Source organism: Beggiatoa alba B18LD (assembly GCF_000245015.1).
GTDB classification, from domain to species: Bacteria; Pseudomonadota; Gammaproteobacteria; order Beggiatoales; family Beggiatoaceae; genus Beggiatoa; species Beggiatoa alba.
Genome location: NZ_JH600070.1, coordinates 1,691,387 through 1,806,729, shown reverse-complemented (window position 1 = coordinate 1,806,729; position 115,343 = coordinate 1,691,387). Strand labels below are relative to the sequence as shown.

At 40.8% G+C, this 115,343-nt stretch carries 93 protein-coding genes and 3 tRNA genes (2 of these 96 running past the window's edge); 45 read left to right on the top strand and 51 right to left on the bottom strand.

Annotation, left to right across the window (positions count from 1 at the left end):
- The 10 genes from BEGALDRAFT_RS07290 to BEGALDRAFT_RS07245 all read right to left on the bottom strand — a co-directional run.
- Window positions 1–573 carry the 5' end (the start) of a type II secretion system protein GspD gene (locus BEGALDRAFT_RS07290; RefSeq protein ID WP_002685223.1) on the bottom strand. The gene continues 714 nt to the left of window position 1, outside the view, so only the first 573 of its 1,287 coding nucleotides appear in the window; the start codon lies at window positions 571–573; its stop codon lies beyond the left edge, outside the window.
- The gene (locus tag BEGALDRAFT_RS07285) at window positions 570–1,697 is read right to left on the bottom strand and encodes a zonular occludens toxin domain-containing protein (RefSeq protein WP_002685222.1); all 1,128 of its coding nucleotides are present in this window, start codon (window positions 1,695–1,697) and stop codon (window positions 570–572) included. The genes BEGALDRAFT_RS07290 and BEGALDRAFT_RS07285 overlap by 4 nt, the downstream gene beginning before the upstream one ends.
- Window positions 1,698–1,699: 2 nt before the next feature.
- Complete coding sequence (locus tag BEGALDRAFT_RS07280) at window positions 1,700–2,020, bottom strand: hypothetical protein (protein ID WP_002685219.1); 321 nt, start codon at window positions 2,018–2,020, stop codon at window positions 1,700–1,702.
- A 2-nt stretch (window positions 2,021–2,022) separates the two neighbouring features.
- On the bottom strand, window positions 2,023–2,460 hold the full coding sequence (locus tag BEGALDRAFT_RS07275; RefSeq protein ID WP_040294902.1) for a hypothetical protein: 438 nt from the start codon (window positions 2,458–2,460) through the stop codon (window positions 2,023–2,025).
- A complete protein-coding gene (locus BEGALDRAFT_RS07270) occupies window positions 2,433–4,448 on the bottom strand; it encodes a hypothetical protein (RefSeq protein WP_002685217.1) in 2,016 nt (671 codons plus the stop codon). Before BEGALDRAFT_RS07270 ends, BEGALDRAFT_RS07275 begins: the two co-directional genes overlap by 28 nt.
- Window positions 4,449–4,585: 137 nt before the next feature.
- A complete protein-coding gene (locus BEGALDRAFT_RS07265; protein WP_002685215.1) occupies window positions 4,586–4,837 on the bottom strand; it encodes a hypothetical protein in 252 nt (83 codons plus the stop codon).
- 199 nt (window positions 4,838–5,036) lie between these two features.
- On the bottom strand, window positions 5,037–5,387 hold the full coding sequence (locus BEGALDRAFT_RS07260; RefSeq protein WP_002685213.1) for a hypothetical protein: 351 nt from the start codon (window positions 5,385–5,387) through the stop codon (window positions 5,037–5,039).
- An 11-nt stretch (window positions 5,388–5,398) separates the two neighbouring features.
- Window positions 5,399–5,611: a hypothetical protein gene (locus tag BEGALDRAFT_RS07255; RefSeq protein ID WP_040294901.1), complete on the bottom strand. Its 213-nt coding sequence runs from the start codon at window positions 5,609–5,611 to the stop codon at window positions 5,399–5,401.
- 1 nt (window position 5,612) lies between these two features.
- Window positions 5,613–6,086 (bottom strand): hypothetical protein, encoded by a 474-nt coding sequence (locus BEGALDRAFT_RS07250; RefSeq protein ID WP_002685212.1) that lies wholly within the window; start codon window positions 6,084–6,086, stop codon window positions 5,613–5,615.
- The gene (locus BEGALDRAFT_RS07245) at window positions 6,079–7,230 is read right to left on the bottom strand and encodes a protein rep (RefSeq protein ID WP_002685211.1); all 1,152 of its coding nucleotides are present in this window, start codon (window positions 7,228–7,230) and stop codon (window positions 6,079–6,081) included. The genes BEGALDRAFT_RS07250 and BEGALDRAFT_RS07245 overlap by 8 nt, the downstream gene beginning before the upstream one ends.
- 525 nt (window positions 7,231–7,755) lie before the next feature.
- Here BEGALDRAFT_RS07245 and BEGALDRAFT_RS07235 point away from each other — a divergent pair.
- Together BEGALDRAFT_RS07235 and BEGALDRAFT_RS07230 are read left to right on the top strand one after the other, a co-directional pair.
- Window positions 7,756–8,022, top strand: coding sequence for a hypothetical protein (locus BEGALDRAFT_RS07235; RefSeq protein WP_002685209.1), 267 nt, complete (start codon window positions 7,756–7,758; stop codon window positions 8,020–8,022).
- A complete protein-coding gene (locus tag BEGALDRAFT_RS07230) occupies window positions 8,019–9,338 on the top strand; it encodes a tetratricopeptide repeat protein (RefSeq protein WP_002685208.1) in 1,320 nt (439 codons plus the stop codon). The genes BEGALDRAFT_RS07235 and BEGALDRAFT_RS07230 overlap by 4 nt, the downstream gene beginning before the upstream one ends.
- A 338-nt stretch (window positions 9,339–9,676) precedes the next feature.
- On the opposite strand, the gene BEGALDRAFT_RS07225 is transcribed toward BEGALDRAFT_RS07230, so the two are convergent.
- From BEGALDRAFT_RS07225 to BEGALDRAFT_RS18090, 4 genes are all read right to left on the bottom strand, one after another.
- Window positions 9,677–9,901: a type II toxin-antitoxin system HicA family toxin gene (locus tag BEGALDRAFT_RS07225; protein WP_002685206.1), complete on the bottom strand. Its 225-nt coding sequence runs from the start codon at window positions 9,899–9,901 to the stop codon at window positions 9,677–9,679.
- Window positions 9,902–10,117 (bottom strand): type II toxin-antitoxin system HicB family antitoxin, encoded by a 216-nt coding sequence (locus BEGALDRAFT_RS07220; RefSeq protein WP_002685204.1) that lies wholly within the window; start codon window positions 10,115–10,117, stop codon window positions 9,902–9,904.
- 24 nt (window positions 10,118–10,141) lie between these two features.
- Complete coding sequence (locus BEGALDRAFT_RS07215; RefSeq protein ID WP_002685203.1) at window positions 10,142–10,357, bottom strand: hypothetical protein; 216 nt, start codon at window positions 10,355–10,357, stop codon at window positions 10,142–10,144.
- A 432-nt stretch (window positions 10,358–10,789) separates the two neighbouring features.
- On the bottom strand, window positions 10,790–11,170 hold the full coding sequence (locus BEGALDRAFT_RS18090) for a helix-turn-helix domain-containing protein (protein WP_002685201.1): 381 nt from the start codon (window positions 11,168–11,170) through the stop codon (window positions 10,790–10,792).
- Window positions 11,171–11,244: 74 nt separating this feature from the next.
- Between BEGALDRAFT_RS18090 and BEGALDRAFT_RS07205 the strand changes: the two genes are divergently transcribed.
- The 8 genes from BEGALDRAFT_RS07205 to BEGALDRAFT_RS18745 all read left to right on the top strand — a co-directional run bounded on the left by BEGALDRAFT_RS07205 (window position 11,245) and on the right by BEGALDRAFT_RS18745 (window position 15,880).
- On the top strand, window positions 11,245–11,436 hold the full coding sequence (locus BEGALDRAFT_RS07205) for a helix-turn-helix domain-containing protein (protein WP_002685199.1): 192 nt from the start codon (window positions 11,245–11,247) through the stop codon (window positions 11,434–11,436).
- Window positions 11,429–12,463 carry a hypothetical protein gene (locus BEGALDRAFT_RS07200; protein WP_002685198.1) on the top strand — a complete coding sequence of 345 codons (1,035 nt, stop codon included), beginning with the start codon at window positions 11,429–11,431 and terminating at the stop codon, window positions 12,461–12,463. The genes BEGALDRAFT_RS07205 and BEGALDRAFT_RS07200 overlap by 8 nt, the downstream gene beginning before the upstream one ends.
- Window positions 12,460–12,720, top strand: coding sequence for a hypothetical protein (locus BEGALDRAFT_RS07195; protein ID WP_002685197.1), 261 nt, complete (start codon window positions 12,460–12,462; stop codon window positions 12,718–12,720). Before BEGALDRAFT_RS07200 ends, BEGALDRAFT_RS07195 begins: the two co-directional genes overlap by 4 nt.
- A complete protein-coding gene (locus tag BEGALDRAFT_RS19150; RefSeq protein WP_002685196.1) occupies window positions 12,717–12,890 on the top strand; it encodes a hypothetical protein in 174 nt (57 codons plus the stop codon). The genes BEGALDRAFT_RS07195 and BEGALDRAFT_RS19150 overlap by 4 nt, the downstream gene beginning before the upstream one ends.
- Before the next feature lie 125 nt (window positions 12,891–13,015).
- On the top strand, window positions 13,016–13,210 hold the full coding sequence (locus tag BEGALDRAFT_RS07190) for a hypothetical protein (protein WP_002685194.1): 195 nt from the start codon (window positions 13,016–13,018) through the stop codon (window positions 13,208–13,210).
- Between the two features lie 70 nt (window positions 13,211–13,280).
- Window positions 13,281–14,210, top strand: a complete 930-nt coding sequence (locus BEGALDRAFT_RS07185; protein ID WP_002685192.1) for a hypothetical protein — start codon at window positions 13,281–13,283, stop codon at window positions 14,208–14,210.
- Window positions 14,211–14,252: 42 nt separating this feature from the next.
- On the top strand, window positions 14,253–14,852 hold the full coding sequence (locus tag BEGALDRAFT_RS18085) for a hypothetical protein (RefSeq protein ID WP_002685191.1): 600 nt from the start codon (window positions 14,253–14,255) through the stop codon (window positions 14,850–14,852).
- The gene (locus BEGALDRAFT_RS18745; protein WP_002685189.1) at window positions 14,852–15,880 is read left to right on the top strand and encodes a tyrosine-type recombinase/integrase; all 1,029 of its coding nucleotides are present in this window, start codon (window positions 14,852–14,854) and stop codon (window positions 15,878–15,880) included. The genes BEGALDRAFT_RS18085 and BEGALDRAFT_RS18745 overlap by 1 nt, the downstream gene beginning before the upstream one ends.
- 22 nt (window positions 15,881–15,902) lie before the next feature.
- On the opposite strand, the gene BEGALDRAFT_RS07170 is transcribed toward BEGALDRAFT_RS18745, so the two are convergent.
- The 5 genes from BEGALDRAFT_RS07170 to pheA form a co-directional block, all read right to left on the bottom strand.
- Window positions 15,903–15,978 (bottom strand) — tRNA-His (locus BEGALDRAFT_RS07170).
- A 29-nt stretch (window positions 15,979–16,007) separates the two neighbouring features.
- Window positions 16,008–16,084, bottom strand: a tRNA-Arg gene (locus tag BEGALDRAFT_RS07165).
- 14 nt (window positions 16,085–16,098) lie between these two features.
- Window positions 16,099–16,175, bottom strand: a tRNA-Pro gene (locus BEGALDRAFT_RS07160).
- Between the two features lie 43 nt (window positions 16,176–16,218).
- Window positions 16,219–17,325 (bottom strand): histidinol-phosphate transaminase, encoded by a 1,107-nt coding sequence (hisC, locus tag BEGALDRAFT_RS07155; protein WP_002685186.1) that lies wholly within the window; start codon window positions 17,323–17,325, stop codon window positions 16,219–16,221.
- A 40-nt stretch (window positions 17,326–17,365) separates the two neighbouring features.
- Window positions 17,366–18,451: a prephenate dehydratase gene (gene pheA, locus BEGALDRAFT_RS07150; protein ID WP_002685184.1), complete on the bottom strand. Its 1,086-nt coding sequence runs from the start codon at window positions 18,449–18,451 to the stop codon at window positions 17,366–17,368.
- Window positions 18,452–18,692: 241 nt separating this feature from the next.
- Between pheA and BEGALDRAFT_RS19055 the strand changes: the two genes are divergently transcribed.
- Together BEGALDRAFT_RS19055 and BEGALDRAFT_RS07140 are read left to right on the top strand one after the other, a co-directional pair.
- Window positions 18,693–20,360, top strand: coding sequence for a hypothetical protein (locus BEGALDRAFT_RS19055; protein WP_040294899.1), 1,668 nt, complete (start codon window positions 18,693–18,695; stop codon window positions 20,358–20,360).
- A gap of 185 nt (window positions 20,361–20,545) precedes the next feature.
- Entirely contained in the window at window positions 20,546–21,805 is a 1,260-nt protein-coding gene (locus BEGALDRAFT_RS07140; RefSeq protein WP_198284618.1) for a hypothetical protein, read from the top strand.
- An 87-nt stretch (window positions 21,806–21,892) separates the two neighbouring features.
- On the opposite strand, the gene pgi is transcribed toward BEGALDRAFT_RS07140, so the two are convergent.
- Window positions 21,893–23,542 (bottom strand): glucose-6-phosphate isomerase, encoded by a 1,650-nt coding sequence (pgi, locus tag BEGALDRAFT_RS07135; RefSeq protein ID WP_002685181.1) that lies wholly within the window; start codon window positions 23,540–23,542, stop codon window positions 21,893–21,895.
- A gap of 145 nt (window positions 23,543–23,687) precedes the next feature.
- Between pgi and BEGALDRAFT_RS07130 the strand changes: the two genes are divergently transcribed.
- The 3 genes from BEGALDRAFT_RS07130 (at window position 23,688) to BEGALDRAFT_RS07120 (ending at window position 26,562) form a co-directional block, all read left to right on the top strand.
- Entirely contained in the window at window positions 23,688–24,302 is a 615-nt protein-coding gene (locus tag BEGALDRAFT_RS07130) for a PilZ domain-containing protein (protein WP_002685178.1), read from the top strand.
- Between the two features lie 111 nt (window positions 24,303–24,413).
- Entirely contained in the window at window positions 24,414–25,472 is a 1,059-nt protein-coding gene (locus tag BEGALDRAFT_RS07125) for an ABC transporter ATP-binding protein (protein ID WP_002685176.1), read from the top strand.
- Window positions 25,473–25,518: 46 nt separating this feature from the next.
- The gene (locus tag BEGALDRAFT_RS07120; protein ID WP_002685175.1) at window positions 25,519–26,562 is read left to right on the top strand and encodes an Rpn family recombination-promoting nuclease/putative transposase; all 1,044 of its coding nucleotides are present in this window, start codon (window positions 25,519–25,521) and stop codon (window positions 26,560–26,562) included.
- Between the two features lie 286 nt (window positions 26,563–26,848).
- Here the strand turns inward: BEGALDRAFT_RS07120 and BEGALDRAFT_RS07115 are convergent, their stop codons facing one another.
- A complete protein-coding gene (locus BEGALDRAFT_RS07115) occupies window positions 26,849–28,825 on the bottom strand; it encodes a PAS domain-containing hybrid sensor histidine kinase/response regulator (RefSeq protein ID WP_002685174.1) in 1,977 nt (658 codons plus the stop codon).
- Window positions 28,826–29,050: 225 nt separating this feature from the next.
- On the opposite strand from BEGALDRAFT_RS07115, the gene def reads away from it, so the two are divergent.
- From def to BEGALDRAFT_RS07090, 5 genes are all read left to right on the top strand, one after another.
- Window positions 29,051–29,554: a peptide deformylase gene (gene def, locus BEGALDRAFT_RS07110; protein ID WP_002685173.1), complete on the top strand. Its 504-nt coding sequence runs from the start codon at window positions 29,051–29,053 to the stop codon at window positions 29,552–29,554.
- A gap of 21 nt (window positions 29,555–29,575) precedes the next feature.
- On the top strand, window positions 29,576–30,499 hold the full coding sequence (fmt, locus tag BEGALDRAFT_RS07105; RefSeq protein WP_002685167.1) for a methionyl-tRNA formyltransferase: 924 nt from the start codon (window positions 29,576–29,578) through the stop codon (window positions 30,497–30,499).
- Between the two features lie 317 nt (window positions 30,500–30,816).
- Window positions 30,817–33,900 carry a PAS domain-containing sensor histidine kinase gene (locus BEGALDRAFT_RS18080; RefSeq protein WP_002685165.1) on the top strand — a complete coding sequence of 1,028 codons (3,084 nt, stop codon included), beginning with the start codon at window positions 30,817–30,819 and terminating at the stop codon, window positions 33,898–33,900.
- Window positions 33,897–35,066, top strand: a complete 1,170-nt coding sequence (locus BEGALDRAFT_RS07095) for a hybrid sensor histidine kinase/response regulator (RefSeq protein ID WP_002685163.1) — start codon at window positions 33,897–33,899, stop codon at window positions 35,064–35,066. The genes BEGALDRAFT_RS18080 and BEGALDRAFT_RS07095 overlap by 4 nt, the downstream gene beginning before the upstream one ends.
- Window positions 35,067–35,113: 47 nt before the next feature.
- Window positions 35,114–35,968: a hydrogenase expression/formation protein gene (locus BEGALDRAFT_RS07090; RefSeq protein WP_002685161.1), complete on the top strand. Its 855-nt coding sequence runs from the start codon at window positions 35,114–35,116 to the stop codon at window positions 35,966–35,968.
- A gap of 36 nt (window positions 35,969–36,004) precedes the next feature.
- On the opposite strand, the gene BEGALDRAFT_RS18730 is transcribed toward BEGALDRAFT_RS07090, so the two are convergent.
- The 3 genes from BEGALDRAFT_RS18730 to BEGALDRAFT_RS18075 all read right to left on the bottom strand — a co-directional run bounded on the left by BEGALDRAFT_RS18730 (window position 36,005) and on the right by BEGALDRAFT_RS18075 (window position 40,180).
- Window positions 36,005–37,642, bottom strand: a complete 1,638-nt coding sequence (locus BEGALDRAFT_RS18730) for an adenylate/guanylate cyclase domain-containing protein (protein ID WP_002685159.1) — start codon at window positions 37,640–37,642, stop codon at window positions 36,005–36,007.
- A 67-nt stretch (window positions 37,643–37,709) separates the two neighbouring features.
- Window positions 37,710–38,093 carry a response regulator gene (locus tag BEGALDRAFT_RS07080; protein ID WP_002685158.1) on the bottom strand — a complete coding sequence of 128 codons (384 nt, stop codon included), beginning with the start codon at window positions 38,091–38,093 and terminating at the stop codon, window positions 37,710–37,712.
- 179 nt (window positions 38,094–38,272) lie between these two features.
- On the bottom strand, window positions 38,273–40,180 hold the full coding sequence (locus tag BEGALDRAFT_RS18075; protein WP_002685157.1) for a sensor histidine kinase: 1,908 nt from the start codon (window positions 40,178–40,180) through the stop codon (window positions 38,273–38,275).
- Between the two features lie 339 nt (window positions 40,181–40,519).
- Between BEGALDRAFT_RS18075 and BEGALDRAFT_RS07070 the strand changes: the two genes are divergently transcribed.
- The gene (locus BEGALDRAFT_RS07070; protein WP_002685156.1) at window positions 40,520–41,920 is read left to right on the top strand and encodes a tetratricopeptide repeat protein; all 1,401 of its coding nucleotides are present in this window, start codon (window positions 40,520–40,522) and stop codon (window positions 41,918–41,920) included.
- 256 nt (window positions 41,921–42,176) lie between these two features.
- Here BEGALDRAFT_RS07070 and BEGALDRAFT_RS07065 read toward each other — a convergent pair whose 3' ends face one another.
- Window positions 42,177–45,209 (bottom strand): mechanosensitive ion channel domain-containing protein, encoded by a 3,033-nt coding sequence (locus BEGALDRAFT_RS07065; RefSeq protein ID WP_002685155.1) that lies wholly within the window; start codon window positions 45,207–45,209, stop codon window positions 42,177–42,179.
- A gap of 329 nt (window positions 45,210–45,538) precedes the next feature.
- Between BEGALDRAFT_RS07065 and BEGALDRAFT_RS07060 the strand changes: the two genes are divergently transcribed.
- Complete coding sequence (locus BEGALDRAFT_RS07060) at window positions 45,539–46,285, top strand: class I SAM-dependent methyltransferase (RefSeq protein WP_002685154.1); 747 nt, start codon at window positions 45,539–45,541, stop codon at window positions 46,283–46,285.
- Between the two features lie 527 nt (window positions 46,286–46,812).
- Here BEGALDRAFT_RS07060 and BEGALDRAFT_RS07055 read toward each other — a convergent pair.
- On the bottom strand, window positions 46,813–47,724 hold the full coding sequence (locus BEGALDRAFT_RS07055; protein WP_002685153.1) for a prenyltransferase: 912 nt from the start codon (window positions 47,722–47,724) through the stop codon (window positions 46,813–46,815).
- Window positions 47,725–47,743: 19 nt separating this feature from the next.
- On the bottom strand, window positions 47,744–48,178 hold the full coding sequence (locus tag BEGALDRAFT_RS07050) for a PilZ domain-containing protein (RefSeq protein ID WP_002685152.1): 435 nt from the start codon (window positions 48,176–48,178) through the stop codon (window positions 47,744–47,746).
- A gap of 233 nt (window positions 48,179–48,411) precedes the next feature.
- Between BEGALDRAFT_RS07050 and BEGALDRAFT_RS07045 the strand changes: the two genes are divergently transcribed.
- The gene (locus tag BEGALDRAFT_RS07045) at window positions 48,412–49,425 is read left to right on the top strand and encodes a FecCD family ABC transporter permease (RefSeq protein WP_408610392.1); all 1,014 of its coding nucleotides are present in this window, start codon (window positions 48,412–48,414) and stop codon (window positions 49,423–49,425) included.
- 53 nt (window positions 49,426–49,478) lie between these two features.
- On the opposite strand, the gene BEGALDRAFT_RS07040 is transcribed toward BEGALDRAFT_RS07045, so the two are convergent.
- From BEGALDRAFT_RS07040 to BEGALDRAFT_RS07030, 3 genes are all read right to left on the bottom strand, one after another.
- Window positions 49,479–49,916, bottom strand: coding sequence for a MaoC family dehydratase (locus BEGALDRAFT_RS07040; protein ID WP_002685150.1), 438 nt, complete (start codon window positions 49,914–49,916; stop codon window positions 49,479–49,481).
- Between the two features lie 32 nt (window positions 49,917–49,948).
- Entirely contained in the window at window positions 49,949–51,328 is a 1,380-nt protein-coding gene (argH, locus tag BEGALDRAFT_RS07035; RefSeq protein WP_002685149.1) for an argininosuccinate lyase, read from the bottom strand.
- A 116-nt stretch (window positions 51,329–51,444) separates the two neighbouring features.
- Window positions 51,445–51,672: a hypothetical protein gene (locus BEGALDRAFT_RS07030; RefSeq protein ID WP_157237560.1), complete on the bottom strand. Its 228-nt coding sequence runs from the start codon at window positions 51,670–51,672 to the stop codon at window positions 51,445–51,447.
- A 394-nt stretch (window positions 51,673–52,066) separates the two neighbouring features.
- Between BEGALDRAFT_RS07030 and carA the strand changes: the two genes are divergently transcribed.
- The 3 genes from carA (at window position 52,067) to greA (ending at window position 57,090) form a co-directional block, all read left to right on the top strand.
- Window positions 52,067–53,197 carry a glutamine-hydrolyzing carbamoyl-phosphate synthase small subunit gene (gene carA, locus BEGALDRAFT_RS07025; protein WP_002685146.1) on the top strand — a complete coding sequence of 377 codons (1,131 nt, stop codon included), beginning with the start codon at window positions 52,067–52,069 and terminating at the stop codon, window positions 53,195–53,197.
- Window positions 53,198–53,371: 174 nt separating this feature from the next.
- Complete coding sequence (gene carB / locus BEGALDRAFT_RS07020; protein ID WP_002685145.1) at window positions 53,372–56,617, top strand: carbamoyl-phosphate synthase large subunit; 3,246 nt, start codon at window positions 53,372–53,374, stop codon at window positions 56,615–56,617.
- Window positions 56,614–57,090 carry a transcription elongation factor GreA gene (gene greA, locus BEGALDRAFT_RS07015; protein ID WP_002685144.1) on the top strand — a complete coding sequence of 159 codons (477 nt, stop codon included), beginning with the start codon at window positions 56,614–56,616 and terminating at the stop codon, window positions 57,088–57,090. Before carB ends, greA begins: the two co-directional genes overlap by 4 nt.
- 321 nt (window positions 57,091–57,411) lie before the next feature.
- Here greA and BEGALDRAFT_RS18070 read toward each other — a convergent pair whose 3' ends face one another.
- The 7 genes from BEGALDRAFT_RS18070 to BEGALDRAFT_RS06985 form a co-directional block, all read right to left on the bottom strand.
- A complete protein-coding gene (locus BEGALDRAFT_RS18070) occupies window positions 57,412–61,491 on the bottom strand; it encodes a response regulator (protein WP_002685143.1) in 4,080 nt (1,359 codons plus the stop codon).
- A 64-nt stretch (window positions 61,492–61,555) separates the two neighbouring features.
- On the bottom strand, window positions 61,556–61,732 hold the full coding sequence (locus tag BEGALDRAFT_RS19145; protein ID WP_002685142.1) for a hypothetical protein: 177 nt from the start codon (window positions 61,730–61,732) through the stop codon (window positions 61,556–61,558).
- 230 nt (window positions 61,733–61,962) lie between these two features.
- Entirely contained in the window at window positions 61,963–65,652 is a 3,690-nt protein-coding gene (locus tag BEGALDRAFT_RS07005; protein WP_040294896.1) for a YhdP family phospholipid transporter, read from the bottom strand.
- Window positions 65,653–65,776: 124 nt separating this feature from the next.
- On the bottom strand, window positions 65,777–66,535 hold the full coding sequence (locus BEGALDRAFT_RS07000) for an ABC transporter ATP-binding protein (protein WP_002685134.1): 759 nt from the start codon (window positions 66,533–66,535) through the stop codon (window positions 65,777–65,779).
- Window positions 66,525–67,298, bottom strand: coding sequence for an ABC transporter ATP-binding protein (locus BEGALDRAFT_RS06995; RefSeq protein ID WP_002685133.1), 774 nt, complete (start codon window positions 67,296–67,298; stop codon window positions 66,525–66,527). The genes BEGALDRAFT_RS07000 and BEGALDRAFT_RS06995 overlap by 11 nt, the downstream gene beginning before the upstream one ends.
- A gap of 4 nt (window positions 67,299–67,302) precedes the next feature.
- The gene (locus BEGALDRAFT_RS06990; protein WP_002685132.1) at window positions 67,303–68,058 is read right to left on the bottom strand and encodes an ABC transporter permease; all 756 of its coding nucleotides are present in this window, start codon (window positions 68,056–68,058) and stop codon (window positions 67,303–67,305) included.
- Window positions 68,055–69,065 carry an ABC transporter substrate-binding protein gene (locus BEGALDRAFT_RS06985; protein ID WP_002685131.1) on the bottom strand — a complete coding sequence of 337 codons (1,011 nt, stop codon included), beginning with the start codon at window positions 69,063–69,065 and terminating at the stop codon, window positions 68,055–68,057. Before BEGALDRAFT_RS06985 ends, BEGALDRAFT_RS06990 begins: the two co-directional genes overlap by 4 nt.
- A gap of 581 nt (window positions 69,066–69,646) precedes the next feature.
- On the opposite strand from BEGALDRAFT_RS06985, the gene BEGALDRAFT_RS06980 reads away from it, so the two are divergent.
- Both BEGALDRAFT_RS06980 and BEGALDRAFT_RS06975 read left to right on the top strand, forming a co-directional pair.
- Window positions 69,647–70,165, top strand: a complete 519-nt coding sequence (locus BEGALDRAFT_RS06980; RefSeq protein WP_040294895.1) for a YfiR family protein — start codon at window positions 69,647–69,649, stop codon at window positions 70,163–70,165.
- A gap of 205 nt (window positions 70,166–70,370) precedes the next feature.
- A complete protein-coding gene (locus BEGALDRAFT_RS06975) occupies window positions 70,371–72,659 on the top strand; it encodes a response regulator (RefSeq protein ID WP_002685129.1) in 2,289 nt (762 codons plus the stop codon).
- A 197-nt stretch (window positions 72,660–72,856) separates the two neighbouring features.
- Here BEGALDRAFT_RS06975 and BEGALDRAFT_RS06970 read toward each other — a convergent pair whose 3' ends face one another.
- From BEGALDRAFT_RS06970 to BEGALDRAFT_RS06935, 8 genes are all read right to left on the bottom strand, one after another.
- The gene (locus BEGALDRAFT_RS06970; protein WP_040294894.1) at window positions 72,857–73,471 is read right to left on the bottom strand and encodes a thioredoxin family protein; all 615 of its coding nucleotides are present in this window, start codon (window positions 73,469–73,471) and stop codon (window positions 72,857–72,859) included.
- Entirely contained in the window at window positions 73,471–73,956 is a 486-nt protein-coding gene (locus BEGALDRAFT_RS19375; protein WP_050978420.1) for an ABC transporter permease, read from the bottom strand. Before BEGALDRAFT_RS19375 ends, BEGALDRAFT_RS06970 begins: the two co-directional genes overlap by 1 nt.
- 336 nt (window positions 73,957–74,292) lie before the next feature.
- Window positions 74,293–74,904: an ABC transporter ATP-binding protein gene (locus BEGALDRAFT_RS06960; RefSeq protein WP_081484149.1), complete on the bottom strand. Its 612-nt coding sequence runs from the start codon at window positions 74,902–74,904 to the stop codon at window positions 74,293–74,295.
- A gap of 206 nt (window positions 74,905–75,110) precedes the next feature.
- Window positions 75,111–75,527: a group II truncated hemoglobin gene (locus tag BEGALDRAFT_RS06955; protein WP_002685126.1), complete on the bottom strand. Its 417-nt coding sequence runs from the start codon at window positions 75,525–75,527 to the stop codon at window positions 75,111–75,113.
- 73 nt (window positions 75,528–75,600) lie between these two features.
- Complete coding sequence (locus BEGALDRAFT_RS06950) at window positions 75,601–77,454, bottom strand: adenylate/guanylate cyclase domain-containing protein (RefSeq protein WP_002685124.1); 1,854 nt, start codon at window positions 77,452–77,454, stop codon at window positions 75,601–75,603.
- A 214-nt stretch (window positions 77,455–77,668) separates the two neighbouring features.
- Window positions 77,669–81,109: a PAS domain S-box protein gene (locus BEGALDRAFT_RS18060; protein WP_081484148.1), complete on the bottom strand. Its 3,441-nt coding sequence runs from the start codon at window positions 81,107–81,109 to the stop codon at window positions 77,669–77,671.
- A 393-nt stretch (window positions 81,110–81,502) separates the two neighbouring features.
- Window positions 81,503–82,180 carry a lysozyme family protein gene (locus BEGALDRAFT_RS06940; protein WP_002685121.1) on the bottom strand — a complete coding sequence of 226 codons (678 nt, stop codon included), beginning with the start codon at window positions 82,178–82,180 and terminating at the stop codon, window positions 81,503–81,505.
- A gap of 57 nt (window positions 82,181–82,237) precedes the next feature.
- Window positions 82,238–82,630: an MORN repeat-containing protein gene (locus tag BEGALDRAFT_RS06935; RefSeq protein WP_081484147.1), complete on the bottom strand. Its 393-nt coding sequence runs from the start codon at window positions 82,628–82,630 to the stop codon at window positions 82,238–82,240.
- Window positions 82,631–82,994: 364 nt separating this feature from the next.
- On the opposite strand from BEGALDRAFT_RS06935, the gene BEGALDRAFT_RS06930 reads away from it, so the two are divergent.
- Both BEGALDRAFT_RS06930 and BEGALDRAFT_RS06925 read left to right on the top strand, forming a co-directional pair.
- Window positions 82,995–84,998, top strand: a complete 2,004-nt coding sequence (locus tag BEGALDRAFT_RS06930; protein ID WP_002685117.1) for a transglycosylase SLT domain-containing protein — start codon at window positions 82,995–82,997, stop codon at window positions 84,996–84,998.
- A 181-nt stretch (window positions 84,999–85,179) separates the two neighbouring features.
- Entirely contained in the window at window positions 85,180–85,494 is a 315-nt protein-coding gene (locus tag BEGALDRAFT_RS06925) for a hypothetical protein (RefSeq protein WP_002685115.1), read from the top strand.
- A gap of 144 nt (window positions 85,495–85,638) precedes the next feature.
- Here the strand turns inward: BEGALDRAFT_RS06925 and BEGALDRAFT_RS06920 are convergent, their stop codons facing one another.
- Window positions 85,639–86,772 carry an NAD(P)/FAD-dependent oxidoreductase gene (locus BEGALDRAFT_RS06920; protein WP_002685114.1) on the bottom strand — a complete coding sequence of 378 codons (1,134 nt, stop codon included), beginning with the start codon at window positions 86,770–86,772 and terminating at the stop codon, window positions 85,639–85,641.
- A gap of 94 nt (window positions 86,773–86,866) precedes the next feature.
- Window positions 86,867–88,249 carry a UDP-N-acetylmuramoyl-L-alanine--D-glutamate ligase gene (murD, locus tag BEGALDRAFT_RS06915; protein WP_002685113.1) on the bottom strand — a complete coding sequence of 461 codons (1,383 nt, stop codon included), beginning with the start codon at window positions 88,247–88,249 and terminating at the stop codon, window positions 86,867–86,869.
- Between the two features lie 273 nt (window positions 88,250–88,522).
- Between murD and BEGALDRAFT_RS06910 the strand changes: the two genes are divergently transcribed.
- From BEGALDRAFT_RS06910 to BEGALDRAFT_RS18055, 4 genes are read left to right on the top strand one after another with little or no spacing between them, the layout of a single operon-like run.
- A complete protein-coding gene (locus BEGALDRAFT_RS06910) occupies window positions 88,523–89,533 on the top strand; it encodes an AAA family ATPase (RefSeq protein ID WP_002685112.1) in 1,011 nt (336 codons plus the stop codon).
- Window positions 89,530–90,177: a DUF3226 domain-containing protein gene (locus BEGALDRAFT_RS06905; RefSeq protein WP_002685106.1), complete on the top strand. Its 648-nt coding sequence runs from the start codon at window positions 89,530–89,532 to the stop codon at window positions 90,175–90,177. Before BEGALDRAFT_RS06910 ends, BEGALDRAFT_RS06905 begins: the two co-directional genes overlap by 4 nt.
- Complete coding sequence (locus BEGALDRAFT_RS06900) at window positions 90,174–91,493, top strand: ATP-binding protein (RefSeq protein ID WP_002685099.1); 1,320 nt, start codon at window positions 90,174–90,176, stop codon at window positions 91,491–91,493. Before BEGALDRAFT_RS06905 ends, BEGALDRAFT_RS06900 begins: the two co-directional genes overlap by 4 nt.
- 2 nt (window positions 91,494–91,495) lie before the next feature.
- Complete coding sequence (locus BEGALDRAFT_RS18055) at window positions 91,496–93,064, top strand: tetratricopeptide repeat protein (protein ID WP_002685097.1); 1,569 nt, start codon at window positions 91,496–91,498, stop codon at window positions 93,062–93,064.
- A gap of 249 nt (window positions 93,065–93,313) precedes the next feature.
- Here the strand turns inward: BEGALDRAFT_RS18055 and BEGALDRAFT_RS06890 are convergent, their stop codons facing one another.
- Together BEGALDRAFT_RS06890 and BEGALDRAFT_RS06885 are read right to left on the bottom strand one after the other, a co-directional pair.
- A complete protein-coding gene (locus BEGALDRAFT_RS06890; protein ID WP_002685096.1) occupies window positions 93,314–94,678 on the bottom strand; it encodes a C1 family peptidase in 1,365 nt (454 codons plus the stop codon).
- A 114-nt stretch (window positions 94,679–94,792) separates the two neighbouring features.
- Entirely contained in the window at window positions 94,793–96,604 is a 1,812-nt protein-coding gene (locus BEGALDRAFT_RS06885) for an ABCB family ABC transporter ATP-binding protein/permease (RefSeq protein ID WP_002685095.1), read from the bottom strand.
- Window positions 96,605–97,010: 406 nt separating this feature from the next.
- Between BEGALDRAFT_RS06885 and BEGALDRAFT_RS06880 the strand changes: the two genes are divergently transcribed.
- Window positions 97,011–97,448, top strand: a complete 438-nt coding sequence (locus BEGALDRAFT_RS06880; RefSeq protein WP_002685094.1) for a pilin — start codon at window positions 97,011–97,013, stop codon at window positions 97,446–97,448.
- A 348-nt stretch (window positions 97,449–97,796) separates the two neighbouring features.
- Here BEGALDRAFT_RS06880 and serC read toward each other — a convergent pair whose 3' ends face one another.
- On the bottom strand, window positions 97,797–98,882 hold the full coding sequence (gene serC / locus BEGALDRAFT_RS06875) for a 3-phosphoserine/phosphohydroxythreonine transaminase (protein ID WP_002685093.1): 1,086 nt from the start codon (window positions 98,880–98,882) through the stop codon (window positions 97,797–97,799).
- Window positions 98,883–99,045: 163 nt separating this feature from the next.
- Here serC and BEGALDRAFT_RS06870 point away from each other — a divergent pair, with 163 nt between their 5' ends.
- The gene (locus BEGALDRAFT_RS06870; protein WP_002685092.1) at window positions 99,046–99,594 is read left to right on the top strand and encodes a glutathione peroxidase; all 549 of its coding nucleotides are present in this window, start codon (window positions 99,046–99,048) and stop codon (window positions 99,592–99,594) included.
- An 87-nt stretch (window positions 99,595–99,681) separates the two neighbouring features.
- On the opposite strand, the gene msrP is transcribed toward BEGALDRAFT_RS06870, so the two are convergent.
- Window positions 99,682–100,650 carry a protein-methionine-sulfoxide reductase catalytic subunit MsrP gene (msrP, locus tag BEGALDRAFT_RS06865; RefSeq protein WP_002685091.1) on the bottom strand — a complete coding sequence of 323 codons (969 nt, stop codon included), beginning with the start codon at window positions 100,648–100,650 and terminating at the stop codon, window positions 99,682–99,684.
- 440 nt (window positions 100,651–101,090) lie between these two features.
- Here msrP and BEGALDRAFT_RS18050 point away from each other — a divergent pair, with 440 nt between their 5' ends.
- The 9 genes from BEGALDRAFT_RS18050 to BEGALDRAFT_RS06820 form a co-directional block, all read left to right on the top strand.
- Window positions 101,091–105,311, top strand: a complete 4,221-nt coding sequence (locus tag BEGALDRAFT_RS18050) for a PAS domain S-box protein (protein WP_002685090.1) — start codon at window positions 101,091–101,093, stop codon at window positions 105,309–105,311.
- Between the two features lie 331 nt (window positions 105,312–105,642).
- On the top strand, window positions 105,643–106,611 hold the full coding sequence (locus BEGALDRAFT_RS06855) for an Rpn family recombination-promoting nuclease/putative transposase (protein WP_002685088.1): 969 nt from the start codon (window positions 105,643–105,645) through the stop codon (window positions 106,609–106,611).
- 348 nt (window positions 106,612–106,959) lie between these two features.
- A complete protein-coding gene (locus BEGALDRAFT_RS06850; RefSeq protein WP_002685087.1) occupies window positions 106,960–107,541 on the top strand; it encodes an ANTAR domain-containing response regulator in 582 nt (193 codons plus the stop codon).
- A gap of 162 nt (window positions 107,542–107,703) precedes the next feature.
- Window positions 107,704–109,104: a CmpA/NrtA family ABC transporter substrate-binding protein gene (locus BEGALDRAFT_RS06845; RefSeq protein WP_002685085.1), complete on the top strand. Its 1,401-nt coding sequence runs from the start codon at window positions 107,704–107,706 to the stop codon at window positions 109,102–109,104.
- A complete protein-coding gene (gene ntrB, locus BEGALDRAFT_RS06840; protein WP_002685084.1) occupies window positions 109,097–110,035 on the top strand; it encodes a nitrate ABC transporter permease in 939 nt (312 codons plus the stop codon). Before BEGALDRAFT_RS06845 ends, ntrB begins: the two co-directional genes overlap by 8 nt.
- An 11-nt stretch (window positions 110,036–110,046) precedes the next feature.
- A complete protein-coding gene (locus BEGALDRAFT_RS06835) occupies window positions 110,047–110,838 on the top strand; it encodes an ABC transporter ATP-binding protein (protein ID WP_002685083.1) in 792 nt (263 codons plus the stop codon).
- Window positions 110,839–110,944: 106 nt separating this feature from the next.
- Window positions 110,945–113,431 (top strand): nitrite reductase large subunit NirB, encoded by a 2,487-nt coding sequence (gene nirB / locus BEGALDRAFT_RS06830; protein ID WP_002685082.1) that lies wholly within the window; start codon window positions 110,945–110,947, stop codon window positions 113,429–113,431.
- Window positions 113,432–113,536: 105 nt separating this feature from the next.
- A complete protein-coding gene (gene nirD, locus BEGALDRAFT_RS06825) occupies window positions 113,537–113,866 on the top strand; it encodes a nitrite reductase small subunit NirD (RefSeq protein ID WP_002685081.1) in 330 nt (109 codons plus the stop codon).
- 32 nt (window positions 113,867–113,898) lie between these two features.
- Window positions 113,899–115,343: the 5' portion of a nitrate reductase gene (locus tag BEGALDRAFT_RS06820; RefSeq protein WP_002685079.1), read on the top strand. The gene runs 1,237 nt beyond the window's last position; the window shows 1,445 of its 2,682 coding nt (coding positions 1–1,445); the start codon lies at window positions 113,899–113,901; the stop codon falls past the right edge of the window.

Genomic DNA, 115,343 nt, shown 5'->3' with positions numbered 1-115,343 from the left:
TTGTTTAGCGGGTTTATCTAATTGCGTTAATAAAGTTTGAATCTCAGCAACTTTGTTTTGCGGTAATAACAAAATAATTGCATCACTATTAACCGCCACGCCCGCTTTTTCAGACAACGTATCGACCTGATTCTGCTGTACCTGAATACGATAATTTGCAATGACAGGGACTAACAGATTTAACAGATAATCCGCAGAACGAAAACGCGGCACATAATACAAAGTCTGAAGCTGAATAAGTTCGGGTTTATCACTCTCAAAAGGACGAAAATAAATATAGTCCTTCTGTTTATCTGTTGTAATCCCATAACTTAATAACAGAGTACGCATAAACCCGTCTAGCTGAGACAAGGGAAAATTAGGGCGCAATCGAACCGTCAATAAATCTTTTTTCTCTAATACGGCACTGTGTACTAAATAGTTTTGATGCAAAATATCGGTATAAACCATGTCCAACAATGTTGGTATATCAATCCGCTCAAAGCTAATCGAAACCGCATTAGGTTTTTCTTCTGCATTCACGCCCACAGCATAGAGACAAAACAGCACGAGTAATAAGCGAGATAGCATCATTTTAAAGAGGGCACTTTCAAATCAAGCGTTGTTCCACCGCCATCATCATCATCAAGATGATAACGTTCACCCGAAAAACTATCCAAAATTTCCCCCTTATAACTTCCTTCCAATCGCATATTATAAATACGGAAATTCAACGGATTAATTAATAAACGCGGGCGATTATCTTGCACAATCCACACATACAAATCATTGCCGACTGTATAATGACCTAATATAGAAGCACCTGAATATACGGGTTTTTCTGGTTTTTGCGGTTTTTGTAAACGTGTTCTAGTGACACCCGATTGATTAGAAGCTGACACCGACGCAGGCTCAAGAATAGGCTCATTACTCGCCTTCGCCTTATCTTCTAAACCTGCAATAATGCGATAAAAGACGAATAACCCCCCAATAAACATTAATGCAACAAGTGGCATAGCGAACTTAAAAAATTTACTATTCCAAATAACTTGACGTTTATCAACTATTAACTCATTCGCTTTTACGTCCACATCGCCATCATGAGACTTATAAAAAGCAAAAAACCGCTTATCAAAGATACTCCTATCTTCACCAAGCTTAACGGCATTACGTCCTTGTATCGTAGTTTGCTGAAAATGGCGAATAACAAACGCATTACGCAACCCCGCCTCGACTAACTTTGTAATATGGATAGTGAGTTCTATCAGGTTTTTAACTGAACGCGGTAAGGAGGTAACATCCTGAGTAATTAAGATGACATCGCAAGTTATCCCAGTCTGAGCATGTTTAAAATGTCCGTGATACCGTAAAAACGCGAGGGCTTCACGCGAGACTTTAACCCCCGTATCGAAATACTTCCAAACCTCATCAATAACGACTAAATCGCCCGCATGGATAAAACAGCCCTTGCCTTGATTGTCCTCTGTAGGAAAAAACAAAGAATCAAATACATCTTCGGTTTTAAAATATCGCACCCGCCCGAGCTTATCGGGATTAGCACCTTTTTCCTCAATTAAATACTTCCTGATATTATCCTCAAGCAACACGATATTTGTAACGACATCACGCCCACCGAGTAAGGCTTCAGGAATGAATTTAGAACAGACTTGATAACTTTTACCATGACGTGGCAAGCCACAGACAGCGACGACGGACATAATTAACCAATCACAGGCAAGCGACGAATAGTAAAGCGGGCAATCATCGCAGAAATTAAGAGCGGGAAACCAAAATCAGAGAACGCCGTCCAGTAAAACATATACAACAACCAAGAAGGGAACGCCCCGAATAAATTTTCAATTTGTGACGAGTCCGTTAAATAACTAGGCAACAAAGAAATCAATATGGGCCAGAAAAAATCGACTATCGCAAAGATTGCCAAGACAAAGATAAATTTCATAATAGCCCATTTTGTCACCCACAAAAAAAAGGCTTGAAACGCACTTAAAAAAACTTGACCTAATGTTGCTAATACAGGCATATCTAAGCACCTAATACAATAATCATTGCTGTTAATAACCAGACTAAAGAAAATATTGCACGTGCAAACCCCTCCGTACTGGTCAAGGTATCGCACCACAAGCTAAACTCGACATTCGGTAAATAATTGTTACCAAATTTAATATGGCTAAAATCAAAGTTTAAATCAGGACAACTGCCAGAAAGGTCTAAATCAGGCACAACGAACGGAATCCAATAATCATTAGAAGACTCTTCAGGGTGAAAACCGCCCTCAAGCTCATTCACGGAATCATTGGCTATCTGTTCAACAAAGTCATCATCAGGCACTTCTACCTTTTCCCCAGTAACCATACAAGCTGGTTGTCCCTCATTACCACATTGTGGTGGTGGTTCCGTTGCTTCTTCTGCACAACAGAATGCACTTAAAACCATCAAGCTGATAAAACAATAAAGACGCATAAGGAGACCCACACAAATTTAAAAACGAGGCGAAATATATCCTCATGGGGTACTAAAGCAGAACAATGCAAATTGAACTGAATTGGCTCTAAATGCACCAGCCCAAAGGCAATCGAGGATAAATCCAACTGAATAGGCGCACAAAAAGACTCAACGGGCATTTGTGGCACTACTAAGGGAAAATGAGGGTCATAAGTAAAGAAAAAGCTAAACGAATCAGGTAACGGTACTTTTTCCCCAGTCACGAGACAAGGCACTTGCACCCCACAAGTAGGCGGCGGCGTAACGGTTGTTAAACGGCGCACCCGATGAGGCGATAAATAACGCGGGAGCGGAAAGGGGACATAATCAGTCGGTGAACCCGCAGGGCGTGTATTAGGATAGGGGTAAGGATTTTCAGCAGTCGGCTGAACAGGATTTAAAACATATTCGACTTGGTCACGAACAGCATAATGTGTGCCTGTCTCAGGGGTTATCTGTGTAGCATCCAATGGCAAATAAACATCTTGCGTTAAGACAAATCCCTTTAACGCCTCAGCTTCTTTTAACGGGTCAACCGTAACTTTACGGACAATTTGCGTAGATGTATAAGTTGTAGGCAGAGGAAACTCGACACGCGGAATACCAAGATTACGAGATAAAACCAGTTTTTCAGCCCCCGAAAAATAAAAATTGGAGTAACTCGTACAACGTGACTGAATATCACTAATTGAACCTGTCAAACTATAAAAGCAACTTGGATGAGAATAAAATAAACCATCAGATAAAGTTTGTAATTCATTAATATGATAAGGGTAATGGGTAAAACGATACCTAGAACCATACCAAAAAACATTGGTCATATGAAAAATGTCAAAATAGAATGACCAATCAGGATAATAAAAAGAAACATCATCAACGTAAAACGTGAAAAAATTACGTATATTCGTAAAATAAAGGGGTGGAGAAGAGGGGAAATATGAAGGAAAATCGAAGCCTACAATCTGACCGCCATCAGTAATATAGTTAGAATAAATAGTCCAATCATAAGAGTTATATCTATGTGTCTTAGTGTTTTCTGCCCTGTAATGACCAAAACCATAAAGTACTACAAATGCCTCTTGATACGTACTGTAATAAGCAAAAACAGGCTCGAATAACTCTTGAAAATAATCAGGAATACAAATAGCCCCATTTTTTGCAAGCCACCCTGAATAAGCAACCGTCCCCTCCGCACACTCCCCATTAACAGGCTTAATCGGTGAATCCATATAATCAAGTCCGTAATATTCATAACTTGAGTAATACACCAAAGCAACTTGGCTTTCTATCTGATTACGTCTTACTTGATTAGGGAGTTTAATTGTCCCAAAATTAACCGCAGGTGTAGAAATAAAATTACCTTTAGAATTAGCAGTTAAAATGGGAACTTTATCGCCGTAATGGGTGACACCATACTGATTGGTTGTTAATTGATAAGGGAACGTATTTAAATAGTTAGTCCCACCAACTTTATAATCGAACACATATAACATTAATGAGTCTAGTGCTTCATTCACATTGCCATTGGCTTCATATAACAGACCAATCGTTGCACCCAACACATAAGACGCTAACAAAGCACCACCCACCCCAGCAACAGAACCCGCACTCATTGTCGATACACGACCAACCGCCATTTCAGAAGAAAACTCAACCGCTGGTAACTGAACAGTGTAAGGCTGAATATTAAGCAGTGCTTGATTAGATGCAGCAGAAGCCGCCCGCATTGTTGCTGAATAAAGGGCTTCATTTGCGGCAGTCACCGAATCGACAACAAACGTTTCAACAATTGCACCCGCCCCCCGTGAAACTGCTGTTACCTCACCACGAGATACAATCGTTTCTAATAAAGTAGAAGAAGCATCCACCGCAACCGCAGGCAAGGGCGCAGGTGCAGGTGCAGGCATCGCAAGCCCTGCAAGGACTAGACGCGGTAAGCATAAGAGCAGAAGGCAGAGCAGACGCATTTAGATGAGCCTTAAACCCCTTAACGTAATATAGCCAGAAAGCACGCCAAACCACGCAAAAAATAAATGCCAAATTGTGGGCAAGTCCATCGTTCCTCCTAAAAAAGGGAGCATTAAGCCCCCTTAATGTTTAAACCTTACAACGAACCTCTACGCCAGCCTAAGACGCTAAGGATTTTAGAACCACCCAACATGGCAACGGCAACAGGCACAATCACCAGAATTAACGCGCCAATTGCAAGCATAAGGTCACTAAAATCGACCGTACTGGCCCACTCACACAGGGTTGTCCCGTCAGAGCTAGGGCATGTCACCGCGAAAGCACTCTGAAACAGCAAAGGAAATGAAACCATTAAAAACAAAATAAAACGCTTTAATGAGTTACGCATAAATAAACCTCCGAAGAAAAAAAGTGGACAGTTTTAAAAGGACTGTTAAACCTTTTTCATATGAAATCGTCTTTAAAAGATGCAAGAAAACGTAAAAATGCACCCGCCATATGGGAAAAAAGAAAAGTAGAAAAAAGTAGCATGATTAAAAACGCAATTTCTTGATGTATATCGGGAAATATAAAACAGCTCATTTTAATTATCCTAATTTTCTTAACCGCCTACGCCTCCGAAGATTGCTGTAATATTGACGCTTATTATCTGATTCAACATAAGCCCATGCACGGTCTAATTGATATTGGTAACGTCGACGTTGTGTTGCATTCATAAAAAATGTCGGATAAAAATAAGTAATTAGTTGATACGCACCATGTAAAAAAACTGAAATGGGAATAAGTACTAATATCAAAGCGGCATACCCCAGCAATAAATCAATAAAACTAAAATCACCAACAAGATTGCATAAAAAGCCTTGTGGTAATGCAGGGCAAGAAACCGCATAGCTACTGCTAGGGATTAGCATCAGTATCAAAATGAAGTATTTGCCCATTGTTTACCGTCCTAACGAAATAAACCACGCATAAGAAACCGCAGAAAGACCCCGCCTTGCCATGAAATCAAGCCTATAGAAACGGTGATTGTCCAGAACAGCCCAAACGTAAACCATAAATCCGCACCCTGAGCTAAAGGAAGTTCTAACAACACACTGTTACATTGCGCACTAGATACCAACGGCGAGACCATCAAAAAACACAGCAAGACGAATAAGCGCATATTAAGCACCCATTAATGAACCCATGAAATTGGAGGATTTTTTAGGTTCTGTTTTAATGTCAGACTCTTGAACCGCTTCAGGCACAGGCACAGGCGGAGGCACAGACGCAGAGACAGGCGGATTCGCATAGGCTTGTGCACTGATTAAGTTTGATAAACGAATCGGGGGAATGTCGTCTTGTACTGTGTAAGAAATTTGCGCATCTCTTTCTCCGAATTGATACGCGCTTGTTTTTATCGCAACGACAATGCGTTGTCTTAATAAGCCCGTGAATTGTTCAGGTTTAGCGGATTTAGCGATAAGGAGCTGGTCTCTTCCTGTTAAATTTTCTAATAGCATTTCGATTTCAAAACCACCCGGCCGTTTTGTCCCTGTTTCTTTGTCGGTGAAATCCGCTTTTTCTATGACTTTGCGCAGTTCTCCTACTGCATAAAGTCCATCACTGGCGACTTCTCCTGTTTCAGGGTTAAACATAGTTGTATCTCCTTAAGTTAAATAAGTAGTTAGCGACGGCTTGCCAGTTGTGGCTTGCAAGGTCTAGTAGTTTGGCTCTCAGGTCATGTTTTAGAATCAACAGCCAGTCGTGATAGTTTAAGCCACCAACAAATTCGGCTCGGGCTGTGGTTTCTTGGGCAAGTTGTAAGTCGGTTTTTTCAGGCAGGGCGAAGCGTTTTTTTAAGCCGTGGGAGTATTGCAATTGATGACGACCTTTAAAGACTTGAGCAAATTCTTTGAATTTTTCGCCTGCTTGTTTATCGCCTTGTTGGTAGTTTCTGATTAAATCGAATGGGGTTTGTCCCTTGTCTTGGGCGTATTGGTTCGTTTTGATGTGGGACTTGGTCAGCTCGGCTGATGCAGTCCAATCGGTTTGTTTGCCCCATTTGGCGAGGTAGGCTGAGACGTAATCGCCGTTGTGGATACCGAAGGCGTAGGGCGAGGGGGAGAGATTAAAGCCTGCTTTTTTTGTCGCTTGGGTCCAGAGGTTGAATAAGCCTTGTTTGCTATAGCCAATATATTTATCAATGTCAGGGTCGTAGCAAAGTCCTGAGATTCTACCGTATAGCGCGGGGTGTGCTTTTTCTATGAACCATAGTTCATGGGTGTGGACGTGCCAGCCATTTGTCCCATAGGTCACTTCTAGTACTCTGACTGTTCCTATTAGTCCTACTTTTTCAACTATCTTTTTATATTGTCTGTCTTTTTTTAGGATAGATTCAGCTTCTAAGAATGTTGTGAGGAAAGTTTTTAGATCGTGGGCGTATTCGTGGGGGACAGTACGGGTAATCATCACCAGCTCGCCCCCTTGTCGACGGTGTTCAGTCGTAATCCGTTCTAGTTCTTCCTTGCGTCGTTCTGAAACTTTAGCCGCACAGACGGGACAGACCCATATCGAGCCACACACTTCTAAACCCGCTAAAAATGTGTGTTGATGTTGGTCAGATTTGTAAATCTTGGCAAATGAGTCTTTTAACTGACGTTTTTTGTTGGGAAACTGAGAGAATTTTCTAAGACACTTCGCCACACGTGCATCAGGCAGGAGTTTAGCTACTGTACTTTGCAGTCTAAATAATCCTGAACGATGTTGATATTTGTCTTGGGAAGGTGTATTAATTTTCATACATCTGATAGTAACCAAAATTATGGTTATAAAACCAGATGTTAGAGTGTCAAAATCGCGCTAAGTGAGTGTCAAAAACGCGCTAAATACTTGTAGGAGAGTTTTTTTAAATGGGTAACGACGTGAATTTTAAAGAAATCGTTTTGAAAATTCAGAAGCAAAAACAGCTAACTTATGAAGAAATAGGGAGCTTAATCGGTGTTAGTCGGTCAGTGATTCACCGCATTTGTAACAGGGGAGTTATTCCTCGTTGGGATGTTGGACAAAAACTAATTTCTCTTATGAATCAATAGCGCGGGAATTTTAGGCGGAGTATCAAGGCTTATAGCCTAGAAAAATATCATATTCTTTTAACATTGAACAGTTTCACGCCCAATCAGCCCCGCCCGCATCAGCGCACCGCGCTCGATTGCGGGCGGGGCTTTTTGGGGAGGAAAATCTTTTTTCTTCTCCCCCATTAACCCATTTTCGGGCTGTTCAAACTTGTTTAGAATCTTTGAAGTTTCATTACATTGAGGATTTTTTATGAGTGACCGTTCTGTCGGGATGAAAGATAGTTCTGCTGGTGTCGTTGCTACAGGAGATAAGGTAAAAATCTTTATGGGTGTACAACTGAAACCGCTTCATTATTGGATTGGGGGAGCTGTTGGCTTTGCTGTTTTTTTAGTCGTGGTGTTGGCTTTAGTGTTTGGTGGGAACTCTCAAAAAGCAGAGGATTGTTCTTTTAATGCAGGTGGGGATATTAAAGGAGCGGTAAAAATAGATTGTTCTAAAAAGGAGATTAAGCCATGAGAAACTTCTTTTTTATTGGGCTTTTGTGTTGTTCTCCTGCCTTATATGCTTTGGGTGACTCGTACAGTGCAGAGAATTGTAGTTTTAATGCTGGGGACATCAGTGCACCTGTTACCCTCACATGTTCTAACTTAGACCCTGATATTCAAAAATCTTTGAATGAGTTCTTAAAAAAAGCTCAAGAAACACAGGTAGAGTCTCGACGCTCACAAAAGCAATTAAATGATACGTTAGAACTGAAAGACTCTAGAATTGAACAACTGCGAAAGGAAGCTGAGGAATGGATTAACCGTTACAACAGTTTATCTAAAGAGTTGGAGAGTTTAAGACGCGAAAACCCTGATTATGCTGAGATACTCACTAAAGCGGAAGCGTTCTTAAAACAAGGGAAGTTCTCAGAAGTAGCCGCCTTATTAGAACCCTTAAAGACAAAAGGAGATGAAAAGACTCAACAGAATGCCAAAGTACATTTTATCTTAGGACAAGCGTATCGCTTGGACAATAAACCTGTACAAGCCTTGCCTGAGTATGAAGCCGCTTATCATCAGGATTTTAAGAATATCGAGTATGGGCTTGAGTATGCAGAATTATTACAGAAACAAAACGAATATAAGAAAGCCCAACGTTTATATGAAGGCTTGCTCGATGAGTTAAAACAACTCTCAGAATCCGAACAACAGGAGAAACAAGAGACATTATTGGCAGTTATGGGTAATCTAGCCCTTATTTATGCAGAGACTCAAAAACGAGAGGAAGCAGAAAAGCTTTATCAAGAGGCTTTGAAGATTGTGGGCGAACTCGCCCAAACCAACTCGCACTCGCAAGTCTTTATCCCTGAGGTCACTAGGCTTCTCAATAACGCTGCTAGCTTAGTTGCTTCAGACCCCGCACAGAGAGAGGAGGCAGAAAAGATTTATCAATATCTTTTATATATTGATGAAAAACTCGCCCAAACCAATCCACAAGTCTTTCTCCCTGATGTCGCTACTTCTCTCAATAACCTTGCTAACTTAGTTGCTAAAGACCCTGCGCGCAGAGAGGAAGCCGAGCAAGATTATCGCAAGGCTTTGAAGATAAGAAGAGAACTCGCCCAAACCAACCCTCAAGTCTTTCTCCCTGAAGTTGCTACTTCTCTCAATAACCTTAGCGGATTAATTGCTTCAGACCCCGCACGCAGAGAGGAAGCCGAGCAAGGCTATCGCGAGGCTTTGAAGATTTATAGAGACCTCGCCCAAACCAACCCTCAAGTCTTTCTCCCTGAAGTTGCTACTTCTCTCTGTAATCTTGCTTTGTTATACATAAAGTCTGATGAATAATTGAAGAGTCTATTAACATTAGACGACCATTATTTGCAATTGCACCTACTGTATTTGGAGATGAGTTAGCTCATAGTTTAATTGCCAAAGGTCTTCTATACGTTGTTGTAGAAAAGCAAACATCAAAAGCGCGTACTATGTTAAACAAGGCTTTACAAACCGCTCAAACAGATTCAATGAAAGAGGGGATAAAATCAGTTTTAGCTAACTTAGAAAGTGGAAAAAATTAATATTGTTTATCGTTTTGCTGATTGTCACCAATTGGGGACAGCGGGGTGTTGTCCTTAATTGGTTTTACCTTAAAAATCCTGCTTTTTCTTTGACTAAAAACAACCCTGTTACTTCCTCAAAAACTCCGCAGTACTAATACCTGCTTGCGTCAGAATGGCTTTTAATGTGCCTTCGGGCATATCGCCTGAATGATTAGGGATTGTTGTGTAACGGTTTGTTGTGGCGTTATACCAAATCTCATGACTGCCAGCGGCTTGTCGGTAAAGTTCAAAGCCTAAAGCCCTTAGACGGCTAACTATCTCACGATATTTAAACCCTGATAACCGCCCCATTTAAACCCCAATCACTAAGGCGCAATCAAAAGAGTCTGGAATTTTGCGGACATTTTGGGCTTGTGCCAGCAATAAACACTTTGCGACATCCTGAGCAATGGAGATTGTTTCCTCTAAAGTTTCACCTTGAGCGACTAAACCTTGCACGTCTTTTGAAGTAGCTAGGTAATAACCTTCGGGAAGTTTTTCGATATGTAGCCTGATAAGTGTTTCCATGATGTCTCCAATTGGGGACAGCTTCTATTTAAACGGGTTCTTGATACAAGTCACTTCGCTTGTAAATTTTTTAACTAGTCTCGTCACTTCCTCTATGTCCTTATCTTTTTGTACTATCTCTGCTTGTTTCTCTGCAACATCTTTCTTTAACTCTTTATTCTCTAAATATAGCTGTACAACAAAAGTGCTCAAAATAGAAAGTAATACAAGCATAATGATAAATAACGTTTTTTCCTTCATACGTGAATGTCTCCATTTGAGGACAGCGGGCTGTTGGGCTTAAAGGGTTTACCTTACAAATTCGCTTTTGTCTTTTAATCAGTGAACGCTAAGGACGGGAAATAGGAAAAGGAAAATTGCAGTTGCGTGTAGCACTCCTTTTTTATTTCTTTCTGACTGCACCAGCGGAACGGGAACAGGGAAAGGAATAAATCGCGGTTGTGCGTAAGCACTCCTTTTATGAATCCTTGAGCCGAAGCGAACTGAAAAAAAAGCCGTGTTTGATTTTTCATCATACGGCTTTCTGTTGTTGTGTTTTAGTAATAATTCTAAATATAGTAATGAGTTATATTAGTTATTATTACCCTTTGATTATCCAGCGACCGAATACGGGAACGCGGGTTTTTTACTCGGCACCGTGAATGATTTTTGAACACGGTAGGGCAAAATTTTTTAACTTACTGTTTTATGCCTAAATTTATTAGAGTCAGCAAAGGCATACATAACTTTTTTTATAATGGCAATCTCTTCAGGGGATAGGGTCTCTAATAACTCAGATAAACGTTTAGTTTCACGTTCCAAAGGTGGAGAAGGTTCTTCACCATAAAGACTTGCGACAGAAATATCTAAATATTTAGCAATCTCGTATAACGTGCTAGATGTCACATCAGATGTGCCCGCTTCAATCTTAGACAAAAAACTACGATCAAACCCTAAAGCATTTGCCAAGTCTGTTTGGGTTAATCCTTTTTCCTTACGAATCTGCCTAATACGGCGACCGATATCAATTTGAATACTCATCATACTTATCAATTTTAAACGATAAATGTGCATATTTCGCACATGCTATTGAAATGTTCCTTTTACTCACATAAAATAAAAATGTGAATGTAAGGCACTAAATAAACATGAACGAAAAAATCAAAGAAGCCAGAAAAAAAGCAGGGCTAAAGCAAGAAGAACTAGCAATGCAGGCAAAAATTGGTAGAACAACGCTTTCAAAAATAGAAAATTGTAAGCAAAGCGTTAGCGTTATCCAATTAAAACGAATTGCTGACGCTCTAAAAATAGATATTGCCGAGCTAATCAGAAATGAGTAACGAGATGCAAGGAATAATCCGAGTAGCGCACCGTGAGCGGTTCACTTGTATCGATAACCGTCTTATAAAAGATACAAGACTATCACGTGATGCAAGAATGCTTGCTTGTGAAATACTGACAAACCGTAATGATTGGCGCATCAGTATTGCTTATCTGGTTATGCATGGACAAGAGGGTAAACATGCTGTTAAACGAATGATTAAGGAATTGATTAAATACGGTTATTTATGGATGAGTGATAAGGATTTAAGAAACGAGAAAGGGCAATTTTGCGGTAAACAGTATGTTTTATATGAGCATTGGAGTTTGAACCCACATTTTAACCCTGAAGAACTTGAAGCGACTGAACCTGAAGAAGTTGAAACAGAAGAAGCTAACGAGGATTTATTTGAAGCTGTAGAGTCTGAAGCGGTTGAAGAAGTTAATGAAATTGAAGAACCTGAAGAAGTTGAAACGGCGTTAGTCTTTGAAGGCGGTACAAAAAATTATAGTAATGCAACAAAAGAGAAGATTAGGGCGTTATTGGCGGATTGTCCAAAAGCTCAGGACGTTCTCGACGAGGTGAGTTATCGGCTTGTTAAAGGGAAGGTTAAGAATGTCATGGGCTTGTTAACTCATTTGAAGCATTTGGCGTTAAAAGGGGAGTTTGTCCCTACGCATCAATTTAAGCGACAGCAGGGCGGTAATGCTTATAAGCCGTTTAAGTCCGAGCCTGTCAGAACGGAAAGTACAGAACCTGTTAAGCCTGAACAGAAACCCATTTGTAACCCTGTTAAACCTGATTTAACCAGTATCAAGCGACTTAATAGTCCTGATGTAGATATGGGCGGGTTAGTTTTGAGACACCCCCTTGCTAATGAGAACAAAATTAAGGTTCTAAGCGTTTTAAATGGTGTTGCTGATTTAAGAGAACGCCAAAGAATTCTTGATGAAGCATTTAGTAAATTTGCATCTGGTGAGGGTAGCTTTATGAAGTTATTGGAGAACGTGAAACAGCAGTATAGGGAAATGGGAGTTTCACCATGAAGATGTTTAATCCTGAGCTTTTGGTTAAGTTTGAGGAATGTCAAGAAGATATAAGCGATTTAGTAAATAAGCTAGGCAAAGCAAAATATTTAACGGGTGCTGTTAGGTGTGAAATAGATGTGTATGAACTTGAAAATAACTCTAAAAAGTTAGAAGAACTTGAACGTTTAGAACATGAGTCTGAGCAACTTCAGGATGCGATTGTAGAAAGGTTGTTGTTGTTGAAGTCGGATATTTACAAGGAGCTTGAGAAATGAGCACAAAAATAGTTAAAAAAATGACTTTTGTCATTAATCGGATAAAGGAAACGCACAAGAAGAATGAGGCGGAGTTAATCGCGTTAGGGTTTCTTGCGGTTGAGCAAGGAAAGGTTGTACCAACACGAAAGGGGATATTGTCCGTTGGTACTGTGAGAGAGGTGGAGTAAAAATCATAAGTGTCACGAAAGGGTTGAGAAAGGAAGATTTCACGGAAAAAGAGATAGCGTTGATTGATTGGTTAGGGAAAAGATTGCAGGAACTGGAAAAAGAGAAGGCAAAGAAGGAGTAAATCATGAGTAAGTACTCTGCTGAAATTGCAGAAATCATAAGCCTTGTTGCAATATTGAATGAAGATAACGCGGGCGTGCTTGTAGAAAATGGGATGATGGACGGGAACGGAAACGCTACTAAGAAGGGTTTAACTTTTCTTAAGCAACTGAAGAGCGCGAAAACGGCTATGAATGATTTAAAAGACGCATTTAAATAATTTAAAAACCCTAAGCGATATAACCGTATCGTTTAGGGCGTGTAAAACAAAGATAGAGAGGTGATTATAGATGATAATCACGAAGATTGCATTTGGTGCAATAGCGATGTTGGTGAGTATTTATAACTCGTGGTTGTTTGTGAGTTTTGGAGCTGTTGGACTGGCTAATATTTTAATGGCAGGGGCTTTTGTCGCAGTCACTGAAGTAGGTAAGGTGATTTTTTGGGGCGAGTCTTTGTATCAATTCCGTGTGGGCAATAAGGAGCGGGCAACGTGGACTTTAATATTTTCGTTGTTGCTTATTGTCCTTTCTATTACTGCTACGGCGTTTAATTTAATCGTAAATAGCGCAAGTCAGGCAGAAACTGCTAAACAGCAATCATCACAGTATCAAAATTTACTCGCTCAGTTGGAGGGGGTACGGGGTGATATTGCTAAAGTTCAGGGTCATCAGTGGTTCGGGGATTATGCCAGTAATCCAATTAATGCAAAAAAGTTAGATGCTCAGGTAGCTACTTTACGGGAACAGGAGCGGGTATTGGCGCAGGAGGTAGATACGTTTAAGCCTCAGGTAGGGAGTATGGTTTTCTGGTCTCCGCAGGTAGAAATGACGTTTGCGTTTTTGCGGGGGTTATTGCTTGAGGTGTTGGGCTTGATGTTGTTGGGGACGGCTTTCGTAGATATGCGTAGTCGATACCGCGTTAAGGTTATACCTAATCAGGTAGATACCTTATTAGGTAGGAGTATTGATAGGGATAATCAGGGGTTAGAGGAATCTACTCATTTAGGTATGTTAACGGATGAAGATGAAACGCTACCTAATGAAGAAAGAGATAAGCGGGAGAGTAAGGGGGTGGAGTATTGGGTAGAGAAATTGGGTAAAGATTCTACTTGGGATGTTGATACCCCAATTCGGGCAGGTAAAGGAGAGAGTAGTTATATGAGTCTAGGTATGAGCCAAGAGAAGGCAACTCAGGTTAAGCGGGCTTTAAAGGGGTAGGTCAGTAGGGCGGTTTACCGCCCTTTTTTTTGGGGGGTAGGTATGCAATTAGAACAAGCGGACTGGGTAGGGGGATTACCCATCAAAGGAAAAATGGATGAGCGGCTTGATGAGTTGGAACAGGTTATTGAAAAGGAGTTAAGCGCGTTTTATCGGGTTGGAAATGCTTTGGCGGAGATTAAGGAGAGTCGTTTATATCGGTCAAAAGGGTATGAGAATTTTGAGGCGTATTGCGTTGAGGTGTGGGGGATGCACCGACAACATGCACATCGTTTGATTAATGCAAGCGCGGTTGTGCGTAATTTGTCCTCAGTTGGTGACATGCCAAAGAATGAGGCGCAGGTTAGACCGTTAGTGGGTTTACCCCCTGAGAAACAGAGGGAGGTGTGGGAAACGGTTTGTCAGTCTGGAAAGGTGACAGCGGAACGGGTTCAGGCTGTACTTGCCGTTGAGGTTGACCCGTTGGTTAAGGCTCAGGCGGTTTATCAGTCTTGGGGTGAACGTTGTGAGCAGGTTAAGGAGCTGATTCAGTCACGACGGGATGATGAGGTATTAGTAAATATACGTCCTAAGTTGGAGAAGATTTTACGGTTGTTGGATGAGGTCGATAGGGTGTTGTGTCCTAATAAGGGGTTTAAGTAATGCAGTTGTACACATTGGATGAGGTAGCGGGGTTGTTGAAGGTCTCAAGACGAACCTTGAACCGTTTGATTGAGCGGGGGGAGATAAAGACGGTTTATATCGGATGTTTACCACGGGTTAGTCACGAGGAGGTCGAGCGGTTTTTGGCGTGTGGTGTGCCTTTAGGAACGGTTACGCTTTCTACGGTGTTGTCTTTCTTTTTGTCGGTGAAGGCGGATAAGCGTAGTGCTTTGGATGACCAGTTGCGGGCTAGAACGTTGTTAGCGGGCTTAGGCGCTCAGTTGGATATGGCTACTTTTCGTTCTCGTCAGTTGCGGACTTTTATGTCTGTGCGTTTAAAGTCGGTTTCTGCCAGTTCTGTGAATCGGGAGCTGTCTTTGTTAGGAGCCGCAATTAATTTGTATAACTCAGAAATGGATACGCAGTTACCTAATCCAACTAAGGGGAAGTTGTTGCGTGAGCCTGAGGGGCGGGTTCGTTGGTTGAAGCCTGTTGAAGCAGAGCGGTTAATTATGACTGCTCGCTTGAGTTTAACGCCTTATTTGGCGGATTTTATTGTCTTGGCGTTGTACACCGGAGCACGGCGGGGGGAGTTGTTGGGCTTGACTTGGGATAGGGTCGATTTTGAGCGGGCTTTTTTGGTCTTGGAGGCTGAGCATACTAAGGGGCAAAAGCGGCGGTGTATTCCTTTACATCCACGAGCCTTGCAGGCTTTACGACATTTACAAACGTTAGGGTCGGGGGAATTTGTTTTTTCGGACAGGAACGGGCGAAAAGTAGGGAGTTTGCGTAAGTCTTTTTTAAATGCGTGTGAACGGGCTGATATTCGTAATTTTCATATTCATGATTTACGTCATACTTGCGCCGCTTGGTTGGTGATGGAGGGGGTGGCTTTAGTGGTTATTCGCGATTTACTGGGGCATCAGAGTGTCAAAACAACGGAGATTTATGCACATCTTGACCTTGTCTGTGTGAGACAGGGCTTGTCATGCCTTGACTGGAAGGGTCAAAATTTGGGGAGTGTCTAACGATTTTAACTACTTGTTTGGATGGGGTGAACGATGGGACTCGAACCCACGACAACCGGAATCACAATCCGGGGCTCTACCAACTGAGCTACGCTCACCATTGTGTTAGAATGCTAACGGCAGTTATTGGCGCGCCCGGCAGGACTCGAACCTGCTACCCTCAGCTTAGAAGGCTGATGCTCTATCCAGATGAGCTACGGGCGCAGATTTTAATCTGCTGGTCGGGGTAGAGGGATTCGAACCCCCGACACCCTGCTCCCAAAGCAGGTGCGCTACCAGACTGCGCTATACCCCGTACTTTTAATCTGCGTTTCAAGAACAGGAATTATATTTGGCGTTTATGTTTGAGTCAAGATTTTTTTGAGTGCTTGAATAAATCGTTCATTTTCTTCGGGGAGTCCAACGGTAACACGTAGATGATTGGGCATACCGTAACTTCCAATAGGGCGAACGATAACACCTTGATGGAGCAGAGCTTCATAAATCGGTAGGGCAGGTTTGCCTAGGTCAAAGGTAATGAAGTTTGCGCGTGAGGGGATGTAGTTAATTCCCATTTTATCAAAAGCTTGTGTGAGGGTTGCAAGTCCTACTTTGTTGAGTGCCACGGCATTTTGAATATAGGCGCGGTCTTGTAGGGCAACTTCGGCGGCAATGAGTGCTAAGGTGTTGACGTTGAAGGGTTGGCGGACGCGGTTGAGTAGGTTGATGATGTCTGGGTGTGCAAGGGCGTAGCCAACGCGGAGGGCAGCCAGTCCGTAGGCTTTTGAGAAGGTGCGGGCAACGACTAGATTGGGATAGCGGTCAAGCCAGAGGCTGCTATCGGGGTAGTCGGGGGCATCCATATAGTCAAAATAGGCTTCGTCTAGGACGATAATCACGTTTTCAGGGACGTTGTCTAAGAAGTTTTGTAGTTCGGTTTTGTTGACCCATGTACCTGTGGGGTTGTTGGGGTTGGCGATGAAGATGAGTTTGGTATTGGGGGTTATGGCTTGGCGCATGGCGGTGAGGTCGTGCCCCCAGTTTTTAGCTGGGACAATAATCATTTTTGCGCCAATGGCTTGGGTAACAATGGGGTACACTGCAAATGCGTGTGCTGAGAAAAGGACAGCGTCTTGTTCGCTTACAAAGGCACGGGCGACGAGGTCTAGGATGTCGTTAGAGCCGTTACCTAGTGCAATGTTGTCTATGTTGAGTTTGTGATATTTCGCAAGTGCTTGTTTAAGGCGGAAGCCATTGCCATCAGGGTAGCGGGGGAGTTCTTGTAGGTGGGCTTGGATGGCTGAAATAACGAGCGGGCTGATACCTGTGGGGTTTTCATTGGAAGCGAGTTTGATGGCGTTTTTAATGCCGTATTCGCGTTCTAATTCGTCGATGGGTTTGCCTGGTTGGTAGGGTTGTAGGGCTTGCGCACCTTTGGTTGCTAGTTTGAAAAAATCGCAGATCATGATGATGTTCTTTTGTTATTTCAGTAAATAAATTTTTTATTTAGCGTAGTACACGTGGGTATGAGCCGAGGTGTTTAACAATGGCTGTTTGGGTTTGCAAATCTTGAATGGCGTTTTTAACAGGCTCGTCTTGAATATGTCCTTCTATATCAACGAATAGAACGTAATCCCATGCGGTTTGTCGAGAGGGGCGGGATTCAATTTTGCTCATGTTGATGGTGTTTTTAACAAAACAGCCAAGTAGGTGGTAGAGTGAGCCCATTTTGTTGGGTAATGAGAGGTATAGAGAGGTTTTATCGTTGCCTGTTACGGGGGTATTTTGCTTACCAAGGACAACAAAGCGGGTTGTATTGTGTACGTGGTCTTCTATGTGAGCGGATAAGACGTGAAGATGGTAAATTTCTGCGGCTGTTTCACCTGCAATGGCAGCAGTCCCTGCTTCATTGGAGGCGCGTCTCGCGGCTTCTGCATTGCTATTGACTGCGATGCGTTCGACGTTGGGCATATTGGCATTGAGCCATGCGCGACATTGGGCAAAGGATTGTTGATGTGCGTAGATGCGGGTAATACTGCTACGGTCTTGCGTCATTGCTAAAAGACAGTGGTGTATCGGGAGGTCTATTTCACCACAGATTTTTAGGCTGGTATTGACAAAGCAGTCTAGGGTTTGATTGACCCCACCTTCTGTAGAGTTTTCAATAGGAACAACGCCATATTCGGCATTACCGACTTCAACTTCTCGAAATACATCTTCTATCGTTTGTGCAGGAACAGTTTGAATAGCATGTCCAAAATGTTTAAAAACGGCTGTTTGTGAATATGTTCCTGCAGGACCTAAGAAGGCAACCATGATATTTTTTTGAACAGCTCGACAAGCTGACATGATTTCTTGAAAGATGAAGGTCAATGTTTCATTAGGTAAAACACTGTTTTGGTTACGACTGATTACTTGTCGTAGAATTTCTGCTTCTCGTTCAGGACGGTAGAAATTAGGCTGTGATTCCTCTGCATATTTAGCCTTTGCAACATCTTTTGCTAAATTAGCACGTTGCGTAATTAACGCCTGAATTTGAGTATCAACTTCATCAATTTGGGTGCGGATAACTGCAAGGTCAAGTTTGGACATGCTGGTCTGATACTAGGGGTAAGTTAGCTGAAAGCTATGATGTTATGTGAATAGCATGGGTTACGCAACTTGTAATCTGTATCTCTGTGAAAAGCAATTTTTAGTATCCGTTCGTCGCTTTGTGAATGTTCTTCATTTCTTTCCTTTTAAATTTTGTTCTATAATTATAGAAATCTTTGTTTTTTTAAAATAATTATGGGTTATTTTAGAAACAAATAATTTGTTACTTGTGAGGTTATGAATGAAATTAAATTGGAAAAACGTTTGTTCTTTGGTTGTATCTTTAATCGGTCTCTGTGTCACTACACAGGTTTTTGCATGGGATCATGATTATATATTACCTACGATAGATGCCAGTACTTATACTGCTGCAACAAATGCAACAGGGCATTATTTAGAAGTTCGCTATTCGAGTTTGTCTTCAGATTCGACTAAGAAAGACCCTATCAGTTTTGCAGTTAGCCAAGGGCAAACATTGCGGATTAGAGTGCTTGCACCTCCTGGAACATCAGCTGTTTCTATTGGCGCAGAATCAAACCGATGGCAAGGGCGATGGGCTGCTAATGGTGGTGGGTATGTAGATGGAACTTATCCTATTATGAAAACTTATAGTGAGGATCCAGGCTCATTTTGTGCTTCCCGTCCAGCAGGTGTTACATGCGTTGCCCCCAGTGATTTAAAAGCGGCTGGTGGTGGTTTAAGTGAGTCTATGTATGGCGCACCAGGTTCAAGTGCATCAGCTCTAACCAGCCCTCGCTATTTCTATTTTGTTTTATATCAACAACTATCTGCTAGTTTACCATTTGAGTTTGAAAGCCTTAGTTTCTCCTTTGTTATTTCTGATGTTAATGCTTATAACAACTGGCGTGCTGCACGTCCTTGGGCTGGTGGTTCTAGTAGCAGTATAACAGGATTAGAAGGCGACTCTGGTACGGACAATGGCTCGGGAACGGATAATGGCTCGGGAACAGATAACGGCTCTGGTACGGACAATGGTTCAGGAACGGATAACGGCTCTGGCACAGATAATGGCTCGGGAACGGATAACGGCTCTGGTACTGGTAATGGAACGACAACAGGAACAGGTGTTAATGTTGACACTTTTGTATTGGGGCATCCAAATACAACAACAACTGCAAAAGTTGTTTTTTATGGTGGCTTTGAAGAAGGGACTGTAACCTCAACATTAAAACAAAATATGTTGATTGATGAAAATCAAGTCTTTAATCTAAAGGCTAAAATCGTGACAGACTCCTCACATGGTGCTGTAGATTTAGTCGTTTTTGCCTTATGGACAGATGATTCAGCACACAGCAATATTTTTGAGAATGTGATTTGGCAACAGAAAAAAGCGGCTCAAAGTTTTTTTAGTAGTGATTCTATAGCAAACACATGGGCTTCTTGGACTGGTCCTTATCTATCAGGAAGTAGTGTAGAAATTCCAACAGCACTGCCTTATGTTGCACAAGTTAGTTATAGTTCAGTAGGTTACTATATTAACGTTGGAACTGGACGTTTTACTGCTCCACCACAATTAGGTAATACAGGCAGACAAGTTAGTTTTTATGTTGGTTACACGGGACAAACCTCATCTGACCCCTTCACACAAAAAACATTTTATGTGTTAAGCCAACCACTGACATTGAAATTACCTGATAGAACACCTCTTACACCTTCTACATTAGAAGTACAAGTTGGTAAAGTTGTTGCTGTTGAGTCTAATCCACTTGCAAAAACCACAATTGCTACTTGTGCTGTTAGTGATGCAAAGATTGTTAAGCTCTCAAGCATTTCATCAAGTACAGGTGGCGTTATTTGTTTAGTTGAAGGTCTGAGTGTTGGTAGTACAGTTCTCACTGCATCTGATAGTGCTGGAACCAACTCACAAACCACCATCTCTGTTAAATAAGTTTAACGTCTTCCCCATTGGCGAATATTGATCAATGGGGGAGAATAATAAACAGGTATCGTTATTATGGTTGCATGATAAGGGCTTGTTTACTTATTTATCTCTTTAATTACTTCTTCGTTTACATCATGCTCAAAACAAAAAACTTCTTTTTGCTAAGAAAAATGCATGTTTATGCATTAACAATGCTAGTCATGCTAGGTTTCATCAGTCCATCTACATGGGCGTGGGATAATGATTACGTCCTACCTACTTTAAGTTCCCAAACTTATCCCATTATTTCTAGTGTACCTAATTTCTTCAGTGTTACTTACTCTAGCCAATCCACAAGTAGTCCAATGCCTATTACGTCTATTAAACAAGGCAAAAGCCTACGTATTGCCATTTTAGTCCCGCCGGGGGTTACGGCGGTTAGTATTGGGGCTGAGTCCAATCAATGGCAGGGAGTTGGTAGTTCTAGCGGGGGATATGTTGCGGGAACGTACCCAGTAATGGGTTCATTTTCGACAGACCCTGGTGAATTATGCACATCAACACGTCAAGTTGATTCGGCTGGTAATGAGATGTGTGGCAATGTTACAGGAAACTTTATCTATACTAGCGAGTTGCATGCTGCTGCAGGTGGATTAAGCGATTCTTTATATGGCGCACCAGGTAGTACATCTACAGTCTTAACAACACCACGTTATATGTATTTTGTGCTTTATCATCCTGTTAATGCGCTTGACTCGTTTAAGTTTGCAAGTTTAACCATTTCTTTTGTGGTGTCAGATTTAACACTTTACAGTGCTTGGCGTTCTGCACGTCCTTGGGCGGGTGGAAGTTCTACAAGTTTAGATGGTATTGGAGAAACAGAACCTGAGCCAGAACCCAATAACCTGACATTGATTTTAAATCATCCTTTCCGTTTAACAACTGATGCAGAAATCAACCTCACAGGGGCATACACTAATACAAGTGGTTCTAAAATCACCTTAAAAAGTGGTGATCAAATCTCTAGCGGTAGTGCAGTGACTTTATCAGCAGATATTCTCGCTGATACACAAGATACCTCAGGGGATATCGTCATCGTTGCCGCTTGGGGAGACGCGTCTATGAATAGCGACTTAACCAAGATGATTTGGAAACAAAAAGTTTCTTATGGTAGTTTCTTTGGAGACAATTCCACAGGAAAAATTGAAGCATGGCAAGATTGGGAAGGTTTAGTAACCGATCCAGAAGTTGCTAATATCGTTGCTTACCAAAATAATGCTTCTTTAAGTGCTACGACCAAAAAAACGATTACCATCGGAACAGGTAGCCTTATTCCACCCAGTTCTTTAGGCACAAAACGACAAGTAATCTTTTTTGTCGGCTATCGCGGGCGTGTTTTAATCTCATCTGAGCAAGGCTTTGGTTACTTCTATGTATTGAATGATCCATTTATTCTTAACATTCAAGACTAACTATTCATCATTTTTAAGCCGCTCTTAAGCAAACACCACATATAAACTAATATGTTATATGTGGTGTTTTTTATACATCTAAATCATCTAATGGGACAACTTCGTTTTAACGTAATTCAATAACCCATTTGTTGATGCATTATAATCCTGATTTGGCTCGGTTTTCTGCAATTCTATTAAGAACTTACTCGCTACTTGTTTTCCTAACTCCACGCCCCACTGGTCAAAAGCATTAATTCCCCAACACACACTTTGTACAAAAGTTTTATGTTCATATAACGCAATCAACGCACCTAAAATCTGTGGGGTGAGCTTTTGATAAACCAATGTATTAGAAGGCTGATTCCCTTTAAACACACGATGTGGGACTGCTTCCTCTAGTGCCTTTCCTTGTAAACCTGTTGCCTGTAATGCAATTCGTGTTTCTTCTAATGTTCTTCCTTGCATTAAAACATGTGATTGTGCCAGTGCATTGGATAAAACAGCTAATTGATGTTCGTCTAAGGCTTGCTGACTTTCTATGGCTACGAGAAAATCGGCTGGGACTAATTGAGTGCCTTGATGCAGTAATTGATAAAACGCATGTTGTCCATTATTTCCTAATGTTCCCCATGAAATCGGACAAGTCGCATAATCAACAAATTGTCCTTGTTTCGTCACGTTTTTTCCTAAACTTTCCATTACAAGCTGTTGTAGATGATTCGGAAAATATTCTAAAGCAACATCATACGGCAAAATAACCTGTGTATGGGCAGACCAAAAACTGCTATACCAAACGCCTAATAATCCAAGTATAACGGGCATATTTTCAGCAAGTGGCGCGGTTGCAAAATGTTGGTCGAGCGCATGTGCTCCTGCAAGTAGTTGTTCAAAATTATCCATGCCTATCATCACGGCAATAGATAAACCAATGGCTGACCACAGGGAATATCGACCGCCAACCCAATCCCAAAATGCAAACATATTATTTGTATCAATGCCAAATGCTTGCACTTTTTCCTTGTTTGTACTGACCGCAACAAAGTGACGGGCGACGGCTGAAGCTGAACCTAATTTCTCAATTAACCAACGGCGTGCACTGTGTGCATTTAATAGGGTTTCTTGCGTTGAGAATGTTTTAGAAGCAACAATAAATAAAGTGGTTTCTGGATTGCAAATTGCTAAAATTTCAGCCAGTTGTGTACTATCTGCATTAGATACAAAATGGGCTTTTAACGGCTGACAATGATAGGCTTTTAATGCACGCACAACCATTAAAGGACCTAAATCAGAGCCACCAATTCCAATATTAACAACGGTATCAATGGGCTTACCCGTAAAGCCTAACCATTTTCCCTGATTGACGACATCACTAAATTCCCGCATTTTGGCTAAAACAGCATCAACAGCGGGCATGACATCCTGACCATCAACTAAAATAGGATAGTGTGAACGGTTTCGCAGTGCAGTATGTAACGCAGCACGATGTTCTGTATTATTGACCTTATCGCCATGAAACAACAATTCAATGTGACTTTCTAATTCAACTTGTTTGGCTAAATTCAACAGTAAATGCAAAGTTTCATGCGTAATATGATTTTTAGAAAAATCCAGTAATAAACCGCACGCATTTAGCGAAAAATGGGAGAATCGCTGAGAATCTTGCGCAAATAAATCTCTCAGATGAACTGTTGCTAATGAACATTGATGCGTTTGTAAAGCCTGCCAAATCGGTGTATGACTAATCAGTACGGACATGGTGGATAAGTTGTGAAGTTGTGGCTAGAAGAAGATAGAAGTGATATTACAGGGATATTCTTGATAAACTCAAATGAATAGTTGTTAAAGATTACGCTGTATCCTTACTTTTAAACATCAGGATAAAACACTGTATGAGGTTATTATGAAGGAACGTGAACGCCGTCAATTTAAACGTCAAGTACTTGTCATGTTTTTACATGTTTTTGATTCAGAAACGGGTAAAGTTTTGGGATATTTAGGAGACATCTCAACACATGGACTATTACTCATCAGCGAAACCCCCATCGAAGTCGATAAAAAAATCATTATCGGTGTCCGCCTGCAAAAACTAGAAGCTGATTTACATTATGTGGACATGACCGCCGACAAACATTTTTGCTGTATGGCGCAAAGCCGTTGGACAGGAAAAATAGACCACGAACTTTATGCAACAGGCTTTATGCTCCTTGAGCCATCTGACAGCGTTATACAAGAAATTCAACAAATCATCATCCGTATCGGGAAAGAAGAAACAAGTCCCACCCATAAATACGTCGATGCCATGTTACGCTTAGACAAAACCCTTTCCCAAACAGAACGCGCCGATATTGCCCAAGATATTCAAGCATTACACGGTGTCGCTTTTGTTTCCTTTCAAGAAGACTTACCACATGTGCTAATTGTCGAACACAATATTGATGAAATCAGTGCCAGCACAATTTTACAACATTTAAATCAACAACAAATTAAAGCAGAATTAGTCACACTTAAAGGCTAAATTCTGTTACTTATCAATTCCCATGTTTTACAAGACTGCAAAATAATAATTCATAAACCAAAGAATACCGATTTAATACCGACTTTAGCTAACAATGGACGATAAAACCCCATGTCTAATACAACACCGCCACTATTAGAGCTAGATAATATCGAGTGTCGCTATGATGACCAAACCATCTTTAAAAACCTATCATTTGCAATCCAAACAGGCGAGCTAGCCTGCTTATTAGGCGCAAGCGGTTGTGGAAAAACCACTGCTTTGCGTGCAATTGCAGGTTTTGAACCTGTTTATCAAGGGGTTATTCGTCTTAATGGCAATATGATTTCTGCACCGAATCAACTTTGCCCCCCTGAAAAACGTCAAATTGGTATGGTTTTCCAAGACTATGCCCTATTTCCGCATCAAACTGTTTTCGATAATGTCGCGTTTGGCTTACGCAGTTTAAATAAAGTAGAGAAAAAAGAACGGGTTGAAGAGTATCTTAATGTCGTTGGACTCAACCATTTAGCACAACGCTATCCGCATGAATTATCAGGTGGACAACAACAACGGGTTGCACTGGCTCGCGCCCTCGCGCCTCGTCCTGCCTTAATACTCCTCGACGAACCCTTTTCTAATTTAGATGTTGATTTACGGGAACGCTTAAGCCTAGAAGTGCGCGACATTCTTAAAGGGCAAGGCATGACAGGTTTACTAGTCACTCATGACCAACATGAAGCCTTTGCCTTAGGGGATAAAATTGGCGTGATGCGTCACGGCGAAATATTACAATGGGATACCGCATATAATCTGTATCATGAACCTGTTGAAAGATATGTTGCCGACTTCATTGGCAAAGGCTCATTTATTAAAGGGCAACGGCTAGGAGTCAATCAAATAGAAACCGAATTAGGGATTGTTCAAGTCAAAGCGACCACACAAAACGAAATTGGTTATACCGTTGATGTACTAATCCGCCCTGATGATATTTTACTAGACCCTGCTTATCCGTTATTAGCAACCGTGAAACAAAAAGCGTTTAAAGGCTCAGAAACGCTTTATACCTTAAGCCTTCCTAGTGGTGCACAAATTTTCTCGTTATTCTCCAGCCATCAAGATTACCCTATCGGCGCACAAATCGGCGTGCGGGTTGTGGCCGAACAATTAGCGACGTTTCCAGCGAGTTAATTTATATCCCTTTTGCACGATAAAAACCTAATAGATTATTAATTAGATGCAAACCCTTCACGACCGAGGCTACAAAAAGCTCTTTTCCAATAAAACCTTTTTCCGCCAACTTCTACAAACCTTCGTCCCAGAACCTTGGGTTCAAGAAATTGACTTTGAAACCGCTGAACGTCTCGATAAATCTTTCATCTCTGAACACTACAAAGAAACCGAAAGCGATTTAATTTACAAAGTTAAATTTAAAGAACAAGAAGCCTATATTTATGTCTTGCTAGAATTTCAATCATCCGTGGTTTGGTTCATGGCATTACGGGTTCTACACTATCTCTGTAGCTTCTGGCTAGACTATGCGGAAACTCGTCCCAAAGTAAAAAAACTCCCGCCGATTTTTCCCATCGTCTTATACAATGGCGAAGAGAAATGGAATAAGCCCACCCGATTACGAGAAATTTTAGAAGAACCTGACTTATTAAAAGGCTATACCCCTGATTTCCGCTTTTTCAAAATTGCTGAAAATGAATATAGTCAAGAACAACTACTACAAATCAAAAATCTGGTTTCAACGCTATTCCTCGCAGAAACCTACCCCAACGATATAGAACTACTCATTACACAAGTACTAAACTTATTTGAAACTGAACAACAAGAAGGCGTTTCGTTATTAGCCAATTGGTTTGCACAATTAATGCTACACGGACGACGTTCAGCAGAAGACTACCAAAGTTTAGAACAGGTCTATCACGATAAATATGAGGCAAAAGCCATGTTAGATAATGCGATTCAACAAATACGGCAACAGGAAAGAGCTGTAGGCAGAGCCGAAGGACTGGAAGAAGGGATTTTCAAGGGAAGAATAGAAGGACTCGAAGAGGGGATTTTCAAGGGGAGAGTGGAAGGTAAAGCAGAAGGTAAAGCAGAAGGCAAAGCGGAAGCCTTAATCGTGCTATTAGAAAACCGTTTCGCGCCCTTGATGACGGAAGAAAAAGAACGCCTGTTTCAACTCAGCGATGAGAAATTAATAGCTTTACTGGTCAAATTCTACAGCATTGAGAATATCAGCGCATTTTGGCGGGAAATTGAAACTCATTAGATGCAACCCGCCATGACCGATTTCCCCTCTAAAAATGTGTTTTTATGGCACGAATGGTGCATAAAATCGGGGTAGCCATACTCGGATGACTCCTACCTAATCTGACGTATGGGGAGGTAATCTAGGGGTCACGTTACCTAGGTTTACCGTTAGCATTTGAGGGAACACTTCTATTAAATGAAGTGTTCCTCTTTTTTTGTCTTACTTTTTTAAAAAGCTGAAGCTATTTTACTCCCGCAAATATAACAACCCTTTGTTTTAAATTTTGAATCTTACCAAACTTGGGTTAAAACAAGTCCGATTGTTGGCTGATTTCGTCCACTAATCGTGGAAAATCGCTTAAAGTTTCAGATAGAGCTTGAATTTCAAACATTGCTGCTTGAGACTCTAAGAGAATTCCCCATTCTATCAATGGACTGTAACCATATTCTTGTCCAACCTTTTGCATTTTACTGGCAAATTCTTCAATATTATTAATAATAAGCGTATTACTGATGTCTTCCCATTCGGTTTTTGCTTGTTGGAGATGTGTTAGTAATGCAGAGATAGAATGAGAGGTTGTGGACTTCAATGAATTTGTTATTGTGGAAATTGGTAGGTTGGCAAGGTTTGATTGTGATGTTGTGGATGTCGTTATTAATGGAGTAGATACTTTTTTCGCGGAAATCGTGTTGAGCGTATAGGGTAGGAATTTAATCAGCCCAGAAATCAGTGTATTTTTATGTAAAGGCTTTTTAAGAAAGTCATCGTATAACGTTTGTAACGTCACTTCTTCGCTGTCAACAATCGCAATGGTGACTGCAATAATTGGGATATGCGCATATTGCGGATTTTGTTTTAAAATGCGCGTTGCCGTGTGTCCGTCCATCATTGGCATGATAATGTCCATTAAAATCAGATGGGGGAGATATTTTTGCGTTTGATTTATCGCTTCTTGACCGTTATTAGCTTCGATAAATTCGACATCGGCATCTTTTAAGAAGATTTTGATTAAATCACGATTAAATTTAACATCATCAACTAAAAGAATGCGTTGTTGATTAAAGCGCACACTATCAATATGAATCGATTTTTTATTCTCAGTTTCTAAAATGTTTCTGTCTTGTAACGCTACGGCAACTCGTTCAATAGAGACGGTAAAAATACTGCCTTGATTGACTTTACTATGCGCCCAAATGCGCCCGCCCATCATTTCTACCAAGCGTTTTGTAATCGCTAATCCAAGACCTGAGCCACCATATTGCGGATTTTGTTCTACATGTTGCTCAAAGACGGCAAAAATCGTGGCGAGTTGTTCAGGGGATATGCCGATGCCTGTATCTTCAACAGAAAAGACTAGGGTAACAGTTGTTTGTTGGGCATCGCTGATAAAGTCGCTACAAGTGACATGGATTTTTATATGTCCTTGATGGGTAAATTTTACCGCGTTACCAACAAGATTTAATAGGATTTGTCTTAAACGAACTTCGTCTAAAATCAAGCAAGCAGGTAAGGCTGGTGAAGGTTCGATAATCAGGCTTAAGTCCTTTTCTCGTATTTTTTCCGCAAAAATATTGCCGATGTCATAGAACACGTTTAATGGATTAATCGTTGTGTATTCTAAAACCATGCGTCCTGCTTCTACTTTTGATAAATCTAAAATGTCATTGAGCAGTTGCATCAAAGAATGTCCGCTGGTTTTTATCGCGGCTAAATATTCTTTATGGTGTAAATCTTGAATTTGTCCCTGTAAAAGTTCTGCAAAGCCTAAAATCACATTTAATGGCGTGCGAATTTCATGGCTCATATTGGCAAGAAACGCGCTACGGCTACGGTTAGCTTTTTCTGCTTCTAAACGCGCTTGTTCTGCTGACTCTAAGGCTTTTTCTAAACTATCCTCAATTTGCTTGCGCTCTCTGATATCACGGACAATTGTAAAGAAATGATTTTCTTTATCAGAAAGTTGTATGTATTGAATAATCATTTCTACAGGAATTAAATTTCCCTGTTTATGCTGATACAAGGTTTCAAACTTTAAAATAGGCAATTGTTTATTAAGTAAAATTTTAATTTTTTCTTTAAATTGCTCATGGGTTGTGAATGGTTGAATGTCTAACACATTTTTCTGTAATAACTCTGCGTGATTATATCCCAGTAAAGTGATTGCTCCTTGATTTACATAGAAAAAAGCAAATGATGAGACATGAAACATAAAAACACAATCTAATGTCATGTCTAAGGTTTTTTTAAAATTGACTAATTTATGAAGTGTATTCAGTTCCATAATTTATAGGATGTCTCGAAAGCAATGCAGGATTATCTGTTATCGCAAGTTTTATTCCTAAAAAAAATCCTAACACGTGGCTATCGTATTTGTCTGTATGAATACCCGCTATAAAGCAAAAGACAGTAGTACAATACCGTCGGAATAAATTCTTGACCGTTGACTGGTGAATTTTATAAACACCCCTTATATTTATAAATAATTACGTTGTAATAAGGCACACTTATGGCATTACTCGAAATCCTTCATTTTCCAGACCCCCGTTTACGTCACAAAGCAAAACCTGTGCAGGTTGTTGATGCAGAGGTTAAACGAATTATTGCGGACATGTTTGAAACGATGTATCAAGCACGCGGTATTGGACTAGCGGCAACACAAGTCAATATTGCTTTACAAATTGTTGTTATTGACATTTCTGAAGAAAAAAATCAGCCGATTTGCTTAATTAATCCAGAAATTACCCATCGTTCAGGGCTTGAAGTCATGGAGGAAGGATGTTTATCCGTTCCTAGTATTTATGATGAAGTCGAACGTGCCGAATTTGTGACGGTTTCTGCACTTAATTGTGAAGGTGAACCCCTAGAACTATCAACAGGGGGTTTATTAGCGGTTTGTATCCAACACGAATTAGACCATTTAGAGGGTAAGTTATTTGTGGACTATCTCTCTGCGCTCAAACGACAACGTATTCGTAAAAAGCTAGAAAAACAAGAACGTAAAACCGCTTAAATTTTCTTATTTACTCTCTATATGTCCATTAAAAAAATTATTTTTGCAGGTACGCCACAGTTTTCTGTGCCCTGCTTACAAGTTCTATTAGATTCAGCACATAGCGTTTGTGCAGTTTACACACAACCTGACCGCCCCGCAGGACGGGGGCGACAATTACAAGCAAGCCCTGTAAAACAGTTGGCTTTAGCGCATCAAATCCCAGTTTATCAACCAACTAGCTTAAAAAATGCAGAAGCACAAGCCACATTAGCCGCATTACAAGCAGATTTAATGGTTGTCGTTGCTTACGGTTTGTTACTGCCCGAAACCATTTTAAATGCGCCACGCTTTGGGTGTATCAACGTCCACGCCTCTATTTTGCCGCGCTGGCGAGGTGCAGCACCGATACAACGCGCGATTCTCGCAGGCGATGCAGAAACAGGTATTACTTTGATGCAAATGGATATTGGCTTAGATACTGGCGCAATGTTGATGCAAGCAAAATGCCTGATAGAACCGCAAGAAACGGGAGAAACTTTACACGACAAATTATCTTTATTAGGCGCGTCTGTGTTGCGTCAAGCCATTGACGATGTAGAAAAGTTAGAAAAAACGCCACAAGATGCACATTACGCAACCTACGCCCGCAAATTAGAAAAAGCCGAAGCCCAATTAGATTGGACACAATCAGCACTTGCCTTAGAGCGGGCAGTACGCGCTTATAATCCTTTCCCAATGGCACAAACCACCATCGCAGGCTATACCCTTCGGATTGGCGAAGCTCAGGCATTACCCGCGCCAACAAATGCGGTAACGGCAGGAGAAATTCTTCAAATTACAAAACAAGGCATTGATGTTGCCACACAAGACGGAATTTTACGGTTACTAAAAGTACAAAAAGCAGGCGGAAAAATGCTTTCTGTCGCCGATTTTTTAAATGGACATCAACATTTATTAACATAATTTAACGCTAGTTGGGCGAGTGGCGAAAACCGTTTAGAATTTTTCACCTAAAAAATGTAGGGTGGAATAGCAAAGCGTATTCCACCATACGATTTATAATCTGTTTTTGCTCAGTTTTTACAGAGTTTCAAGGTGGAATACGCTACGCTATTCCACCCTACAACATTCAAGCTGTTGTCTTTTTAAAAGAATCTCGCCGTACTCGCGTTAATTTATTTATCCAACAGTATGCAGCTTGTCCCTGTAAATACCGACCGTCAAACCATGTATTATTGATTGAGTGTAAAACATCACTTGCTGTAAAGTAAGGAATTGCCGTGAATAGTGTCGCTAACTTAGAAATAAATCTCTTACATGCAACAACAGATGGGGTATTTTTACTCAAAGAAGATGGAACGATTCTTTTTGCCAATAAGGTCGGTGCGCAATGGTTTCGTAAAACGCCTGATGAACTAATCGGGCGTTGTATTTGGGGATTTTTACCGACGAATATTGCACAATATCGTCAAACTATCGTCCAAACCGTTATCCAAACCCAACAACCTAAAACACTGATTGATAAAAGCATCTCTTATTGGTATGAAGGGCGTTACTTCCCTATTTTTGATGAACAACAGAATATTATCTATATTGCTGTTTATTACAGGGAAATAGCAGATTTTAATCTCAATAACACCGATGAACACTATTCCCCCCTTGCGAATACCAAACAATTTATTGGCTCGACTGAATGGTCAACTAAAAAATACTTTAATCACCTCTTACAACATAACCCCGCCGTTATTTATACCTTCAGCGTCATTATTGACCCCTTTAATAAATTCACATTTATTCCACGTTTTGTCAGTCAAAATGTAGAAAATTTAACAGGATATCCTGCTTTAACTTTTCTCAGTGAACCCCATTTTTGGTTTAAAAATATCCATCCTGATGACCAATGCTTGATTGAAAATAAACTAAGAAAAACGAGAGATAACACTGTTTTTGAATACGAATATCGATTTTTACATGCCAACGGTATCTATATTTGGATACAAGATGCGATGTATTTAAACTATGAAAATAATAAAAAAACACTAGAATTATCAGGTTCATGGATTAATATTACGCCCAGAAAACTAGCAGAACAAGCCTTTAATGAAAGCGAAATTCGTTTTAAAGGCATTTTTAATAACAGCGCGGTTGGAATTGCTGTGTTAGATAGTCATTCTGGGCGGTTTCTTTCCACAAATCAAAAGCTAGCAGGATTACTAGGCTACAACAGTGATGAACTTTCTTTTTTTACCCTGTTTAATCTGACCCATCCAAACGACCGCCAACAGATACAAGTTGCTTTAGCTGAATTAACCCATCAAGAAATTCCACAAACCTATATAGAACAACGCTATATTAAACAAAATAGTACTATTTTCTGGGGAGCAACATGGCTTTCTACCCTCGCTAGCAATACAGGGAATATCTTTGCTGTTGTTTGTATCATCATAGACCTCACTGACCGTAAAAAAACCGAATTGGCATTAAAAGACAGTGAAGAGATGTTCCGTCAAGTCAGTGCCACCTCACAAGATGCGATTATCATCATCAACAGTGATAACCTCGTGATTTACTGGAATCAAGCGGCTGAAAGAATCTTTCAATACACGGCGGATGAAGTACTGGGCAAACCACTACATACTAAAATTTTATCAACTGATAATTGGGATACTTATCAAGAAAATATGAGCCGTTTTAAACAAAAAGGGATTGGTGAATATCTCAATAAAGTCAGTGAAATCATTGCGATTCGGAAAACAGGTGAAACTTTTCCTGTAGAAATATTTATTACATCATTATGGTTAAAAGGACAATGGCACGCCGTCGGGACAGTTCGAGACATCACTCGTCGAAAACAAGCAGAAGAAGATTTAAAGAAAGCACTCAATGAGTTACAACGTTCTATTGCAGAAGCAGAACGCGCCCGACTCGCCGCAGAATCCGCAAATTTGGCAAAAAGCACATTTTTAGCCAATATGAGCCATGAACTACGTACCCCCTTAAATGGCATTTTAGGTTATGCACAAATTCTGTTACGAGATACAAAACTCGCCGAGCAACAACATGAGAAACTCAGTGTTATTTTACGAAGTGGACAACATTTATTAAATTTAATCAATGACATATTAGATTTATCTAAAATAGAATCAGGTAAATTTGAATTAAACCCTTATGAGTTTAATTTACAAAATTTTCTACACGATATTGTTGGTCTGTTTAAACTGAAAGCCGAAGAAAAAGGCTTGATGTTTACCTATAAAAAAATTCCTCCCCCCTCTACATGGCATTTTGAAACCCTGCAAGGTATCCCGAATATCATCGTTGCGGATGAAAAACGCTTAAGACAAATTTTATTAAATCTGCTCAGTAATGCCGTGAAATATACCGAGCAAGGTGCGGTGACTTTTAGCATTATTTATCACAATGAAATCATGCGCTTTGAAGTTGAAGACACAGGCATAGGCATTCCTGAAACGATGTTACACAAAATATTTATTCCTTTTCAACAAATTAATCAACATACCTTATTGCACAATGTAGAAGGGACAGGCTTAGGACTTTCTATTACAAAAAAATTATTAGAAATGATGGGTAGCCAATTATATGTACAAAGCATTGTTGGTAAAGGAAGTATTTTCTGGTTTGAGTTAAAACTTAAAGTTATTCAATATATCGATAGTCATCAGCCTGCCCAGAATGAACGACCATTAATAGAATTTAAAGATAAAAAACATAAATTCCTCATTGTTGATGATATTGAGATTAATCGCTATGTTCTCATTGACTTACTCAGCGACTTAAACAGTGATGTAGAAGAAGCCGAAAATGGCTTAGTTGCAGTTGAGAAAACTAAATATCTTCAACCAGATATTATTATAATGGATTTAAAAATGCCTGTTATGGACGGACTTACGGCAACACAACTGATTCGTCAGCAATCAACCAATCAGCATCACCCTTTTATTATTGCTTGTTCTGCTAGTGCTTTTAAAGAGGATGAAGAACAAAGTCTTGCATCAGGTTGTGACGCATTTATTACAAAACCAATCGATTCACAGCAATTATTTAATTTATTAGAGAAACATGGCATTATTGAGTGCATTTATCGAACACCCGACAATGATGTCCAAAATCATCCATTTGCCAATAGTGCCACCTTAAAACAATTGGAATTTGTACAACTCGCTCAGTTTTATAAATTGGCAAAAGCAGGCGATGTAACTGCCTTGATTCAAGTGGCAAGTACCTTAAAACAACAACGCAGTGAATACACTATCTGTTTAGAGGAGATTATCCAATTAGCCAAAAATTTCAAATTAAAAAGGCTTAAAGCCTTATTGAAGGACGCATTAGGAGATAAGGCATGAGTGTTGATAGTTTCAAAAAAGCTACTTTATTAATTGCAGATGATACCCCTGCGAATATTCATGTTTTATTTGAGTTTTTACAAGCAACGAATAAATTTAATATTTTAGTCGCTGAGGATGGGGAAAGTGTCTTAGAAAGCGTGCAGGAAACAAAGCCAGATTTGATTTTATTAGATATTATGATGCCAAAAATGGATGGTTTTGAAACTTGCTATCATTTAAAAAATAATCCAGAAACAGCCGATATTCCCGTTATTTTCATTTCTGCATTATCGGATATTTTTGATAAAGTTCATGGTTTTTCATTAGGCGCGGTTGATTATATTACTAAGCCTTTTCAACAAGAAGAAGTCCTCGCCCGTATTCATACGCATATCACCATTCAGCAGTTGCGCGAAAAATTAGCGGTACAAAATGAACGCTTAATTTATTTAAATCAGGAAAAAAATGAATTATTAGGCATTGCCGCGCATGATTTAAAAAATCCATTATTTGCGATTCAAACATTAGTTGAAAAATTAAGGGGAGATTTTCATAAATTACCGACAGAAAAAATCTTATCTTATTTAGATATTATTAATTTTAGCACCAGACAAATGTTTGATATAATTAAAAATCTTTTGGATGTCAACGCAATAGAATCAGGTCAACATTTGGTCAATTTAAGTGTTATTGATATTTTACCCTTAGTAAAAAAAGTTATTGATAATTATCAAGAACGTGCTGATATTAAGCAATTAACCGTGATTTTATCCGCACCTGCCCAATATTATTGGGTGATTGCCGATGAAAAAGCCTTAAATCAGGTTTTAGATAATTTATTATCCAACGCAATTAAATATTCGCCGTTAGGAAAGCAGGTGGTCGTGCGTTTATTTCATCAGGATAAATCGGTACACTGCGAGATAGAAGATCAAGGGCAGGGCTTAGATGAAGAAGATAAAAAAGCCTTGTTTCGTAAATTTAGCCGTTTAAAACCTCGTCCGACAGGGCAAGAAACATCGAATGGTTTAGGCTTATTTATTGTGAAAAAGCTCACTGAGTTAATGAATGGGCAAGTCACTTGTCAAAGTACGGTCGGTGTGGGTTCTATCTTTGCGCTGGTTTTTGCGGCGGCGGATAAATTACCCGCAATAACAAGCGCGACAGCCGAATATCGGGAATAACCCCGTTTTATTTCAGTCATTATTTATATGATAGGTATATACGTACAATGTCTTATTATCCTTTGAATACAGGGGCAGGTAGTCAGCCTGTGGATGCTGATGAGGCTTTAAATTATCTCTCCATGCCAAACGAGATGCAGACTTATCGCCAGCCGATATTGCCTGAACCAGAGTCATTGACAGATATCGCCGCCGCAAAAGAAGTGATTTATGCGCTTTACAATGCCATTCAACAATTTACCACTCAGCTACAGAGTAGCACCTTAGATTTAAGTGCCTTAGATGCGAAAAATTTGGCATTTATTGGGCAAGTGTTAGGTGATGGGGAAGTTAAAATTAAGTGTACGGGAAATCCTGCTGTTAATATTCAGGAATCAGTCATGGCAGGGATTTGGCACGTACAAATTTTGGACGAGCAGGGGCAAGTACAGCATCAGCAATTAGCTGTAGGTGAAGTTCCGCCTTTATTAGAAACCTTGTTACAGCAGGCAGGACAAGCACGTTTAAGTTTAGGGGAAATGCCGAGTAATTTGATGAATGCGCCCGCTATTTTGGTGGAAGTGGATGCAAAACAACGTGATTGCCAACCGCAACAACCCGCGCATGTGATTAATTTAAGTCTGTTACCCATCAGCGAGGAAGACCAAAGCTTTATGATTGCGTGTTTAGGAACAGGTACAACGACAATTTTATCGAAAGGGTATGGTAATTGTCGGATTACCAGTACTGCCATTCGGCATGTTTGGTGGGTGCGCTATTATAACTCTATGGATAATTTGATTTTAAATACGCTGGAAATTGTGGATATTCCACAAGTTGCAAAAGCAGCGCGTGAGGATTTAGAAGACAGTGAAAAACGTTTGCGGAATATTATGCGCGATTATTTGCATTGGTTATCGTAATTAAATGCGTTATGTATTGATTTTTGATACATAACGTTAATATTTGCCTTCTAGTAGATACGTCGTCATTTCGCCCTTGCCTTTAACGTCAATAATCCCACGTTCTTCAAAAATAAATTGATGTCTAATGCGTTGATAAGTTTCTAGTGATACTTGAATTTTCCCCGGAATGCCATGTGATTCCATCCGACTTGCCATATTGACCGCATCGCCCCATAAGTCATAGTTAAATTTATTTTTGCCAATGACTCCCGCAACAACAGGGCCCGTATGGATACCAATGCGCAGTTGAAAGCAGGCTTTATTCCGACGATTGAGAAGTTCAATGGCTTTAATCATTTCTAATGCCATATTTGCAACGGCTTCCACATGGTCTGCGCGTGGTGTTGGTAATCCGCCAACAAGCATGTAAGCATCACCAATCGTTTTGATTTTTTCTAAGCCATGTTGTTCCGCTAAACTATCAAATAATAGAAAAATTTCGTTTAAGTTTTCAACGAGTTCCACAGGGGAAATAGTCGCGGATAATTCGGTAAATTTGACTAAATCTGAAAATAAAATAGTAACATCGGGAAAACTATCTGCAATGGTTTGTACACCGCGTTTTAATAAGTCTGCAATCGGTTTGGGTAAAATATTGAGCAACAATTTCTCGGATTTTTCTTGTTCGCGCTGAATTTGTTCTAAATAAGCCTGTTCCATATCGCGTAAGCGTTTACGTTCTAGTGTTGCAGAAATCTTTGCATTTAGAATGACTTGATTAAACGGTTTTTGTAAATAATCCTCCGCACCTAATTCAATACAATGGACAACGCTGTCAATTTCATCTAGGGCAGAAATCATAATAACGGGTAAATGTCTTAACGCAGGGTCGCTTTTAATGGCAGCTAGGACTTGAAAGCCATTCATTTCGGGCATAATGATGTCTAATAAAACAAGATCGTATCGATATGCTTGTACTTTTTGTAAGGCTTGTAAGCCATTTTCTGCAATATCGACGTGAAAACCTTGACGGTCTAAACGGCGGGATAATAAATCGCGATTACTTTCTTTATCATCGACAACTAATAAACGTGCTTCCCCCATAACAAATTCAACAGGCTGTTGCACGGTTGTGCGCATGGTATGCAACACGTCATCGATAGCCGTGCTACCTTTTAATGAAGGAAGTGATTCAGCGGGTTTATTAACTTCATTATTTTGAATGAGGTGTGATAATTCATTAATAACGATTAATAAATGGCGTGCGCTGGTTAATATTTTATTTAAATCTTGACAAATATCAGGCGTTTCTGTCGAACAATAGTCTTCAACCAGCATTTCGCTATATCCAATTAAGGCATTAATTGGCGTACGCAAATCGTGGCGCATGGTTGATGTGAACAAAGCGGGATTTAAAATGGGAGTATCTACATCAGTACGTTGCGTTGACAACTGCATCATTAATGCGGATAACTGCTCTGCCGCACTCTGCATTTTATATAAGTCAGGCAACGCAGTTTGATAAGCGGCATTCGTTTCAGCGTACTGTAGAGTGTCCTTTGTGAGAGAAATGATTGCACTGGTGTGTGAGAAAAAATTGCGCTCTCTTTCCACCAATGCAACATCACTGACACTGGTTGCATCCTCTACTGACGGGGCTGGCAAGGGTTGACCCGCGTCTGCGGCGTTCATACTAGAACTCTTAATTATGGTCTCTTAACAAGGAGCGGAAGCAAACAACGGGATAGGTGACTTAATATTAAGCACTAGGTGGTGTGGGTGTACCTAACAGCAACTCGATTTTCCCCAACAAACGGGGCAATTCAATGGGTTTTGTATCATAGTCATCACAACCAGCCGCTAACGCTTGTTCCCTATCACCTGACATTGCATGTGCAGTTAATGCAATGACAGGAATTTGTTTTGTTGAATCATCGGCTTTTAACTCTTTTGTTGCAGTCCAACCATCTTTAACGGGCAAACTCATATCCATGAGAATTAAATCAGGTTTTTCACTGTGTGCCATATCCACACCCTGCCCCCCATCTGTTGCTATCACAACGTCAAATCCTTTACGGGTTAAACGTCGGGATAACATATCTCGATTCATTTCATTATCTTCTACTAACAAAATCTTAGGCATTCACGATCTCCTTACAAAGATATTTAGCTGATCATGCGTATATTGGTTATAATCAGTCTTGATTCAAGCATTCTATTGCGGTGACTTTACTATAAGTATAACGCTTTATGCCAACAGTCAGTAGTCAGTCAGTTTACGAAATCGCCTGAATCTTGTTTTCAGTCACACAAAAGTCATTGCTAAGTCTGCACATTAAGTGCCATATTTTCTACCAAATTTGTATTTTTTTCACTGACTATTGCAGGTAGTTTGAGAATAAACGTACTACCATATCCTACTCTACTTTCTACTTGAACCTCGCCCCCCATCATCTCACAGAAACGCTTTGTAATAGCAAGTCCTAAGCCTGTCCCCCCATATTTCCGCGTTGTTGATGCATCCGCTTGTGTAAATGCACTGAAAAGCTTTTTCATTTGCTCATCCGTCATTCCGATACCACTATCACAAATGCGAAAAACCATCCAATCGGTTAAGCCAACTGTTTCACGAGTGACATATAAAGCGACCACCCCATTTTCAGTAAACTTACAGGCGTTACTTAACAAATTAAACAAATTTTGCCGAACTTTCGTGACATCTGCATACATCGTACCTAAATACTTAACAGTATGCACTTCCAATTTATTGTTATTTTTATTAATTAAGGGTTGGACAGTTGCAAGAATTTCATGAATTAAACTTTCCACAGAAAAATGTTCTAAATATAAATCCATTTTTCCTGCTTCGATTTTTGATAAATCTAAAATATCATTAATTAACGCCAATAAATGCTTTGCAGCACTATGAATTTTCTTTAAATCAGGCAATAACGAAACCTCATTAATCTCTTCTAACTCTTCCTGTAAAATTTCGCTATAACCGATAATCGCATTCATCGGAGTACGTAATTCATGGCTCATATTGGCTAAAAACTGGCTTTTTGCCTGATTTGCCGCTTCTGCCTGTTCTTTTGCTTCTAACCAAGCAATTTCTGTGCGTCTTCTCTCGTTTAACTCCTTTTTCAACTCATGCTGCATAATGCTCAATCGTTGATATAACGATTTAAAATAAATACTTGCATAAATAGCCAACCCTAGCCCGCCCACTAATACCAACAGCCAAAACCAATAATGCTGCAACAATTCCGCAAAACTAATTTCGCCATACTGCTGATAAGGCGGTAAGCGCAATTGTTGCAAAACGGTATGAACGGGCTGATAGCTAGAAGGAATTGTCCAGCCATAATAAAGCCCCGCTTTTGCGGCGGGAGAATCTGGACGGACTAATAATAAAGCAAAAGCGACTTTTTCCCCTATCTCGATAGGAATATGCTCAAACGTCGCAAACGTCCAATTAGGATATAACTGCGTACTACGAAGAAAGGGAAAATTAGGAAAAGACGGTTGTTGTGCCAATAAAACCACATTTTTTAAATCAATCCGCTGAGTATCTGCCATGTGCTCTAAAGTGTAAGTACTAACAGCACCCGCATCCACAGCCCCATTTAACACCGCATGAACTACTGATTCATCTGAATCCATTGAGGAAACACTTTTTAAATGACCTGCTAATAAGCCATATTGCCCCATCTCCCAGCGCACAATATCCCAGCTAAAATTATCCTCTTGCTTAATGGCAAACGTTTTACCCTGTAAATCCTGCAACTCTTTTAAATCGATACGGTCTAAACGACGAAAAATCACTGCACCAAAACGATGATAGGCTTTTCCCTGTTGTAAATATTTTAAGGTTGCAATACTGCGAGCATTAAAACTCACTTCTAACGCCACATACGTTGCAGGATCAGCAATAATAAAATCGACCTGCCCCGACATCACTGCGCCATTAACCTCATCAGGCATTAGTGGTAACAAATTAAACCGATATTCACGCAAATTCTGATTTAAATAAGTAATTGTCGCTTGCCATTGTGTTTCCGCAATTTTTTTTCCATGCGTTGCGACAATGCCAATCTGTAACGATGTTCGTGGAGAAATTTCTGATAAAACCGTTGAATTTACCAATGCTTCATTATCTGCTTTAACAACAGGTGTATTACCAAAATACCACAAAAAAAAAGCGGATAATCCTATCAATACAGCACGCATATAACTCCTTCAATCATGCGAAAAATGGCACGCTTCCTCATGGAATATTGGCATTAAACGGACGCTCACTCGCTTATTTTTTACCACGATTTTAAACAAATCTAAAATAAATTATGTTTTTTTATACTTAGCAATTATTATTCCTAATAATTAGCATTGTATATAATTTTGAATATACTAAAGTTTACTATAATTTTTTTAAGTAAAACTGACTCAAAAAAGCACATACCTTATTATGAACCGTCTTGCAATTGAGCAAATTTTATTTAAAGCAAATGTCTATTAATATCTACAGGGATTGATTCACGAATAGATTAAATACTCTGAGAGACTAACTATATGTATAAATACGAAAATTTTGATGATGAACAAATTATTAATTTAAGTCTCACAGAGAAACAAAACTGGTTGACCGCGTTGCACACTTCTCTGCAAGCAGAAATATTAGAACCAGATAAAAGAGCTTCCATTTTACGTAATATAGGCAATTTGCATTATGCAATGGCTAACTATCGAGAAACAGAATCCTATTATCAACAGGCTTTATCTTTATTTGAAAGACTCAATGATGAAATTGAAATTGCTGTTACTTATGGAGAAATAGCGAATGTTTGCTTTAGGCAAGGTAGGCTAGATGAGGCTTTACAAATTAGACAAGAAATCCAGTTACCTATTTATCAGCGTTTAGGCGATAAGAGATCATATGCAATTTGTCAGCAAGCAATGATCGACATCCTTTTTGTAAGAGGAGAACTGGACGAGGCATTGCAGATTTTGCAACAAGAAGTAATTCCCACATTTGAGCGGTTAAATAGTGAGTATGATTGGGCAATGGCTTTAGGACAAATCGCAGATATTTATCAAAAGCAAGGAAAACTAGAAGCGGCATTGCAAATACGACTACAGAAAGAAATGCCTATTTATGAACGGCTTGGTAATGCATGGTCAAGAGCAGTCTGTTTTGGATGTATCGCAGATATCTATCAAATGCAAGGAAGATTCGACGCGGCATTACAAATACGACAGCAAGAAGAAATGCCTATCTATAAACACTCAGGCGATGTGCGGGCGCAGACTATTTGCTTGGGAAAAATTGCCGATATTCTTTTTTTTCGTGGAGAACTAGAAGAAGTCTTGCGAATACGACAGCAAGAGGAAATGCCTGTCTATAAACGTTTAGGTGATATGCGAGAGTTAGCGATTTGCTTGGGAAAAATTGCGGATATTCTTTATTTACGTGGAGAACTAGAAGAAGCATTGCGAATACAACAACAAGAAGAAATGCCTATCTACGAACATTTAGGTGATATACGGTCGCGGGCTGTTTGTTTAGGAAAAATTGCGGATATTCTTTATTTACGTGGAGAACTAGAAGAAGTTTTGCGAATACGACAGCAAGAGGAAATACCCATTTATGAGCATTTAGGCGATATACGTTCACGAGCAATCTGTTTTGGGAATATTGCGGATGTCTATCAAGCACAAGGATATATAGAAGTGGCTCTGCAAATACGCCAAGAAGAAGAAATACCTGTTTATGAACAATTAGGGGATTTAAGAAGTCTATTGATTACACGATGGCAGATTGCAAAGCAATATATGCGCATGACCCCACCCCGTCGAACCGAAGCCAATCAATTACTTTGTCAGGCGTTACAAGCGGCGCGAAAAATGCGTATTCCTGAAGCGGGACAGATTGAAGCGATTTTGCAAGACTTTGGGATGACGTGTCAGGGATAATAAGATAAAAAATTGTCTGAATCAGGATTTTCAGAATTAACAGAATTAGCGGAATTTAAAACCCTTAAACCAAAAAGTAAGATGAATCATGCTTTTTAATTCTGCTAATTCTGAAAATTCTGTGAATTCTGATTCAGACAAGTTGTTGTCTTTTTAAAAAAACTCGCCGAACTCAGGCTATTTTTAGGTTTTAAATCTTCCCCCGAACTCAAGGACTGCCAGTCCTGAATCGCTTACCCCTTACCAAAATTTCTGCTTAAAGTTTAATGTTGGCTAAATCAGGCGAAGCCTTAATATAAACATCATGTTGTGGATAAGGAATGGTAATGCCTGTGGTTTTAAAGCCGTCCCAGATGGCAAATAACAGCGCGTCGCGGGTCGTGAGTGTCGAGCTGGTTTGTAGATTGATGTGAATATCAATGCGAAAAGTAACCGCTGAATCAGCAAATTCCCATAATGTCACGGTCGGCGCGGGTTCTGTCAAAATCGAGGGAATGCTACGAATTTGTTCTAAAATTAAATTTTTTGCCTGATGTGGGTCATTTTCATAGCTAATACCAACATATAACGTGAGGCGTAGTAAGTGGTCGCTATGTGTCCAATTAATAAAGGCTTCGGCAATTAAACGTGAGTTGGGGACAATCACATCTTGTTTATCCCATGTTTTAATCGTAATAGAGCGAATCCCTAATTTGGTGACTGTTCCCTCAAAATTACCGCCAATATTGACAATATCGCCCGTGCGCAAAGGTCTTTCAATTAGTAGCAAAATACCACTGAAGAAGTTATTAGCGATATTTTGTAAGCCTAACCCAACCCCAACCCCTAACGCGCCTGCAAATACGGCAAATGTGGTTAGGTCTATGCCCATCAGTTGTAAGCCAATTAAAAGACCGATGAGTAAAATCACGTATTGAGTGAATACAGAAAGGCTATTGCGTACACCTAAATCAATAATGTTGATGTAAATCCAGCGGTAAGTAACGCGCCGTATCCAACCGCCAAACCAGAAGACAAACCAGAGTGTCACGCCTGCAAGTATCAGATTTTTGATATTGATGGGAATACCAAACAGGTAAAAGCTGTAGTTGGCAAAATGTTGTAGCCCTTCTTGCATGGCAACGTCATTGAGCCAGCCATTGAGCCAGAAGAAATTTGCTAATGCGACAACCGCTAATGCAATACCTAACAAGCGGTGAAATAAGGGAATAATGTCTTGTGTCCACAATAGCCCATTTTGGCTGTATTTGAGGGCGTAATTTTTCCATAAGTAGATAATATCGGCTAAAACCCCTTGTACGATTAACCAGCCTGTTAAGACTAACCCTAGGATACTTAAGGTTTTAGCAACGTACCAGCCAAGATTAATGTAGCCTATGATGGCTAAAAAGCTGACGGTTAAAATGGTGAGTGGAATCACTAAACTGACAAAGCGGAGAATGAGTAGCCAGTGGGTTTTTAGTGTCATCTTATCTTTTAAAAACAATAAGATTTGTCGTCGAATCATCATAACGGGAATCACAATGATGGATAGAAATATCATGAATAGTGTGTCTATCCAAATGGTTGCACCTTCTTTAATTTCAATCAGATGTGCTAATGCAGTGATAACAATAAATAGTCCTGTCACCATGATTACCCAGCGTAAATTACGGTAAAGCCGTTGATATTTTGGGAGAATCTCATCTTTTTCTGATAAAACCAGCCATGCCAAATTGAGGGGCACTTTTACAATAATCCACGGAAAAATAAGGATAAATGCAAATAAAATACTGGTTAAATTGGGTTGTGCAAACCAGATAAAAAGGGCAAATAAGCCTGTAAACGCAATGCTATACGCATTTTTATCCAGCAGGCGTAACAGGGTTAAAAAACCATCTACCGCAAAACTGTGTTCTGCCATGGCTTCTAACCGTAAAAATAAGTAAGTGAGATAGTGACGAAGTGTAATGAATAAAATCAACCAGATGGCAACGCCTAGCCCTATCATGCTCCAACGAGTTTGGGGAATGGATTCGGCTGTATGTTTAAAATTTAATAAAGTTAGTTCTAATTGTTGCCAAAATACGCTAGGAATCTCTGTGAAATCATTGGCTAATCGTTCCCATTCGTTCAAGCTATTTGGTAAGACTCGGCGTTTTAATAACGTCGTTTTAACTTGTTGCGTATAAAATTTTTCTAATTTATCGCTCGTTTCCGTTATTTGTGTGAGTAAGGGGGGTAAAAGGGCTAAATCTGCTTGTAGATGGCTTTCAATTTGTTTTAATAATTTAATGGTTTGTTGATATAACTGTTTTTCTTGCCCTGTGAGTTCTTCGCCCCGTTTTTGTAGCAAGGTTTGCTGTTGTTGAAAAACGCTGATTTTTTGTTGTAACTGATGCTGAAGATTATTTAATTCATTGTGGATTGAATTAATCGACGCGACCTCTTTGTAATTAATGGGGGAATCTTGCGTTAATTCTGTCCAATATTTGAGAGAAACACGGATTTGTTCTAAACGCAAACGTCTTACAGCTTGTTGTGATTGCTCATCAATTGTTTGTAGTCGCCCATTTAAAAATTCTCGTTGCCATGACTTTCCCCCATCTTGCAAACTATTTAATTGTTTTTGTATATCATTGGCTTGGCTAATATAACCTTGTTGATGTTGTTCAATTTGTGACGCAAGTTGTTGTTGGCTTTGTGCGTTATAACGGTTATTGATGGCTAAAAAGCGTTGAGTATTTAAGTCAGCGAGTTGTTCGGCAACGGCAGCATGTTGTTGTGCAGTTTCTAGCTGGGCTTTGGTAATTTGTACGATTTCGGCTTGTATCGCTAAATTGTCGGTGAGTTCTGCAATGTGTTGACTTTTAACTGCACGTCCTTCTGTATCAACTGATTGCTGATATAAGGCATCTAATTTTGCTTGTTGGTTTTTCTGTTCGGTCTCGCGTTTGTTTAAATTATCGCTCAGGGTTTGCACCGCGATATTGTATTTATCTAACAATAATTTTGCTTCTTGCTGGGCTAATTCTGCATCTTGTTTCTCTTGGTCACTGATGATACGGGTTGCAATATGGTCTTTGATGGTATTCCATTCATTTTGTTGCGTTTGTAGTTGTTGGCGAATGGCTTGTAACGCATCGATTTCTGTTTGTAAGGCTTGTTTACGTTCTTCTAAGGCTTGTTCAGGTAAATAAGCGGGAGTCGGTGTAGGTGTTGTTGTAGGAGTCTCGTTTGTATCAGCAAGACAATGAGCATTAAACAACCATATCCCAATGAATAGGCAAAGACGGATATAAAGCATCATAATTTAATGACTTTGTTAAGAGATTTTTGAAATCAAGGGTAATTAAGTTGAATGAATCAAACAATATTGATTGTCTATAAGGGGGATAAGGCTGAATCACAAGAAGGGATTGAAGTGACTTAGGGGTAGGAGTAGGCTATACAACTAATTTTTTGGTGTGCTTAATAGACTTATTTTAAAAAGATAACCTACTCAGTGTAAACCAAAACAATGACGATTTCATGACGACAAATTTTGTCAAGGTTTGCCCTGCCTGTTTAGCGTAAAACATATTTTTCTATCTTGATTGATGTGTGAACAGGCTTTTTATTTAGAAGGAAATACTTCCCGTGATTCAGCGAAAAATAACTCAAGCTCAAGCTCTCGTTCATCAATCCGTGAGTAAAGTGATTGATGCAGGTCGGGCGAATTTTGCGCGGAATAGAAAAAGAACGACTAAGCAAGCAAAAATAGTTTCTACTCAACCGAGAAAAAACACACCGTTATTGCAATCGCCTTTCTTTTTATTTGCCCGTGAAATCCTTGTTAATCCCCGTGCAATGGGGGCTGCTTGTCCTAGCTCGCGTCATTTATCACGCGCACTTGCAAGCATGACTCCGTTACAAGGGGATGGCGTAATAGTGGAATTAGGTGGTGGCACTGGTAAAGTGACCGAAGCCTTGTTAAAACATGGTATTCACCCAAGCCGTTTAATTGTTTTAGAGCGTTCTCCTGTTTTAGCGGAGTATTTACGTAAGCGTTTCCCTGAATTACAGATTATTGAAGGGGATGCAATGCATTTATGCGATTTATTAGGCACAGATAAACCTATCGATGCGATTGTATCGGGTTTGCCTTTGCGTTCTTTACCGCAACATGTTGTACATGGTATTTTGAAACAAGTGGATATTTGTTTGCAAAACAGGGGATTATTTGTGCAATTTACGTATGATTTAACAGGACGTACAGCACATTTACCGCATCATTTTAAACGGGTTAATGCAAAAATCGTTTGGAATAATTTACCGCCTGCACGGGTTGATGCGTATCAGTTGGCAAATTTAAGCCCAGTAAAAGAAAGCGTTGGTGTTCAATAAAATAGCTTATTAATACTGTTGCCATTTGGTTTTTTCTCGTTTCTATACGTTATATTCGGTCACGCATTGCAAAAGACCTGCTAGGTTTTCAAAACCTAGCAGGTCTTTTTTTGTCTGAATCAGGATTAACAGGATTTAAAACCCTCAAACCAAAAAGTCAGGTGAATCACGCTTTTTAATCCTGCTAATCCTGAAAATCCTGATTCAGACAGTTTTTTAATCCTGTTTGATGAATCCTAATGAAAAATATAGTAAACGTAACCTGAGTACGGCGAGATTCTTTCAAAAAGACAACAGCTTGTCTGAATCAGAATTAACAGAATTTAAACCCCTTAAACCAAGAAATTAATGCGAATCACGCTTTTTAATTCGGCTAATTCTGAAAATTCTGTGAATTCTGTGAATTCTGATTCAGACAAAAAAAGACCTGCTAGGTTTTGAAAACCTAACAGGTATCTGTTTTATTTTATAAATCTCGCCGAACTCGGGTTAAACGTAATTAATTTTATGAATTTTGTCTATCTCGCTCAGAGTAAACAGCCTAATATCAGTGAAATACCAACCACACTATGCGTTATTAACGTAAGCGGAATAGCAGGTATTAGTTGCCCTTGCCAGAGTTTTATGCTGGCGATGCTCGCGGGGATAAAACCCAGTAATGCAAGCAAACAGTTGTGAGGTAGGGGGGCAATAAGAATGCAGAGAAATCCCAGTATAAATAGGATAGGTAAGCCATAACGTGCACGTTCTTGCCCTAAGCGGGCGGGGAGTGTGTGTTTACCGCTGGCGTTGTCTGCGTCAATGTCAGGAATGGAGTTAATCCAGAGAATACTGGCAGCAAAAAAGCCGATGCTTGCCCCTAACCACCCTGCCGCTGGGGGAATTGTGCCTAGTTGTATCCAAACTGTGCCTGTTACAGGTAATATGCCAAAACAGAGGGCGATAACTATATCCCCTAAACCACGACAGGCTAGGCAGGGAGGCATTGAGTAGAAAATCGCTAAACTTGCGCCAACTATGCCAAATATAAGCAGAATTGGGCTGGTTAAGCTGACAGTCATCAACCCAAGCATTAACCCAAAAGCTAGCAGACTGATACCAAGCCTTTTGGTTTCGTAGGGGCTTAGGATGGCATTTTGAATAAAACGACTACCGCCTGAAAAGGGGAATATTCGTTTTTGGTTAATACTGTCTGTACCATTTTTTGCGTCGTAGTAGTCATTTAAAACATTCGCGCCTGCGTGAATACAGAGAATAGCAAGCAGGGTAAGCAGTGCGAGCAGTGGGCGAAAAATTTGTTGTTGCCATGTAAAGGCTAAACCAATGCAAACAGGGGCGAGTGACGCAGTAAAAAAGGCGGGACGAGTTGCAATAAATCCTGTAAAAACACGATTTGCCCATGTTGTGCCGTGGTAAATTTCTAAATTAGGTTCAATCATTAGACGGTTAGCCGTATTTTTAGGGAAGGGGAAAACTCGACCCGTATAATTCTATCCATTCCATCGCGGCATCTTGGGTGCTTAAGTGTCGCCCTTGTTTTTCTAACATGCTGCGATAGCGTTCAATTTGACAAATTTGTTCAACCATTCTTGCTTTAAAAACGTCTTCTTGGCAGATGAATTCTACGCCAACATCATAATATTTTGGTTGTTCTCGACACCAAACGACACGCCCCACTGTTTCAAAAGGGGGGATAACATGTGGAACACGAACACGTAACGTTGCGCCACGTGGGAAAAAATGTTTTGCTTTAAATGCAAGTCCGCCTAGGCTGACATTGGATAAAGGTTCTTGCTCACAAGAGACGGGATTGTCTTCATTCCAAACTTCTATTGGAATATCTGTAGGATGACGGATAAATTTACGGTGTTGTACTTTGTGTTGCGCAGTCATTGAAAGACTCCTTCACGGTTTTTTCAATGAAAAATAAAAATAGGGTCGTTAGTCAACTTAATCATGTTTTTAACTATTTATTATCAATTACAGTCTTTTGTAACCGCTTTCAGCGAATATTCACCACGCTAAAATTGTTCTATTTAAAAAAGCTTATCATTTCTCCATGACCTGTATAGCTAGGAGTAGTCTATATAAGTTGGGACAATCATATGACGATTATAAAGCCAAACGTGTATTTTTTGAGTATTAGTGTCATTTTGCTAGGTCTGATAGGCTTGGGGGTTTCTATTGGGAGTATTTATATTCCTTTAGAAGGGGTTGGGCGGGTTTTATTAGCAAAATTGTATTTTCCTATCTCGGTACAGGATATTTCAGAGGCACAACAAATTATTATTTGGCAGATGCGTTTACCGCGTGTTTTGGTTGCGGGAATTGTGGGGGCTTCTTTAGCCGTTGCGGGCGTGCAAATGCAGGGGTTATTCCAAAATCCATTGGCTTCACCTGATGTGATTGGGGTGAGTTCTGGTAGTGCATTGGGGGCGGTGTTGGCGATTTCATTGGGTTTAACGGCACAATCTTTATTTTTTTTGCCTGTTTTTGCGTTTGTTGGGGCGTTGCTCACTTTGTTAGCGGTTTATTTTTTGGCGAGTTATCACGGGCGTACCCCGTTAATGACGTTGTTATTGGCGGGTGTTGCGTGTAATACCTTGATTGGTGCGATGATGTCGTTATTGATTAGTTTGGCGTGGGTTGAATATGAGGTTGCGCGAACAATTATTTTTTGGATGATGGGGAGTTTAGATAGTCGTTTGTGGATACATGTGTGGTTAGCCTTGCCTTTTTTTGGGCTGGGTTTGGGCATTGCGTTGTTGTATCAGCGGGAATTGGATATTTTATTGATGGGGCAGGAGACTGCAACCGCTTTGGGGGTAGAGGTTGAGCGGGTAAAGCGGATTTTATTAGGCAGTGCGGCGTTGTTGACGGGGTCAGCGGTGGCGGTGAGTGGGATGATAGGGTTTATCGGTTTGGTCGTTCCGCATATTGTGCGTTTGTTGATTGGGGCAAAGCATCGTTATTTGTTGCCCGCGAGTGCATTAACAGGGGCGGTTTTTTTAATCAGTGCTGATTTGTTAGCCAGAACGTTAAATCGTCCGCAAGAAATTCAGTTAGGTATTTTAACGGCGGTGTTAGGTGCGCCGTTTTTTTTATGGCTGTTGTTACAGCATAAACGGCACTTGGTTTGATTAGATTGGCACAGAAAAAAAAGGGGGAGTGCTTGACTCCCCTTTTTTATTTATCAGTTGGTTGTTGCTTTTGAGGCAACCATGACCATTGCTTCCCCGTCAATCACAACGGTGTCTTTAACACGGCAAACGGTTTCTAAAATAACTCGTTTTTTCTCTTTGATGACTTCTTTAACCGTCACTTCTGCATGAACCGTATCGCCGATGTGTACAGGGGCTTTAAATTTAACGTTTTGGCTGATGTAAATCGCGCCTGGTCCGGGAAGTTTTGTTCCTAGAACCATGGAGATAAAGCCAACGCTTAACATGCCGTGTGCAATACGGGATTTAAACGGGGTTTGTTCAGCAAATTCTTGATTAACGTGAACAGGGTTGTTGTCGCCTGAAATGCCTGCGAAGAGGACAACATCGGTTTCAGTGACGGTTTTGGCATAACTGGCTTTCATGCCTACTTCAATGTCTTCAATATAGTAACCGTGTAAATCACTCATGGATTTAGTTCCTTGTCAGAGATGTTGAGGGGTTAAAGTTTGGCTTTAAGGCGTTGAATTGCCGCTTTGACTTGTTGCGGGGCAGTGCCTCCAAAAACGTTACGTGCCGCGACTGAGCCTTCTAAACTCAGTACGTTATAGACATCTTGTTCTATCAAGGGTGAAAATTGTTTGTAGGTTTCTAAGGTGACTGCTTCTAAATGTGTATTGTTTTCAACACCGTAACGAACCGCTTTGCCAACAATTTCGTGGGCATCGCGGAAAGGGACACCTTTGCGTACTAGATAATCAGCGAGGTCGGTCGCGGTGGTAAAGCCTTGTAGGGCGGCTTTGCGCATGATGTCGCGGTTGACTTGCATCGCGGGTATCATGTCAGCATAGACTTTTAAGCTGCCTTTGAGGGTGTCAACGGTGTCGAATAGGGGTTCTTTGTCTTCTTGATTGTCTTTGTTGTAGGCTAAAGGTTGGGATTTCATCAGTGTTAATAAGCTGATTAACGCGCCATAAACCCGCCCTGTTTTGCCGCGAACAAGTTCGGGGACATCGGGGTTTTTCTTTTGGGGCATGATGGATGAACCCGTACAAAATGCGTCGCTCAGTTCTATAAAGTTGAATTGGGCGGATGACCAGAGGACGAGTTCTTCTGAGAAGCGGGAGAGGTGCATCATGATGAGGGTGGCTGCACTGGTGAATTCTATGGCGAAATCACGGTCGCTAACTGCATCGAGGGAGTTTTCTGCAACGGCTTCAAAACCGAGTAGTTCAGCGGTGTAGTGGCGGTCTAGGGGGTAGCTTGTGCCTGCGAGGGCTGCCGCACCAAGTGGGAGGGTATTAACCCGTTTGCGACAGTCTTGTAAACGGGATTTATCACGCAAGAGCATTTCACACCATGCAAGCAGGTGGTGTCCAAAGGTGATGGGTTGAGCACTTTGTAAGTGGGTAAAACCAGGGAGGATGGTTTCTGCTTCGCGTTCGGCAACGACGATAAGGGCGTTTAGAAGGCGATTCAGTTCTGCGATGATGGTATCAATTTCATGGCGTAGATAGAGACGCACATCGGTTGCAACTTGGTCATTACGAGAGCGTCCTGTATGGAGTTTTTTACCCACAACGCCAATTTTTTGCGTCAGACGGGTTTCGATGTTCATGTGAACATCTTCGAGTGCTATTGACCATTGTAGCTGTCCGCTTTCGATTTCTTGTTGAATGCTTTGTAAACCGTTTACGATTTGTTCGCATTCGGTTTGTGTTAAAACCCCAACGCGGGCAAGCATGGTTGCATGGGCGATAGACCCCATGATGTCATAAGCATAAAGGCGTTGGTCAAATCCGACTGAGGCGGTGAAAGCTTCTACAAATGCATCGGTTGGCGCGGTAAAGCGTCCACTCCAAGGTTTTTCAATCGTCGTCATAGTGTTTTTGAAATGCGGGAATGGAAAGGGCTTTATAGACTAATGGATTGTCAAATGGGTAGCAAACACCGCAATTGACTAAGCATGTCTAAACACACTTAGCCAAGTGTAAAAATTTATTTACCATCGCACGCCAATTGTGCTGCTTTAAGTTGACTATTGGAGCAGTCGTTATTGCTGGTTCCAACACACCATTCTTTGCGATTGTTCCATGAACTGATTTGGCGGGTCGTGCCATCAGAACAACGCACGTTATAAACCACATATTCCGTACCGAAAGTTGTTTTCTTTTTCGCAGCGAAATTAATATCTGTGGGTGAATTTGCAGCGACATTCAGACTCACAAAAAGCCCCGCAAACCCAAGAGCGTATAAAATTTTTCTCATATTATCCCCATTTCATTAAACAAACCGATACCAAAAAAGCCTATGTTAAAAAATATTTATGAATCCCTATAAGGATGATGACTGATTGTCATTTCAGTTTAGCAATACCTGATAGATTGTATCTTAAGCGATTAAGGGTTAAAAGTTGACTGCGTGCAGTAAATATTCATCTAATATGCCAAGTTAATTAAGATAGTGATAACAGTGAATTGTAAATCTGTTGCTTGTGAAACTGTAACAGATTCGTGCTTGCTGGTTTCCTGACATACCCGTAAAATACGCAAACTTTTGTATAGTGTAAGCGTTATTCCTTAACTAATCCCTCTTTAAAATCAGTATCGCGGAGTGTGTTTTGAAACATCCGGCTTTATTAGCACTGGCAGACGGCAGTCTGTTTTACGGTGAATCCATTGGTTACACAGGGCAAAGTGTGGGTGAAGTGGTGTTTAATACCGCTATCACTGGTTATCAGGAAATCCTGACTGACCCCTCGTATTATAAGCAAATCGTTACCCTAACCTATCCACATATTGGAAACACAGGGGTAAATGCGGAAGATGAAGAATCCACGAAAGTATTTGCCGCAGGCTTGGTCATTCGTGATTTATCTCTTACCGTGAGCAATTGGCGTGCAACAGAGCCTTTAGATGCCTATTTAAAACGGCATCAAGTTGTTGCCATTGCAGGTATTGACACTCGTCGTCTTACTCGTCTTCTGCGTGAAAAAGGTGCGCAAAATGGTTGTATTGTGGCAGGGGATAACATTAGCCCTGAACTCGCCATTCAAGCGGCTCAACAATTCGCAGGATTGAAAGGGATGGACTTAGCACAAGCGGTCACAACCCCCTACACCTATTCATGGGAAGAGGGTGAGTGGCAACTTGGCGATTCTAAAACCCCTAGCCATCGCCCTTGGCGTGTGGTCGCTTATGACTATGGCGTAAAACGGAATATTTTACGAATGCTAGTCGAGCGTGGCTGTCATGTGACGGTAGTCCCAGCAAAAACGCCTGCACGCGATGTATTAGCCCATAAACCCCATGGCGTATTTTTATCCAATGGACCTGGTGATCCTGAACCTTGTGATTATGCAATTGCAGCGATTCAAGAAATTTTAGCCACAAAAGTGCCTGTTTTTGGTATCTGCTTAGGACATCAATTATTAGGTTTAGCCAGTGGTGCAAAGACAGTCAAGATGAAATTTGGTCATCATGGCGCAAATCATCCTGTTCAAGATTTAGCCAATAAAGTCGTGATGATTACAAGTCAAAATCATGGCTTCGCTGTTGATGAAGCCAGCTTACCACCAACGCTGAAAGCGACACATCGTTCACTGTTTGATGGCAGTTTGCAAGGGATTTGTCGAACGGATTTACCTGCGTTTAGTTTCCAAGGACACCCCGAAGCCAGTCCTGGCCCGCGTGATGTCTCCCCCTTGTTTGACCAGTTCATCGAACTCATGAAACAACAGTCATCCACTTAGCTAGCTATTGCGACAGGTGCAAATCAATCGCTTTGCACCTGTCTAAATACTAACTGAGCCGTTGAATCGAATCGTACTCGCACATAACGATAAACCGACACAGGTGTATCGATTCACACTCATGACTGTTATACCTATCCTTCGTATTTCACTCAGACGCACATTCCTTAAGTTATGCCAAAACGTACCGACATACACAGCATTCTGATTATTGGTGCAGGTCCTATTATCATTGGGCAAGCCTGCGAGTTCGACTACTCAGGGGCGCAAGCCTGCAAAGCCTTGAGAGAAGAAGGATACCGCGTGATTCTGGTCAACTCCAATCCCGCGACCATCATGACTGACCCCGACATGGCGGATGCGACCTACATAGAGCCTATCGAATGGCAAACCGTCGCCAGAATTATCGAAAAAGAACGCCCTGACGCGCTCCTCCCCACCATGGGCGGACAAACCGCGCTTAACTGCGCGTTAGAATTATCTAAACATGGCGTTTTAGCACAATACAATGTCGAAATGATAGGCGCGAAAGAAGAAGCCATCGACAAAGCCGAAGACCGCGAAAAATTCCGCGATGCCATGAAAAAAATCGGCTTAGATACGCCTCGTTCTAGCGTTGCGCACACCATGGAAGAAGCCTTTGCCGCACAAGCCTCTGTCGGCTTTCCGACCGTGATTCGCCCCTCTTTTACACTTGGGGGAAGTGGTGGCGGGATTGCCTACAACCGCGAGGAATTTGTCACGATTTGCGAACGTGGTTTCGACCTCTCCCCTGTGCATCAACTGCTTATTGAAGAATCAGCACTGGGTTGGAAAGAATATGAGATGGAAGTTGTGCGCGATAGCAAAGACAATTGCATCATCGTCTGCTCGATTGAAAACTTAGACCCCATGGGAATTCATACGGGCGACTCCATCACCGTTGCCCCGATTCAAACCCTGACCGACAAAGAATATCAAATCATGCGCGATGCCTCGCTGGCAGTGTTGCGTGAAATTGGTGTCGATACAGGGGGTTCTAACGTCCAATTTGCGATTGACCCCAAAAATGGACGCATGATTATCATCGAGATGAATCCCCGCGTTTCTCGCTCCTCCGCGCTTGCCTCTAAAGCCACAGGCTTCCCCATCGCTCGCGTTGCTGCAAAACTCGCTATCGGTTACACCCTAGACGAACTAGCCAACGAAATTACAGGCGGCGCAACTCCCGCATCTTTTGAACCCACGATTGACTACGTCGTTACCAAAGTTCCACGCTTCACCTTTGAAAAATTCCCCCAAGCCGAGCCGTTATTAACTACCCAAATGAAATCCGTTGGCGAAGTGATGGCAATCGGGCGGACTTTCCAAGAATCTTTACAAAAAGCCCTACGTGGGCTAGAAACAGGGATGTGTGGACTCGATGAGCATTTAGACCCACAACTCGAACCCGATTCTAACGCCAGCAAAGACGTTTTACGCCACGAACTGCAAGAAGCAGGACCAGAACGTTTATGGTATGTTGCCGACGCTTTCCGTGCAGGCTGGACAATAGATGATGTCTATGAACACACTACCATAGACCCTTGGTTTTTAACCCAAATTGCAGACATTATCGACGAAGAGGCTGAAGTTAAAGCCGAAGGCTTCGACTGCTTAACGCCCGAACGTTTACGCGAACTTAAACGCAAAGGCTTTTCCGACAAACGCCTTGCTATTTTAACCAATACTGCCGAACAAGACATTCGCGAACTACGCCACCGCTACAAAATACGTCCTGTTTATAAACGTGTCGACTCCTGCGCCGCCGAATTTACCGCAACCACCGCTTACATGTATTCAACCTACGAGGAAGAATGCGAAAGCAATCCGACTCAACGGGAAAAAATCATGGTGTTAGGAGGAGGTCCTAACCGCATCGGACAAGGGATTGAATTCGACTACTGCTGCGTACAAGCTGCTTTAGCTTTACGGGCGGATGGTTATGAAACAATTATGGTTAATTGCAACCCTGAAACCGTTTCGACCGATTACGACACCTCCGACCGACTCTACTTCGAACCTTTAACCTTAGAAGATGTCTTAGAAATCATCGCCGTTGAAAACCCCAAGGGCATCATTGTCCAATATGGTGGACAAACCCCCTTAAAACTGGCGAAACCCTTAGAAGCCGCTGGCGCGCCCATTATTGGTACAACGCCCGATTCTATCGACCTAGCCGAAGACCGTGAACGCTTCCAACAACTGGTAAATCAGCTCAATCTCCGCCAACCGCCCAACCGCACCGCCCGCAATGCAGAAGTCGCGCTTAAATTAGCGGATGAAATTGGCTACCCACTCGTTGTGCGTCCTTCCTACGTCTTAGGCGGGCGAGCGATGGAAATTGTTTACCATCCCGACGACTTAAAACGCTATATGCAAACAGCCGTGTCTGTTTCTAACGACTCCCCTGTTTTACTAGACCGATTCTTAGATGAAGCGATAGAAGTCGATGTCGATGCCGTTTGCGATGGTGAACATGTACTTATTGGTGGGATTATGGAACACATTGAAGAAGCTGGCGTACACTCTGGCGACTCAGCTTGCTCCCTCCCGCCCTATGGTCTGTCCCCCATGTTACAAGACCAACTCCGTGCCCAAATGATCAGTATGGCAAAAGCGTTAAATGTGGTAGGATTAGTGAACGCGCAGTTCGCTATTCAAAATCAAACCATTTACGTGCTAGAGGTCAATCCTCGTGCCTCCCGCACCGTGCCGTTTGTTTCAAAAGCCACAGGTTTACCATTAGCAAGAATCGCCGCGCGTTGTATGGTAGGTCGTAAACTGGCTGAACAAGGCTTTACTCAAGAATGCATTCCCTCCTACTACTCTGTAAAAGAAGCGGTATTCCCGTTTGTAAAATTTGCAGGGGTTGACCCATTATTAGGGCCTGAAATGAAATCCACAGGCGAAGTGATGGGCGTAGGTCGCAGTTTTGGTGAAGCCTTTGCAAAATCCCAATTAGCAGCAGGGCTGAATTTACCGCGCTCAGGACGTGCGTTTATTAGCGTTCGAGAAACGGATAAACAAGCAGCGGTTGATGTCAGTCGGGATTTACTGTCCTTAGGCTTTGAAATTGTTGCAACCCGTGGTACAGCTAAAGCACTCCGCGATGCAGGCGTGACATGTACCACTGTCAACAAAGTCATTGAAGGCAGACCCCATATTGTGGATAGCATCAAAAACGAAGAAATCAGCCTCATTATCAACACGACAGAGGGTAAACAAGCTATTTCTGATTCATTTACCATTCGTCGCACCGCCTTGCAACATAAGGTGACTTACACCACGACAATGGCAGGCGCAAGAGCAATGGTGTTGGCGTTAAAGGTCAGTCAATCAGGAGAAGTGAATCGTTTACAAGATTTACATAAGGAACTAAAACAAGGTACAACGATATGAATAAGTCACCGATGACTGTTCAAGGCGCACAAAAATTGCGCGATGAATTACAAGAGCTAAAATCAGTCGCCCGTCCTAACGTCATACAAGCTATTGCAGAAGCGCGTGCATTAGGCGATTTAAAAGAAAACGCCGAATATCATGCCGCGCGTGAACAACAAAGCTTTATAGAAGGACGGATTGCTGAGTTAGAAGGTAAATTATCCAATGCAGAAATCATCGATGTTACCAAGCTCAATGCAGGTGGCAAAATCGTTTTTGGTTCTACCGTAGAACTGTTAAACATAGAAACCGACGAAGAAGTGATGTATCAAATTGTCGGCGATGATGAAGCAGATATAAAAGCCAACCGCATATCTATCAGTTCTCCCATTGCTCGTGCCTTAATTGGCAAAACAGAGGGAGACGTTGCCATCGTACAAGCACCGAGTGGCAAAAAAGAATATGAAGTGGTTGCGGTAAAATACATTTAATCTAAAGGGCGTGTTCAGACTAACTGACACGCCCTTTATAGTATGAACTCTTGAATAGTCACGGTGATAAAAAACCCCTATGAATTTGTTTCTTCATGGGGGTTTTCTATTAAAAGCGGATTTTTTTGAGGATTAACTGAATTAACCTGAATTCGGCGAGTTTCTTTTAAAAAGACAACAGCTTGTCTGAATCAGGATTCACAGGATTAACAGGATTTAAAACCCTCAAACCAAAAAGTCAGGTGAATCACGCTTTTTAATCCTGAAAATCCTGATTCAGACAAACGCTTGTCTTTTTAAAAGAATTTCGCCGTACTCAGGTTAAGATAAAAAGGTTTTCCACTCAATTTGACTCCATGCGGTTTGTAACTGTGAAAACTCCTCTTGTAACTGATGTGAGAGTTTTTCAACCTCATGCAATTGCCCTTCGGCTGCCATCCGCTCTGTATTAAACGCGACTTCTCCTAACCGTAACGCGCCGATACTTCTAGCACTGCCTTTAATTGAATGCGCAATGCGCTCCGCATCTTTTTGTGCATTATTTTGCAAAGCTTGCTGTAGTTTATCTAATTGTTTGGGTGTGTCGTCCTCAAAAGCATGAACTAATTTTTCTAAAATCATTAAATTACCAATAGATACCCGCCGTAATTGATTTTCATCAAAGACGGGTAATTGGATTTTCCTCTCTGCCACATTTGTAGATTGTGTGGTGCTTACTGCTGTTGCGAGCATTTCTGTGGTTTGTTGTGCGAGCGCGGAGATAGAACGGGTTGAAACGGTTACGCTATTTTTTCCAAGCTGTTTATCCGCAGAGACTGCGGAGGTATATTTTTTTAAAACTTGTTGTAAGCCTTCAATTGAAAACGGTTTGCCTAAACAATCATTCATTCCAACCTCACGATAATGCTTTACTTCATGCGGTTGTGTATTCGCAGTTAATGCAATAATGGGCGTTTGATAGGTTTCTTTACGCTCATGTAAACGAATTTGTTTTGTTGCTTCCACACCATCCATGACGGGCATTCTAATGTCCATTAAAATAATATCGTATTGTTTCTCTTGGCAAATAGCGACAGCTTCTTTACCATTAACGACTGATTCCACTTGATAGCCAAGTTGTTCCAGCATAGTTATTGCAACTAAGCTGTTGACTTCATTATCTTCAACCAAAAGAACTTTCTGCTGATTAGGTAACATCATATTACCCTCTTTCGTTGTCAGTTTTTCAGAATTTGGTTGTTCTAAAGCAATGTATTTGCCAATTACTGCGGTTAAGCGTTCTAACGTGATAGGCTTTGCTAAATAGTCATCCATTCCTGCTTTTAAACAACGGTCTGCGTCGCCCTTCATCGCGCCTGCGGTCATGGCTATGATGATTAAATGTTGGTTAATATTTTCTAACTCACGAATTAAACGAGTTGCTTCAATACCATCCATTTCAGGCATTTGTACATCCATCAAGACAAAATCATACTGATAGTCATTGTCTAATATTTTCTCTACCGCCATTTTTCCATTAATGGCTTCGGTCACTTGGCAACCTAATTCTTGTAGCATATTCATTGCGACTAAGCGATTAACATCATTATCTTCAATCAGTAAAACTCGTGTTCCTAATGGTGCACGTAAATTAATTTGTGTGTTTGCTTCACTGTTTCCACCATTGATAGCTTTATCATTTAGTTTATTCGGCAATATGTTGGGAACTGTATCGATTTTAATAAATGTTTGTGCAAACTTGTTTTGATAATCTGACCATAATGCAATAATTGTTTGTCGCAGGTGACGAACAGGTAAGGGCTTTAGTAAATAAGCTGAGAAACCTTTATTTTGTAATATTTGTGCGTCGTATTGACAACCTGTTGATGATAATAAAATTAATAATGTATTGTTATATTTTTGGTCTTTTCTAATGGTTTCTCCCAAAACCTCGCCATTCATACCATCCATAATGTAGTCGAGAATTAATAGCCAATAAGGGTCTTGCGCGGCATAACTCTCGGCTAAACGTTGTAATGCGGTTTCTGCATCGTTACAGACATCACAACGAATTGAAAAACTTTCTAATTGTTCCTGCAACACTTGTTGATTGACGATATTGTCGTCAACGACTAAAACCCGTGTATTAATCAATGTATTTGGTAATGCAATTTGTGGGCGGGTTGGCATTTCAACGGCGTTTTTCACCAGCGGGAACGGTATTGAAACGGTGAACATAGAGCCTTTACCAACATCACTGATAACGTTGATTTTGCCATTCATTAAAGTAACTAGCTGTTTTGTAATGGCAAGCCCTAAGCCTGTACCGCCAAATTTGCGCGTTGTAGAAGTATCTGCTTGTGTAAACTTATCGAAAATGGCTTCTAATTTATCAACCGCAATTCCAACGCCCGTGTCTTGAATCTGGAAGCGTATCACGGCTTCCTCTCCTGTTCTTTCAGCGCAGTCAACATTCACAAAGACATAGCCGCGTTGTGTAAATTTCACCGCATTGCCTGTTAAATTGGTGAGAATTTGGCGCATCCGACCTGCATCCCCAATGACATAGCGTGGCGCGGTAGGGGAGTAACGAACAATTAAATCAAAGCCTTTACTCGATGCCGTAATTGAGAGTAAACGAGCGACTTCTAAGGTCGCTGTTTCTAAATCAAAGGGAATTGGTTCTAAGGTTAATTTGCCTGCTTCAATTTTGGAGAAGTCTAAAATATCGTTTAATAGTGTTTGTAATGCATTGGTAGAGTTACGAATAATAGATGCATATTCACGCTGTTGTACGGTTAAGGTGGTGTTTAATAATAATTCGGTCATGCCCATGACCCCATTCATTGGGGTACGAATTTCATGGCTCATATTGGCGAGAAATTCGCTTTTAGCGCGGGTTGCCGCTTCGGCGGTTTCTTTGGCGCGTAATAAGGCTTCTTCTGTTTGTTTGCGTTCGGTAATATCTCGCCCAACAGCTTGATATTCGGCGACTCGCCCATTGCTATCATATAAAACTCGATCAATCCAATGTTGCCAGCGAATTTCGCCATTGGCTAAGACAACTCGATGTTCAAGTTCAACGACGGGATTATCCCGTGATAAATGTTTTAAAATCTCTTCTGTTCTTGATTTATCTTCTTGAATAATCATCGGAACAAAATATTCGCCAATGAGTTCTTCCGCATTTTTTTCAAAATAGCGACAATAGGCTTCATTCACAAAGCTAATGCGTCCATCAGGACGATACCGACAAATTAATTCTGTTTGGTCTTGAACAATGGCTCGGTAGCGTTCTTCGTTCAAGCGCAAAGCTTCTTCTGTTTGTTTTAATTCGGTAATATCTGTTGCAATTTGTAAACGTACCCAACGTTTATCAATCCAATGAATTGCACTATCTTGAATTAAATACCATTTTCCCGTATTGATATCATGATATTCCACACTGTACAGATTGCCGCGTTTTTCGTCTTGCATCAGCAAGCTGTAATAGTCTTGTCCTGTGTATTCTGTGCCTGTGTAAGGGAAAAACGATTGCCAATAAGAATGTGTAAAGGCTTCTTGTCCGTATTTATTGACATATAAAACTTCATTGGTTTTTAAATCAGCAACATAAACGATAGCTTGTAAGCTATCTAAAACGGTTAATAAGCGTTCATGGGCGGCTTTTAAGGCTTCTTCTGCTTGTTTTCGTTCGGTAATATCGACGACGATACCGATTAGGCTTTCTAATTCATTTTGTTGCGTACGAATTGCAGACGCGGATAATTCGCCCCAGATGACATGCCCATCTTTATGTAAAAAGCGTTTTTCAACGCGATAATCGCCTGTTTCCCCTTGTTTAACCCGCTCTAAACGGTCTTTTACTAAGCTACGGTCAGCAACAGGGGATAAATCCGTATTTTTCATATGGTGCAGTTCTTCAGCCTTGTAGCCAAACATTTGCACCCAACGTTCATTGCAATCTTGGTAATAGCCATGTCTATCGACCAGTGCGATACCAACGGCGGCGTTATTAAAAATCGTTTGATAGCGTTTTTCTGTTTGTTGCGCGTTCTGTCTAATGGCTTGTTGTGCTAATAAATGTTGTTGCATGAACGGTGCAGCAATGACTTGTATATTTTCTGCGGTATGTAGGCAGATAATCCATGCGTATTCGAGATAGTCATGTGTTTCAATATGATGAATACGTGCTTCACAGGCAAGAACGGGGGTTTGTGGTTGAATTTGTTGTAATGCTTGTTGAATTAATTCGTAATCATCGGGGTGAATATAATGAGATAAAGGCGAATATTTGAAGTTACTGCCTAGTAATCGTTGACCCTCATCATTTAGACTCACCCATTGTCCTTGAGGTGTCACAATACCCATGAGTAACGCAGGACATGCCACACTGGTTATATTGTCATTTGAAGTAATCATGAGGTTTTATCGAAAAAAGTTTATGAATTTTATGCAAGGGTTATGCTCAATTCTTTAATTATTTTTACATTTTTTCATAATGTTCTAAACAACGTGGGCATAATAACCATTCTTCAATAGAGTCTGGCGGTGGTGGATTTTGCATTGAGCGTGTGACTTTCACCGTTTGTAATTCTGTTGGAGCGGTCAGTGTTGCACACCAACGACAGGGCAAAGGCGTAAGCAATTCGGTTTTTATCATGATGTTGTCCTAAGAAACGTAATAATTAAGAAAAACCATACTTTTTATAAATAAATAGGCAAAACAGTCTTGCTTGCCATAAAAATTAATAGTTATCTTTTTATCTAAAACCGACATCAGGTTTTTATCTTATACTTTCCGTTGATGGAAACAGTCGGCTGATTTTAAGCTAGACAATTTGTGTGATATGCAGTTGGGGTAATCCTATCAAATACAGGACGCAACACTATTTATTGTTGTGAGACAGGCGTTATTTTAGGATTTTGCCAATCTCCTGAAATTATATATTGATAATTGATTGTTTTCTCTATTTCTGTTTCTAATAACTTTTGTACAACCATCACGACTGCACCAACCGCAAGCCCTCCGACTAAAGTCCCTGCAATGGAGAGTGTGTTGGATACATGTGGGATAATTGTGGCGGTTTGTTGATAAGTTTGGGTTAATAAATTGGTTTGTCCTTGAATTTCAATTTGCGCTGCTGGGGCTTGAATAACAAGTTTATCGGTTTGTGCAATCCCTTGTTGAAACTTAAATTCGCCAAAAATTTGGTTAAATCCAAACCCTGCGACAAATACGTCGCTAAAGTCCATCGCCAGCCGTCGGGGCAAGGCTTGTAGGTCGAAAAGTCCAAATAATCGCCCAACACCTGGTTCAACATCAGTTAAATGCCCATCAACCAGCAATAAGCTGAGTCGTCCTTGTAGGTCTGCTAATTTAAAGCGGTAGGGGGTATCTGCCCATTCTGCTTGTAAATTCGCTTGTAGCATTCCCCCTGCAATGGGCGATGCTGTATAGCCTAAATAATGTGCTAATAAGCTCATGTCTTGGCTGTATAAATCAACTTTTAGCTGAGTTTGATGCGTTGTATTCTCAGCGAACCATTCTCCTTCTACATGCAGGCTAAACCCTGCGTTTTTCGCTTCTAATAATTCTAAATTTAAGCCACGCGCTGTTGGATGACTGAAAAGATTTACATTGCCTAATTGTATCTTGTCTAACTGTAACTCATCGGCATGGAATGCAATATGTGGTAGTTGACGCGGGTTAATACGGGTAATTTGCTTGTCTTTTGTCGGCGATTTTTCGCGCTCGGTTTGTGGATTGGCAATTAACAATAATTTATCAAAATTGATGTTTAATTGCTGTTTATCCATGTCCCAACGGGCTTGTCCACGTAAATCATCGTTATTTAAGGCTAACTGTAACTGATTATTTTGATAATGAGCATTCAGTTGTAAATCTTGTGTGCGATAACCAAAGGCATTCAGCGTTCCCACATTAACATCTAAGTAGATAGGTAAGGTATGTGTCTGATTAGTTGTAGGTAATGCCCGTATAACAGGTTGCCATATGGCTAATGTCCATTCGCTGAGATGCCCTGCGATTTGTATGATAGGGGGTGTCGGAAGGCTTGCAACAACACCACCGAATTGTATCCCTGCTTTATTTAAACCTTGTGAGTCAATCTGAAAAATGCCATTAAAAACATTTTCATAATTTATTTCAATCTGTTGTTGCTCATAGGTAATCTGGAGATTACGAGTTGATTCGGATGCTTTGGCTAAAGGCGGAGGGAGTTTTAGAGCTAATCCTTTTAAATCGGAGAAAATTTCAATTTTTTGTTGTGCGTTATTTTGTCGATTCACAGGTAGCTTTAAGGCTGCACGCCATGTTGTTTCCCCTGTTATCCATTGATGATAAGGGAGGTTTTCCCAAGCTGGCGATAAACTACTTAACTGTCGCTGTATAAATTGCGCATTTGCGCGACCTGTTAATTCGGCTTCAATGAATTTATTTGGGTTTTGTCGGTCTTCTTGAAATGCCAGTTGTATCGGCATGTCGTATAAAAAACCGTTTAATTGTTGTGCCAGTAACTTGTTCGCATCAAAGAATACGCTGCCGTTTAGCTGATTTAGCGTAACATTTAAGGCTTTATGAGTGAAATCTGTGCGCGAAAAACGCAATTCACCGCGCGTTATTGCATGAGCATTGTCAGTTAAAGGCAGTTGTAAATCGAGTTTAAGTCCTAAATCGCCTGATAATTGAATATCTTTATCTAAATTCACGCTTTTATTTAAAGGGCTATCTTGTAAAAAGTGTAATCCATCCGCGACTGTGCCTTGTAATTCTCCTCTTACCGTTAAGACCGCAGGATGTGCCGTAATATCGTCAATAATCACCGTCACCGCTTGCAATTGACTGTTAAAAATTCGTCCTTTATCCGCACTAATCACCATTTCTCGACCATGCATGGTCAATTCAGCCTGAATTTTTTCAATCGGTGGATATTGTTCATCATAATGCAGATAAGCATTGCTGATTTGCGCACTCACGCGCCATTGGGGATTTTTATCCGCAAATAAGGTTTGCCAATGTCCACGGACATCAATTTGTCCACTGTCAATAGAGCCACTGACTAAGGCTTTTTTTAACCATGCGTGAGTAATCGGCGTTAATTTGTCAGGAACATAACGATAGGCTTGATTCACTTGCCCTTTTTCTACGAGTAATTGTAAGTCGCTACTGGGTAATTCCCCCTGTATCGGCACTTCTAACCGCCCGACAATATTAACTTTGGTGAAATTATCAGCAACTTTAAAGCCTTGCGTGATAAATTGCCATGCTTGCGCATCACGTCGCCATTGCCATTGCCATTGCCCTTGTAGCTGGTTGATAACTAATGGTTCGCTAAACCACGCAGGATTTTTTAACACTAAGCCCGCTTGCGTTAAACGTAACAAGCCTTGTTGCATAGAAAATTGTGTATAACCTTGTGCGTCCACTAAACGCGGTAAATTTTTCGCTGCCTGCACATTTAAATGGTTAAATTCTGTTTCTCCCGACCAACCCTGTATCGGTGTGTACGTTAAACGGAGATTTTGCAATGCGCCTGTTAATTGCCACGTTGCCAAACTTTGCCGTAATGTGGATGACGCGGGGATAAATTCTAAAAATCCGACCCAACTGCTTAAATTAACTGCTCCATTTAGCAGGGTAATTTGCCAAGGTAAATTAGGTTCTGTTTGATGAATCATCTCTGCAATCGTAGGGGCTTGTAATTGCAGGGCAGGGAATTGCCATGTTTCATGCGCTGTTTGCAATTGCAGGGCGTTTACTGTGAGTTGCGTTGCTTCCGTATCTGCTTGAAAGCGTAAATTGCCTTTTAATGCAGTTTGTGCAGTCGCTTGTAGCATGAAACTGGCTTGTATATCAGGTAAACGATGGGGATGTAAGGTTAATTGCGCTTTCAGCATGACTTGTTGCAGACTGAGGGGTAATTGCGCTTGTGTTGGAAGGGTAAAAATAACGTGTAACTGTTGGAGTTGGTCTTGCGGGGTTAATTGCAGGCGTAAGGCATCTACATGGATAACTTTATCAGGTTGTTGAAAAATCAGCTTATCTATATCAAAAGAAACAAAGGTTTGTTGCCATAACCATTGTAAACCGTGTGAAATTTGCTGTAATGCTTGTGTCGGTGCTTGCTTATTATCATCAGCAATATTAAGGGCTAATCCCGCAATATAAACTTGCCCATCTGCTTGCTGACTGAGCGTTAAGCGGGGCATGTGCAAGCGAATTTCTGCTGTAATGGCTGTTTGTTGCTGAAGCGAAGCGAAAAGTTGAAAAAAAACCGCAACAGATGCGACTTCTAAAACTGTGTGTTGTTGTGCATCCAGTAAACGAACTTGCTCCAACTGTAAAACAGGTTGTCCTTCTAACCAACTAGCGTGCAACGCGCCAATTTTAACCGTTTGCTGTAATTGGGCAGAAAGCCACTGTTCTATCTCTGTTCGATAATGGGTGCTATAAGGAAATAAGAGATAAAGACTTAAGATGCCAATTGCTAGAAAACCACATAAGAAAACAATGGTTTTACGAACAACACAGAGCACCGTTAAACTGTGACGTAACAACATAATAAGTGGATAACCCACACACAACATTTTGAATTGTTGAAAACAATCAAAGGGTTTACCAATAGTTGTTTATCACGAATCAACGGCATAAATAGAGAACCTGTAACCTTTTACTATCCTTAGATTAAATCAGCACTGCTTGCTGTGAGGTTAAATGCAAAAAAGCCTCTGCTAAACGAGTTTGTCCTGTTAATTGTAATAAGTCTTCGGGCGTTCCTGTGGCTAATATCTTGCCTTTGTGCAAAATCACGACCCGATGCGCACTTTCTACTTCATCTACCAAATGGGTTGCCCATAAAACCCCCATTCCACGATTGATACATAATTGATGTACATAATCAACTAAGCCTTTACGCGAAGCAGGGTCTAAACCAACGGTCGCTTCATCCATTAATAACAAATTGGGTTCATGTAACAACGCCCGCGCTAATTCTACTTTACGACGATTGCCACCGCTTAATTTAACGCAAGTTGTGCGTGCTTGCTCTGATAATCCTAAACGCGCTAACTCTGTTTGTATCCGCGACTGAGTGGCTGACCCCATACCATGCAAACGGGCATGAAACCGCAAATTTGCCAGCACACTCATACTTAAATCTAAAGTCGGCTGTTGAAAAACAATCCCCATTCCCGCAAGGGCTGGGATTGCAGACAAAGAAATATCATGCCCACCGATAATAATACGCCCTGCATCCGTTACAAATAAACCACTAAGCAACTGAAATAAAGTGCTTTTTCCCGCACCATTTAACCCCAACAAGGCGACAAACTCCCCTTTATTTAAACTAAGGCTCACTTGATTTAACGCTTTGATATTGCCATAGGATTTCGTGACATTTTCAACTTGTAACACAGGAACAGGCGAAGCAGGATTAAATGACATCAGTATGTCGCTCCTCTTGACGAATGCCAGATAATAAATCGGGATGAGTCGTTAATAATTGTTGATATAACTGCAATAACTCCGTGCTACCTGTCGGTCGTGGATGCGGTAACACTATCGGCTGTTCTAAAACCACCCGTGCAGGATTCATTGATAAAAACAGCACTCTATCAGCTAAACTCAACGCCTCGCGTAAATCATGGGTCACAAACAACACCATCGGGCGTGAAGTCAGCCATAACGATAACAACACATGGCGCAATCGCTCGGCGGTTGGGGCATCTACGGAAATAAACGGTTCATCCATTAATAATAAACGGGGTTGTACGACAAAAGCCCGTGCAAGCGCAACTCGCCGTTGCATTCCCCCCGATAACTGCGCGGGAAATTGATGCGCCTGTGCCTCCAACCCCACCGCTTGCAAATAATGCAATGCCAATTCACGACTGTGAGCCGAGTGATTCAAGACCAACAATAAATTATCTAAAACCGTCAACCATGGCATTAAACGCGAATCTTGAAACATAAACCCCATTTTTAACGGCAAGCGTTGTCGCGTGTCTAATGTCTGCCCCTGCCACTGCAACTGAAATTGTGCTTGCTTATCCAACCCACTGAGAATATTTAATAAAGTGCTTTTGCCACAACCAGAAGGGCCTACTAAAGCGACAAATTCCCCATCAGCAATAGAAAGTTGTAAATTTTCTAAAGTCGGCATTTTAGCCTGTGCATACCATTTTTTCTCAATCGTCACTGTCAACATAATTTTAAGGTCGCCAACGGGATAAATAACGCTCTAATGGGCGTAAGCAAAACCCTTCTACGGCTAACATCACCGCTACAAAAGCAAGGGTATAAGCTAAAATACTTTCAATATCAAAAAACTGAAAATACGTATGCAATTGAAACCCCATGCCCTGACTACGTCCTAACAACTCCACCACCAAGACAATTTTCCAAATCAACGCCAACCCAGAACGCGCGGCCACCAAAAGATAGGGATACAGTTGCGGTAAATAAACTGACTGCAAAGTGCGCCAATGGGGAACTTGAAAAATATAAGCCACTTCCATCAGCTTTTTATCAATCGCCCGCGCCCCTTCCCGCACCGTCACAACAACATTCGGGACTTTATTCAACACCACCGCCACAATTGCCGCTGTTTCCGTCAAACCCAGCCAAATGTAACACAAGAGAATAATCACCAAAGCGGGAATATTCAGCATAAAGACCAGCAAATTATCTAATAAAGCATCAACCTGCGGATAATGCCCCATGATAACCCCTAACACCGTTCCAACCCCCATCGCAATGATAAACACCAAAGCAACACGCCCTAACGTAATTCCCAAGTGATACAACAATTCACCATGAATTAAATGTTGCCAAAATCGGCTTAATACCGCGAAAGGGGTTGGAAATAAAGGGTCAGCCAAACTCATTGCCAGCACTTGCCAGACGATGACTAACCCTAAAAAAGACAAGAGGCGTAATCCACCCAGTGATAAATTAACGTTCATCATTCAATGGGTAAACTGAACCCTTGCCAAAACGTACCTGCACTTAATGTATTTGCACTGCCGACCACCTCCGCGCCTCCTTCCTGCGCTAACACCGCAAAGGCTTGTGCAACAGCAGCTTGTTCCGCCTGACCAAATTGTTGCGGAATTCCTGCACGATACCCCCGTTTTAATGCCTGAAAAGTTGCATCATCTTCTGCTTGCGTTAACGAGCGAATTCGTTCCCACTCAGCATCATCCGTCGCCAAACGTTGTTTTGCCTGATAAGCTGCTTTTAAAAAAGCCTTGACGGTTTCAGGCTGTTGATTCGCCCACTGCTCATCAAAAATCCAGACTAATAATGGAATTGGCTTTTCAATCCCCAAGGCAGGCAACATATCAGCAACATTTAATAACGGTTGCATGCCAGCAACTTCTAAACGTGCCGCAAAATGCCAAAAATTCAACGTTGCGGGTAACTCATTACGCAACATTAACTGATTTAATAACGGTGGTGCGCCAAAAACAGGCTCGACCCAACTATTCAAATCCGTCCCCAGCGTTTTATGACTATATGCTCTTAAAAACAACCAACTTTTATCTGTTGCTCCGCCAGCAACACCGATTTTTTTCCCTTTTAAATCTGCTAAAGTTTTAACATTCGCATCAGGACGTACAAGCAACTGCCCAACGGTTAAAGAATAGGGAACGGCGGTATAAAGTCGTTTTTCTGCGCGTTGGCGTGAAACCCATAACCAATCCCCCACAATGACATCGACCGATTGCCCTTGCAAAGCCACAGACAAGGCATTATTAGCCGCTAAAGGAACAAGTTCTACTTGAATACCTGCTTGTTTATCAAGCTGATGTGTTTTTAACACATCCATTTCCCAGCTCACTGTCCCAAATTGCAAAACGCCTACTCGAATCGGCTTTTCTGTCGCAAACAGGATATTTGGAAATAAAAAACTCAGAAACAATGAAATTGACAAAAAACGGTACAAAAATCGCTTAAACAAGGTGGGTAACATAAGGCTTATAAGCTCCTTTCAGTGGTGGGATAACAGCAAATTAAATGAACTGCTGCTTTGTTATTATTCGTCTAACTACGGGTTAAATATAAAAATGTTTTTTTCTAAAAACCATAAAAATAAATGGATTCAGCGAAATAAAAACAAAAACGCTTAAAATTTTACCCCTCTTTAGTTAAAAATCTTATAAAGATTACGGAATTTATTAAAAAAATAATAAGCCAATGAAGACTTAAAAAAGCAATGAATGACTATCATTGTTAAAGTTAATGTAGCGTAACTTGAGTTCTACGAGTTTCTTTTAAAAAGACAAGCGTTTGTCTGAATCAGGATTCACAGAATTTTCAGGATTAGCAGGATTTAAACCCCTCAAACAAAAATCCAATGCAAATGAATCTTTTAAATCCTGTTTAATTACCTGTTACCCAGTGAAACTGGGTAACGAGCAAACAACTGTTTCATTTATGAAATCTCGCAATACTGGGGTTAGCGTAAATAACTATCTGTTATAAATATAAATAATTTAAAAAATTGCTAGGGTGTCCACTATGAATATATACAACATCATCAGAAAATGTCTGATGGCAATGCTTTTCTTGCTCAATCCTTTATTAATTTCTGTACTCCCTGCTTATGCAGAACCACATAAATTAGAAGCAGAATATTTATTGAGAATTACTCAATTTGTCACATGGTCACCCCAACTATTTACTGACCCAACCGCACCATTGGAAATTTGTGTATTAGATGATGCACATTTTCAAAAGTCTTTAGAAAACGTTGTCAAAGGACGTAAAATCGGTTATCACCCAATTATCAGCAGACTGGAAAATAATATTTATAAATTATCAACTTGTCATATTGTCTATATCACCACAGCGGGAGATGCTGACCGTGTAATGACTATTTTAAATAGTTTAAAAAATAAAAGTGTATTACTTGTCAGTAATATTCCCCACTTTATTGACCAAGGCGGCAACTTAGGCTTTATTTATCAAAAGCATGGGATTTTTTTTGAAATCAATTACCAATCATTAAATATGAAGGGTTTAACCCTCAGTTCGAAATTATTGCGCCAAGCATTACGGGTAATTAAATAATATAACCATCATTTTTATGCTTATCAGACCCTAAAAATGCTAAAGGCTCACATGTTATGATTTGTAATAATATATCGTCTATTTGGTAATGCTAAACAAGTCAGATTTTAAACGCATAAAATCTAATTCAGACAACCGCATTAAAATTCATCAGTAAAACCTGACTTGTTTAGCATTAGCATCTATATTAAGTGGAAAACCGTCTATGTTTAAGTTGTTACGTCGCGGCTCATTAAAAGAAAAGTTATTACTGATTATTATGTTGACCAGTGGTATATCCCTATTAGTCGCTTCCATTTTTTTTCTGTATCGTGAAAATGAATCAGCAGAACGAGCAATCATTAGTCATGTTTACAGCTTGGCGGAAATATTAAGTAAAAACGCAAATGCCGCACTTGCCTTTCATAATAAGCTAGACGCAATCGAATTACTGAACACCCTAGAATCACAAACAGATATTGTTGCCGCTTGCCTTTATACAGAAGATGCCATGCTATTTGCGGCATATGACCCAACAAATAAGCATTGCCCACATCAATTAAGCCCAAATTTACAAAAAAAAACCTATTTTTTCACCGATAACACACTCTCCATTATCTGTCCTGTACGCATTGGCGATGAACCCATTGGCTGGCTACATTTACAAAACAGCCTACAAACCATGAGTAGCCAATTACACGAATACACCCTATTTGCATTGCTCGTATTTGTCACTGCAATGGTGACAGCGTTTATTTTTTCTAATTTATTACAACAAATTATTTCCCGTCCTGTTTTACACCTTGTTGATGTGATGCGCCGTGTTTCCACAGAAAAAAATTATGCATTACGCGCAACAGCACAAAAGCCCGATGAATTAGGCATACTTATCGACGGCTTTAACGACATGCTGGCGAAAATTCAAAAAAGAGATAAAGAACTGGAACATGCCAAAGAATTGGCAGAGTCTGCAAGTCAAGCTAAATCGCAATTTTTAGCGACGATGAGTCATGAAATTCGTACCCCCATGAATGGCGTATTAGGCATGACTGAATTATTGCTAGATACAGGCTTAAACGAGCGTCAGCGTCATTTAGCGGAAACGGTTCAAAATTCAGGACAAACACTGATGACCATCATCAACGATGTGCTGGATTTTTCCAAAATTGAAGCGGGGCATTTAGCGTTATATAACAGCGAGTTTGATGTACATGCACTGGTAGAAGATACCCTAGATTTATTTGCAGGGGCAATTGTGCAAAAAAAACTTGCTTTATGTAGCCATATCGCCGCAAATGTACCCAAAATGTTATCTGGCGATTTAGTCCGTTTACGTCAGATTTTATCTAACCTCATTAATAACGCGATTAAATTTACCGAAGTGGGAGAAGTTGTTATAAAAGTCACGCAAGTGAATAACGATGCAACACGTGTACAACTAAAATTCGCCATTTACGACACAGGCATAGGCATTCCAGAAGCAAAATGCCCGATACTCTTTCAACCGTTTACACAAGTTGACGGTTCTATGTCACGTCGCTACGGCGGTACAGGTTTAGGGCTTGCCATCAGCAAACAATTAGCCCAACTCATGGGCGGTGAAATCGGTGTTGAAAGTAAGATTAATCAAGGCAGTTTATTTTGGTTTACCGCATGGCTAGATAAGCTACAAACGCCAACAGTCTCCCCAGCTCAAGACAAACTCCCCGCGTTACAGGTTTTAATTGTTGCTTATAAAAATCATTGTGTGCAAATATTAGCTGAATATTTAACCACATGGGGACTACACGTCGACTTTTGTGATGAACAATCCGCCGTTTTAGCGCAAGTACAAACCGCCATTACACAACATACACCTTACGATGTTGTTTTATTAGAACTGATGCATAACCCCAAACAAGACAGTATTGCATTAGCGCAAGCCATTAAAGAACAACAAGAATCAACCCATATTATTTTAATTGCCAGTGTTGACCAAGTCCGAAAAAGTTATTTACAACATCCCGCAATTTCTGCCATTTTGCATAAGCCCATACGTCAAGCCCGTTTGTATCAATGTTTATGCAATGTCATTAATAATCCGTTTCCTCAAACAGAGGCAGAACAAACAGATAGCACTGAACGCTTTAACGCAAAAATTCTGCTTGCTGAGGATAACATTGTGAATCAACAGTATGTCCGCTTAGTCTTAGAAGACCTTGGCTGTCAGGTTGATTTAGTGGAGGATGGTGAACAGGTTTTAAAACAGTTACGTCTGCAAGCCTATGATTTAATTTTCATGGATTGTCAAATGCCACATTTAGATGGATTAGCTGCAACAAAACTCATTCGCCAACAAGGCTATTTAAACGCGAAAAAAAATCATGCTATCCCCATCATCGCCCTCACTGCACATGCAATGCAAGGCGACCGCGAATATTGTTTGCAGATAGGTATGGATGACTATTTAAGTAAACCCGTGAGTAAACAACAGCTAAGAGAAATTTTAGCCCATTGGGTTAATCATTTGAGTTAGGATTTTCAGGATTGAAAAGCATGATTCACCTGACTTTTTGGTTTAAGGGTTTTAAATCCTGCTAATCCTGAAAATCCTGATTCAGACAATCTTTTAATCTTCTCTGGTGAATTCTTTTCACACGTTCCGACAGACCTGCTAGGTTTTTAAAACCTAGCAGGTCTCTGTTTTATTTTATAAATCTCGCCAAACTCAAGTTAAATTGCATCTGTAGCCGCTTGGCGACGATAAGCACTAAAAGGCAATTGTTCATAAATCGCCTCAACAACATAGCGACCCAACATTAAGAAATCTTCTGCTTTATCAAAAGTTCCTTGATGCAAAGTTAGCACCTCTCCTGTTGGACGATAAAAGCCAAAGGTGGGAGAGGCAAAAATCCGTTGTTGGGTTGCAAATGCCCTCGCGCTGGTTGTCTGTCCTGCAAAATCTATTAAACGTTGTTCACTTTCAATATTTAAAGTCGCAATTTGAAATTTTTGTTTAAAATATTGAATCACTTGTGTTTGATTTAACACTGTCTTTTTAAGCTGTTCGCAATATGCACAATCATTCATTTCATACAGAATCAGCACAAATTGCTGTTGTCCTCGTGCCTGTTTTGCAAGGATTTGTAAATTATTAGTTTGTTGTAAAAATCCTGTTTCTGTACTGCGCAAGATTTGACTGCAATATTGATGCGTCGCGTGGTTTGCAGTGGTTTCTACAGGCGTGTTCATAAATGTGTAGGTTGCTTGACTGATAGCGGCACCACTCATCAGTGCGAAGCAAAATAATACAGCGATATATAAGCCAAGATTAAGAAATTTCATCATTATTTCATCCAAAATAAGGCATGTTTCTTTAAATACTCTAAGCCTGTCATTGATAGATAAGTAATTAATCCTGTGTATAAAATTCCTGCAACCATGCGCGGATAATCTGCAAAATCAGCGTAATATTGGACAAATCGCCCAAGCCCTGCATTCGCTCCAAATAATTCGGCAACAGTCAGTAAAATAAACGCAAAGGCGAGTCCGACAGTCATGCCCGAAAAAATATGCGGTAAACTCGCAGGAAACACGACTTTACTTAAATATTCCCAGCAGTTTAATTCTAAAATCAGTGCATTATCTCGATAGCGTCCTTCAATCGCTCCCGCTGCGGTATTAGCAAAAATCGACCAAAACGCGCCAATAAAGACCACAAAAACAGCAGATAGGTGAAAAGTAGGCAAAATCGCAATGGCATAAGGAATATAAACAGTAGGCGGAATCGGGGCGATAACACGAGTGAGTGGAAAAAAGCCCTTTGCATCCATGGTGTTGTTCCAACTAGCAAGCCACCCACTATCCCGATAACCGTGGCTAAAATATAACCAGGACCGAGAATTAAGAAAGAGTAGTAAGTCCCTTTTAATAATTCAGGCAATGAATCCCACAAAGCAACGGCTGTTTGCCAAGGGCTTGGGTAAAGCGAATTTGCAGGCAGTTCGACAAAACTCGTGATTAATTGCCATGCCAATAAAAGATTAGCAAATAAAATAAAGGCTTCTTTCCCACGCCATTGCCAAAAAAGTTGTAACGGATTCATGCTGTTTGTATTTGGAGTGATGGGTAATACAAGTTCGGTATCGTGTTGCATGATGACAATGCCTTTATGTTGACGGTGTCAGATTTAAACGAGCTATTGTATCCGCGCTCAGAATTTCTGAAATTTCTTCGCGGAGTAAATGAAATTCATCCGTTGTAAAGAGTTGATTGCGCACACGGGGGCGAGCGAATGAAATATTTTTTTGTGCTATCAAATGACCTGGTGAAGACCCAAGAATTGCAACTCGGTCAGCCAGATAAATGGCTTCATCAACATCATGTGTGACGAAAACAATGGTTTTACGAGGGGTTGTGCTTTGCCAAACATCTAGGAGTAAATCCTGTAAACGGGCGCGGTTAATGGGGTCTAACGCGCCAAACGGTTCATCCATTAATAAAATGGGTGAGCCTAAGGCTAACGCGCGTGCAATTGCTCCCCGTTGGCGCATCCCACCCGATAATTCAAAAGGATACTTGCCAATTGCGTCTTGTAATCCGACTTGTTTTAAAAAAACTTGGGCTTGTTCGCGCTGTTCTGCTTTGCGAATTTGTGGTTGGGCTTTGCCGATGGCTAAGGCAATATTGTCGACCATACTCATCCACGGAAAGAGAGAATAATCTTGAAAAACAATCCCTCTATCTAAGCTAACTTGAGTTCGGCGATTTTTATAAAACAAAACAGAGACCTGCTAGGTTTTCAAAACCTAGCAGGTCTTTTTTTGTCTGAATCAGAATTCACAGAATTTTCAGAATTAGCAGAATTAAAAACATAATTTTTTATTCTTTTAATTTTCTTGTCTTTTTAATCCTGAAAATTCTGATTCAGACAAATGCTTGTCTTTTTAAAAAATCTCGCCAAACTCAGGTTAAAAAATACAAAAGATTAGGCATTAGATTCATCAGTAATTTCAATCTTATTCCGTAAAAAGTCGGCTGTGCGGAAGAAAGACAGTTGCAATTCTGCCTGTAATTCTTCAGAAACTCCGACATCTTTCATGGCTTGATACATACATAATAGCCATTCATCACGTTCACGTTCTCCAATAGGGAAAGGTAAGTGACGGGCTCTTAAACGGGGATGTCCATATTTTTCTTCATATAAACGAGGACCTCCCAACCAACCGCTGAGAAACTCGATTAAAATTTGTTTAATCGCGGTTAAATCTTGCCCATGCATGGCGCGAATGGTTTTTGCCTCGGGAAGCGTATCCATCAATTCATAAAAGCGATTGACCAATTCTTGCAATTTGGCTTCACCGCCCAAGCGTTGATATGGGGTCAATATATTGAGTTGCATCATAAATTTCCAGCATTAACTTAGTAGGTTAATTACTTAATAACTTTTAAAAAAATGTGTATTGTCAGAGCTGTTTTTATTTTAATTGGATACGGTATAAAACATGGGTGTCTTGTATCCCTTTGAGTTTAGCCGTTAATGATGTGATTTGTAAATCTGAGCATTGCGTCAACCAGTGTTCAACAGTGTCATACATCGTCGATGATAGAATTAAATCATTGCCTTCACTCACCCCTTGCACCCGTGCGGCAATATTAACAGTCGAGCCAAAATAATCCAGTTTTTCATTCAAATTCAGTGCAATACAAGCTCCCTTGTGTAATCCCAATTTGATAATTAATTGTTCTTCTGTGGGATGATTTTGATTGTAACTATTGAATCCACGCAGGATGTCGACACTGGCTTGTACAGCGGCTAATGGGTCTGTAAAGACCGCCATCACTGCATCGCCAATGGTTTTAACCACACCGCCTTGATAACGCGCGATAATCGTCGTCATGATGTCAAAATGCGCTTGTACTAATGCGAAAGCACTGGCATCTCCACGCTTTTCATACAATTCTGTTGAGCTTTTTAAGTCTGTAAATAATAAGCTGATATTAGAAATACCCAGTTGCACACCAGGGCGTAATACTTCTGAGCTGAATAAATCACGAAAGTCTTGTAAGGTTGTTACAAATGCGGCTGTAACGATACGCCCTTGATAGTCTAGTTTTTCTATTTTTAATACTTGCCAATCTGCTTGTGTATTAGATAGTTGTAGTTGCAAGATGGGCGCAAAACGTTGTGTATGTTGCAATGGGATTGTATCGCCTAATGTTAATGTCAGTGTGTCTATTGGCATGATGCCATCTTGTTCATCACTGACATAGCCACGAATTTCCCCTTGTGTGGTTGGGCTGGTAAAGCGATAAGTGCCTTCGTCTAAATGGAGGGTAACTTGACGTTGTTCTTGTGGGTCTAAAGTCAGTTGCGCCCAAATGTGAGGCGTTGAGGCGGGGCTACCTGCGCAATAACTGGCTGTGTCTAATGTTCGCCATTGTGGATTAGGTCTAAAAGTCACTTCAACATTATTTTCAAATTCAGCATCGTATTGAATATTGCAAGCCGTGCAATGGGCGGATGGTGAAAACTCGATCAGGCGTGATGTATGTGTTCCTGTTCCGCGACAACTGGGGCAAAGAATATCCCAGCTCATTTCTAAAAAACCTTGTTTTGTCGCCAGTAAACAGAAACGTAGAACTTCAATACGCGGTAATTGGTAGTAATCAGCAACTTCAAAAGGGCGAAGCAGAAAGACTTTTTTATCTGGTGCGGTGTAAATATATTCGGCTAATTTGGTTGGTACTTGACTGTTTGGCAAGAGTTTTTTCCACGCTTGCTGTAATTGCTGAATTTTCTCTGTTTTATTGTTGGTATCTTGGAAAAAGACATCGACATCTAAAGTCGGATAGTGGGAGGAATGCTGGTCTATTTCTTTATAAACAATAGCAACCTTATCCAGTTCTTGCTGTACTGCTTTTTTTAAAGGAAACGGGTATCTACCCAGATAATAATAGCGACAGGTGAGGATACATCCCCCTGTCGTTTGATTTGTTAATTGCCATTCGCCACGAAAATAGCGGAGGATGCCTTGTGAGTAAACACGCTCTACAGAAAACCAATTGGGGGGTAGCCATTGGTAGGGGATTTCTTGATAAGCTTCTTTTAACCATCCATCATCTGATTGTGCATAAATTAAAGTGCCCCCTTGTGCTTTAGGAACAAAGGTATATTTGAGCGGGGATAGTCCAACTTTTTTATCGATGATGTCGGTATTAATCACATAACGCCATAAATATTCTGCGTCATGCTGTAAATGAATTTGTATTTCCGCATAGCGGGTTTTTTGACGGAGACGTTTTACTTCATCGAGCGTGACAACATGCATAATAATTGAGTCGGTTAGAAAACTAGAGAGTTTAAGCAAAGCAGATATTATGCCTAAGCAGTCAAGAGGACATACGGTGATAATCTGCTAATCATGGACAAAATAATTTAACTTGTGAATCTTTTAAATCCTGCTAATCCTGATTTAGACAAAGGGTTAAGATGAACAACTAAAACCCGACTTGTTTAGCATTACCATCAATTTTATGTAACGTTTAGTTTTTTGGTTTTACATAAGGCAAAACTAAACTGGCTAATTCATCTAATTGAAACTCTTTAACCATCTCGCGTACATATTGTACAAAGGGATGTAATACCTCGTCTTGCTCCATCTCGTTTAATTTTTCAAACAAGGCGTTTAGGTCTCCCATCATTGCCAAATTGTATAAACTGTCTGCTAGTTCGGCGGAGATAGGAATCGGCGCATTAATATCAAATATTGTCGCAATATCCTGTTTTTCCGCAACTTGTGCACTGATGGCATATTGCCACGTCAGGTTTAATTGCGTTTGTAATACGGCAAACAACTCTTGTTCTTTAATTGGTTGTGCTAAGAATGCATTACAGCCTGCTTGTTTCATCATTTGTTGATGATATTCAAAAACATGTGCAGATACAGCAACAATTGGCATTGTCACAAAATCAGGTAATTTCCGTAATTGTTGTACTATTTCTAGCCCTTCTGCTTCAGTTTTACCTAAACTGGTAAAAATTAAATCGGGTTTAATCGCTAAACTCTGTTGTATTGCCTCTGCATCATGCGTCGCTTCAAACACTTCAAAGCCTAAAGGGGTTAATAGCTTGTATAATATTTCTCGATTTAATGGCTGTGTATCAATGATTAATAAGCGTTGTCTTTGCCCCTCATAACCAAGAATTTTTGCGGGTGTTTTTTTAACTGTGACAGTGCTAATACAAGGTAAATCAAGGCTAAACCAGAAAACACTGCCTTTTCCTAAACAACTGCTGACATGTAGTTGACTGCCTAGCATTTCTATTAAGCGTTTAGTAATGGTTAAGCCTAAACCTGTTCCTTGCGCTTTAAATCGTTGTTCGCCACTTTGATGGAAAGGTTTGAAAATATGTTCGATTTCCTCTTGTGCAATGCCAATGCCTGTATCTTCTATACTAAAGCGCAAATGTTGCTGTTCATCATAGCCGATTTTTAAAACGACTTTGCCTTGCTCTGTAAACTTCACGGCATTACTGAGTAAATTTAGTAATATCTGACGCAAATGTTTTTCATCTGCTTTCACCCCTTTGGGTAAATCAGTGAGTGCTTGATATTCAAACATGACATTTTTTTGTCGTGCCCGCACGGTGAATAAACCAACAATACTGGAAATAAATTCTCTAAAATCAAACTCAACAGTTAATACTTCAACTTTATTCGCTTCTACCTTGGCAAGGTCTAAAACATCATTGATTAGAGTCAGTAAATAATCACCACTGCGTAAAATCGTCGTTAATCCACCGTGTTGTTCTAAGGTTAGCGTATCATCACGCAATAAAATCTGTGCATATCCCAAAATGCCATTTAAAGGGGTACGCAATTCATGGCTCATATTGGCTAAAAAGGTGCTTTTCGCGTAATTTGCAAATTCAGCCGCATTTTTTGCCTGTTGTAATTCCTCTTGTTGCTGTTTTAAATGACTAATATCGTGCAAAATGCCTGCAAATTTTTGCTGATTGCCAATTTCAAACTCGCCAACACTGATAATAAGTGGAACAGGTACGCCATCTTTCCGCTTACCAACTACTTCCCGTCGTGTTCCAATAATATGACGCTCGCGCGTTTCACAATAACGTTGGAGATAACCATCATGTTTTTCTGCATATTCAGCCAACATAATCATCTTAATGTTATGGTTTATTAGCTCATCCATCGAATAACCAAACATTTTTTCAGCAGCGGGGTTACAGGATTCAATAATTCCTTGATTATTAATGACAATAATTGCTTCGCCAGCACTTTCAAAAATCGCCCGTAACTGTTGTTCACGACCTAACAATGCTTCATTTGCTTTATGTAAACATTGTTCAGCGCGTAACCGTTCCGTAATATCTTCTGCTGTTCCTAAAACCCCAATTACTTTATTATCAATATCATGTAAAGGGATTTTATTGGTTTCTATCCAGCGTATAGAGCCATCTTCAACCATCACTGTTTCGATAAAGCGCAATTTAGCTTGATTGCTTTCCATGACTTCTTGGTCAAGTCGTCGATAATAGGCGGCATCTGCTGCCCATGGCATTTCATAATCTGTTTTACCAACTAAATCACTGGGTTGACAATTTGCGAGTTGTGAAACGACTTGATTACAGCCTAAAAAGCGTAAATCTCGGTCTTTCCAGAAAACCATTTGCGGAATGCTATTAATGACACAACGCAAAATTTCTTCCTGCTTGCGTAAAGAAGCTTCATTTTGTAATTGTTGGCTAATATTGCGAACAATAGCGACTAAATGCCCTGTCTGATTAGGTTCATGAATATATTGCAGAATGATTTCTACAGGGATGAATGCCCCTGTTTTATGCTGAATTTGCCCTTGCTGAGAAAATACCCGTAACTCACCTGTTAATAAGGGCGCGATAGTTTGGCGCAGGGTGTCAATTTGTTGATCGGTGGCTAAACATCGAGGAAATTTTTGTGTGAGTTCTGTTTCAGAAAAACCAAATTCATTGATAACACTTTGATTGAAATATAAAAGTGTTAGCGTGTTAGGGTCAAAAATGAACATGCTATCAATGGTTAAATCTAAAATAGTTTTAAACTGTTTTAGTGTTGTATTGGCTTTATCAGCATGTGCTTTACTTTGCCGTAAAGAAATAAATAAATGTTGGGCGTTAACCAATGACCATGCTAATAAAAATAAAAGGCAACTGACGATAATTCCACCCATCAATAAAATGATGGGCATATCACTGCCAAAGAGTTCATTAAAGGAGGGACGGCTTGAATATTCGAACAGCCACGTTTGTCCATATAATGACAGTTGGCGTTGCGCTGTGTGACTTGCATTATTATCAATCTCTGCCGTTGCTTGATATATGAACGTAGTAGCTTGATTTGCATCCACTTGATACATTTTAAAAGTGATTTGGTTGCTATGCTCGTCCAAAATGTCCGACATTAAATCATTCAGTTGAAACGCCCCAAATAACATACCGACTAAAGCGGAATGTCTTTCATTCACGGTTCTAATAGGGAAACCATGATGATAAATGGGAAAATAGATGAGGAAATCAGGGCTACCTAATACCTTGGTATCAGCTTTATATTTTCCTATTATCACTTCACCAGAATCACGCGCCTTAATAATTGCCTCATCCTGTTCTGCAATATCGAAAAGGTCATAACCTAAACTGTTAGCAAAAGTGGACGCTGGTTTTATATAAATAATGGGTAAATATTCGTTACGTATGACATCAGGATGGATTGTATATTCATCGTATAGTGAAGCACGTATTTGTTTAATATGGTTTTCTTTTTGTAAGCCAAATACATAATCGGCATAGCCTAATGCTTCTAAGCCACCGTGATTCGTTTTAAGGGTTAAATAGTTTAAGTAATTGTGCCATTCACGAAAGGAGACATTATCAGAAGAGGCAAATAAGCCTGCCACACCAGACAGTACAGTTTTGTAACGCATCATCCTCTCAAAAATTGAGTGTTCAACCCTTTCTATTTGAAAATAAAATTGTGCATCTAAGTTTTTTTGAACGTTATAAGTCGCTATCTGCCAAATAATCAGGGTAAACACTAATGATAGTGTTGGTAGTAGCCAAAGAAATAAAAGTTTATTGAATGGTGAGGAAAGTAATGATTTCACGAAAAACACTCAAAACATCGTTTAAAAAATTAGAAGGTTGATAATGACTCATTACTTTAAGAATTCACATTGTTAGCTTATCCTAAAGTAATGTTGTTTTATGCAAAGTTAATACACAATACTTTTACCTTTAAAAAACCATAGAAAACATAAAGACGCAGTAAACTGCGCCTTTATATTTTAAAATTACTGACTGAATCAGTGTATAACGCTTATTTACTTCCAGCCTTGCAACTGAAACCAACCCGCACGGCTTAACACATCACGGGAATAGTCTTTCCCTGTTGTGTTTGCATCCATATCTAAACCTGCGGTGATAGCATTTAATGTTGCTGTTGCACCAGCATTGTAAGCAGCAATCGTTGCACGTAATAAATCAGCTTCGCGTAAATTAAGTCTTTGTTGAAAAAAGCGTCTTGCATCGTCTAATACTTTGCAAGCATAGAGGATATTTTCACGCGGTGATTGCCAGTTACCTGTACGGGCAAATTCATGCCAATCATAATCAATCTGCATTAATCCGCGCCCATAACCACCACCATCAGGCGGTTCTGGTGTGGTTCTCTCGCCCCGTGGCGCACGACGGGCAAAATCGCCACGCCCTGCGGGGGTTGGCGGTGTTAATGCTAGTCCCCATTGCGATTCGCGCGAACCGATTCCCGCAATAATTGCAGGCGTTAAATAAGGGTAAAGGCGAACAGCTTCATTAATATATGTATTATATTTTTTTACTTCCGTTAGCTGGCGCATTAATGTGGCATTATTCGCGGCGTAGGTGGTGGGATATTTACCCGTTGTTGTTGTCGTTGTTGGGATTGCAGTCGGTTCAGCCGCCGCACGTGAATCAAATAATTTACGGAAAAAATTAAAAAATGGGGAACTTGGTTTATCCATAATGCAAATGTCCTCATAAGAGTCATAACGCTGAAAAACAGCTTTTAGGGAATAATGTTAGCGAATATTACAAGTCACCGTATTTTCTGCATAGCTCTGTGCCAAACTACCGTCCTTCCACATCCCTTCTTTGCGTGAACCATTGATGTATAACATCACGCCAACCCCATTAATTTTGCCGTTTTGGAAGCTACCACAATATCGGTCACCATCTGACCACGTGTAAAGCCCAGAACCTTGCAACTGCCCCGCAACAAATTGCCCTTTATACGTATCTTTACCAATCGCCGTACCAACCCCATGCGCCTTGCCGTCCTTACATTCCCCTGTATAACGTCCATTTAAATAAGGGTCAGCAACCCAGCATCCTGAGTGGGATATTGTTTGCGTGCAAGCAGCTAACCATAATAGCCCGCCAAATAGACAAATTTTTACGGTTAATTTCATCATAAAACTCCTGATTGTGTTTAACGATATTATTCTGTCTCAATAAGGTAACACAAATGCTTAAAGCGAAAAGTTGTTATAAAACCACAGGTGTGTGAATTTCTACACAATTACTATCTGCACAAGGGCTGTGTAGAATAAGCAGTTGCGTATAAGGATGTACTGCATTAAACAGCTATTATGTCATTGAATTAAATTTCAATTTTTATGACATGATTGCTAGGCGTGATTAATCAATGCGTGTTGAGCCGTCTATAAGACCTATGTCACTTCAATTCAATACATTGATTATAAAAAGGCATATTACTTGCTGAGTCTGCCATGACGTACATTTTATTGAAACTTTTTGCTTTTGGATGTTTACCCCATGAAACGTTCCTATTTTATTTCGCTATTTTTTTACAGCCTTCTTTCTCTATTCCTACTCACTGCAAACAGCTTAGTTGCAGCCGACCTCACCCAACAAAGACAACTCTTTTTAAATGCTTTACAAGCAGTTAAAGCACGCAATATGGCGAGTATTGAAGAATACTCAGCCCAGTTAGAAGGCTATCCTTTAAACTACTATTTACGTTACTATTTAATCAGTAACCGTTTAAAAAGCGCGAGTTCAGAAGAAGTCCTCGAATTTGTTGATAGTTATGGTGACAGTTTCAATGGTAATAAAGTTCGACAAGAATGGTTACAACGCGCCATCACGCAAAACAATTGGGCAGGCTATTTATATGCCTACCAGCCACAAAAAGACGTTGCCCTTCAATGCTATTACTTATACGCACGTTTAATGACAGGCACACCCGCCAGTCAACTCTTCGAAGAAACAAAATCCCTTTATTTAGTCAAAAAAGAACAGCCCAGTGCTTGCGAACCCCTATTTGCTGCTGTGCTATATAACAGCCGTGACATGCAAAACAATGCGTTGTTATGGCAACGTATTCGCCTTGTGATGCAAGCGGGCAAAGTCACTGTTGCTAATCAACTGGCAAATCGCTTAAACGACGCGGATAAACAATGGTTACGCCTATGGCAAGCCATGCACAGCAACCCCAGTGCAATGCTATCCAGCTTTAACCAACCCGATGTCAACCTCGCCCGCGATATTATCATGCATGGCATCTCCCGCCTTGCTGATAAAGCCGAAACATTTAACCAAGCCTTACAATATTGGGAAGATTTCCAACAACGCTATGCATTCTCCGTTGAACAATTAGGCGAAATGCAACGCAATATTGCACTAGCCAGCGCAAAACAAGACCGTGCAGATGCCTTGCAATGGCTAACAGCGGTTAATAAAAACTATTTAACAAAAGAAATTACTGAAACCCGTCTCAAAATCGCCTTACAACGACAAGAATGGATTGCTATTGCTGATTTTATTACAGAATTACCCAGCGATGAACGCGACAGCCTGCAATGGCAATACTGGCTAGCCCGTGCCTTAGAACAAACACATGGCAAAACCAATGAAGGACAAACCGCCACAAGCATTTATCAAAAACTGGCAAAAGAACGCGATTATTACGGCTTTTTAGCCGCTGACCGTTTAGGCGTAGCCTATGATGTCACCCATCACCCAACACAATTTAACGCCAATGATGAACGCCGTTTAATGAAACGAGTTGGTTTTCAAGCCGCTTACGAATTTTACCAACTAGGAATGATTCTCGAAGCACGGCGCGAATGGCAATACATCACCGATAATATGGAAGCACGAGACCAAGCCATTGCCGCCGCCTTAGCCAGTCGCTGGAAATGGTACGACCGCGCAATCTTCACCGCTGCAAAAGCCAACTCCTACGACGACTTAGAAGTACGTTTCCCCTTAGCCTACTATCAAGAATTAGTCACAGGGGCAAGAAATCAAGAGGTTGACCTCTCATGGGTATATGGCATTACCCGTCAAGAAAGTGCCTTTTTACACGAAGCCCGTTCTGGAGCAGGCGCGTTAGGACTCATGCAACTCATGCCTGCAACAGGTCGCCATGTTGCCCGTCAAATTGGTATCCCCGTGAAAAGCAACGCCGATATTCTCTATATAGATAACAATATCGCCTTAGGCACGGCTTATTTAAAAGAAATGTTGGACTATTTCAACGGTAACTACATGCTTGCAACCGCTGCCTATAACGCAGGGCCTGGACGTGCTAAACGGTGGGCGCAAAATAATGGATGTTTACCCGCAGATTTATGGGTTGAGCTAATCCCTATTGATGAAACTCGTACCTATGTCCGCCGTGTCCTATTCTATACCAGCGTTTTTGATGCACGCCTTAATCAACAAGTGCGCCCATTACGCATCGCATTAAACCCTGAACACTGCCTTGTCAACTCAGCCGAGTTGGAAAAAAATACAAAGGCTTCTGGTTCTTAAATAAAACAGAGACCTGCTAGGTTTTCAAAACCTAGCAGGTCTTTTTTTGTCTGAATCAGGATTCACAGGGTTATATAGTAATCGTACCATAAAGTGATTTAAATTTAGGACTGGCAGTCCTCCGCATCGCTTTATAGTGCGTTTACTATATGTTTATTTTTAACTTATGTAAGGATAACGCATGGGATATTCTATTTGTTTAGGAGTTTCTGAAAAGGACTTTGATGACCTTCTTGAATTAGAAGAAACAATGTATGACTATATTTTTGTGCGTCATGAATCTTTAATAAAAAAAGATTCACTTCTGTATCGTATGTCTGATTTCTATGGGGATGCTGTTATTTTGTATAGTGAGTTAGAAGCACTTGTTATAGAACTTGATGAACTTATTCTCTGTAGCTCGGATGAGAAATTAAGTATTTTATTGGGATTAATAAAAAATATTTGTCTTCTTGGTATATTTCAAGGAGAAAATATGTATGGTTTTGGTGAATAGCAAGCATAGGTTAACCTGAGTTCGGCGAGTTTCTTTTAAAAAGACAACAAGTTGTCTGAATCAGGATTCACAGGATTTAAAACCCTCAAACCAAAAAATAACGCTTTTAAATCCTGTCAATTCCGATTCAGACAAAGGTCTTAATCAAGCCCGATATTGTCGTAAGTACCAATATTCAAATGCGCGTTTAGCCCAATGAAATAAACGTGTATTTGGCAATAAATACACATCTTTTTCATTCCGATACACTAATGCACCTTTTTCTAAACTATCCACAATACACACTAATTCCGTTTTAAATGTCTTACTGGGTATTCCACCTGTTATCAAAGATAAAATGTTTTTAACTGCCGTAACTGCCTGCAATTCCGCCATATGCGCCTGTTTTGGCAACCAATCAGGCGAGTTTAAATAACTACCACTATCACCAACGACAAAAATATTTTCAAACTCAGGTACTTGACAATTTGCATCTGCTTTAATAAATCCCCCTTCAGACAAAGGCAAACCGCTTGCCTCAGCCCATGCAGGTCCTGTTAAACCAGATAAAAACATCGTTAAATCGCTGGCAATTTCTCCACCTTCTGTCAATACCTTGTCCGCTGTAAATCCCTGTATTTTATGCCCTAACTGTGTTTCAATTCCACGCTTTTGCATTTCTGCTAACAAATAACCAACCGCTTTACCGCCTAAACGCTGCCCAGGTGTTGTCGATGGATTAAAAAACACCAATTTAAACTTATCGCGCCGTCCTTGCCGACGTAACAACGTATCCACCCCAAATAAAAACTCAAATACAGGCCCCCCCCGCACCGCTGAAGGCTCTTTCGGATTAGCAGAAAATCCAAAGGCAAGCGTGCCTTGCGTCAAACTGTTCAACTTATCACTATAGGCTTTAATTTCAGCATACTGACTGCAAGGCAAATAAACATGCTCAATCCCTGCTAACTTCTTAATAAATCGCCCACCTGAAGCAATGATTAAATAATCAAATGCCACTGTGCCCTTATCTGTTTGCACAATATGCGCGACGGGGTCTAACCCTGTCACCGTACCCGCCTGATAAGTCACCGCATAACGCTTAAAAAACGACTCCAACGGAAACGTTAAATCCGCCTCTTGACGCAAGCCCGACGGTACCCAAATCAAGCTGGGATAAAAAAAGAACGTCGGTTTCGGTGCAATCAACGTAATTGCATCCTTATAACCCTGTTGACGCAACGCTTTAACTGCCCGTAACGCCCCAAAACTAGCACCCAAAATCACGATAGAAGACATAACATTGCTCTCTGCTGACGACTATATTAGCCAATGCTAATATTATAACGAGACAAAAACCTAAAGGGCGAAAAAACTTGCCCTAATGCCTCATTTATACAATTGGTGACACATTCAACGCTTGCACCGCTTCGATAAAGACCTGCCCGCGATGCTCATAATTTCTAAACATATCCAAACTCGCACACGCAGGCGACAATAACACCGCATCCCCCGCCTCTGCCAAATCAGCACACAACTTCACCGCAGCCTCCAACGAATGCGCATGAGACACAGGCACAACCCCCCGCAATGCCGTTTCAATTAACGGCGCGTCCCGCCCAATCAATACACACGTCTTTAAATGCGCCTCGGCAACCTCTGCCAACGGACTAAAATCCGCGCCTTTCCCATCACCACCCGCGATTAAAATAATTTTCTTCGGTCTCTCTAAACCCTGAATTGCCGCGATAGACGCGCCGATATTCGTCCCTTTAGAATCGTTAAACCAATCCACCTGATTCACTGTTGCCACCAACTCACAACGATGATGCAAACCCTTAAACGTTTTTAAGGTCAAAATCATCGCCTCCAGTGGCAAACCAATCACCTCACCCAATGCCAACGCCGCCAATGCATTTGCCCGCATAATCGCACTTTTTAACGCCAAATCCGCCACAGGCATCAACGGCATTACCTCATCTGCTCGCACACGCACTAAATACGGTTCACCCTCATACGTCATTACCCGAAAATCACCCTTATCTGCCTGCAAACTAAAAGAAATAACGGGCTTATCTATCGGTGACATCGCCATAACCATCGGGTCATCTGCATTACACACACACACCGCAGATTGCTGATAAATTCGCTGTTTCGCCGACGCATACGCTTGCATATCTGCATAACGGTCTAAATGGTCAGCACTGATATTTAACACAACGGACGCTTTTGCCTGCAAGGAATAGGTTGTTTCCAACTGAAAACTAGACAACTCCAACACATACAACTGCGTATTCTGGCTTAACAAATCTAAAGCAGGTTGTCCCAAATTTCCCCCAACCTGCGTGACTAAGCCCGCCTGTTTTGCCATATCGCCCAACATTGTTGTGACGGTACTTTTACCATTAGACCCCGTAATAGCCACAATCGTTGCCTGAGCATAGCGAGCAAACAGCTCAACATCCCCAATGACAGGCACTTTAGCCTGATGCGCCAATTGCAACGCCTCATCCCGCAACGACAAACCAGGGCTAATCACAATTTCTTGCGCACGGGCTAAAATTTCCGCATCAAAAACCCCTGTTAAATAAGTAAATTGCGGATAATTCTGCTGTAAATTTGCTAAATAAGGCGGATTTGGACGATTATCCATAACATACAACGATGAAACGCCCTGTTTAGCCAAAAACTGGACACAAGACGCACCCGTTTTGCCCATGCCCATAATGACCGTATATCCCGCGTGTTCAGCAATAGTTTGAATTGACGTTGACATGAGTTTTTTAAATAAAACTAGCAAGTAGAATGATATTCTGAAAAAAATGGTTGTAATTGTTTTTATTATGGTAAAAGCCTTTTAAGATTATAAACTGTCGTTCACGTTCATGGACAACATGCGCTTATTCTATCAAAATGATAACCCCTCGCCGTGCTAACTTATGACAGAGGAACAGTATTTTTTTATTGCTAGAAAATACTTATTAAAAAGATTAAATTCAGTTTATTAAAAATAGCTTTTTCTCTTTTAATAAATTATCGATGACTTACCATGTATCACAATGTAAAAATTGAAAACTTCCGTACTTTTTCTTGTTTTGATATTAAAGAATTGGGACAAGTTAATTTATTTGTTGGGCGGAATAATGCAGGCAAAACCGCTATTTTAGAAGCGTTAGAAATATTAATGTCTAATCATTGGCGCGTTTTATTAAAATCTTCGGACAGACGCAATGAATATATTGAAACATTAGGCATTCCTTATATTGATATTAGTCATTTATTTACAGGACATTATCTTGATGTAAACTCATGGTTTCAAATCTCAGGTATAGCGAGAAACGAACAACAAAAACAATTTATAAAACTCAACCTCATTGATAACTCTGATGAGCTTGAAAAACGATTAACCGTTCAAATAGAAAGCTCGTATTTAGAAAAAAGCTTATCGATGTCGTTAGAAAAGTTTATGTATGATGATAGACATATTGATATTAAAAATTTTAGTAAATCGCCACTTTTTTTAAGCACTTCAGGCGCAAATGATGAACAACTACAACGTTTATGGGATTCCATTGTTGCAACCCCTGCTGAAGAAAAAGTCTATGAAGCCTTACTAAGTGTTTTACCAACACTTGAACGGATTGTATTTACAAGTTCAAATCGCGGTAATGTCTTTATTAAACTAAAAAATACAGAAAGATTACCGCTAGGCAGTATGGGGGAAGGCGTTCGCCGATTATTAGGATTAGCCATCTATATAGTTAAATCAGAAGGAAAATATTTATTAATTGATGAAATTGATACGGGTTTACATTACAGCGTGATAGAAGACTTATGGCGTTTTATCGTACAAACAGCAAAACAATTTAATGTACAAGTCTTTGCAACAACACACAGTAGCGATTGTGTACGTGCCTTAGCATGGTTACAAGCTGACCAACCAGAATTAGCAAAAGAAGTTGTTTTATACCGTGTAGAACCAAATGCAACGCAAGCCATTCGCTACTCCAGTGAAGAATTAGAAATTGCAGCACGTCATCATATTGAGGTGCGCGGATGAGCACAGGTAAACGCCTAATTGTTGAAGGGATTGATGACCAATATACCGTTATCAATTTACTGGCTCGTCATGGGGTTGATTGGAATAACAAAAAAACACGGGTAGAAATCGACAATGCAAAAGGCTGGACAGAAGCATTAACTGCTTTACCCACTACGATTAAATCATATGAACGCATAGGCATTATTTTAGATGCAGATTTAAGTGTAGAAAATCGCTGGCAAAGTGTTTGCGACCGTATCAACGCCGTGATGAACGATTTAGGGCTATCAGTCTCTTTACCAACTGAACCAGACAAGGCAGGAACAATTATCCCATTAAATAACAAATGTGTAGGTATTTGGTTAATGCCGAATAATCAGACAATTGGTAAATTAGAAGATTTTCTATCTTATTTGATACCTGAACAAGATTATTGTTGGGAATATGCACAACAAGCAACAGCAGAAGCACGCAAAAAAGGCGCAATGTTTTCTGAACTAGATAAGATAAAAGCCTGCGTACATACATGGTTAGCATGGCAAAAAGAATCAGGTTTACCTTTTGGCACGGCAATTAAAGCTCGCTATTTTTCCCATGACACACCAGAAGCTTTAACATTTGTGAATTGGTTCAACAGATTATTTTTTAAGGATTATTTATGAAATTAACTTACCCCGTTTCTACTATTGATGATATGTATCATGCGTGTGACCCTGATACCCCTTTAGCATCTGCAAAAGATTCACGGTATCAAGATTTATCGCGGGTTCGGGGACAACGTAAAAGTTGGATTAGTAATATTGCAAAGAATATCGAGCGTAATCAGAATGTAGATAAATATTTCAGCATGTTATTTTCTGGACATCGCGGGAGTGGCAAAACAACAGAGTTACATCAGCTAAAGGCAGAGCTAGAAGCGCAAAAGTTTTTTGTTGTGTACATTGATATTGAAGACATTTTAGAAATGAATGATATTGAATATCAAGATGTTCTATTAGCAATTGCAGAAAGCTTGTACACGAAGTTAGAAGAAAAAGGTTGGGAATTAGATAAAGCATTATTAGAAAATTTACATACTTGGTTTGCTAAAAAAATTATTGAAACCGATAGAAAAATAGAGTTAAGCGCAGAATTAACAACAGAAGCCAGTGCAGGCATTAAATCCCTTTTTGGAGGGTTGATGGCTAAACTTAAAAATGATTTGAAAAATAGTAGTACTCGACGTGAATTTATTCGAAAAGAAATTGGAAACGATTTAACGGTTTTCAAAGCTCATCTAAATAATTTAATTACGGCAACACGTCAACGCATTCAAAAACAAGGCTATAAAAGTCTGGTTATTATCGTTGATGGTTTGGAAAAAATGTTGTTTGCACAAAAACAAGAATATTCTAATCATTATGAATTGTTTATGTTACATGCAGAACAGTTAAAATGGGTTAATAGCCATATTATCTACACTGTACCCATTACACTTGCCTCACAAACTAACTTAAAAAATGAATTTTCTGACATGTTGGTGATGCCGATGGTAAAAGTGGAAAATTCAGACGGTAAGGAAACTCTACGCGATTTAATTAAAAAACGGGTGAATATTGAGACCCTTTTTGAAGATACAAAATATGTTGATGAACTGATTAAGTTAAGCGGTGGTGCAATTCGTGATTTAATGATTTTATTGCGTAGTGTGACAGAAACGGATGCGGAAAAAGTAACGCACGAAGATATCGAATATGCCAAAAGTGCGTTGATTAAGTTTTACAGTCGCCAATTAATTACCTTAACCGATGATGATAAATTAGTTTTACAAGCGGTTTATTATAAAAAACCGAATAAAAGCATGGAAAGTTATGCCCGTTTAACCAACAACCGCGTTATCTTAGAATATGAAAATGGCGAATTGTGGCAAGCACTACATCCTGCCGTTTTAGAGTTAGACTCGATTAAAGCCCTTTTAAGCGTGACACCATCAACGTAAACATGACCAATTCCGCAGTGCTTCCCCGTCTTTTGCGTGCCCTTCGTCGTTGTGACCAAGGGCATTTTTATTTGTTTTTTATTCGGTGTAATTCTACGGCTTATCGTCAGATACTGATTGATGAAATTAAAACTAAATTTAACCAGCCGATTGCAGAAATTAGCATTAAAACATTACAGCAAGAATATGATTTAAATAATATTTTATTGGATGAAGCATTACAGCAAGTTTTAGAAAATTATCCTCCTGATATTCCTATCTTTATTTACGATTTAGAAGTGTTACTCCCAAATCCTGATAAACCCCAAGATGTTACAGAAACAACGGCATTTAAAACGTTACAACAATTAAATTGGCGACGGAGTGCATACCAACGCTTAAATCGAGGTGTTTTTTTCTGGCTACCTGAATACGCCTTGCAATTATTAGCAACAACCGCCCTAGATTTTTTCGACTGGCGTAGTGCTATTTATGAATTTGATATTCCTGAAACTGAAAAAAATGCCTATTTACAAGAAGAATTAAAAGCCTTTAGAGAGAGTGCAGTTCACGCGGCAGAGCGTATGAGCACAGCAGAAAAACAACGCTGGCTAAAAGTATTATTCAGTTTACGAGATGAATCCACGCCTAACAGTGCCGAGTTAGCCAGAATTTTAGATGATATTGGACGGGTTTATCATTCATTGGGTAATTTAGAACTTGCGCTAACCAACTATCAACAGTCCTTAGCGATTCAACAAGAAATCGGCGATAAAAGTGGCGAAGGCACGACGCTCAACAATATGGCAACTATCGCCCATGCCCGAGGCGACTACGAAACCGCCCTGCGCTACTTGCAACAGTCCTTAGCGATTCAACAAGAAATCGGCGATAAAAGTGGCGAAGGCACGACGCTCAACAATATGGCAACTATCGCCCATGCCCGAGGCGACTACGAAACCGCCCTGCGCTACTTGCAACAGTCCTTAGCGATTTTCAAAGAATTGGGAGATAAAAAAAGCGAAGGCACGACGCTCAACAATATTTCTCAAATATTTCAAGCCCGAGGCGACTACGAAACCGCCCTGCGCTACTTGCAACAGTCCTTAGCGATTCAACAAGAAATCGGCGATAAACGTGGCGAAGGCTCGACGCTCAACAATATTTCTCTTATCTATTCAGCCCGAGGCGACTACGAAACCGCCCTGCGCTACTTGCAACAGTCCTTAGCGATTCAACAAGAAATCGGCGATAAAAGTGGCGAAGGCGCGACGCTCAACAATATGGCAACAACGGCTTATGCCCGAGGCGACTACGAAACCGCCCTGCGCTACTTGCAACAGTCCTTAGCGATTCAACAAGAAATCGGCGATGTGGCGGGCTTGTGTGCGACGTTGTTTAATATGGGACGTATTCATTTACAAAATGAGGAAGTGCAGGAAGGAATCACAAAATTTGTAGAAGCGTATCGAATTGCTCATAAGATTGGTTATGCACAAGTCTTGCAGGCGTTGGAGGAGTTGGCGAAGGATTGGGGACAGGATGGCTTAAATTATTGGGCGCGGTTAAGTCAGCAAATATCTGAACCATAATTTACACAATTTTCTTAATTAACCCTAACCCGAGTACGGCGAGATTCTTTTAAAAAGACAACAGCTTATCTGAATCAGAATTTTCAGAATTAACAGAATTTAAAACCCCTTAAACCAAGAAATTAATGCGAATTATGCTAATTCTGAAAATTCTGTGAATTCTGATTCAGACAAAAAAAGACCTGCTAGATTTTCAAAACTTAGCAGGTCTCTGTTTTATAAATATCGCCGAACTCAGGTTATAAAAGATTATCGCCGTTTTTTTGGTTTTTCTTCTTCCTCTTCTTCTTCTTCGTCCTCGTCTTCCTCATATTCTTCGTCGTCGTCTTCTGATTCGTCTTCTTCATCGCCTTCAATTTGCCAACGGCTGATTAAATCGTTGAGAAATTCTTCTTCCTCTTCTGATAAATCATCGACATCAATCATGGCTTCGATGTCTTGGACTATTCGCGCGAGTAGTTCGCCTGATAGGTATTCGCCTAATAAATCAATCGATTCGTCTAGTAATTCGCCGTCTTCATCTTTGTTGAGTTGTTTTTGTGCGTTTCGTAATAAACGCTCAGTTTTCATTGCTACGCCGAGCAGTTCTAAGAAACCATCCATATAGGTGGTGATTTCTGCCATTTCTTCATCGCTGATGTCGTCGTCTGCACCTGCGGCATACATGATTATCATCGCAAGACGCAATTCTAGTGGGGAGTCTCCCATGGCTTCTAGCATGTCTTGATAGTCTTCGTCGCTCATGTCGGCGAATTCGGTTTCCCAGTCGCCTAAGACGGATTCGTCATCGTCTGACCATGAGGATTCATCAATATCAAAGTTGTCTAGTTGTTTGATAACCCAGCAATCACCGCTGTTAAGTTGGGGGTTAATCAGGTAGCGGTAGGGTATATAGCAGTAGCCGTTGTCGCCCCAGTCACTGCCCCATGAGTTGCGGACGATAAATACTTGGTCGTTGTCGGAGTAGCCAACGCAGAGCATTGCGTGTCCGCCGTGTGAGGCGCGGGCGGTTTCTTGCGGGGAGGGCATGGGGACTAAGCCTTTTTTCTTGTGGGAGTCAAAGGATTTGAAGAGGGAAATGCCGAAAATAATCGGGTTGCCTTCAGCAAGGGCGGATTTCCATGCGGTGAGGTCGACGGGTAGTAGTTCGGTACTTTCTACGAGGAAGTTAGCGGCTTCGTCGTAGGCATCGCCGTCGGGTTCGGTTGTGACGGATTTAACGTCGAATTCCCATGTTTCTTCGGAGCAAGCCCCGTATTCGCTTAAGCCTTTGATGGCATCGGCGATGAATGAGCCTTTATCTTCGTTTTCCCAACTGCGGTAGTAGCGGGCGTTGTAGTAGATAAATAGGCGGCTGACGTTGTAGGAGTCTTCGCCAAGGTGGCGTTTTGCGAGGTATTCGTAAGCCCCTGCGACGGCGTTAGCAACGCAACTGCTGGTATTTTTTTGGTCTTCGACTTCGGTCATGTAGGGGCGTAGGTCAACTTTGGCGGGGAGTTTTTTGTTGCCTAAGCGGGAGGTGAAGGCTTTGGCTTGTGCGCTGGGTTTTTCGTAGTGGTAGCCTGATATGGGGAGTTCTGTTCCATCAGGACGGGTAATTTTTAAGCTGGGCATGGTGATGACTTTTTGAGGGCTGAGAGGGGAATCATAGGGGTAATGATGCGAGAACTCGCACGCTAGTTATTTTAGCGTACAAGTAGGCGGGTGGATAAAATTTATAAAGGTGTGTTATCTGTTTTCAGTTGGTGAGTTTGTCCGTTCTTGTTGTTGCAGTTGCCACAGGTGGGCATACGCGCCTTGTTGGGTGAGTAGTTGTGTATGTGTGCCACGTTCGACAATGTGTCCTTGTTCCATCACGAGAATTTCATCAGCATCAATGATGGTGGAGAGGCGATGTGCAATCACGAGTGTTGTGTGTTGGTGGGCAAGTTCGTTGAGGGCGTTTTGTATGGCTTGTTCTGATTTGGAGTCTAGTGAGGCGGTTGCTTCGTCAAAAATGAGGATGTGTGGGCGTTTGAGGATAGCGCGGGCAATGGCAATGCGTTGTTTTTCTCCGCCTGAGAGTTTTAAACCGCGTTCGCCGACTAGGGTTTGGTAGCCTTGGGGGAGTTGTTGGATAAAGTCGTGCACATTGGCAATTTTGGCGGCGGTGTGTATGGCGGTTTCGTCGGCGTTGGGGTCGGCGTAGGCGATGTTGTAGTAAATCGTGTCGTTAAATAAGACGGTGTCTTGTGGCACGATGCCCATGATTGTACGGAGACTTGCCGTTGTGAGGGTGCGGATGTCTTGCCCGTTAATGTGAATACTGCCTTGTGTTACGTCGTAAAAGCGAAATAGTAGGCGGGCAAGGGTGGATTTTCCTGCACCACTCGCACCGACAACGGCGACTTTGTGCCCTTGGGGGATGTTGAAATTGATGTTGTGCAAAATGGGGCGGTCGGGTTGGTAGTGAAAGTGGACGTTTTTAAATTGTACTTGGGCTTGTGTGAGTTGTAAGGGTTTTGCGTCGGGCGCGTCTTGAATTTCGGGCGTTTGTTCTAGGAGACGAAAGAGCATGTCCATGTCAACCAGTGCGTATTTAATGGCGCGGTAGAGTATGCCGAGAAAATTTAAAGGGATGAAAAGTTGTAGTAGGAAGGTGTTCACAAGGACGAGGTCGCCTAAGCTCATGTGTCCTGTAACAACGCTTTGGCTGGCATAGAAGAGAATGAGGGTACTGCCTACGGCGATAATGGCGGATTGTCCAAAGTTGAGGACGGACATGGAGGTTTGACTTTTGACGGCTGCCTCTTCCCAAGCGTGTAAGGTGTTGCTGTAGCGTTGTACTTCAAAGGCTTCATTGCCGAAGTATTTAACGGTTTCATAATTAACAAGGCTATCAATGGCTTGATAATTTGCTTCAGATTCTTTGGCGTTCATGGTATGGCGAAATTCCATGCGCCATTCGGTAATGGCAAGGGTAAAAGCGATGTAAATTGCTACAGTTACAAAGGTGATAAGGGTAAATTTAATGTCGTATTGGCTGAGTAGGATTAAGGCAATCAGTAAAAACTCTGCAAGGGTTGGAATAATATTAAAAACGAGGTAGTTCAGAATACTGCTGACACTTCGCGTCCCGCGTTCTAAGTCGCGCGAAATTGCGCCCGTTTGTCGGTCTAGGTGAAAGCGTAGGGAGAGTTTATGCAGGTGGTGCAGGGTTTTACAGGATACTTGGCGCATGGTGTGGTAACGCACACGGGCAAATAGGCTATCGCGTAATTCGTTAAAAAACGCGCTGGCAAGGCGAAGTAAGCCGTATATGCACAGCAGGAGGACAGGCAAAATTAAAATGTTTTGTTGCGATTTATCGAGGCTGTCGACAATGTCTTTTAATAATAAGGGTGCGCCGACATTGGCAAGTTTGGCAAAAACAAGCGTTAGTAGTGCGAAGACAACGCGCCCGCGATAGTCCCATAAGTAGGGCAGCATATCTCGTAAGTTTTGGTGGTCGCGTTGTGTGCTGTGAGGGTGTTGAGTACGGAGGTAGGAGGAAACTTGCATAGCTCTTGCTTATAGTTGTTAAGTTGATAGGCATGTTGTTTTCATGCAAGGTTAACAGTAATTTTTTGTAGTGTGATACTGATAAAAAATCTAAAAAATATAAATTTTTTCAATAAACTATCACTAAGTAATGGTATAATTAACAGTATGCAATCGCGGTTAAAATTGATTGCAGACTTGTTGTTTTTCAACAAAGCTTGTTGACCTACAACAGGCAATTGTTGATATGTTAAATGTATCGTTCGCTTTCCCTCAAAAAATCCCCATAAAAACCTATAAAACAATAAGTTAAAACATAATTAATTACGCATTTGTTGGCATAATCTGTGCCATTGAGAATGTGAATAAGGATTATGACCGAACGATAAATTCAGTAAAGCTGTTTATTTCTGTTCAGGAGATAGTTATGAAAATGCAACAAGGGTTTAGCATTATTGAGTTAATGGTAGTCATTGCTATCATTGGTGTACTCGCATCGATTGCTTATCCAATTTACACTGATTACACAACCCGCGCGAAAGTATCTGATGCTATTCAACTGATGGCTGGATTAAAAACTCCACTGGTAGAATATCAATTGACATGGGGAATTTGGCCTCCTCTATCAAGCTTACCAGGCACTAAAAATAGTGGGGTTTATACAAGTTATGTAGAGACAGGGACAATTGACGATAATCTTTACTATATTCAAGCAACCATGCGAACTTCAGCAGGGCCAAATCTAGCAGGAAAACAGGTGCGAAACGTTTATAACTATGAACGCCGTTTATGGGATTGTACGACTGATGGTATTCCTGCAGGTCAAGAAATTAATTCCGTTTATTTACCCAGTAATTGTCGCTAATTCCCTTTATTACTCCGTTTTTTGATGGCTCTCATTCCCATGCAAGCACTACATGGGAATTTTTTTTGTTTAATTAATCTGTGAATCCTGATTCAGACAATTTAACAGAATCTCGCCGAACTCAGGTTAATTAGCCCGAGTTTGGCGGGATTTTTTTAAAAAGACAAGAGATTGTCTGAATCAGAATTTTCAGAATTAACAGAATTTAAACCCCTTAAACCAAGAAATTAACGCGAATCACGTTTTTTAATTCTGCTAATTCTGATTCAGACAAAAAAAGACCTGCTAGGTTTTTAAAACCTAGCAGGTCTCTGTTTTATTTTATAAATCTTGCCAAACTCAGGTTAATTAACCATAGCGTTTTGCAAACGCTTGCATAAAGTCAATTAAGGCTTTTACCCCAGATTCTGGCATTGCATTGTAAATACTGGCACGTAATCCGCCAACTGTGCGATGACCCGCTAAGGTTAATAACCCCGCTTGTGCTGCCTCTGCTAAAAAAGTCTTTTCTAAATTCGCATCCGCTAAAGTAAAAGGCACATTCATCCATGAACGATAGCGCAGTTCTATTGCGTTATTGTAAAAATCAGAGTCATCAATGGCTTTATATAAAGCAGTTGCTTTGCGTTGATTGGTTTCTGCAATGGCAGTAAGTCCGCCTTGCTTTTTCAACCATTTAAAGACTAAACCCGCTAAATACCAAGTGTAAGTTGGTGGCGTGTTGTACATGGATTTTTCATCTGCCATGACTTTGTAATTAAACATGGTTGGAGTGAAGGATAAGGGATTGCCTAATAAATCTTCGCGTACAATCACAACACTTAAACCCGCAGGCCCGATATTTTTTTGCGCACCCGCATAAATCGCCGCAAACTGATTGACATCAATTGGACGCGATAGAATCGTAGAAGACATATCGCTAATTAAGGGGACATCGCCAACTTGGGGCGGGGTGTGTAGCTCTAAGCCGTTAATGGTTTCATTTGCAATGTAATGCACATAAGCCGCATTCGGGTTTAACTGCCACGTACTGGGGTCTGCGATACTGGTAAATTTATTCGCGGTAGAATCTGTCACCACATTCACAGAACAATAGCGTTGTGCTTCGGCAATGGCTTTTTGTGACCAAATCCCAGTATTACAGTAATCTGCCTGCGTTTTACCACGTAATAAATTCAGTGGAATCATTGCAAATTGACTAGACGCGCCCCCCTGTAAAAACATCACTCGATAATTGGCAGGAATATTTAATAATTCGCGTAAATCACTTTCTGCTTCTTCAGCGATTTGCGTAAACTCCTTGCCTCTATGGCTCATTTCCATTACTGACATGCCTGTACCGCGCCAGTCTAATAATTCCGCTTGCGCTTGTTCTAATACTTCTGTCGGCATAACTGCAGGGCCTGCACTAAAATTATAAGGGCGTAACGTCATGAAACTTTTATCCTAAAAAAACAAATTATGAAGAGAACCTATTGAAAAATAACTCAGCTAGGCTATATCAATGCTCATACAAAAACATCTTATCTTATTGATTTGTATGTGACGATATAAGGTAAGACTTTAACAATAAGGGCGTTATGTGAGTGAGGTTGTTATGAACAAATATTGGTTGTCCACATTATTTATGCTTTACGCTGTCCCTTCAAGCACGTTAGGCGCGTGTCCGAAAACTTTAGATTTTGACGTGCGTCCTTTAACTGAGAAGCAAACCGTAAATCTTTGTACTGCCTATCAAGGCAAAGTTGTCTTAATTGTTAATACCGCAAGTAAATGCGGATATACCCCTCAATATGAAGGGTTAGAAGCCTTATATCGCAAATATCGTGATCAAGGGTTAGTGATTTTAGGTTTTCCTTCTAACGATTTTGGTGGGCAAGAACCCGGTAGCGAAACAGAAATTCAAAGTTTCTGCCGTTTAACGTATGGGGTTGAATTTCCCATGTTTGAAAAAGTCAGCGCGAGTGAAAAAAATCCACACCCGCTTTATCAAATGCTGGCAAATTTGGCGGGGGAATATCCTCGCTGGAATTTTCATAAATATCTACTAGATAAAAATGGCACGCTGGTTGGTAGCTATCCTAGCCGTGTGAAACCTGATGATCCTCAATTTATCGATAGCATTGAAACGTTGTTAAAACAGTAGCTTTTAAGATAAAAACCGCGTTCGGCGAAATTGAATTAAGAATTAATCTGTTTTTGCTATTTTCTGTATCATTTCGCCGAATGTTGCTTAAAAATACTGTTTTAAATCCATGCCTGTGTATAAGCTGGCAACTTGCTCCGCATAGCCGTTAAACATTAAGGTATCACGTTTAAAAAAATCCCCAATTCGTCTTTCTCGCGCTTGACTCCAACGTGGATGAGACACGTTAGGATTGACGTTTGAATAAAAACCGTATTCATTCGCTGCTGTTTGTTCCCATGTGCCCATAGGCTGTTTTTCCACGAGGCGGATTTTAACAATAGATTTGATACTCTTAAAACCGTATTTCCATGGGACAACTAAGCGGATAGGCGCACCATTTTGATTGGGTAAAACCCGCCCATATAAACCGACGCTTAAAATTGTTAAGGGGTGCATGGCTTCGTCTAAGCGTAATCCTTCTTTATAAGGCCATGCTAACACACTACTTTTTTGCCCCTGCATTTCTTCAGGACGTAATAAAGTTTCAAATTCAACAAATTTAGCGTTGCCTGTTGGCTCTGCCCGTTTTAACAGCGCGTTCAGTGAAAACCCAATCCAAGGAATCACCATAGACCAGCCTTCAACACAGCGTAGGCGATAAATACGCTCTTCTAAAGGGAAAAGTTTTAAAATATCTTCTATATCCAATGTAATAGGCTTGGCAACTTCACCACTAATGTTGATAGACCAAGGACGTGTTGTGAGTGTATGTGCATTGCGGGCAGGGTCGTCTTTATCCATCCCAAACTCATAAAAATTATTGTAACTACTCACTGATTCAAAAGGGGTTAAATCCTCCTCTGTTGTACTTAGAGGGCTTTTTGACGCAATATTGAGTGCGGGCAAATCTTTTGCATCTTTTTCGGCATGAGCCGTATTAGGTAATATTAATGAGGAGGTTGCAAAACTCATCCCTATTCCTAAAGCGGTCTGCATAAATTGCCGACGACTTTTATAAAGGCGTTCATCAGTAATTTCATGAGACGGAATATCTTTTAATTGCTTAATAAGCATAAGCATTGCCTCTGTTGCTATATTGAAGATGATTTCCAGTGTTAATATGCAGCGCGTGTGATACTAAGCAAATAGGTAAAAAGACAGATAAAACGGTTTTTTTCTACAAAAGTCGCAATAAATTTGTTATACCATATTTTTTACGACGAGGTTTTTTATTAAATTGATATTAATTTTAATAGATTAAATTTGATATCTATCAATCAGTAAATCTTATTATTTTTAATATAGATGCGTAGTCAGGAGAATTTATTGGGGAGGTTAGCTTAACATTATTTACGTATATCGTTATATAAAATATTACATAACGATTTTTATACTTGTTGTTAATAATGAGTTGACTAAATTTAATATTTATTTAGTTTATTGACGATTTAGTGCGTCATGTGAAACTTAAAATTAATTCTATCCATGTTTTTTGTTTGATAGCGAGGAATAACATGCGGTATTTATTTTCTCATTTGAATACACGGTTACTTGTGGTGGTTTTTAGCGTTCTTATTCCCACCTTAGCCTTGTTGACGTATGAAACATGGAATAAAAAAGAGCTGTTGTATGCAACATTAAACCGTGAGGCAATTTCAAGTGCTCATGCTGTTGCTCATGCACAACAAATCACCATTGAAAAATCTTTAGAATTATTAGCCTTTTTGTCCTCTTTTCCTGAGCAAACATTAAATTGTGAGAATATTTGGAAAAAACTCATTTTTTATACAGATAGGGTGTATGACAATTTAGGCTTAGTTAATCCTGAGGGAGATTTATTATGCAGTTCGCAAAATATTCCACAATTTATTAAAAATGTGAAACAAGGCGTGGTATTTAATAACGTTAAAAAAACATTACGTTTAAGCAGTGCTTATCAAATTAGCCCTGTTTCTCATACGCCTGTTTTTGTCATGATGATGCCAATTTTTACAGCAACGCATGAAATTAGTTTATTACCCTATATTTCTCTACGATTGCCCACCTTATACGAGCATATAAAACGTTTTAATTTAGCCCCTAATGCAACTTTTACCATCGTTAACACTGATGGTATTGTCCTGTATCACAATATAGATAATGAAAAATGGATGGGGCAAAAGTTTCCGATTCCTTTGATTACCACTGAAACAATTATTTCTAGCCAATTAGATAATATAGAGCGTTTATATGGTGTTGCACATTTATTAGATGTTGATGAACAAGTTGGCGCGTATGTTTTTATTGGTTTGCCAACATCTACTTTTTTAGCTGAGTTAAACACGCAATTGTTATTTAGTTTGTTACTCATCGCACTCATGGCTGCGACGGTTGCGCTATTGACATGGTTATTAGGAAAGTGGTTGTTATTACAGCCAGTTCGGCAGTTATTAGCGTTTACTGAGCAATTAACAGCGGGAAATTTACATGCACGTAGTTATATCAAAGATGATATTGGAGAGTTTAGCCAATTAGCACGAGCATTAAATAAAATGGCGAATGCGTTACAAGAACGGGATAAGGAGGTACGACAAAGTGAAGCCCGTTTGCGGCAGTTAATTCAAAATAGTCCCGTGGTCATTTATAGCAATGCGCCTGTTAAAGATTTTAATGCTTTATATATCAGCGAAAATATTATTGAACATTTAGGCTATACCCCAGAGGAAGCTATACAACCAAATTTTTGGTTCTCTCATGTTCATCCTGATGATTTGGCTAAAGTACATCATGCTTTAGAACAATTATTTATTGAAGGTCGCCAATGTTTTGAATATCGCTGTTTACATCATGATGGGCGTTATATTTGGTTACGAGAAGAAATAAAACTGACCTATGATGAAGCAGGACATCCGCATGATATTGTTGGACATCGCTATGATATTTCAAATGAAAAAAATGCAGTTTTAGAATTAGAACAGTTTTTTAATATGCCTTCAGAATTATTCCTTGTGAGTAATCAAGATGGGTATTTAATGCATTTAAACGAAGCATGGACAACAACCTTAGGGTATAGCCTTGAGGAATTGCGCTCGCATCATTTCAGCTATTTTATTCATCCTGACGATTTAACCGAAACGCAATCTACCGCAAATTTATTACATACAAATATTGTAAAAACGGTCAGTATAGAAAATCGTTACCGTTGTAAAGATGGAAGCTATAAGTGGTTATCATGGAATGCCGTTCCGTCTTCTAAAGAAGGTTATTTTTATGCCATTGCACGTGATGTAACGGCTCGTAAACAAGTAGAAGCCGAATTGCGTCAGCAAAAAGAGATGCTAGACGTTATTTTAGCGAATATCAGCGATTCACTCATTTTTACCTCACAACAAGGGCAAATTTTATTAACCAGTGCAGAAACGTTAAAAATCTTTGGCAATGCCCAAGATATATTCCAACTACTTCACAATACAGGAGAATATGGTTTATATCACACGGACAAAGAAACCCCATTAACAACAGATGAAATGCCATTATCACGGACGTTATGCGGCGAAACACTGGACAACTTAGAATTACTCGTTCGTAACCATCACGCACCTGATGGCATTTGGCTCATGATTAGCGGTCGCCCTGTCTATAACACAGCTGGGCAAATCAACGGCAGCGTTATCATTGCGCGTGATATCACTACCCGTAAACAAACTGAGCAAGCCTTGCGTGACAGCGAGGAACGGTTAAGAGCGATTTTAGAAAATAGCCTTGAAGTGGTGAGCCTTTCTGATGTTGATACCAATGTTGAATATATCAGCTCTGCAATTACCAATGTATTGGGTTATCTGCCTGAAGAATTTATCGGCAAAGCCTTTTTTGATTTAGTACATCCTGATGATACCGCCACCGCATTAAGTGATATGCGCCAACTGCTAGAAAATCCTAACAACATCATTACACAACAATTACGCTTTTTACACAAAGATGGGGGATGGCGATGGATAGAAGCGAATAATAGCAACCACTTGCAAAACCCTGCATTACGCAGTTTATTGACAAACTTTCATGATATTACTGAACGTAAAAATGCGGAGTTTGCCTTAAAACAAGAACGCGAACAATTAGCCAAGCGGGTTGCAGAACGCACAGAGGAATTGAGCACAGCCAATGCAGAACTAGCCCGCACAGCACGTTTAAAAGATGAATTCCTTGCCAATATGAGCCATGAATTACGCACCCCATTAAATAGCATTTTAGGCTTCTCAGAAATTTTGCGCGAACAAGCCATCGGTACATTAACTCCCCGTCAATTAAAATCAGTGACATTAATTGAAGACAGCGGACGGCATTTATTAGAACTGATTAACGATATTTTGGACGTGTCGAAAATCACCTCAGGGCACATGGAACTTGAATTAAGTTACGTCATTTTGCGCGATATTTGCCAAGCGAGCCTGAATTTTATCAATCAGCAAGCTACTAAAAAACAACAAAAAGTAAACTTTAATATTGATGACCCTAACATCAAAATTTTGGCAGATGGGCGACGCTTAAAACAAGTTCTGGTCAATTTGCTTAATAACGCAGTGAAATTTACACCGAATAAAGGAGAAGTTGGGCTGACTGTACGGGGAGATATAGAGCAACAATGCGTTTATCTCACCGTTTGGGATACGGGTATCGGGATTGCTGAACAAGATATGCCCAAACTCTTTAAACCATTCCAACAAATTGACAGCAGTTTAACCCGCAATTATGAAGGCACAGGATTAGGGCTGACCTTAGTACAAGGCATGGTAGAAATGCATGGCGGAAGTATTCACTTAGAAAGTAAATTAAATCAAGGCAGTCGCTTCACAATTCATCTACCATGGCGATTAAATGAATTTAGTTTAGGCACTGAACTGATGAATGCAGAAGCCAACAGTTATGAAGAAACACATGACCAAATTCAATTAAATTCCGTGCTGATTGTAGAAGACATCAACATCAATGCTGACCAGATAAAACGCTATGCTAATAGCTTAGGCATTGCTTCAGCACATATTTTATCGTTTGGCTCAGGCGTAGTAGAAGCAGCACGTCACCTAAAACCCGATGTTATTCTATTAGACTTAATTCTGCCTGACATGTCAGGCTTAGACGTATTACGCCAATTAAAGAACACGCCACAAACAACAAAAATCCCAGTTATTATCATAAGCATCATGGATGAATACGAGCACGCAATCAAACTCGGCGCAAGTGCTTATTTACAAAAACCCTTAACCCGCCAACGGCTACTTGAAACCCTACAATCCATTTTCACCCAAGCCGATTTTCAAGGAAGCATTCCACGCCAAATACCTCCCAACAATACGCTAGAACACGATATCAGTGCACGTATTAAAGAACAGCAATACCAAATTTTACTGGCAGAGGATAACGAATCAAACATTGACTACTTATTAGAATATTTAAACCCTAAAGGCTTTCAAATTACCGTTACACGTAATGGAAAAGAAGCAATAGAAAGAGCGAAAGAAATCCATCCCGACATCATTCTAATGGATATTCAAATGCCTGTAATGGATGGTTTAGAAGCGATTCAACAGTTACGTGCGGATTCTGAATTTGCAAATACGCCAATTATCGCCTTGACCGCCCTTGCAATGCCTGGTGATAAACAACGCTGTTTAGCCACAGGTGCAACCGAATATCTCAGTAAACCTGTAGGGCTTAAAACGCTGATGACCATCATAATGAGATTTTTAAATCTTTAAACAACCCAAGTTACCTGAGTTATTCAAAATTTTATAGATTAAACAGGGTTTTAATAAGTAAAATCGCTAAAGCGATTTTAACCTGAGTTCTACGAGTTTCTTTTAAAAAGATAAGTGTTTGTCTGAATCAGGATTCACCAGATTAGCAGGATTAAAAAGCGTGATTCGCCTTTTAAATCCTGAAAATCCTGATTTAGCCTTATCTGCTAATAAATCTTGATGAAAAATATAGCAAACGCACTATAAAACGATGCGAAAGACTGCCAATCCTAAATTTAAATAATTTTATGATACGTTTACTATATCTTTCCAAGCATGAGGACGCATCAACATGACCGACAAATCCCTAGGTACATTCATCAACCCCTTCACCGATTTTGGCTTTAAAAAAATCTTCGGCAGTGAAGAAAGTAAACCCCTACTCATCAGCTTCCTCAATGATTTATTACCGATAAAACATAAAATTGTCAGCTTAGAATTTAAAAATATCGAAAAGCTCGGCATGTTAGAAGAAGACCGCCGTGCCATCTTTGATATTTATTGCCGTGATGAAAAAAATCAGGAATTCATTGTTGAATTACAACGTGCGAAACAAGAACACTTTCAAGACCGCGCCACTTACTACGCCAGTTTCTTAATTCAAGACCAAGCCAAAAAAGGCAAATGGGACTTTGAATTAACCCCAATTTATTTCATTGGGATTTTAGACTTCTCCTTAGCCAGCTTTCCCGATGAGCGTTACTTACATTTCGGACAAATTACCGATATTTACAGCAAAGAAGTGATGTTTAAGAAATTGAACTTCATTTACATAGAAATGGCGAAATTCAAAAAGCAAGAATCCGAATTAGCGAATCATCTGGAATGGTGGTTATATTTTCTCCGTGAATTAGTGACATTTGACGATATGCCGAGAGAATTTCAAGGCGATATTATCGAAGACGCTTTTGCCTTAGCGAAATTAGCGAACATGAGTTATGAAGACCGCCATGCGTATGAATTAAGTTTGAAATACTACCGCGATTTCATCAATGTGCTTGATACGGCTAAACAGGAAGGGATTGAGATAGGGATGGAGAAAGGTATTGAGATTGGAATTGAACAAGGTGTTAAAAAAGGGATTGAGCAAGGGGTTAAGCAAGGTATCGAACAAGGCGTTAAACAAGGGATTGAACAAGAAAGAATGAAAGTCGCACAAGAAAGAATAAAAGTCGCAATCGCATTGAAGAAAAACAATGTACCTCTTGAGCTTATTATGGTTGCGACGGGCTTAACACGCGAAGAAATTGAACGATTATAGTAAAGGTCAAACCCTTTCGCGTGTTCCTACAGACCTGCTAGATTTTTAAACCCTAGCAGGTCTCTGTTTTATTTTATAAATCTCGCTGAATTCAAGTTTATTAAAAAAATAGCACTAAAAAAGTGCATTTTTAGCATTAAAAAACTAAAAAAGTGCGGTGTAAAACGGGGCGTTAGCAATACATTTTCTTAATAAGCTGATTTAAAAAATATATCGCACAGGTAAAAAAATGGTCTCTATTTTGCTTAAAACGAAAAACATGAAACACAACGATGTGTTTCCAACTCAAAAAGTGTATTTAGTTAATAAGCAACGTCGCTACATTAATTAAGTGCCAAATCAATTAACATGATGAAATTGCGCGTTGTGTTGATAGATGAAGACCGTGGACGAATTGCTTTATTAAAGCAAGCCTTAGATGACGCAGGTTATGAGGTCGTCGCCACGCTCGAAACAGGGGTAGAACTGTTAGCACAGTTAGAAAAAACACCCGCTGATATGATTATCATAGATTTAGAGTCGCCTGACCGTGATACCTTAGAGTATGTCAGCAGTCTTAATCGAGAACAGCCTAAGCCCGTCGTGATGTTCGCGGAAGATGGTAATAGCGATATGATTCACGCCGCGATTAAAGCAGGGGTTAGTGCTTACGTTGTGGACGGTTTAAGTGAAAAACGGGTTAAATCCGTTTTAGAAGTTGCCATTGCGCGTTTTCGTGAATATCAAGCGATGCGCAAAGAGTTAGAAGATACTAAAAGTAAATTAGCTGAACGTAAATCGATTGAAAAAGCTAAAGGTATCTTAATGCAACACAAAGGGTTAGATGAAGATTCTGCCTATCGTGCCTTGCGTAAAATGGCAATGGATAGAAATATCCGCCTTGCAGAAGTCGCAGAAGATATTATTGCTGTCTCCAAGTTATTGATATGACAGCTTATAACTCAGTAAACTTGAGTTAAGCAATGAACAATTTATAGCAAGCCAACGTTGGTTTGCGCATTGGACAACGGCGTCCGTTTTAACGAGTTAAATGCTCGTTAGACGGACGCTTTTTTTTTGGCTTTTTTTTACTGACATTTTGGGAGTTTTGCCATGCGTGATGCAATAAAATCAGGTTTTAATCGCCGCGATTTTCTGAAATTAACGGGTGCTACCGTTGGAGGAGCAACATTAATGGGCATGGATTCATTACGGAATATGGTTTACGCAGGAACAGCCGATAATCTGGAGAAAGTAAAACTCACTTTAGGGATTATTCCCTTAACCGATTGCGCTCCCTTAGTCATTGCGAAAGAAAAGGGTTATTTTAAAAAATATGGTTTAGATGTTGAAATTTCTAAAGAAGCCTCTTGGGCAAATATTCGCGATAAAGTCTCGATTGGTGCGTTAGACGGTGCACACATGTTGGCAGGTATGCCGATTGCCGCAACCTTAGGGATTGGCGCGTTACCTAAGCCAACGATAACGGCTTATAGCATGGATTTAAATGGTAATGCGATTACCGTCAGTAATGAGCTTTATGAGCGCATGGTACAAGCTGACCCCGAAGCGATGAAAGCCTCACCGACAACCGCACAAGCCCTGAAAAAGGTGATTGATGCTGATAAAGCCGCAGGAAAAGAGCCTTTAACCTTTGCCATGGTTTTCCCTGTTTCTACTCATAATTATCAATTGCGTTATTGGATGGCTTCCTCAGGGATTAATCCTGATAAAGATGTCCGCCTGATTGTTATTCCACCACCTCAAATGGTTGCTAACTTAAAAGCGGGCAATATCGTCGGCTATTGCGTGGGCGAGCCTTGGAATGAGCGGGCAGTAACCATGGATATTGGTCGCACCATTATCACCAGTTATGAAATTTGGCAAAACAATCCTGAAAAGGTTTTCGGAGTTAATTTAGCGTGGGCGGATAAAAATCCGAATACGCATAAAGCCTTAATCATGAGCTTATTAGAAGCCGCACAGTGGATGGATAAGCCTGAAAATCGCTTAGAAGTGGTCAAAATCATTTCTGATAAGTCTTATGTCAATGCGCCTGAAGATGTCGTCAAGATGTCTATGACAGGGACATTTAAATATAGTCAGAAAGAGGACCCACGCCCTTTACCTGATTTCAACGTGTTCTACCGTTATGCCGCAACCTTCCCTTGGCAATCTCATGCAGAGTGGTTTATCTCGCAAATGATACGCTGGGGACAAATCGATAAGCCTTTAAATATTAAGAAAACTGCCACAGAAATCTATCGCCCTGATATTTATCGGGAAGCGGCAAAAGCCTTAAATTTACCAGCCCCAACGATTGATTATAAAACAGAAGGTGCAAATACCAACGGGTGGGAGTTAAAAGAAGCAACTAATCCCATTGCCATGGGCGCAGACCGCTTTTTTGACGGAAAAATTTTCGACCCCGCCAAGATTGTGGAATATATCAGCAGTTTTGAAGTTCACAGCCTTGCCATGCAATTAGCGGATTTGGAGAAAGCAAATGTCTAATCATGCCGTTGTTATTCCGTTACCGCTGAACAATGCGGAAAAAACGACCGATTCTGTTAAACCCATTGCTTTACCTGTCACGATGACTGCTGAAACTGTTAGCGAATCCGCAAAAACACCTGAATTGCCAAAACAAGCCAGTTGGTTGGCAAATAATTGGCAGACTTATACCGCTGCAACCCTCTTACCCTTGGTGACATTCGCCATTGTCATCGGTTTATGGCTAATTGTACAAAAACATTTTGCAACGGATTTACCTACGCCTAGCGATGTATGGCAACGAGCGACAGAGGTTTTTGCCAGTCCTTTTTATGACAATGGACCGAATGATAAAGGCATTGGTTGGCAAGTCATGTATTCCTTAGGACGAGTCATGGCGGGCTTTTCCTTAGCCGTTATCATTGGTATTCCGCTTGGTTTTCTCATGGGCATGAGCATGAATTTTTCCCGTGCTTGCACGCCGTTAATTCAAATTCTGCGTCCTGTCAGTCCTTTAGCATGGTTGCCCATTGGGTTATTAATGTTTAAAGCCGTTGACCCTTCCGCGATTTTCGTGATTTTCATTACCAGTATTTGGCCCATCATCATCAATACTTCCGCAGGCGTGCGGGCAATTCCTAAAGATTACATGAATGTCGCTGCTGTCTTGCAATTAAATACCTTTGAAATTACACGAAAAATTCTTTTACCCGCGACCTTACCGCATATTCTGACAGGGATGCGCTTATCACTGAATATTGCGTGGATGGTGATTGTTGCTGCCGAGATGCTCACGGGTGGCATTGGGATTGGTTTCTACGTCTGGGACGAATGGAATAACTTAAATGTCAGTTCAATAGTCGTTGCCATCCTCCTCATAGGCGTGGTTGGTATCGTCTTGGAAATGCTCATGAACTTGATTCAATCCCGTTTTGACTACAATGCCCGTTAAGGATAAATATCATGAGTTACTTAAGTTTAGAACAGATAGAAATGGTCTTTAACACCAAAGCGGGCGTATTTCATGCCTTACATGATGTCTCTTTACGGGTAGAAAAAGGCGAGTTTGTCAGCCTTATCGGACACTCTGGCTGTGGTAAATCTACGGTTTTAAATATCGTCGCAGGCTTGTTAAAAGTCACTGCTGGCGGTGTGTTGCTAGAAAACAAAGAAGTCGATTCCCCAGCACCAGAACGTGCAGTTGTGTTTCAAAATCATTCTTTACTGCCTTGGCTTACGGTTTACGACAATGTTCGCTTAGCGGTCGACAAAGTTTTTGCCAATAAAAAAACCAAAGCCGAACGCCACGACTGGACATTGCACCAATTAGAACTGGTCAATATGTCCCATGCCTTAGAAAAACGCCCGAATGAAATTTCTGGCGGGATGAAACAACGGGTTGGTATTGCCCGCGCCCTTGCGATGCAACCCAAAGTGTTATTAATGGATGAACCTTTTGGCGCGTTGGATGCCTTAACCCGTGCACATTTACAAGATTCCGTGATGGAGATTCACGCGAATTTAGGCAACACCGTCATCATGATTACCCACGATGTCGATGAAGCCGTTCTACTCTCCGACAAAATTGTCATGATGACCAATGGTCCCGCCGCCACCGTTGGGGAAATTCTCAAGGTCAAATTACCGCGCCCGCGTAACCGTTTAGCCTTAGCGGATAACCCTGAATATAACCATTATCGTGCTGAAGTTTTACGCTTTTTATACGAAAGACAAAAACATAAAGCAGTGGCTTAATGAATACATAAACGTGATGACAGTCCCTGAATGAGAGCGGGGACTGTGATAAAAAAAACCGTCGCCTATTTTGTCGTTCTTGATTGTTGTGTTTGAGGTCTTTCCCATGAAAAAACGTAAATTGATTTGTGTTGGTAATGGCATGGCGGGAATGCGTACCGTTGAAGAACTGCTTGCCTTAAATCCTGATTTATATGAAATCACCGTCTTTGGTACAGAGCAATACGGCAATTACAACCGCATTTTATTGTCCCCCGTATTGTCTGGCGAAAAAGCCTTTGAAGACATTATGATACATAATGATGAATGGTATGCGAGCCGTGGGATTACTCTACACAAAGGGCACACGATTACCCAGATTGACCGCCAACAAAAAACCGTGACCAGTGATAACGGTATCACCCTAGATTATGACAAGTTATTGATTGCAACGGGTTCAAATCCCTTCATGCTCCCTGTCGCAGGTAGTCAATTAGCGGGTATCGTCGCCTATCGTGACATCCGCGACGTAGAAGCTATGCTCACTGTTGCACGTTCAGGCACGGGCAAACATGCCATTGTTATCGGTGGCGGTTTATTAGGCTTAGAAGCTGCCTATGGTTTACAAAAACAAGGCATGAATGTCACTGTCGTGCATTTACTCGACACCTTGATGGAACGGCAACTCGATAAGCCTGCCGCTGATTTATTAAAAACCCATTTAGAAAAACAAGGCTTAAATTTCCTCCTAGAAGCGCAAACGGATTGTTTTTTAGGGGAAAACCACGTGCAAGCGATTCGCTTTAAAGATGGGCGTGAATTACCTGCTGATTTAATCGTGATGGCAGTCGGGATTCGTCCTAATGTCAACCTTGCTAAAAGTGCGGGTTTAGAATGTGGGCGCGGTTTACTCGTCAATGACCATTTACAAACCAGCGACAGCGACGTTTTTGCCGTTGGTGAATGCGTCGAACATCGTCAACAAGTTTATGGCTTAGTCGCGCCCTTATATGAACAAGCCAAAGTCTGCGCTCATCACTTAGCCGATATCGGCGGTAAACACTATGCGGGGTCAGTCACCTCGACAAAGTTAAAAGTGACGGGGGTTGATGTCTTCTCAGCAGGGGATTTTCTCGGGAACGAAAAAACAGAAAGCATTGTTTTTCAAGACTTAAGCATGGGTATCTATAAAAAATTAGTCTTGGAAGACAACAAAGTAAAAGGCGCGGTCATGGTCGGCGATACCACAGACGGGGCTTGGTATTTCCAATTATTACGCGATAACGAAGACATCAGCACGATGCGGGAACGCATTCTCTTTGGGCAAGCCTTCGCTTTAAATACAGGGGATGCAGGCGGTGGCGCGAGCCTTATCGCTAGTATGGCGGATGATGCGCAAATTTGCGGTTGCAATGGGGTTTGCAAAGGGACGATTGTAAAAGCGATTCAAGAACAAGGCTTAACCACGATTGAACAAGTCAGAAAACAAACGGGCGCGTCTGCTTCTTGCGGTGGATGTTCCAATTTAGTCGAACAACTCTTAGTCCATGTCAATGGGGAAAACGCCGCGAAACCTGCGAAAAAAACCTTGTGTGGATGTACCGACTTAAGCCATGACGAAGTCCGCGAAGCCATCAGACACGGCGAAGTTTATACCGTTGCTGAGGTGATGAAATCCTTAAATTGGAAAACCCCCGACGGTTGCACTACCTGCCGTCCTGCCGTGAATTACTATTTACTCTCCACTCATCCCGATAAAGCCCAAGACGATTACCAATCGCGCTTTATCAATGAACGCGCCCACGCCAATATTCAAAAAGATGGCACTTATTCCGTTGTCCCCCGAATTTGGGGCGGATTAACCACTGCGGATGAATTACGCGCTATTGCCGATGTTGCCGATAAATACCAAGTGCCAACGGTAAAAATTACAGGCGGACAACGCATCGACCTCTTAGGCGTGAAAAAAGAAGACTTGCCCGCGATGTGGGCAGACCTCAACGCGGCGGGCATGGTTTCTGGTTATGCCTATGGCAAATCTTTACGCACCGTAAAAACTTGCGTCGGTTCAACATGGTGTCGTTTCGGCACACAGGACGCGATGGGCATGGGCATTAAACTGGAAAAAATGACATGGGGGTCATGGACTCCGCATAAAGTCAAACTAGCGGTTTCAGGCTGTCCGCGTAACTGCGCTGAGGCAACGATTAAAGATTTTGGAGTGATTTCAGTCGATTCAGGCTGGGAGTTGCATGTTGGGGGCAATGGCGGGATTAAAATCCGCGCAACCGATTTACTCTGCAAAGTCAATACAGAGGAAGAAGTAATGGAATACTGCGGGGCGTTTATGCAGATTTACCGCGAAGAAGCGCGTTATTTAGAACGGACAGCCCATTGGATTGAACGGGTTGGCGTGGAATACGTTAAACAACAAATTGTTGAAAATGTAGAAAATCGTAAACGTTACTACGAACGCTTTTTACAATCTCAAGTGCCCGCCCAAAAAGACCCATGGGCAGAACGTGCGCAAGAAGGTGTTCATGCACACGAATTTAAATCGTTGAAACACATTGATATTGTTAAGTTAGCAGATATTTCTTCTAAAGTCGCTTAAGTGTCTGTGTCAAGATTTAGCCGATTTTCAGGCGTAACCCAGCAATTTTGATACAGTTATGTCCTGAAAATCTTGAAACAGCATATATTTTTACAGGAAAACATCATGACCCATTGGATAGACATAGGACACTTAGACGATGTTCCCCGCTTAGGGGCGCGTATTGTAGAACTGGGCAAACAAAAAATTGCGATTTTTCGCACCAGTGACGATGCCATTTTTGCCGTGAATGACCGTTGTCCGCATAAAGGTGGGGTACTCTCGCAAGGCATCGTGACAGGGCATAGTGTGACCTGTCCGCTACATGGTTGGAATATTCAACTTGAAAGCGGTTGCGCGACTGAGCCGAATAAGGGTTGTGTGCGGAAATTTCCGATTAAAGTGGAAAATGGACAGCTATTTATCTCCTTAACCCCAGAAACGACCCCCGCTTAACGACAGATAACCGCACGACTGAGGTTTTATAGATGACACATACAACACAAACGACTTGCCCCTATTGCGGGGTTGGCTGTGGTGTCGTGGCAACCCGTGAAGGGGATAAAATCACCGTCAGCGGTGATAAAACCCATCCATCCAATTACGGACGTTTATGCTCCAAAGGTGCGGCACTGGCAGAAACCTTAAGCCTAGACGGTCGTTTATTACAGCCCGAAATTCGCGGACAACAGACCGATTGGGAAACTGCCCTTAATACTACCGCCAGCGCGTTAAACGACATCATTGAAAAATATGGGCGTTCTGCCATTGGCTTCTATGTTTCAGGTCAATTACTGACCGAAGATTATTATGTTGCCAATAAGCTCATGAAGGGCTACATCGGAACAGCGAATATCGACAGCAATTCCCGCTTATGTATGGCTTCTAGCGTGGCAGGACATAAACGCGCTTTTGGTAGTGATACTGTTCCCGTTGATTACAGCGACCTAGAACAAGCCGACCTCGTGGTTATCGTGGGTTCTAATATGGCTTGGTGTCATCCCGTTTTATTCCAACGCCTCAGTGCTGCCCGTCAACAACACAATGACAAATTAAAAATCGTCGTTATCGACCCGCGTCGTACTGCCACTTGCGATATTGCCGATTTACATTTACCAATTAAAACAGGGTCAGATGTCATTTTATTCAATGGATTACTGCACCATTTACGCGCCCATGACCATTTAGACTACCGCTTTATTGAACAATCAACCCAAGGGTTTGCCAGTGCCTTACAAATCGCGAAAGAAACCGCAGGGTCTATTCCAACTATTGCCCAAGCCTGCGATATTCCTGAAAATGACCTTATCGAATTTTATCGCCTGTTTGCCCGTACAGAAAAAGTTGTTACCCTTTATTCTCAAGGGGTTAATCAATCCAGTAGTGGCACGGACAAAGTCAACAGCATTATCAACTGTCATCTCGCAACGGGACGCATCGGACGGGTTGGGATGGGCCCTTTTTCCATCACAGGACAACCCAACGCCATGGGCGGGCGTGAAGTCGGCGCGTTAGCGAATCAGCTCGCGGCACATTTAGAATTTGAACCCGAATATCAAGCCATCGTCCAAAATTATTGGCAATCGCCTACCATTGCCCCACAAGCAGGCTTAAAAGCCGTTGATATGTTTGAGGCAATTCAACAAGGCGACATTAAAGCCATTTGGATTATGGCAACGAATCCCATTGTTAGCTTACCCGATGCCAACAAAATAAAAACGGCTCTTGCAAACTGCGAGTTAGTCATCGTTTCCGACTGTGTGCGTAATAACGACACCGTTCCCTACGCCCATATTCTCTTACCCGCGCAAACATGGGGCGAAAAAGACGGCACTGTCACCAATTCAGAAAGACGGATTTCACGCCAACGCGCCTTTTTAACCGCACCTGTTGAAGCAAAACCTGACTGGTGGATAATCAGCCAAATTGCCCA

What these genes read in the sequence shown, in the direction of transcription:
- BEGALDRAFT_RS06835 (WP_002685083.1), top strand. Translation starts at nt 110,047, where the DNA reads ATGAGTTACTTAAGTTTAGAACAGATAGAAATGGTCTTTAACACCAAA.
- BEGALDRAFT_RS06950 (WP_002685124.1), bottom strand. Translation starts at nt 77,454, where the DNA reads ATGCATGTTGTCACGCTCGATGAAGTAAAACGTCTCCGTCAAAAAACC.
- BEGALDRAFT_RS07245 (WP_002685211.1), bottom strand. Translation starts at nt 7,230, where the DNA reads ATGAAAATTAATACACCTTCCCAAGACAAATATCAACATCGTTCAGGA.
- BEGALDRAFT_RS07225 (WP_002685206.1), bottom strand. Translation starts at nt 9,901, where the DNA reads ATGGGGCGGTTATCAGGGTTTAAATATCGTGAGATAGTTAGCCGTCTA.
- BEGALDRAFT_RS06880 (WP_002685094.1), top strand. Translation starts at nt 97,011, where the DNA reads ATGAAAATGCAACAAGGGTTTAGCATTATTGAGTTAATGGTAGTCATT.
- ntrB (WP_002685084.1), top strand. Translation starts at nt 109,097, where the DNA reads ATGTCTAATCATGCCGTTGTTATTCCGTTACCGCTGAACAATGCGGAA.
- pheA (WP_002685184.1), bottom strand. Translation starts at nt 18,451, where the DNA reads ATGTCCAAACTTGACCTTGCAGTTATCCGCACCCAAATTGATGAAGTT.
- BEGALDRAFT_RS06900 (WP_002685099.1), top strand. Translation starts at nt 90,174, where the DNA reads ATGAAATTAACTTACCCCGTTTCTACTATTGATGATATGTATCATGCG.
- greA (WP_002685144.1), top strand. Translation starts at nt 56,614, where the DNA reads ATGAATAAGTCACCGATGACTGTTCAAGGCGCACAAAAATTGCGCGAT.
- BEGALDRAFT_RS06905 (WP_002685106.1), top strand. Translation starts at nt 89,530, where the DNA reads ATGAGCACAGGTAAACGCCTAATTGTTGAAGGGATTGATGACCAATAT.
- BEGALDRAFT_RS18745 (WP_002685189.1), top strand. Translation starts at nt 14,852, where the DNA reads ATGCAGTTGTACACATTGGATGAGGTAGCGGGGTTGTTGAAGGTCTCA.
- BEGALDRAFT_RS06955 (WP_002685126.1), bottom strand. Translation starts at nt 75,527, where the DNA reads ATGATGCAACTCAATATATTGACCCCATATCAACGCTTGGGCGGTGAA.
- BEGALDRAFT_RS18070 (WP_002685143.1), bottom strand. Translation starts at nt 61,491, where the DNA reads ATGATTACTTCAAATGACAATATAACCAGTGTGGCATGTCCTGCGTTA.
- serC (WP_002685093.1), bottom strand. Translation starts at nt 98,882, where the DNA reads ATGACGTTACGCCCTTATAATTTTAGTGCAGGCCCTGCAGTTATGCCG.
- BEGALDRAFT_RS07125 (WP_002685176.1), top strand. Translation starts at nt 24,414, where the DNA reads ATGTCTAATACAACACCGCCACTATTAGAGCTAGATAATATCGAGTGT.
- BEGALDRAFT_RS19375 (WP_050978420.1), bottom strand. Translation starts at nt 73,956, where the DNA reads ATGGATGCAAAGGGCTTTTTTCCACTCACTCGTGTTATCGCCCCGATT.
- BEGALDRAFT_RS07260 (WP_002685213.1), bottom strand. Translation starts at nt 5,387, where the DNA reads ATGGGCAAATACTTCATTTTGATACTGATGCTAATCCCTAGCAGTAGC.
- BEGALDRAFT_RS19150 (WP_002685196.1), top strand. Translation starts at nt 12,717, where the DNA reads ATGAGCACAAAAATAGTTAAAAAAATGACTTTTGTCATTAATCGGATA.
- pgi (WP_002685181.1), bottom strand. Translation starts at nt 23,542, where the DNA reads ATGTCCGTACTGATTAGTCATACACCGATTTGGCAGGCTTTACAAACG.
- BEGALDRAFT_RS06930 (WP_002685117.1), top strand. Translation starts at nt 82,995, where the DNA reads ATGAAACGTTCCTATTTTATTTCGCTATTTTTTTACAGCCTTCTTTCT.
- BEGALDRAFT_RS07280 (WP_002685219.1), bottom strand. Translation starts at nt 2,020, where the DNA reads ATGCCTGTATTAGCAACATTAGGTCAAGTTTTTTTAAGTGCGTTTCAA.
- BEGALDRAFT_RS07200 (WP_002685198.1), top strand. Translation starts at nt 11,429, where the DNA reads ATGAGTAACGAGATGCAAGGAATAATCCGAGTAGCGCACCGTGAGCGG.
- BEGALDRAFT_RS18050 (WP_002685090.1), top strand. Translation starts at nt 101,091, where the DNA reads ATGCGGTATTTATTTTCTCATTTGAATACACGGTTACTTGTGGTGGTT.
- BEGALDRAFT_RS07265 (WP_002685215.1), bottom strand. Translation starts at nt 4,837, where the DNA reads ATGCGTAACTCATTAAAGCGTTTTATTTTGTTTTTAATGGTTTCATTT.
- BEGALDRAFT_RS07235 (WP_002685209.1), top strand. Translation starts at nt 7,756, where the DNA reads ATGAGTGACCGTTCTGTCGGGATGAAAGATAGTTCTGCTGGTGTCGTT.
- BEGALDRAFT_RS07250 (WP_002685212.1), bottom strand. Translation starts at nt 6,086, where the DNA reads ATGTTTAACCCTGAAACAGGAGAAGTCGCCAGTGATGGACTTTATGCA.
- nirB (WP_002685082.1), top strand. Translation starts at nt 110,945, where the DNA reads ATGAAAAAACGTAAATTGATTTGTGTTGGTAATGGCATGGCGGGAATG.
- BEGALDRAFT_RS07140 (WP_198284618.1), top strand. Translation starts at nt 20,546, where the DNA reads ATGCTAGTCATGCTAGGTTTCATCAGTCCATCTACATGGGCGTGGGAT.
- murD (WP_002685113.1), bottom strand. Translation starts at nt 88,249, where the DNA reads ATGTCAACGTCAATTCAAACTATTGCTGAACACGCGGGATATACGGTC.
- BEGALDRAFT_RS07115 (WP_002685174.1), bottom strand. Translation starts at nt 28,825, where the DNA reads ATGGAACTGAATACACTTCATAAATTAGTCAATTTTAAAAAAACCTTA.
- fmt (WP_002685167.1), top strand. Translation starts at nt 29,576, where the DNA reads ATGTCCATTAAAAAAATTATTTTTGCAGGTACGCCACAGTTTTCTGTG.
- msrP (WP_002685091.1), bottom strand. Translation starts at nt 100,650, where the DNA reads ATGCTTATTAAGCAATTAAAAGATATTCCGTCTCATGAAATTACTGAT.
- BEGALDRAFT_RS07055 (WP_002685153.1), bottom strand. Translation starts at nt 47,724, where the DNA reads ATGATTGAACCTAATTTAGAAATTTACCACGGCACAACATGGGCAAAT.
- BEGALDRAFT_RS18055 (WP_002685097.1), top strand. Translation starts at nt 91,496, where the DNA reads ATGACCAATTCCGCAGTGCTTCCCCGTCTTTTGCGTGCCCTTCGTCGT.
- BEGALDRAFT_RS06910 (WP_002685112.1), top strand. Translation starts at nt 88,523, where the DNA reads ATGTATCACAATGTAAAAATTGAAAACTTCCGTACTTTTTCTTGTTTT.
- BEGALDRAFT_RS07070 (WP_002685156.1), top strand. Translation starts at nt 40,520, where the DNA reads ATGTATAAATACGAAAATTTTGATGATGAACAAATTATTAATTTAAGT.
- BEGALDRAFT_RS07285 (WP_002685222.1), bottom strand. Translation starts at nt 1,697, where the DNA reads ATGTCCGTCGTCGCTGTCTGTGGCTTGCCACGTCATGGTAAAAGTTAT.
- BEGALDRAFT_RS07130 (WP_002685178.1), top strand. Translation starts at nt 23,688, where the DNA reads ATGAAGGAACGTGAACGCCGTCAATTTAAACGTCAAGTACTTGTCATG.
- BEGALDRAFT_RS07005 (WP_040294896.1), bottom strand. Translation starts at nt 65,652, where the DNA reads ATGTTGTTACGTCACAGTTTAACGGTGCTCTGTGTTGTTCGTAAAACC.
- BEGALDRAFT_RS07120 (WP_002685175.1), top strand. Translation starts at nt 25,519, where the DNA reads ATGCAAACCCTTCACGACCGAGGCTACAAAAAGCTCTTTTCCAATAAA.
- BEGALDRAFT_RS18090 (WP_002685201.1), bottom strand. Translation starts at nt 11,170, where the DNA reads ATGCACATTTATCGTTTAAAATTGATAAGTATGATGAGTATTCAAATT.
- def (WP_002685173.1), top strand. Translation starts at nt 29,051, where the DNA reads ATGGCATTACTCGAAATCCTTCATTTTCCAGACCCCCGTTTACGTCAC.
- BEGALDRAFT_RS06985 (WP_002685131.1), bottom strand. Translation starts at nt 69,065, where the DNA reads ATGTTACCCACCTTGTTTAAGCGATTTTTGTACCGTTTTTTGTCAATT.
- nirD (WP_002685081.1), top strand. Translation starts at nt 113,537, where the DNA reads ATGACCCATTGGATAGACATAGGACACTTAGACGATGTTCCCCGCTTA.
- BEGALDRAFT_RS07275 (WP_040294902.1), bottom strand. Translation starts at nt 2,460, where the DNA reads ATGCGTCTTTATTGTTTTATCAGCTTGATGGTTTTAAGTGCATTCTGT.
- BEGALDRAFT_RS06845 (WP_002685085.1), top strand. Translation starts at nt 107,704, where the DNA reads ATGCGTGATGCAATAAAATCAGGTTTTAATCGCCGCGATTTTCTGAAA.
- BEGALDRAFT_RS07270 (WP_002685217.1), bottom strand. Translation starts at nt 4,448, where the DNA reads ATGCGTCTGCTCTGCCTTCTGCTCTTATGCTTACCGCGTCTAGTCCTT.
- BEGALDRAFT_RS07185 (WP_002685192.1), top strand. Translation starts at nt 13,281, where the DNA reads ATGATAATCACGAAGATTGCATTTGGTGCAATAGCGATGTTGGTGAGT.
- BEGALDRAFT_RS07040 (WP_002685150.1), bottom strand. Translation starts at nt 49,916, where the DNA reads ATGAGTGATTTACACGGTTACTATATTGAAGACATTGAAGTAGGCATG.
- hisC (WP_002685186.1), bottom strand. Translation starts at nt 17,325, where the DNA reads ATGATCTGCGATTTTTTCAAACTAGCAACCAAAGGTGCGCAAGCCCTA.
- BEGALDRAFT_RS19145 (WP_002685142.1), bottom strand. Translation starts at nt 61,732, where the DNA reads ATGATAAAAACCGAATTGCTTACGCCTTTGCCCTGTCGTTGGTGTGCA.
- BEGALDRAFT_RS06885 (WP_002685095.1), bottom strand. Translation starts at nt 96,604, where the DNA reads ATGCAAGTTTCCTCCTACCTCCGTACTCAACACCCTCACAGCACACAA.
- BEGALDRAFT_RS06850 (WP_002685087.1), top strand. Translation starts at nt 106,960, where the DNA reads ATGATGAAATTGCGCGTTGTGTTGATAGATGAAGACCGTGGACGAATT.
- BEGALDRAFT_RS07090 (WP_002685161.1), top strand. Translation starts at nt 35,114, where the DNA reads ATGTCTTATTATCCTTTGAATACAGGGGCAGGTAGTCAGCCTGTGGAT.
- BEGALDRAFT_RS07255 (WP_040294901.1), bottom strand. Translation starts at nt 5,611, where the DNA reads ATGCGCTTATTCGTCTTGCTGTGTTTTTTGATGGTCTCGCCGTTGGTA.
- BEGALDRAFT_RS07000 (WP_002685134.1), bottom strand. Translation starts at nt 66,535, where the DNA reads ATGTCATTTAATCCTGCTTCGCCTGTTCCTGTGTTACAAGTTGAAAAT.
- BEGALDRAFT_RS06990 (WP_002685132.1), bottom strand. Translation starts at nt 68,058, where the DNA reads ATGATGAACGTTAATTTATCACTGGGTGGATTACGCCTCTTGTCTTTT.
- BEGALDRAFT_RS06920 (WP_002685114.1), bottom strand. Translation starts at nt 86,772, where the DNA reads ATGTCTTCTATCGTGATTTTGGGTGCTAGTTTTGGGGCGTTACGGGCA.
- BEGALDRAFT_RS07065 (WP_002685155.1), bottom strand. Translation starts at nt 45,209, where the DNA reads ATGATGCTTTATATCCGTCTTTGCCTATTCATTGGGATATGGTTGTTT.
- argH (WP_002685149.1), bottom strand. Translation starts at nt 51,328, where the DNA reads ATGACGACGATTGAAAAACCTTGGAGTGGACGCTTTACCGCGCCAACC.
- BEGALDRAFT_RS06940 (WP_002685121.1), bottom strand. Translation starts at nt 82,180, where the DNA reads ATGGATAAACCAAGTTCCCCATTTTTTAATTTTTTCCGTAAATTATTT.
- BEGALDRAFT_RS06925 (WP_002685115.1), top strand. Translation starts at nt 85,180, where the DNA reads ATGGGATATTCTATTTGTTTAGGAGTTTCTGAAAAGGACTTTGATGAC.
- BEGALDRAFT_RS07095 (WP_002685163.1), top strand. Translation starts at nt 33,897, where the DNA reads ATGAGTGTTGATAGTTTCAAAAAAGCTACTTTATTAATTGCAGATGAT.
- BEGALDRAFT_RS07220 (WP_002685204.1), bottom strand. Translation starts at nt 10,117, where the DNA reads ATGGAAACACTTATCAGGCTACATATCGAAAAACTTCCCGAAGGTTAT.
- BEGALDRAFT_RS07215 (WP_002685203.1), bottom strand. Translation starts at nt 10,357, where the DNA reads ATGAAGGAAAAAACGTTATTTATCATTATGCTTGTATTACTTTCTATT.
- BEGALDRAFT_RS06870 (WP_002685092.1), top strand. Translation starts at nt 99,046, where the DNA reads ATGAACAAATATTGGTTGTCCACATTATTTATGCTTTACGCTGTCCCT.
- BEGALDRAFT_RS06970 (WP_040294894.1), bottom strand. Translation starts at nt 73,471, where the DNA reads ATGATGAAATTTCTTAATCTTGGCTTATATATCGCTGTATTATTTTGC.
- BEGALDRAFT_RS18060 (WP_081484148.1), bottom strand. Translation starts at nt 81,109, where the DNA reads ATGATGCGTTACAAAACTGTACTGTCTGGTGTGGCAGGCTTATTTGCC.
- BEGALDRAFT_RS07195 (WP_002685197.1), top strand. Translation starts at nt 12,460, where the DNA reads ATGAAGATGTTTAATCCTGAGCTTTTGGTTAAGTTTGAGGAATGTCAA.
- BEGALDRAFT_RS07205 (WP_002685199.1), top strand. Translation starts at nt 11,245, where the DNA reads ATGAACGAAAAAATCAAAGAAGCCAGAAAAAAAGCAGGGCTAAAGCAA.
- BEGALDRAFT_RS06935 (WP_081484147.1), bottom strand. Translation starts at nt 82,630, where the DNA reads ATGATGAAATTAACCGTAAAAATTTGTCTATTTGGCGGGCTATTATGG.
- BEGALDRAFT_RS07050 (WP_002685152.1), bottom strand. Translation starts at nt 48,178, where the DNA reads ATGACTGCGCAACACAAAGTACAACACCGTAAATTTATCCGTCATCCT.
- BEGALDRAFT_RS18075 (WP_002685157.1), bottom strand. Translation starts at nt 40,180, where the DNA reads ATGCGTGCTGTATTGATAGGATTATCCGCTTTTTTTTTGTGGTATTTT.
- BEGALDRAFT_RS18085 (WP_002685191.1), top strand. Translation starts at nt 14,253, where the DNA reads ATGCAATTAGAACAAGCGGACTGGGTAGGGGGATTACCCATCAAAGGA.
- BEGALDRAFT_RS18730 (WP_002685159.1), bottom strand. Translation starts at nt 37,642, where the DNA reads ATGAACGCCGCAGACGCGGGTCAACCCTTGCCAGCCCCGTCAGTAGAG.
- BEGALDRAFT_RS07230 (WP_002685208.1), top strand. Translation starts at nt 8,019, where the DNA reads ATGAGAAACTTCTTTTTTATTGGGCTTTTGTGTTGTTCTCCTGCCTTA.
- BEGALDRAFT_RS07080 (WP_002685158.1), bottom strand. Translation starts at nt 38,093, where the DNA reads ATGCCTAAGATTTTGTTAGTAGAAGATAATGAAATGAATCGAGATATG.
- BEGALDRAFT_RS19055 (WP_040294899.1), top strand. Translation starts at nt 18,693, where the DNA reads ATGAAATTAAATTGGAAAAACGTTTGTTCTTTGGTTGTATCTTTAATC.
- carB (WP_002685145.1), top strand. Translation starts at nt 53,372, where the DNA reads ATGCCAAAACGTACCGACATACACAGCATTCTGATTATTGGTGCAGGT.
- BEGALDRAFT_RS06890 (WP_002685096.1), bottom strand. Translation starts at nt 94,678, where the DNA reads ATGCCCAGCTTAAAAATTACCCGTCCTGATGGAACAGAACTCCCCATA.
- BEGALDRAFT_RS06855 (WP_002685088.1), top strand. Translation starts at nt 105,643, where the DNA reads ATGACCGACAAATCCCTAGGTACATTCATCAACCCCTTCACCGATTTT.
- BEGALDRAFT_RS07190 (WP_002685194.1), top strand. Translation starts at nt 13,016, where the DNA reads ATGAGTAAGTACTCTGCTGAAATTGCAGAAATCATAAGCCTTGTTGCA.
- BEGALDRAFT_RS06975 (WP_002685129.1), top strand. Translation starts at nt 70,371, where the DNA reads ATGTTTAAGTTGTTACGTCGCGGCTCATTAAAAGAAAAGTTATTACTG.
- BEGALDRAFT_RS06995 (WP_002685133.1), bottom strand. Translation starts at nt 67,298, where the DNA reads ATGTTGACAGTGACGATTGAGAAAAAATGGTATGCACAGGCTAAAATG.
- BEGALDRAFT_RS06980 (WP_040294895.1), top strand. Translation starts at nt 69,647, where the DNA reads ATGGCAATGCTTTTCTTGCTCAATCCTTTATTAATTTCTGTACTCCCT.